Consider the following 115,343-nt stretch of genomic DNA (forward strand, 5'->3'; position numbering starts at 1 on the left):
GGCCACTCTCTGGGCGATTGCAAAGTATTCATCGGGCGTGACAACGCGTTCGCAAGCGGCAGAAAACAGCAGACTTAAAAATAGCGTGCAGGCGAAGATGACTTTCAAAACCCGTCTTCCTTTACAAGTGGGGACCTAGAGTTTTCGGCGGCCAAACGCCGATCTTGAACACCACACAAAACAAATAATGAAATGGCTACCCCCGCCGCCCCCTGTGATCGCCCACTAAGCTTTCACAGGGGGCCTATCGGAGACCGTTGCCATGAACAAAGTAGCTATTGCCGCCATCGACCTGGGAAAACACTCCTTTCACCTGCATGCTCAAGATGATCGTGGTCATGAACTCCAGCGCAAAAAGTTTACTCGAGTGGCGCTGATCCAACACCTGGCGAACCTCGATCCCTGCACCGTCGTGATGGAAGCCTGTGGCGGCGCCCACTTCATGGCGCAGGAGGTCGCAAAGCTGGGACATACGCCCAAGCTCATTGCGCCTCATCTCGTGCGTCCTTATGTGAAAAGCAACAAGAACGACTTCGCTGACGCCGAGGCGATCTGCGAGGCAGCGACCCGCCCAACGATGCGTTTTGTGCCCCCCAAAACCCAGGCTCAGCAGGCGCTGGCCATGCTCAATTCGACACGCGATGCGTTCATCAAAGACCGCACCGCGACCGTCAATCGGATTCACGCAGCCCTTCTTGAAGTTGGCGTCAGCTTGGCCCCAGGCTTCAAATCCATCAAAGATCTTCCGGCACTGCTTGAGGCGAGTTCAGTGCCTGAGCCCTTCAAAAAAATTCTGATGATGCTGCATGAGCACTTCAACTACCTGGACGGTCAAGTCAAAAAACGGGACAAGGACGTGGAATGCCAGGCCGCTGGAGATGATCTGGCGGCTCGCTTGATGACCATGCCGTGTGTCGGCCCGATCACCTCCAGCGTCCTGGCTGCCGAGTTGGGCGATGGCAAACAGTTCAAATGCGGTCGAGGCTATTCGGCCTCGATCGGGCTGGTGCCCAAACAGCATTCCACGGGCGGCAAGACCGTGCTGTTGGGCATCAGCAAGCGCGGTGATCGAAACCAGAGGCGCCTGCTCATCCAGTGCGCCCGTGTTTACTTGATGCAGCTGGAGCGCCAGAAAGGCTGGCTGGCGGACTGGGTCCGTCAGCTATTGGCCCACCATCACTCCAACCATGTGGTCTGCGCGCTGGCCAACAAACTGGCGAGGATCGCCTGGGCAATTGCAGCACACCACACTGAATTCGATGCAGGGCCAACCGCGATGAACGCCTGACCCTGCTGTCACCCGAGCACCACCCACCTGGTTTTGCGATGCTGGATAACAGATGACGTGAACGGCCAACCGGCCTGACGACAACCCTGAGCTCCCACACGGCTGAAAGGCCGTTCAAATAATTAGGATCGTCGGGCATCGATTCTCATCGAGGCGCGGGGGCCACAACCCCACTCAGACGCCGGATAGATGAAAGCAAGCCAAACACGCATCAAAAACAGTATTGCAGAAAAGGGGGTAACCATAGATGTGGGAGCGAGCCTGCTCGCGAAGGCGTCGTCACATTCAACATTATCGTTGACTGTCAGACCGCTTTCGCGAGCAGGCTCGCTCCCACATGGGGTGTTGCGTAAGGCTTAAGACTGTTTTTCGAACTTCAGATCCCACACGCCATGCCCAAGTCGTTCGCCGCGGCGTTCGAACTTGGTGATCGGGCGCTCGGCCGGGCGCGGGACGCACTTGCCGTCTTCGGCCAGGTTGCGGTAACCCGGCGCAACGTTCATCACTTCCAGCATGTACTCGGCGTACGGTTCCCAGTCGGTGGCCATGTGCAGCACACCGCCGACCTTTAACTTGCTGCGTACCAGTTCAGCGAACGACGCCTGAACGATACGGCGCTTGTGGTGACGGCTCTTGTGCCATGGGTCCGGAAAAAACAGCATCAGGCGATCAAGGCTGTTGTCGGCCACGCAGCGGTTGAGTACTTCGATCGCATCGCAATCGTAGACCCGCAGGTTGGTCAGGCCTTGAGTGAGCACGCCATTGAGCAGCGCACCAACACCCGGACGGTGCACTTCCACGCCGATAAAATCCTGTTCCGGCGAGGCCGCGGCCATTTCCAGAAGCGAATGACCCATGCCGAAGCCGATTTCCAGGGAGCGCGGCGCCGAACGGCCGAACACCTGGTCGAAGTCTACCGGCGCATCGGCCAATGGCAGGGCGAACAGCGGCGTGCCCTGCTCCAAACCTTTTTGCTGGCCTTCGGTCATGCGCCCGGCGCGCATCACGAAACTCTTGATGCGGCGGTGTTGGCGCTCTTCGCCTTCTTCCGTCTGGATTGGCGTGTCGTTTGATTCAGTCATCAATGGCTCTTACTTGATCAGACCATCCAGCGGCGAGGAGGCGCTGGCATAAAGTTTTTTCGGCATGCGGCCGGCGAGGTAGGCCAGGCGGCCCGCGACGATGGCGTGTTTCATGGCTTCAGCCATCATGATCGGCTGCTGGGCATGGGCGATGGCCGAGTTCATTAGCACCGCTTCGCAACCCAGTTCCATGGCGATGGTGGCGTCGGAAGCGGTACCGACACCGGCATCCACCAGCACCGGAATCTTGGCTTCTTCGAGGATGATCTGCAGGTTGTACGGGTTGCAGATCCCAAGGCCTGTACCGATCAGACCGGCCAGCGGCATCACCGCGATGCAGCCGATTTCCGCCAGTTGACGGGCGATGATCGGGTCATCGCTGGTGTAAACCATCACGTCGAAACCTTCCTTGACCAGCACTTCGGCGGCCTTGAGGGTTTCGATCACGTTGGGGAACAGGGTTTTCTGGTCCGCCAGCACTTCCAGCTTCACCAGGTTGTGGCCGCCGAGTAGCTCACGGGCCAAGCGACAGGTGCGCACAGCCTCGGCAGCGTCGAAGCAACCGGCGGTGTTAGGCAAGAAGGTGTAGCGATCCGGCGACAGGACTTCGAGCAGGTTCGGTTCGCCCGGGTTCTGGCCGAGGTTGGTGCGGCGCACGGCGAATGTGACGATCTCGGCACCCGAGGCTTCGATGGCCAGGCGGGTTTCTTCCATGTCGCGGTACTTGCCGGTACCTACCAGCAAACGCGACTGGTAAGTACGACCGGCCAGGACGAAGGGCTTGTCGCTACGAACGATGCTCATGGGAAATCCTCTGTAGGGGTGAGGTTCTTGCAGAATTCTGTGCCCTTGCGGGCCGGGCGACTAGCCGCCGCCGATGGCGTGTACCACTTCGACATTGTCGCCGTCGTTCAGCGTGGTGTCGGCATGCTGGCTGCGCGGGACGATATCCAGATTGAGTTCGACCGCCACCCGGCGTCCGGTCAGATCCAGACGGGTCAGCAGGGCCGCAACGGTTTCGCCGTCGGGCAGTTCAAGGGATTCGCCGTTCAACTGAATGCGCATACCGAATGCCGCCATCATTTTTAGGGGCTGGCATTCTAGCCCGATCAGTCTAGGTGACCCAAGCCATTCGTCTTGAAACTAGATTCAGTAGGAGCGAGGCTTGCCCGCGAAGGCGTCGTGTCAGGCGATGTCTATGCTCAATGAACCGACGCCTTCGCGGGCAAGCCTCGCTCCTACAAGGTCAGCTCAACCGCCAGGCGGCAAGCCCCAGGCAGAACCAGCCCACCAGAAATGCCAGCCCGCCGAAGGGGGTGATGATCCCTAACTTGCTGACGCCGGTCATGGTCAACAGGTACAGACTGCCGGAGAACAGCAGAATGCCGATGACAAACGATGCACCCGCCCACGTGATCAGACGACCGGGAATCTGCGTGGCCAGCAATGCCACGCCCAGCAAGGCCAGGGTGTGCACCAATTGGTAGGTCACGCCGGTGTGGAAGATCGCCAGGTATTCGGGCGTCAGACGGTTTTTCAGGCCGTGGGCGGCGAACGCGCCAAGGGCAACGCCGGTGAAGCCGAAAAAAGCGGCCAGCATCAGAAAGCCACGCAGCATGAGAACTCCAGTCAGACTCGATCAACAGGGTCTGTATAATGGCCCGCTCAACGGGTTCGGCCAAGCCATCTCTATGCTGCGTTTATTTTTGCGACGATTCACGAAGGCCCTGCTCTGGTTCGCGGGTGGCAGCGTATTGCTGGTTCTGATTTTTCGCGTGGTACCACCACCTGGAACGGCCTTGATGGTCGAGCGCAAGGTCGAATCCTGGTTCGACGGCGAACCCATCGACCTGCAACGCACCTGGAAACCCTGGGATGAAATCTCCGACGACCTGAAAGTCGCGGTAATTGCCGGCGAGGATCAGAAATTCCCGGAGCATTGGGGTTTTGACTTTGGCGCGATCCAGGCCGCTCTGGCGCACAACGAGCTCGGTGGATCGATTCGCGGCGCCAGCACCCTGAGTCAGCAGGTCTCGAAGAATCTGTTTCTGTGGTCGGGCCGCAGCTGGTTACGCAAAGGCCTGGAAGCCTGGTTTACCGGGCTGATCGAAGTGCTCTGGCCCAAGCAGAGAATTCTCGAGGTGTACCTCAACAGCGTTGAATGGGATGACGGTGTGTTTGGCGCCGAAGCAGCGGCCAGGCATCACTTTGGCGTCGGCGCTCGCTCGCTGTCCCGGCAGCAGGCCAGTTCGCTGGCTGCGGTGCTGCCTAACCCGCGCGTTTGGAGTGCCGGTCATCCAACCAACTATGTCGCACGGCGAGCGGGATGGATTCGGCGGCAGATGAGTCAGCTCGGTGGTGACAGCTACCTTGCTGGGCTTAATGAATCGCGCCGCGCACCTTGGGCACAGTGACTTTTTGATGCACAAACAACAACGCCCCGATCAATGATCGGGGCGTTTTTTGTTGCCGGGCGCGCAGGTTAAGCGGCGATCGACACCTTGAGCTTGTTCATCGCGCTCTTCTCGAGCTGACGAATACGCTCGGCCGACACGTTGTACTTCTGCGCCAGGTCGTGCAGCGTAGCTTTTTCTTCTGCCAGCCAGCGCTGGTAGAGGATGTCACGGCTGCGGTCGTCCAGCACTTCAAGCGCTTCGTGCAGGTTGTGGTTCGAGTTGTCGCTCCAGTCAGCCTCTTCCAGTTGACGGGCCGGGTCGTACCGGTGGTCTTCCAGATAGTTGGCCGGCGATTGGAAAGCGCTGTCATCGTCCGCTTCCGCGGCCGGGTCGAAGGCCATGTCATGACCGGTCAGGCGACTTTCCATCTCGCGCACTTCCCGAGGCTCTACACCGAGGCTTTCCGCCACACGGTGGACTTCCTCGTTGTTCAGCCACGCCAGACGCTTCTTCTGGCTGCGCAGGTTGAAAAACAGCTTGCGTTGAGCCTTGGTGGTCGCGACTTTCACAATGCGCCAGTTGCGCAGAATGAACTCGTGGATTTCCGCCTTGATCCAGTGCACGGCAAAGGACACCAGGCGTACACCCATTTCCGGGTTGAAGCGCTTCACTGCCTTCATCAGGCCGACGTTGCCTTCCTGAATCAGGTCGGCCTGAGCCAGACCGTAGCCGGAATAGCTACGGGCGATATGTACAACAAAACGCAGGTGGGCGAGCACCATCTGCCGAGCCGCCCCCAAATCCTGCTCATAATAGAGACTCTCGGCCAGTTCACGCTCCTGCTCCGGCGTCAGCAACGGAATGCTGTTCACCGTGTGCACATAGGCCTCCAGGTTCGCACCCGGGACCAGAGCATATGCAGGTTGCAAAGAATTGGTCATACGAAAAAACCTCCGACTTACATAACTCGTGCAGTTCAGCACTGCGAAAATTGACCGGAAACCGAAAGACAAGTTCCCATAAACGCTGAAAGGTCAATACGAGCAAAATGATACTACTTAGGCGCAAGCTCCCTCAGGTGGCGTGCGACTGCAATCCATGCACCGATATACCCCAACAGCACCGCGCCAAGCAAGAGCGACAGACCATCTGCAACTGGCACTCCGGCCAGCGCGAAATCACTGCCGTACAAGCCGGCCAGCCCCACCACCGCATCGTTCAGCCAATCAAGGCCAAACGCCAATACGCCCCAGGAAAGAATCCCAGCACCGAAGCCATATAGCGCACCCATATACAGAAAGGGCCTGCGCACATAGCTGTCAGTGCCGCCGACGAGTTTAATCACTTCTATCTCTGTGCGGCGGTTTTCAATATGAAGACGAATGGTATTGCCTATCACCAAAAGTAATGCAGAAACCAAAAGCACGGTCAGACCGAAGACAAAACGGTCGCCCAGCTTGAGGATCGCTGCCAGACGCTCGACCCAGACTAGATCAAGTTGCGCCTGTTGTACCTTCGGCAACTCAGAAAGTTTTTGTCTTAATGCTTCAAGCGCGGGCTTGTCGACTTCATTCGGCGTCACCAGAACCACGCCTGGCAGCGGGTTCTCCGGCAGCTCCTTGAGCGCCTCGCCCAGACCGGACTGCTGCTGAAACTCTTCCAGCGCTTGATCGCGGCCGACATATTCAGCATCGGCGACGCCGGGCATCCCCTTGATCTGCTCGCGCAGCGACTCACCCTCAGCGGGGCTGGCCTCGATTTGCAGGTACAGGGAAATCTGCGCCGCACGTTGCCAGGAACCGCCGAGGCGTTCGACGTTACTTAGCAAAAGTGACAGGCCCATGGGCAAACTCAGAGCCACCGCCATCACCATGCAGGTAAAGAAGCTACCGATTGGCTGCTTGCCCAAACGACGCAAGCTATCGAGCAGACTGGCCCGATGACTCTCGACCCAGGCGCGGAACAACGTGGCGAAGTCCGGACCGTCGTCATCGTCGCGTTTTTTCTTCTGCGGCTGCGGATCGGCGGCCTTGGGGGCCACGCGCTCGGAAACCTTGGGGCTGCGTGTCGCACTCATACGCCAGCCTCCCCGTCGCCGATCAATCGGCCGCGCTGCAGCGTCAGCATGCGGTGACGCATACGGGCGATCAGCGCCAGGTCGTGACTGGCAATCAGCACGCTGGTGCCCAGACGGTTGATGTCTTCGAACACGCCCATGATTTCTGCCGCCAGACGCGGATCGAGGTTACCGGTCGGCTCATCTGCCAGCAGCAAGGCCGGACGGTGAACAATGGCGCGGGCGATGCCGACGCGCTGTTGCTGACCGGTGGACAAGTCGCCGGGGTACAAATCGGTCTTGTCCGAGAGCGCTACGCGCTCCAGGGCCGAATCCACGCGCTTGGCGATCTCGGCCTTGGACAGCCCAAGGATCTGCAAGGGCAGCGCGATATTGTTGAACACCGTGCGATCGAACAGCAACTGATGGTTCTGGAACACCACGCCGATCTGCCGGCGCAAGTACGGGATCTGCGCATTGCTGATGGTGCTCAGGTCTTGCCCGGCCAGCAGCAATTTGCCGGTGGTCGGACGCTCCATCGCCAGCAGCAGGCGCAATAAGGTGCTTTTACCGGCGCCAGAGTGGCCGGTCACAAACAAAAACTCGCCCCGTCGGACTCGAAAGCTCAGCTCATGCAAGCCGACGTGTCCGTTCGGGTAGCGCTTACCGACCTGCTCGAAACGAATCATGAACGCTCCCGCTCGGCAAACAGTGCCTGGACAAAGGGTTCTGCTTCAAAAGTGCGCAAATCATCGATGCCTTCACCGACGCCGATGTAGCGAATGGGCAAGCCAAACTGCTTGGCGAGGGCGAAAATCACCCCACCTTTGGCGGTGCCGTCGAGCTTGGTCAGCGCCAGGCCAGTCAGTTCGACGGTCTGGTTGAATTGCTTGGTCTGACTGATCGCGTTCTGCCCCGTACCGGCATCGAGCACCAACAGCACCTCGTGAGGCGCGTCGGCGTCGAGTTTGCTGATCACCCGGCGAACCTTCTTCAGCTCTTCCATCAAATTGTCTTTGGTGTGCAGACGACCGGCGGTGTCGGCGATCAGCACGTCGATGCCACGGGCCTTGGCTGCTTGCACGGCATCGAAGATAACCGAAGCCGAGTCAGCGCCGGTGTGCTGGGCGATGACCGGGATCTTGTTGCGTTCGCCCCAGACCTGCAATTGCTCGACGGCGGCGGCGCGGAAGGTATCGCCGGCCGCGAGCATGACTTTCTTGCCTTCAAGTTGCAGCTTTTTCGCCAGTTTGCCGATGGTGGTGGTCTTGCCGGCGCCGTTGACGCCGACGACCAGAATCACGAACGGCTTGCTCTGCGAAGTGATTTTCAGCGGTTGCTCGACGGGCTTGAGCATCGCCGCCAGTTCCGCTTGCAGGGATTTGTACAGCGCATCGGCATCGGCCAGTTCTTTACGGGCAACTTTCTGGGTCAGATGCTGAATGATCACCGACGTCGCCTCGACGCCAACGTCGGCGGTCAGCAAGCGGGTTTCGATGTCTTCAAGCAGCTCGTCATCGATGATCTTCCTGCCCAGGAACAGGCTGGCCATGCCTTCGCCGATGCTGGCGCTGGTCTTGGACAAGCCTTGTTTCAGGCGGGCGAAGAAACCGGCTTTGGTTTCTTCGGTACGCGCAGGCTCGGCAGGCGCTTCGACGGGAGCGACAGGTGCGGCGGCAACGGGAGCGACAACCGGTGCGGGTGCTGGAGCAACCGGAGCAACAAATGCAGGAACGACAGGCTCCGGGACCACGAACGCAGGCTCGGCCATGACAACTGGCGCGACAACCGGCTCAACCACTGGCGCCTGAACGGGCTCCGGAGCAAATGCGCTCGGCGCTGGAATCGGCGGCGCAACGTGCGGCGCCAGCTCATCTTCGACCAATGCCACCGGCTCTTCCGCCACAGGCAAGGTCAGCCACGGCTCTGCGGTTGGCGCCAGCGGCAGCTCAACCACCAGTTCAGTTTCAGGCTCAACCTCAACTATCGGTTGCAGCACCGGCTCAGCGATCGGCAAGACAACCGGCGCGGGCTCTTCTTCTATGACCGGCGCAGGCGTTGGCTCAGGAAGTGGCTGTGGCTGTTCGACGACGGGTTCCTGCGGCTTTTTGCGCAGCCATCCGAACAGGCTTTTCTTCTCACCAGCCTCAGCTGGGGCTTTCTTGTCGTCGTTGGAACCAAACATGGAGGACGGCTATCTCACGGTAGCGACGCGCCAAAGGGCGCCCCGGCAAATAAATATTCGATGCAGAACAGACTGCGATTGACCCAGCTTGTTCACGCGCAACATTTTGTCGAGGTGCAAACAGCACCTCAAAGGTTGACTAATACGAAGGACTGGAACGGCATCGTCGGCGAAAACGCAGATTTTAGCTGACAAAATCAAAGCTTCCGCAGGTAACCCATGCAACCTTCCGGCCGATCAAAGGCCTGATAGGCGTGGCCGCCAGTAAAACGGACCAGTATCCTAGGGCGTGTCATCAATCATTACCAGTACCGCGTGGCCGCCTGAAAACGGGCCAGGCAAGGCGCAGGCCGCAGGGAATGTGCTTTCCTTCCCAAGGACTGCAACGCAGCATGGCCCGTTTTCAGGCGCCACCCGGAGGGCCGGGCCTGATAGTGTGCAGGGCTGCGTTGCTCGGAGTTTATTTGGAATGACCAAACTACACTCCTCGCGCCTTGCCCTGCGCACTATCAGGCTCCGGCGCGGTACTGGTAATGATTGATGACACGCCCTACCTCTCGCCCGCCGACGCTAAGACCAAGCGGGCAGCTCAACAGGTTTAAAAACGAATGAATGCTTTAGCCCGCCGCGCTGCAGGCCTGCTGCTCAGCACAGTTTGTCTGCCCCTCTCGGCCCTGGCTGCCGATCCACAACCCACTCACGAATTCACCCTCGATAACGGCCTGAAGGTCGTCGTGCGCGAAGACCACCGTGCACCGGTGGTGGTTTCCCAAGTCTGGTACAAGGTCGGCTCGAGCTACGAGACCCCGGGTCAGACCGGTTTGTCCCACGCCCTGGAACACATGATGTTCAAGGGCAGCGAAAAAGTCGGCCCCGGCGAAGCTTCGCTGATCCTGCGCGACCTCGGCGCTGAAGAGAACGCGTTCACCAGCGACGATTTCACCGCTTATTACCAGGTGCTGGCCCGTGACCGTCTGGGCGTGGCTTTCGAGCTGGAAGCCGACCGCATGGCCAGCCTGCGTCTGCCGGCCGACGAGTTCGCCCGCGAGATCGAAGTCATTAAAGAAGAACGTCGCCTGCGCACCGACGACAAACCAATGTCCAAGGCCTACGAACGCTTCAAGGCCATGGCCTACCCGGCCAGCGGTTACCACACGCCGACCATCGGCTGGATGGCTGACCTCGATCGCATGAAAGTCGAGGAGCTGCGCCACTGGTACCAATCCTGGTACGTGCCGAACAACGCCACACTGGTCGTGGTCGGCGACGTGACCCCGGATGAGGTCAAAACCCTGGCCCAGCGCTACTTCGGCCCGATCGCCAAACGTGATGTGCCACCGGCGAAAATCCCGCTGGAACTGGCCGAACCTGGCGAGCGGCAGATCACCCTGCACGTGCAGACCCAACTGCCAAGCCTGATGCTGGGTTTCAACGTGCCAAGCATCGCCACCGCCGAAGACAAACGTTCGGTGAATGCCTTGCGCCTGATCTCGGCCCTGCTCGACGGCGGCTACAGCGGACGCATCCCGACACAACTGGAGCGCGGCGAAGAGCTGGTGTCCGGCGGTTCGTCGAGCTACGACGCCTATACCCGTGGCGACAGCCTGTTCACCTTGTCGGCAACACCCAATACCCAGAAAAAGAAAACCATGGCCCAGGTCGAAGCCGGTTTGTGGAAGCTGCTTGAACAGCTGAAAACCACCGCGCCGTCCGCTGAAGAGCTGGAACGCGTCCGCGCACAGGTCATCGCAGGCCTGGTCTACGAACGTGACTCGATCACCAGCCAGGCCACCGCCATTGGCCAACTGGAAACTGTTGGCCTGTCGTGGAAGCTGATGGACACCGAACTCGCCGACCTGGAAAGCGTGACCCCGCAAGACATCCAGAAAGCCGCCAAGCTGTATTTCACCCGCGAACGTCTCAGCGTCGCCCATGTATTGCCAGAGGAGACGACTCATGAGTGAGCGTAAAAAACCGCGCTTGTCCCTGATTGGCCTGATCGCTGTCGCATTGATCGGGTCTGCAGCTTTTTACTTCTCAAAAACCGACGAATCCAAAGCCAGCGAAGCCCTCGACAAGGCCAAGGCCAGCCAGAAGCTGCAATCGCTGGCAGAACTCGACGGCAAGGCGCCAAGCCACCGCACCCTGGACGTGCAGACCTGGAAAACCGCCGAAGGCGCCAAGGTCCTGTTTGTCGAAGCCCGGGAGCTGCCGATGTTCGACATGCGCCTGATCTTCGCTGCCGGCAGCAGCCAGGACGGCGACGCACCTGGTCTCTCCGTGCTGACCAACGCCATGCTCAACGAAGGTGTGGCCGACAAAGACGTTGGCGCCATCGCTCAGGGCTTCGAAGGCCTGGGCGCAGACTTTGGCAACGGCGCGTTTAAAGACATGGCGCTGGCCTCCCTGCGCAGCCTCAGCGCCGCGGACAAACGCGAACCGGCCCTGAAATTGTTCTCTGAAGTCGTCGGCAAACCGACCTTCCCTGCCGATTCCTTTGCGCGCATCAAGAACCAGATGCTCGCCGGTTTCGAATACCAGAAGCAGAACCCGGGCAAACTGGCGAGCCTGGAGCTGATGAACCGTCTGTACGGCGATCACCCATACGCGCATTCCAGCGACGGCACGGCGAAAACCGTTCCGGCGATTACCGTGGCGCAACTGCGCGCATTCCATGAGAAGGCCTATGCGGCTGGCAACGTGGTGATCGCGCTGGTGGGCGACCTGTCTCGTGCCGAGGCGGAGGCGATTGCTTCGCAAGTTTCCAGCACGCTGCCAAAAGGTCCTGAGCTGGCGAAAATCGCGCAACCGGAGGAACCGAAAGCCAGCATCGGCCACATCGAGTTCCCGTCCAAGCAGACCAACCTGATGCTCGCGCAACTGGGTATCGATCGTGACGATCCGGACTACGCAGCACTGTCCATGGGCAACCAGATACTCGGCGGCGGTGGCTTTGGCACCCGGCTGATGAGCGAAGTGCGCGAGAAGCGTGGCCTGGCTTACGGCGTGTATTCAGGTTTCAGCCCGATGCAGGCGCGGGGCCCGTTCATGATCAACCTGCAAACCCGCGCCGAGATGAGCGAAGGCACGCTGAAACTGGTGCAAGACGTGCTCGCCGACTACCTTAAAACCGGCCCGACCGAGAAAGAACTCGATGACGCCAAGCGTGAATTGGCCGGCAGCTTCCCGCTGTCCACTGCCAGCAACGCCCATATTGTCGGCCAACTCGGCGCCATGGGTTTCTACAACCTGCCGCTGAATTATCTGGATGACTTTATGCGTGAGTCCCAGCGCCTGACGGTCGAACAGGTCAAAACCGCACTGAACAAACACTTGAGCACGGACAAAATGGTCATCGTCAGCGCTGGCCCGACCGTGCCGCAAAAGCCGTTACCGGCCCCTACTGATAAACCTGCCGAGCAACCGCTTGGGGTCCCGGAGCATTAATGGCCACTCGTCCTAAAAAACCTGTTCACAACGTGCACAACGGTGTGAACCAACTGCGCATCATCGGCGGTGAATGGGGCAGCCGAAAGCTGAGCTTCCCTGATGCACCGGGCCTGCGTCCGACCCCGGACCGGGTGCGTGAAACCCTGTTCAACTGGCTCGCACCGTACGTTGCCGGGGCCAAAGTGTTTGATCCGTTCGCCGGCAGCGGCGCGTTGTTCCTCGAGGCGTTGTCCCGTGGCGCGGCCATGGGTCAGGCGCTGGACGCGAGCAACATCGCGGTCGCCAGCATCAAGGAGCATCTGGGCACGCTGCGCTGCACCACCGGCCAGATTCAGACCGCCGATGCCTTGCGCTACCTGGAAACCCAGACAGCAACTGCGTACGACGTGGTGTTCCTCGATCCGCCGTTCAACCAGAACCTGTTGCCGACCGTCTGCACGCTGCTTGAAGAGCGTCAATGGCTGGCCAACGAGGCCTGGATCTACACTGAAAGCGAAAACGCGCCATCGATACTCGGTCTGCCAGGCAACTGGCGCCTGCACCGGGAGCAGAAATCCGGGCGGGTTTACTACGCGTTGTGGCAACGTATGGCAGAGATCGCCGGTTAATCGACCGGCCTGAAAAAGGTGCGCGCCTCAAGCGAGGCTCGCACCGCTGCATCGAGAAATAAACGTGTCCTATCTGCCAGAACGCTTCACCCCGGCCTTCGGCCTCGGCAATCCGCACTTGCAAACCTTGTGGGGACCGCTGTGGCGCAAAACCACGCACATCGAACGCCAACGCGAACGCTTGTGGCTTGAGGACGGTGACTTTCTCGATCTCGACTGGCACGGCCCGCACAGCGCCGATGCGCCACTGGTGCTGGTGTTGCACGGCCTGACCGGCTCTTCAAATTCGCCTTACGTGGCCGGGGTGCAGAAAGCACTGGGCGCGCAAGGCTGGGCCAGCGTCGCGCTGAACTGGCGCGGCTGCTCAGGCGAGCCGAATCTGTTGCCGCGCAGCTACCACTCCGGTGCCAGCGAAGACCTGGCCGAAACCATCAAGCACCTGCGGGCCAAACGCCCTCTGGCGCCACTGTATGCGATCGGCTATTCCCTGGGCGGCAATGTCTTGCTCAAGCACTTGGGCGAATCCGGCAGTGACAGCGGCGTGGTCGGTGCGGTGGCGGTGTCGGTGCCGTTTCGTCTCGATCAATGCGCCGACCGTATCGGCCAGGGTTTCTCCAAGGTCTATCAGGCGCATTTCATGCGCGAGATGGTGGCCTACATCAAGAACAAGCAGCGACAGTTCCAGCATGACGGGCGCGAGGATGGACTGGCGGCATTGGCTGCGCTGGGCTCACTGGAGAACATGCGCACGTTCTGGGATTTCGATGGCCGGGTCACGGCGCCGCTGAATGGTTTTGCCGATGCCAAGGATTACTATCGTCAAGCCTCGAGTCGCTATTTCCTAGGCGAGATTCGTACGCCAACCCTGATCATTCAAGCGGCCGATGACCCGTTTGTCTTTCCTCATAGCCTGCCGCAAGCCGAGGAATTGTCCGCCTGCACTCAATTCGAACTACAGCCCAAGGGTGGGCATGTCGGCTTCGTCGATGGCTCGTTCAGGCAACCGGGTTATTACCTGGAACGCCGCATCCCGCAGTGGCTGACCGCAGGTCGCGAGTAATGGGTTGCGAGCAAGCCCGCTTCCACATTTAGATGGGGGATTACTCGCCGATGGCGATGCCATGCGCAGGATCGTTGATCCACTCGCTCCATGAACCGGCATACAACGATCCCAACGGATACCCGGCTAGACACAGTGCAAACAGGTTGTGACACGCCGTCACGCCAGAACCGCAGTACGCCACCAGATCGGTCGGCGAACGATTACCAAGTTTGTCGGCAAAACGCTGCTTGAGCTGATCCGCCGGCAGAAAACGCCCGTCGCTGCCCAGGTTGTCAGTGAACGCCGCACATTGTGCGCCGGGGATGTGCCCGGCAATCGGGTCGATCGGCTCGACTTCGCCCTTGAAGCGCGGCAAGCCGCGGGCATCGAGCAAGGTCAGCGCGGGCTGGCCAAGACGTTGCTGGAGCTGTTCGGCGCTCAAGATCAGCGCGTTGTCCGGTGCCCCCGTGAAGGTGCCACGTTCAATCTCCGGCGCATCAAGACTCAGGGGTAAACCGGCCGCGTGCCAGGCCTTGAGCCCGCCATCGAGGATGAACACGCCGTCACGTTTACCCAGCCAGGCCAGCAACCACCAGGCCCGCGCCGCGTAGGCACCCGGACCGTCGTCGTACAAAACCACATCGCTGTCGGCGTTGGTGCCCCAGGATTGCAGACGTTCGATCAAGTCTTCAGGTTCAGGCAACGGATGGCGCCCGGTCACACCCTTGACCACAGTCCCGCTCAAATCACGCTCAAGATCGGCAAAGCTCGACCCGGCGATATGCCCTTCGGCATAACTGCGCTGACCGTAATCCGGGTCTTCGAGGGCAAAACGACAATCCAGAATCACCAACCCCGGCTGATCCTTTTTCAAGTCCAACGCTTGTGGGCTGATCAGCTGCGCAATGGGCATAACGGACTCCTGTGATTAGGCTGTGCTTGATCCTACTGCACTTTCTATCCCACTTCTTCCAGCGCTTGGGCCAGTGGTACGTAAAATTCCTCAAACAGCGCATTCACCGCGGCGCGAGACTGATCCGTGACAAAACCGGCCTCAAGCACCAGCACCTGATACACGCCGCGTTTAATGGCCTGCTCGCTCAGGTGATTGGAGTTATCACGCGTGGTGCATAGAAAACGCACCCAGGACGTCAGGATGATCCAGGCATTAAGCGTCAAGGATTCAATCTGAACCTTGTCCATTTGCAGGATGCCGGCCTCGACGAAGCCCGCGTAGATGTGCGTGCCATGGATCAGACAGCGTTGGGAAAAACGCCGATAACGGGCGGCCAGCTCTGGATCGCTGTCGAGCAGATGCTCCAGATCGCGGTGCAAAAACCGGTAGCGCCACATGGCGGCCAGCAACTCCTGGAGGTAGACGCGCTTGTCGTCAACCGTGGCGGCGCGGCCCTGGGGTGGGCGCAGGAAGCTGTCCACCAGGCTTTCGTACTCACTGAACAGCACGGCGATGATCGCCTGCTTGTTGGGGAAGTGGTAGTACAGGTTGCCCGGTGAAATTTCCATGTGGGCAGCAATGTGGTTGGTGCTGATGCTGCGCTCACCCTGCTGATTGAACAGCTCCAGGCTGTTCTGCACGATGCGCTCGCTGGTTTTGATCCGAGGGGCCATGGCTTGGGCTTTAATTCAGAGTGCGTTGACGGGCATCTTACGACCTAACGGGGAGTGGATAAAACAACGCTGCACCAGGATGTCATTTGACTTTCTAGAGCACGGACTCTAAAAAGTCCCTTATTACACTAAAACCGGAGCCGACCATGACTGCTGACATCGCCTACCTGCAGAACCTCCAGCAGCCTCTGGATGAGCTCCAGACCCTGTTCGACGCCCAACGCACGGCGTATGCAGCCAACCCGATGCCGCCCGCTGCCCAGCGCCAGCAGTGGCTAAAAGCCCTGCGAGATCTGTTGAGCAATGAGCGGCAGGCTCTGATCGATGCCATCAGCCAGGATTTCAGTCATCGCAGCGCCGATGAAACCCTGCTCGCCGAACTGATGCCCAGCCTGCATGGCATTCACTACGCCAATCAGCACCTCAAAGGCTGGATGAAGGCGTCGAAGCGCAAGGTCGGGATTGCCTTTCAACCCGCGGCAGCCAAAGTCGTTTATCAACCTTTGGGTGTGGTCGGGGTGATCGTGCCGTGGAACTATCCACTGTATCTGGCCATCGGGCCATTGGTAGGCGCGTTGTCGGCAGGCAATCGGGTGATGCTCAAACTCAGTGAGTCGACCCCGGTCTTCGGTGTGTTGCTCAAGGAACTGCTGGGCCGAATCTTCCCGCAAGACCTGGTCTGCGTGGTGCTGGGCGAAGCCGATATCGGTGTAGCGTTCTCAAAGCTGCGCTTCGATCACCTGCTGTTCACCGGCGCCACCAGCGTTGGCAAACACGTGATGCGTGCGGCGGCCGAGAACCTGACCCCGGTGACCCTCGAACTCGGCGGCAAATCCCCGGCCATCGTGTCTCGCGACGTGCCGCTCAAGGACGCTGCCGAACGCATCGCCTTCGGCAAGACGCTCAACGCCGGGCAGACCTGCGTGGCCCCGGACTATGTCCTGGTGCCGGAAGATCGCGTCGGTGCGTTTATCGAGGCCTATCGTCAGGCGGTTCGCGGGTTTTATCCGACCCTGACCGACAACCCGGACTACACCGCGATCATCAATGACCGACAACTGGCGCGCCTCAACGGCTACATCAGCGATGCCACCAGCAAGGGGGCGCTGCTGATTCCGTTGTTCGACCAGGGCCAGGGGCGCCGCATGAGCCACAGCCTGCTGCTCAATGTCAGCAACGACATGATGGTGATGCAGGACGAAATCTTCGGCCCGCTGTTGCCGATCGTTCCGTACAAGGATCTGGATCAAGCCTTTGCCTACATCAACCAACGACCACGTCCGCTGGCCCTGTATTACTTCGGCTACGACAAGCGTGAGCAAAATCGCGTGCTTCACGAAACCCATTCCGGCGGTGTGTGCCTGAACGACACCCTGCTGCACGTCGCTCAGGACGACATGCCATTCGGCGGTATCGGCGCCTCGGGCATGGGTCATTACCACGGCCACGAAGGTTTCCTGACCTTCAGCAAAGCCAAAGGTGTGCTGATCAAACAGCGGTTCAATGCGGCGAAATTGATCTACCCGCCGTACGGAAAATCCATTCAGAAGCTGATTCAGAAGCTGTTTATCCGCTAACGATCATCACCACCGGGTAATAACAATAATGAGCCCAAGTCTGTCCGATACACCTGCGCTGTCACGGCGCGGCTTGCTTAAATTCAGCCTGGGTGCCAGCGCCTTTCTCGCCACCGCGGGTTTGGGAGCGAGCCTCAGCGGCTGCTCGTCGAGCATTGCAGCCAGTGGTTTCGCGATTCTGCGCAGCGGTGACTTGCTGTTTCTGCGGGCACTGATTCCGGTGATGCTCGACGGCGCCGTGGCCGTCGAGAAAATGCCGACGGCCGTCGATGGCACCCTGAACTGCCTGGATAACAGCTTGAATCACCTGTCGCCGGAAATGCTCAAGCTGACCCAGCAGTTATTCGATGTGCTGGGAATGGCCGTGACTCGCGGCCCCCTGACCGGGATCTGGGGCAGTTGGGAAAACGCCAGCAGCGACGAGATCCGGCACTTCCTGGATCGCTGGGAAAACAGCTCGTTAAATCTGCTGCGCATGGGCCACAGCTCGCTGCAGCAACTGGTGATGATGGCGTGGTACAGCCGGGCGGAGTCATGGGCGCATTGCGGGTATCCCGGACCGCCGACGGTTTGAAACCGAGTCGACCCATTCGCGGGCAAGCCTCGCTCCCACAGGGTTTGAGTCGTTCATAAAAGGGTGGTCCACCTCAAATCCTGTGGGAGCGAGGCTTGCCCGCGAAGACGTCAGCCGCTTCACCACCGAACTCAAAATAAGAAGAGAACCTGAACATGCCCGTACCCGATCCGTTCCGCGAAGGCCTGGCCCGTGGCTGGAAAACCTATAACGGTTCGCAACTGTCCCAGGACCTGACCCTCGAAGCGGACGTGGCGATTATCGGCAGCGGCGCTGGCGGCGGGACCACCGCCGAAATCCTTAGCGCCGCGGGCTACAAGGTGTTGCTGATCGAGGAAGGTCCACTCAAGACCAGCAGCGACTTCAAGCTGCTCGAAGACCAGGCCTACACCAGCCTCTACCAGGAAGGCATCGGTCGCATGAGCAAGGACGGCGCGATCACCATCCTTCAGGGCCGGGCGGTGGGCGGTACCACGCTGATCAACTGGACCTCAAGCTTTCGCACGCCGGACCCGACCCTCGACCACTGGGCCAAAGAACACGATGTCAAAGGCCACACGCCGGCGGAGATGGCGCCGTGGTTCGAGAAAATGGAACAACGCCTGGGTGTCGCCCCCTGGATGATCCCCCCCAACGCCAACAACGACGTGATCCGCAAAGGCTGCGAAAAACTCGGCTACACCTGGCATGTGATCCCACGCAACGTGCGTGGCTGCTGGAACCTCGGGTACTGCGGCATGGGTTGCCCGACCAACGCCAAGCAATCGATGCTGGTCACGACCATTCCGGCGACCCTGGAAAAAGGCGGTGAGCTGCTTTATCTGGCTCGCGCCGAAAAGCTCTTGATCAGCGGCGACAAGGTCACAGGATTGCAATGCGTAGCGATGGACGACCGCTGCGTCGCTCCCATGGGCAAGACAATCACGGTCCAAGCCCGGCATTACGTGCTGGCTGGCGGCGGGATCAATAGCCCGGCGCTACTCATGCGCTCCGAGGCGCCCGATCCTCACAAGCGGCTGGGTAAAAGGACGTTTCTACACCTGGTGAACATGTCGGCCGGGTTGTTCGACGAAGTGATCAACCCGTTCTATGGCGCGCCACAGTCGATCTATTCCGACCATTTCCAATGGCAGGACGGCACCACCGGGAAAATGTCTTACAAACTTGAAGTGCCGCCACTGCACCCGGCGCTGGCGACCACGCTGCTCGGTGGCTTCGGCAAGGAAAACGCCCGGCACATGGAAAACCTGCCCCATACCCACGCTATGTTGGCGTTGCTGCGAGACGGTTTCCACCCGGACAGCCCGGGCGGTAGCGTCGAGTTGCGCGGTGACGGCACGCCGGTGCTCGACTATCAGGTTTCTCCCTATGCCTGGGACGGGTTGCGCCGGGCGTTTCACAGCATGGCCGAGATCCAGTTCGCTGGCGGTGCCAATGCAGTGATGCCCATGCACGCCGACGCTCGCTACGTAAAAACCCTCGCTGAAGCGCGCACACTGATCGACAGCCTGAGCCTTAAGCTGTATCGCACACGCCTTGGCAGTGCCCATGTGATGGGCGGTTGTGCCATGGGTGAAGACCCGAAAAATGCCGTGACCGACAGCCTCGGCCGGCATCATCAGCTAGGCAACCTGTCGATTCATGACGGCTCGCTGTTCCCCACCAGCATTGGCGCAAACCCGCAATTGTCGGTCTACGGGCTGACGGCGCAGCTGGCAACTTCTTTGGCCGAACGTTTGAAAAACCCATGAAAATGGAGAGTATTCCAATCGTCTATAGTGCTTTCTTACCCAAAAGGCGACTTGGCCGACCGGGAAGGCTGCGATACCATCCGACTCCCCAACGGACTCCCGCCAGGACGACGCGATGAACCGAGTGTTGTACCCAGGTACCTTCGACCCTATTACCAAGGGCCATGGCGATCTGGTCGAACGCGCCGCGCGCCTGTTCGATCATGTGATCATCGCCGTCGCCGCCAGCCCGAAGAAAAACCCGTTGTTTCCCCTGGAACAGCGTGTAGCGCTGGCCCGCGAGGTCACTAAACATCTGCCCAACGTTGAAGTCGTCGGCTTCTCGACGTTGCTGGCGCACTTCGCCAAAGAGAAGAACGCCAACGTGTTCCTGCGTGGTTTGCGTGCGGTGTCGGACTTCGAATACGAATTCCAGTTGGCCAACATGAACCGTCAGCTGGCGCCGGATGTGGAAAGTCTGTTTCTTACCCCGTCCGAGCGTTATTCGTACATTTCCTCGACGCTGGTTCGTGAAATCGCAGCCTTGGGCGGCGATATCACCAAGTTCGTCCACCCTGCGGTGGCGGATGCCCTGAACGAGCGCTTCAAGAAGTAACAACCGCTCAAGCGGCGCCCGCGTGCACTGCGGGCGCCAATGCGGCACAATTGTGCGCATTGGTTTATTGCGCCCGGGCCTTCCGCCCTGGCTGGAGTTAGCATGTCCCTGATCATCACCGACGATTGCATCAACTGCGACGTCTGCGAACCCGAGTGCCCGAACGCCGCCATTTCTCAAGGCGAAGAGATCTACGTGATCGACCCGAACCTGTGCACACAGTGTGTGGGCCACTACGACGAACCTCAGTGCCAACAGGTTTGCCCGGTGGATTGCATCCCGCTGGACGAGGCGCATCCAGAGACTGAAGAGCAGTTGATGGCGAAGTATCGGGTGATTACCGGTAAGGCTTGATTCATTTGGTGTCTGTGAGGACGCCTTCGCGGGCAAGCCTCGCTCCTACAGGTTTGGGCCGTTCGCTGTTGTCCGCTACGACTCTGGACCTGTAGGAGCGAGGCTTGCCCGCGAAGCTTTTAGGCTTCACTCCCGCTGCTCAAACCCTTCCCCGATACACCCCAGACACCGCACGAACGCCGCTTTCGCCGGGTCGACCACCAACGCCTGCCCCGCATCGCCAACGCCGCCACCCAGCGCGGTAAACGGCAATGACACCACAAACGCCCCCGCACCAATCACCGTCGCCACGACCAGCAAGGGTCGGGCAATCAGCAAATCGCCGAGCATGGCGTACGCCGGGGGATTCTGGATGGTGTAACGCGGGTCGCCGCTGCCGGTGTTTGCCGCCAGCACTGGCGCGCCGATACTCAGCAGCAACGCGACGACAAGGGTTCGAAACAGGCTCATGACACGGTCCTTCGGCTAGGCAGTGAGCACTGACTATAGACCGCGTGAGGTATCAGCTCTGACAGCGCGGGCAAAAGACGCTGGCGCGCTGCCCGAGTTTCACGTCCCGCAGCTCCGTCCCGCAGACCTTGCACGGCTCACCGCCGCGGCCATACACGAACAGTTCCTGCTGGAAATAACCCGGCTGACCATCACCGCCGATAAAGTCGCGCAACGTGGTGCCGCCGCGTTCGATAGCGGCAGTCAGGATGCGTTTGATCTCGATCGCCAATTTCAGATAACGCGCCCGAGAGATGCTCTTGGCCTCACGACGCGGGTCGATACCTGCCGCGAACAACGCTTCGGTTGCGTAGATGTTACCCACGCCGACCACCACCGCGTTGTCCATGATGAACGGTTTGACCGCCATGGATCGACCGCGGGACTGCTGGAACAAGCGCTCACCGTCGAACAGGTCAGTCAACGGCTCCGGCCCCAGGCGAATCAGCAACTCGTGGTTGAGCGGGTCGAGGCTCCAGAGCATCGCACCAAACCGTCGCGGGTCGGTGTAACGCAAGGCCAGGCCGGATTCCAGCTCGATGTCCACATGCTCATGCTTGGCCACCGGCGTGCCGACTGCCACCAGACGCAGATTTCCCGACATGCCTAGATGGCTGATCAGCGTGCCGACTTCGGCATTGATCAGCAGGTACTTCGCGCGTCTTTCCACCAGCACGATGCGCTGACCCGACAGCCGCACATCCAGGTCTTCGGGAATCGGCCAGCGCAAGCGGCGGTCACGCACGATCACCCGGCTGACGCGCTGGCCTTCCAGGTGCGGCGCAATTCCGCGGCGAGTGGTTTCGACTTCAGGCAGTTCCGGCATGGTGCTCTCGAATCAGGCTGTGCACGCTCAGCGGTGAGTGCCAAGGTCGCGAATCGTTTGTTTGAGGGTCTCGAAGTCGTAGTCCGAGAGGCCGACATAATCGAGAACCAAAGGCCCGATGCTGTTCCACTCATGATCCTCGGTCTGATTGCCCAGTACTCGATAGGACCCACAAATGTGCTCGGCCATCTTCAGGATCGCCAGCAGATTTTTCAGCTGGCTGTTGCGCAACGACTCATCGCTGAAGATCGCCAACGCATTGTGGTGATTGGCGATGGCGGCGGTTACAGGCTCCGGCAGGCGCCAGGATTTGGCGGTGTAATAACCCACCACCGCGTGGTTGGTATTGAACACCCGATTCTCCGTGTCCACCACCCGGCATTCAGCGCTGGCGCTGGCATAGGCCTCTTCCAGAACGGTCATGTAGTTGGGAAAACGCTGGAGCATCAGTGGCACCCCGCAGTCATGGAACAGACCCAGGGCGTATGCTTCATCGCCGGCCTGGGCACCGATGCGCTTGGCCAGGGTCAGGCAGGTCATCGCCACGTCCTGAGCGGTGTCCCAGAAACGATTCAAGGTGACGATGGTGTCGTCGTTCATCTCGCCCTTGATCGACTGCGCGTTGATCAGGTTGATGATCGAGCGGCTGCCCAGCAGATTCACCGCACGCTGAATCGAGGCAATCTTGTTGCTCAAGCCGTAATACGGCGAGTTGACGATTTTCAACAAGGCGCCAGAGAGGCCCGGGTCCTGGGAGATCAGCTTCGCGATCACCTCCAGATCCGGATCGGGCATGTACTGCTCCATCTGCAAATCCACCATGATCTGCGGCTGGGCCGGCACGCTGATGCCTTGCAGGGACTGTTGAATCTGTTCGGAAGTCAGCTCTTGGGCCATAAGTACACACTCTGGGACAGGCGGCGATTCTAACCCTTCTAAAGTTAGATCCGACACCTTGGCCGGTACATCGTCTGAAGTTTCATCAAAGCCCGGGCGTTCCTCACCGCATGTCCATCCGCCAAACCGTGGCCTTGCGCAACACGCTATACTCCCGCTCTTTTTTCCGGAGCGACGTCATGTCCCTGCCTAGCCTGCGCCTCAAAGCCAACGCCGACCGTCGCCTGCGAAATGGCCATTTGTGGGTCTATAGCAACGAAATCGATGTAGCCGCTACTCCTTTGCACGGTTTCAAGGCCGGCGACCAGGCGATCCTCGAAGCTGCCGGCGGCAAACCGCTGGGCATCGTTGCCATGAGCCCGAACAACCTGATCTGCGCCCGTCTGCTGTCGCGCGACATCAAGTTGCCGCTGGACAAGTCGCTGCTGGTGCATCGCCTGAACGTTGCCCTGTCCCTGCGCGATCGTCTGTTTGACAAGCCGTTCTATCGCCTGGTCTACGGCGACTCCGACCTGCTGCCAGGCCTGGTGGTTGACCGTTTCGGCGACATTCTGGTGGTACAGATCGCCTCGGCAACCATGGAAGCTCATAAAGAAGACGTGATCGCGGCCCTGACCCAAGTGCTCAAGCCTAGCGGCATTCTGTTCAAGAACGACTCCGCTGCCCGTGATGCCGAAGGCCTCAACCGCTACGTCGAAACCGTGTTCGGCCTGGTGCCGGAGTGGGTTGCCCTGGAAGAAAACGGCGTGAAATTCGAAGCGCCCGTCATCCAGGGACAGAAAACCGGCTGGTTCTACGACCACCGCATGAACCGCGCGCGTCTGGCACCTTATGCCAAAGGCAAACGCGTGCTGGACCTGTACAGCTACATCGGTGGCTGGGGCGTGCAAGCGGCTGCGTTCGGCGCCAGTGAAGTGTTCTGCGTCGACGCTTCGGCCTTCGCCCTCGACGGCGTCGAGCGCAACGCCGCGCTGAACGGTTTTGCCGACAAAATGACCTGCATCGAAGGCGATGTGTTCGAAGCCCTGAAAGAGCTGAAAGCCAGCGAAGAACGCTTCGACGTGATCGTTGCCGACCCGCCGGCATTCATCAAACGCAAGAAAGACATGAAGAACGGTGAAGGCGCCTACCGTCGCCTGAACGAGCAAGCCATGCGCCTGCTCAGCAAGGACGGCATCCTGGTCAGCGCTTCGTGCTCGATGCACCTGCCCGAAGACGATCTGCAAAACATCCTGCTGACCAGCGCCCGTCACTTGGACCGCAACATCCAGATCCTGGAGCGCGGCGGTCAGGGCCCGGATCACCCGGTTCACCCAGCCATCGCCGAAACCCGCTACATCAAGAGCATCACCTGCCGTCTGCTGCCAAACAGCTGATTACGCCGGTTTGACGGGGGGCCAACCGGCTCCCCGTTCTATTTCCGTTATTGAATTTTCCAACTTCCTACTCCCGCCGTCTTACTGACTTGCAGGACGTTTCGCGCTGTCTTTTATTTTAGCGGACAAGACTTACAAGATTCATCCAGCCCCACGATTGATCCGACAAAATTACTGGAACATTCCTACCCAATATCCCCTTGATAAGAACTCATTACAAACTATGATTAAGGTGTCACAAAGGAGTGACACTCACTATCAATTACAAGGAGTTCAAAACATGAAAGCAATTACTCTGGAAGCAAACAAAATCGCCAACCTGTCTTTTCTGGTTGCTCCAAAAGCCCGCTAAGTAAATGAGACGCTGGGGAGTGCCGGCTACCCAGCGTTTTCTAGAGTACGGACCAGAGTGAGTTGCAAAATATGCAGATTAACCCTTATATATTCATACTGCCTCGTTCGCCCGGCCAAATAGTCTGGGATTACAAGAATCACAAACAGTTCGAATTGAACCTGGAATATTCAACCCGCCTCGCACACCTTATCGACAAGCCTGAAAAGTTTGACAATAACAATACAATAGACAATCAATTTGTAAGCGCAGGAATACTAACACCCTTAATGCATGAGCCTATTGAATGGGGCTGGGATGAACTGTCGAAAATATTTCATATCGGCACCAAGAACATCCCGTGTGAATATGTTCCCCAAGATATTAATGAATGGTCAAGACACTATATGGACCATTGCGCCGAAGTACTGGCCACCCCTACTCCAGAGAGCAGCCTCACGGAGCGCCCGACAAGCGCGCGGATTACCCTGCCCCAACCTTCCTGCTTCCCGGTAAACGCTCTTGTAAAGACGTTGATCGAGCGAAAGACCTGTCGCACCTTCACGGGCGAAAGGGTTTCCCTCGATGATTTGAGCACTCTCCTGTATTTGTCCCTTGGCTATCTGCGTGAGCGCGAAAACGATATCGACGAAACCATCGCAGAAGGTCATGGCGCCCGGCGTAGCAGTCCATCCGGTGGCGGGCTGAATGCCTGCGAAGGTTTTCTTCATGTTCAGAACGTCAGCGGCCTGAATCCCGGGCTCTACGCCTACCACCCCACCGAACACGCATTGAGCTTCGTCAATCCGCTGCCTGACTCGCCTTTGGGGCAGTTGTTGTGTGGGCAGCATTTCATCAACAATCTGCCAGTCGGCCTGTTCATCACCGCTCGCTTCGACAAACTGTGGTGGAAATATGAACACTCGCGGGCGTACCGAATGGCCTACGTGGAAGCCGGTCATATTTCCCAGACCTTTCAACTGGTGGCCACCGCACTTGGGTTGAACACCTGGCTGACCGGTGCGTTGGCAGACGATCAGGTCGAAACGTTGCTGGGGATCGAGGACAGCGCCGAACAGCCGTTGTTTTTTGTTGCCTGCGGCCAGAGTGACGGACAAGCAATGTGCAAAGAATTGAAAGCGCTGCTGAACAACCGAGGCTCACACCAATGAGCGAGCCCCGCACAGACGACCTTTCCCTTCCCGACGCCTGGGCCCAGCGCTTCACCCTCGGCGAGTGGAACACTCGAGCCTCGGTACGAACCAGCCAGCACTGCTATCAATTGCCATCAGACCTGGAACGGCAACTGGAAACACGACACTGGTTCCCGCCGGCCTTCCTGCCCTACCTGAGCCACCCGGCAATCGAAGCAGCAGGCAGCGCGATCGTCCATCGATTATCGGCCAATCATCTGGTGTATTTCCTCGACTACACCACCCGACTCGAACATCGGATCGTCAACCGCTCCGTGGAAACCATCGTCCACGATGAGCTCGGTGCGTCCATCCCCCGACGAATGAAAACGGCCGCCCTCCAGCTCTATACCGATGAGGGTTATCACGCCCTGTTTTCCAATAGCCTCGCCGAGCAGATAGCCGACCTCTACGGCATGACCCAACGCCCAGCGATGCCGCACCGCATTACCCGATTGAACGCCCTCATCGACCACACCCCCGACAGGCATAAGGCGCTGGCCTGGTTTCTCGTCGGCTTCGTGTCCGAGACAATCATCGCCAGTGAACTGCTCGAGGTTTGCCGCAACGGGCTGGTGTCCAGCGTCCAGGAAATGCTCAGGGACCACCTCACCGACGAGGCCCGACACAGTCGCTACTTTTCCGAAGTGTTTCATTATCTGTGGCTGACACTGAACAGCAGCCAACGCACCTTCGCCGCAAAGTTGCTGGTAGACGTCATCCCGATGTTCTTTGGGGTCGATGAGCGATGGCTGAAGGAAAGCCTGAACAGTGTGGGACTCGGCGAGAATTGTGTCGCAGAAATCCTCAATGCCCTGACAGGCCCGCAAGCCTGCCTTCAGCGCTCCCGATCGGGCGCAGGCGCGACGTTTCAGGCAATGGAAAAGGCAGGTTTTTTCGACCTGCCTTCCAACCAGCAGCTCTTCGTAAAGGCAGGACTTGTCGATGGATGAAGGAAAATCCGCAGTCAGTTTCAAAAACCGTCGAGCCACGGTCATTCTGTTGATGACCATGACACTGCTCGGTGTCTTCCCCCTCGATGTGGTGCTCCCGTCCTTTCCCGTTCTTTCTGACTACTTTCAGACTTCACCGTCCGAGATTGCCCTGTCCGTCAGCGTGTTCGCCATGGGTCTGGCGTTGTCCGTGGTGCTGGTCGGACCGTTGTCAGATTTGTGGGGGCGCAAGAAGCTGCTGCTGGCAGGTATCGCAATCGCGGTGGTCGGTGCGACGGGTTGCCTGGCTTCCAGCGAGTACAACTGGTTTCTGTTCTTTCGCGTGATCCAGGCGGTTGGTTGCGGATCGTTCGTGCTGTCACAGGCACTGGTTCAGGATTTGTTCGTCGGCAAGGAACAGGAGCGAATCAGAATCTGGATGGTGACGGGCGGCGGGGTGTTCATATCGATTTCGCCCCTGCTGGGGGCCTGGTTGCAATCGCAGCTAGGCTGGCAGGGCAGCTTTTATGTGTTTATCACGCTGGCCGTCATTGTCTGGCTCAAAGCCTGCTTTCTGTTCAAGGAAAACCCGCACCGTCATACGGCGTCGCACGGACGATTTTTCAGTGCCTATTGGCGGGTGTGCTCGGATCTACGCTTCATGGGTTACTGGCTAATTTCAGCGTTGGCCTTTGCCTGCCATTTTTCGTTCATCGTCATTTCACCGATCATTTTCATGGAAAGTCTGGCGTTTTCGTCATACGAATTTGCCTGGGCGTTATTGCTGTATGGCGTGGCCTATGTGTTCGGCGGGATTGTCGCCAGCGCCCTGCATCGGCACCTGCAAGCCAACACGCAGATAGCTACCGGTCTGGGTCTGATCGCGTTGTCAGGGTTGATCATGCTGTGGTTGGCGGATCAGTTCGGCCTCTCTGCTGCCGCGATACTGATACCCATGCTGATTTGTACAGCAGGCACCACCATCGCCAGACCTATCGCCAATTCCAAAGCCATGAGTCTCTACCCACAGAACGCCGGAACGTCTACCTCGGTCGGCGGCGTGCTGATTTTCATGTTCGGTGGCGTGATCAGCGTGGTGATCAATCTTGCGTACGACGACCTGACCACGGCGCTTGCCTTGTGTTTCCTGACCTTGAGTGCCGCGGGTCTTGGCTTGAATGTACTGATCACACGGCGGCATCTGGCGCTGAAGGTGGGCTGACACCTGCCGATCGTCATTCCGTACGTTGTGTCAGTACTGGATCAACACTTCCCGGCATTCCCTCCTGACGCCAGCCGTGTAGAATCGCGACATTCATCGCCAGTCATCCCCCGGCGGGTTTATGAGCTCAAGCTGAAGCGCGCGGCGATCCCGCAAAGTTATCGGCAACTTCCGGACACACGGCCATTTCTGAGTGTTCCAGACGTCAATAGAAGCTCACTTCCCTTTTGATACCTGATTAGCCGCCCGGAGTGCTTCATGCCTGATTACCGCTCGAAAACATCCACCCATGGCCGCAACATGGCCGGCGCCCGCGCACTGTGGCGTGCCACGGGGATGAAGGATGACGACTTCAAAAAGCCGATCATCGCCATTGCCAACTCCTTCACCCAGTTCGTACCGGGCCACGTCCACCTCAAGGACCTGGGCCAACTGGTCGCCCGCGAGATCGAACGCGCCGGCGGTGTAGCGAAAGAATTCAACACCATTGCCGTGGATGACGGCATCGCCATGGGTCACGACGGCATGCTCTATTCGCTGCCGAGCCGCGAGATCATCGCCGACTCCGTCGAATACATGGTTAACGCCCACTGCGCCGACGCGATCGTCTGCATCTCCAACTGCGACAAGATCACCCCTGGCATGTTGATGGCGTCCCTGCGCCTGAACATCCCGGTGATCTTCGTTTCCGGTGGCCCGATGGAAGCCGGCAAGACCAAGCTGGCCAGCCACGGCCTCGACCTCGTCGACGCCATGGTGATCGCCGCCGACTCCAGCGCTTCTGACGAGAAAGTCGCTGACTACGAGCGCAACGCCTGCCCGACCTGCGGTTCGTGCTCCGGCATGTTCACCGCCAACTCGATGAATTGCCTGGTCGAAGCCCTCGGCCTGGCATTGCCGGGCAACGGTTCGACCCTGGCCACCCACAGCGACCGCGAACAACTGTTCCTGCAGGCCGGCCGCACCATCGTCGAGCTGTGCAAGCGTTACTACGGCGAGAACGACGAGTCGGTGTTGCCGCGCAACATCGCCAACTTCAAGGCGTTCGAAAACGCTATGACCCTGGACATCGCCATGGGCGGTTCCACTAACACCATCCTGCACTTGCTGGCCGCGGCCCAGGAAGCCGAGATCGAGTTCGACCTGCGCGACATCGACCGTCTCTCCCGTCTCGTGCCGCAACTGTGCAAAGTTGCGCCGAACATCCAGAAGTACCACATGGAAGACGTGCACCGTGCCGGCGGGATCTTCAGCATCCTCGGCTCGCTGGCCCGTGGCGGCCTGCTGCACACTGACCTGCCGACCGTGCACAGCAAAACCCTGGCCGAAGGCATCGCCAAGTGGGACATCACCCAGACCAGCGACGAAGCGGTGCATCACTTCTTCAAGGCCGGCCCTGGGGGCATCCCGACGCAAACCGCGTTCAGCCAGTCGACCCGATGGGAGACCCTGGACGACGACCGTGAAAACGGCTGCATCCGCAGTGTCGAACACGCCTACTCGAAAGAAGGCGGCTTGGCCGTTCTCTACGGCAACATCGCGCTGGACGGCTGCGTGGTGAAAACCGCCGGCGTCGACGAGTCGATCCACGTCTTCGAAGGCAACGCAAAGATCTTCGAAAGCCAGGACAGCGCCGTACGCGGCATCCTCGCTGACGAAGTGAAGGCCGGCGACATCGTGATCATCCGTTACGAAGGCCCGAAAGGCGGCCCGGGCATGCAGGAAATGCTGTACCCGACGTCGTACCTGAAATCCAAAGGCCTGGGCAAAGATTGCGCCCTGCTCACCGACGGCCGTTTCTCCGGCGGCACTTCGGGCCTGTCCATCGGCCACGCTTCGCCAGAAGCGGCGGCGGGCGGCGCGATCGGTCTGGTGCAGGATGGCGACAAAGTGTTGATCGACATTCCGAACCGCTCGATCAACCTGTTGATCAGCGACGAAGAAATGGCTGGGCGCCGTGCCGAGCAAGATCAGAAAGGCTGGAAACCGGTGGAAAAACGTCCACGTAAAGTGACCACTGCACTGAAAGCCTACGCCCTGCTGGCGACCAGCGCCGACAAGGGTGCTGTGCGTAACAAGGCAATGCTCGACGGGCTGTAAGCGTCAGTCGCAGTAACAAAAATGCCCCGCCAAGTGCGGGGCTGATCGTTCCCACGCTCCTGCGTGGGAATGCCTCAAGGGACGCGGAGCGTCACGGGCTGCATTCCCACGCAGAGCGTGGGAGCGATCATCGAAGGGGTTACTGAATCTCTTCAGGCTTGACGATCACCCAGTTCTTGTCCGCCGTCACCGGCAACCCTTCCTTGGCCTGGGCCGCAGCGTGCTTGGCCATCATGCCGTTAATCTGGGTCATGTATTTGTCTTTGCGGTTGACCCACAAGTGGATGCCACCCTTGGCCACGTCTACGCTGTGGAACAGCATGAAACCATCGCTGGTCGGTGTATCGCCGCCGACCAGAACCGGTTTTTTCCACTCATCGATGTAGGTCAGAATCGCCGCGTGTTTGCCGGCCATCCAGGTCGCCGGAGTCCACAGGTACGGAGTCAGTTCGAGGCCGAGGTTAGCCTTCTCGTCATACTTGCCCGCGGTGATCTGTTTGCGCGCCGTGGTCAGCTCGCCGGTCTGGCGGTCCTTGAGTAGCATGGTCACGCCGATCACGTTCTGCGGTTTCACGTTGTAGCCGTACTTCGGATCGGCGGCGACCATCCGCACCAGTTCTTCGGAAGCGGCGGTCATCACGTAGACCTCGATGCCGTTCTCCATCAGCTTGTTGTAGAGCTCTTTCTGGCCGGTGAAGATTTTCGGCGGGTTGACGTCGAGGTTCTTGACCACGTCGCCTTCGTAGTAAGTCGCCGGCACCGGTTTACCGGACGCCATCAACTCATCGACGTAGCCTTTGAGTTCCTGGAGGGTGAAGCCGGAAAACACTTGGGCGACCCATGGGTAGCAAACCATGTCGTCGAGTTCGCAGAGGCGATAGTAGTAGCTGAACAGGCTTTCCTTGTGGTCGGCGGTGTCTTTGAAAGGCATCAGTTTCAGGGAAGGGTCGAGTTTCTCGCGGGTGATCAGGCCTTTGTTTTCCATGTACGGCAGCAACGACTCTTCGAGATCGTAGCGGTAACTGGTGTTGTCCATGTCGAACACCGCGTAGTTACCCTTGTTGGCGTTGGCGGCGATCATCGCGTCCAGCGCCTTGGCCTGATCGGCTGGCCAATGCTTCAAGTCCGTGGCGAATACCTGGCCGGCGAGGCTCAGGCCCAAACTCAATCCCAGTGCAGCAACCAGAAATTTCGGTGCGAGCTTCATCGGCATGCTTTCCTTATTAAAAGACCCTGATTCAAAGAGATCGACGCTAACAAATTAATGTGACAGTGCTCGCCTGCCCGCGACCGCTTGCGTCCCTATTGCGCCAGCTGCATCCCTGACAGCGACAGCTGCTTATTCCAAAAACGACAGTAATCAGATGTTTTGGATATTAATTCATTAGATATCAGCCTGTTACGCTCGCCGGTTCGCGGCTGCCCCGATCGTGATCCCGCTGGTGTTTTCCTCGATCCTCAGCGCCGTGGCCCACCGCACGCCGGTACTGACATTTGCCTTCACCAGCCGCTCCAGCGCCGCGACGATTCCGCTGAGCATCGAAGCGCAGACCAGCCGTTTGGGTATTCCACAGTCCATCGCCAGTTTCGCCGCGTCGTTCGGCGCGACCATTGGCCAGAATGGCTGTGCCGGTCTGTACCCGGCGATGCTGGCGGTGATGGTCGCGCCGACCGTGGGCATCAATCCGCTAGACCCGTTGTGGATTGCGACGTTGGTGGCGATTGTGACGCTGAGTTCGGCTGGTGTGGCCGGCGTCGGTGGTGGCGCGACGTTTGCCGCGTTGATCGTGCTGCCGGCAATGGGGTTGCCGGTGTCACTGGTGGCGTTGCTGATTTCGGTTGAGCCGCTGATCGACATGGGCCGTACGGCGCTGAACGTGAGTGGTTCGATTACGGCAGGGGCGATTACCAGCCAGATGATGCAGCAGACGGATAAAGAACTGCTGGATGCGGATGAGCATGCGCAGTTGGCTCACGCTTAAGTCTTTCAGCGACTGAGCGGGCCTCTTCGCGGGCAAGCCTCGCTCCTACGGGATTACTGTCGAGCGCAATTTTCGCAATCGACCCAATTCCTGTAGGAGCAAGGCTTGCCCGCGAAGCTTTTCAGGCCTTCTCCCAAACCTCGAAGTTGTACGCCGGCTTGTCATCCACAGCCGGATTCTCGGTGTTCGACACCAGTTTCCACGCCTTCAAATCAAACTCCGGAAACCACGCATCCCCGTCCGGGCTCAACGCCACGCGCGTCAAATACAACCGATCAGCTTGAGCCAACCCTTGGGCATACAACTGCGCCCCGCCAATCAGCATCAGCTCATCGACGCCCTGCTCGCTCGCCCATTCCTGCGCCCGAACCACCGCCGCTTCAAGCGACGGATAAACCTCCGCGCCTTCCAGTTGCAGATCCGCCTGACGGCTGACCACGATGTTCAACCGGCCCGGCAACGGGCGACCGAGGGAATCCCAGGTCTTGCGACCCATGATGATCGGCTTGCCGAGGGTGGTGGCCTTGAAGTATTTGAAGTCCCCCGGCAGGTGCCAGGGCATGCTGTTGTCGACGCCGATTACACGGTTTTCACCGAGGGCTGCAATCAGGCTGAGGGGGAGTGATTTAGTCATGCCGGCGAGGATACCAGAGCCTCCCGTACCCCGATAAGCGCCACAGCGGTTATGCTCACCGTTCAATTGAGCGACGGGATGGCGCGTGACTGAACTGACTACACTGCAAAACCTCTGGCTGACCGAGACGGTGCGCCTGCGTGAAGAACACGCCGGGCCCCTGGATGATCTGGAAGCCAACCGACTGGCCCGCAGCGCGGGCGGCGATCTGCCGACACGTATTGCGCGCCGCGCCCTGTGGCTGGCCGAACGCGATGGGCTGACCAGCGCCCTCAAACATTGGCTACAAGGTGCGCGGCTGGCACTGTTGGTGCTGGCTGTTCTCGCCGTCGCCAGCGGCGCCGGCCTGGCGTTTGCCGCGCTGGGCGACGGACAAACCCCGGTCAATGTGTTCTGGGCCTTGGGCAGTTTGCTCGGACTGAACCTGATTCTATTGCTGAGCTGGGCATTGGGCCTGGTCTTCGCCGGCGAACACGGCGCCACCCTCGGCCGCTTATGGTTATGGCTCAGCGAAAAGCTCGCTCGCGATGCCAAAGCCGCGCAACTGGCCCCGGCCCTACTGCTATTGCTGCAACGACAGAAACTCAATCGCTGGGCGGTCGGTGTGCTGGTCAACGGTTTGTGGTTGCTGGCGATGCTCAGCGCCCTGGTGATCCTGTTGATGCTGATGGCGACCCGGCGTTATGGCTTCGTCTGGGAAACCACCCTCCTCAGCGGCGACACCTTCGTCGTCATGACTCAAGCCCTTGGCGCCCTGCCGGCCGTGCTGGGTTTCAACGTACCGACCGTGGAAATGATCCGCGCCAGCGGCGACGCTGCATTGAACATTGAAAGCGCCCGGCAAGCCTGGGCCACGTGGCTGGTCGGCGTGTTGGTGGTCTACGGTGTTTTGCCACGGCTGTTGCTGGCGCTGTTTTGCCTGTGGCGCTGGAAAACCGGCCAGGCGGCATTGCACCTGGATTTGAACCTGCCCGGTTACACCCAGCTGCGCGAACGGCTGATGCCCACCAGCGAACGCCTGGGCATCAGCGACGCTGCGCCAGAGCAACTGCATCGTATTGAAAAGGGTGTCAGCGACCTGCCAAGCGATGGCGCGCTACTGGTGGCCATCGAGCTGGACGATCAACGCCCGTGGCCGCCGCCACTGCCGAAAACCGTGAGCAACGCCGGCATTCTCGACAGTCGCGAATCACGGCACAAACTCCTCGAACAGCTGAGCCGCTTCCCTCCTGCTCGTCTGGCCATCGCCTGCGATCCGCGACGCTCGCCGGACCGCGGCAGTCTGGCACTGATCGCCGAACTGGCGCGCAGCGCCAGCGCCACCCGCGTCTGGCTGCTGCAAGCACCGCCGGGCGAAGCGCTGGATGCCCAAAGGCTGGGTGACTGGCACGTGGCGCTGCAGCAGCTGGACTTGCCGTTTGCCGATTGCGCGCCGTTGAACTGGCTGGAGACCGGTCATGACTAATCCCTGGAAACCGCCCTTGAAGCTTGCGGTGGTCGGCCACACCAACGTCGGCAAAACCTCGTTGCTGCGCACCCTGACCCGCGATGTCGGTTTCGGGGAGGTGTCTCATCGCCCCAGCACCACACGACACGTCGAAGGCGCGCGATTGTCGGTGGACGGTGAGCCGTTGCTCGATCTCTACGACACCCCCGGTCTGGAAGACGCCATCGCTTTGCTCGACTACCTCGAGCGTCTGGAACGACCGGGTGAACGCCTCGACGGCCCGGCGCGTCTGGCGCGATTTCTTGAGGGCAGCGAAGCCCGGCAACGTTTCGAACAGGAAGCCAAGGTGCTGCGGCAACTGCTGACCTGCGACGCCGGTCTCTACGTGATCGACGCCCGGGAACCGGTGCTGGCCAAGTACCGCGACGAACTGGAAGTGTTGGCCAGCTGCGGCAAACCGCTGCTGCCGGTACTGAATTTCGTCAGCAGCGCCAACCACCGCGAACCGGATTGGCGTGAAGCGTTGGCACGCCTCGGTTTGCATGCGCTGGTGCGTTTCGACAGCGTCGCACCGCCGGAGGACGGCGAACGTCGGCTCTATGAAAGCCTCGCGCTGCTGCTGGCAAACGCCCGCCCACAACTGGAACGCCTGATCGCCGATCAGCAAGCCCAACGCCAGGCCCGGCAACAGAGTGCGGCGCGGCTGATTGCCGAATTATTGATCGATTGCGCCGCCTGCCGGCGCAGCGTGGTCAGTGAAGCCGAGCAAGAACAGCAGGCCATCAACGAACTGCGCAAAGCCGTTCGACAACGGGAACAACGCTGCGTCGAAGCGCTGCTCAAGCTCTACGCCTTCCGTCCACAGGATGCGGCGGCCAGTGATCTGCCGCTGCTTGATGGCCGCTGGGGTGACGACCTGTTCAACCCCGAAACCCTGAAACAGCTGGGCGTGCGAGTCGGTGGCGGTATCGCTGCCGGTGCGGCAGCCGGGGCCGGCGTCGACCTGTTGGTGGGCGGGCTGACCCTTGGCGTAGCAGCATTGGCCGGGGCCATTGCTGGCGGAGCTCTGCAAACCGCCCGCAGTTATGGCGGCCGGTTGCTGGGCAAGATCAAAGGCCAGCGGGAGCTGACCGTCGATGACAGCGTGCTGCGGCTATTGGCATTGCGTCAGCGGCAACTGCTGCAAGCGCTCAATGCGCGTGGGCATGCGGCGATGGACAGCATTCAGGTGGCCACGCCCCATGACAAAACCTGGCGCGAAGGCAAACTGCCCGAGCCACTGAACAAGGCGCGGGCGCATCCGCCGTGGTCATCGCTTAATCCTCATCCGAAGCTGAGCCAGGCAGAACGGCAGGAGCAGGTTGAGGCGTTGGCTGAGAAAGTGATTGAGTCTTAGCCCCCCTGTAGCAGCTGCCGAGCCTGCGAGGCTGCGTTCGGCGGCGGAGCCGTCGTAAAACCAGACAACGCAGTCTTTCAGGCAAACCGTGTACACAGGATTTGCGAGGACTTCGGTCGAGCGCGACCCCGGCTCGAACGCAGCCTCGCAGGCTCGGCAGCTGCTACAGGACCGCTACCTGCCGAGCTTCAAAAACTCCCGCGCCATCGAGGCGACTCGTCGCCGATCCGTGCGATCCGCCCGCCCGTCATTGTCCACATCCGAGCTCAATATCACTTCCAGTCCGCCATCATTATCAAGATCGTGAGCTGCTGCTTTGTAGTTAATCGTCGGCCCTTCATGAAAATGCAGGCGTACGGTTTCTGGCGTGCCGTCAGCGGATGGATTCTGCGAGAAGATTCGCAAGTGACGGTCCTCACCCTCCCCCCTGTTGTACCAGGCGCATTTCAAATACGTTTTGCTGAAAGACTTGAGCCGCTGTCGATCCGCCTCCGTCGCCTTGCGCTGCAACTGGTCATCTTCATAGAACTCAAAATAAACGGTATCCGCCGCCCCCTGACCGCTTCGATCCTGTGCAATCACTTTCAAATAACGCATCCGTGCGCTTCCTTGGGAAAAGCCCAGACTGGCCCAATACTGCAAGGCAATCCATCCACCGTTTCCCTATTGCCTGTGAGACAACTCAACGCGCCTCGCCGGACAAGACAATCGCGGCCTTGCGCTTCAACACCTCAAGATCCATCACCGGCACCCCCATCTCCTTCGCCAACTCATCCCACTGCCTCATCCGCAAACTGACCGCACACAACGGATCTTGCTCGAAGGCTTCAGCCTCGGATTCGGTCATCTCCCCACCCTGATATTCCAGGGTCCGGCGACTGGCTTCGCTCAATCTCTCGTAATACCCAGGCTCTTTGAGCGTCAGGTAACGCTTGGCCTGAACGTGGTATTCCACAAGCCGCGCCATGCGCTCGCTGAAACCGGCGCGGCGCAAATAGTCCGCGCCCAACCGCTCGTGACTGACCACGCCGAAGCCGCCCATGTTCTCGGCACTCTCGGCGCAGATATGTCCGATGTCGTGGAAGAACGCCGCCAGCACCACTTCATCATCGAAACCCTCGGCCATCGCCCGTTCGGCCGCCTGTGACATGTGCTCGATCTGCGACACCGGCTCGCCGATGTAATCGCTCTCGCCAAAGCGCTCGTACAGCGCGAACACCTCGGCGACCACTTGCTCATTGCGGTCCATCAACGCTCTCCCAACACCGTCGCGACGTTACGTTCAGCCATCGCCGGCCCGACGCTCATGCCGACACCCGTGTGCATCAGTGCCACGCTCACACCCGGCATCGGACGCAGGAACGAGAACGGCCCCGGTCCCCGAGAACCATAGACACCCTGCCAGCGTTCCACCACTTGCACCTTGCAACCCAGGGTGTGTTCCGCGAGCTCAATCATCCAATGGTCCACCTGCTCGGCATTGAACGGCGACGGATCGCGGCCGTAATGGTGGGAGTCGCCGATGATCAATTCACCGTGGGGCGTCGGGCTGATCAGCAGGTGAATGCCGTTTTCATGCAGATGCGGTTCCTCTCGCAGGATTTGCGCGTGCACCGCCGCCGCTTCCGGCAGATCGGCGAAGGCGCCGTAGTGCACGCAGCTCAAACCGGTGAGCAAAGCGTGTTGCAGGTTCAGGTTGATTTGCGGTCGGGCGCGAAGCATTTGCAGGCGACAGATTTGCGGATTGAGTTCGGCGATCGGCTCGGCCAGCAGTGTCTGATAATCGTGACCGGAACAGACGATGATCTGTTCGGCGCTGAAGGATCCGGCGGTGCTGTGCAGGCGACCCGGCTCGACGTCACGCACCAGGGTGGAGAAGTGAAACGCGACGCCAAGCTCGCGGCGCAGGTAGTCGATCAGCGCCGGAATCACTTCGCGCGAATACAACTGCTGATCGTCCATCCCGTGCAACGCCGCGCGATGATGGCTGAACTGACCGCCGTAGACATCGCGTAACGCCGCACCGCGCAGCAGGTCGACGCGGTAACCGTGTTCCACGGCGCGACCGGCGCAGAAGGCTTCCAGCAGGTGTTCTTCCGCTTCGGTGCGGGCAAACAGGTATGAGCCGTTGCGCTTGAGTTGCAGACCGGCGAGCTGCGCCCATTGGCCCCAGATCTCGCGGCTGGCCTTGGCCAGTTCGAGCATCGGGCCCGGTGGCTGGCCGGTGACCAGTGCCTGACCGAAGTTGCGTACCGAGGCGCCCAAAGGCGTTTCGCTGCGCTCGAAAACGGTGACCTTGAGACCGCGTTTGGCGGCGGCGTAGGCGTGGGACAGGCCTAAAATGCCAGCGCCGACGATCAGCATGTCGTTGTGTTGTGTCATGGAGTTTTGTCCTGAATTCGAAGCCGCCTTCGCGGGCAAGCCTCGCTCCTACAGGGGAACGCGTATCCCTGTAGATACTCTGTTCACGGTCAAGCTTTCGCGAGATGTTTTTCGCTAAAAAGCTTGGCCGTATCAAATTCTTCGCCGGAGCGCATGCAAGCCCATAAACCCGTCAGGTACTTGCGCATCACTGCTCCGATGGCTTGCATTTTCTTCTTGCCCCGGGCCACCAGAGCTTCGTAGAAGGCTTTCACGTTCTCATCGCAACGGATTGCCGTCATTGCCGGCATGAACATCGCTGCGCGTAAGTAGGCGTTGCCACATTTCGACATTCGGCCAGGGCGGTTCACACTTGTTCCTGACTGGGTCAATCTCACGTCCAGCCCCGCATAACGGCTCACCTGTGCCGATTTGAGCGTTACAGGTAGCGTCGTCAACTCAGCCAGTGCAGCAATCGCTGAAGCCTCTCCCACGCCGGGTGCCGCCATCATGCAGCGAAACTGCAAGGTCAGGTTCGGGCACTTGGCGATGGCATCAAGTGCGGCTTTCTTCAAACGATCAATCGGTGTGTCCAGCGCTGCAATCGCGTCTTTCTCATCTGCGATTAGCAACTCAATACTCGTATCTGTCGCTTGTAGCGCATGCAATTCGTTCTTGGCTCTGGTCCGATGGCCAATCAGTCGATTGATATGACGGCCAATCGCACGCAGCATCATTTGATCCGCCGTAGGCGGGACCCAAAGCCTGGGTGCCATGCGCTCGCCATATTCAGCCAGCAACTGCGCATCGATCTGGTCAGTCTTGCTGTTTTGCAACATCAACTTGGCAAAGTTGTGGAAGCTTTTTGGGTTGATCACCGAGACCGGTAAGCCCGCGGCATGCAACTCCAACGCAAGATCCAGGTAGTAAATACCGGTGGCCTCCATGACCACGCTCAGCGGTTTGAGGCCCATCATCTTATTCACCGCGGCCTTACGACCCTTGGGCGTGTGCTGAATGTCCCACTGGCCGACTGTTTTGCCGTTCTGCCGCCATCCCATGGCAGACGTTTTGGCACCAATGTCTATGCCGACATGAGTATTCATGCTTTTCACTTCCCTGACTTTAGGTAAGATTGCTTCCGGTTCCCCCGACCTCGAACTTCATGCCACTGCAACCTTGTAATGCGAAGTCCGACTTGTCGGCTTCTCGATACTCTTCGTGGTGGGCAATGAGGCGGGGGGGCCTCTCTACAGACAAGGTCAGGAGCAAATCCTGCCTTCAGGAGCGATCGGCCTCCCCCAGAAACGCACTTGCTGTTGAATGAATCCTTGAGCGTAACCTCTCTCGCTGGAGTCAGGGTCAACATACAAGGAGCGAGGCTTGCCCGCGAAGGGGCCCTCACAGCCGATGAAGAGCTTACTTGGCAACCACTTTCTCGGACTTGCCGTCATAGCGCTTGCGCCATTCGGTGAGGATTTCATCGCGATTCTTCGACGCCCAGGCGAAGTCGTTCTTGATCAAACGTTGCTCATAATCCGCCGGCAATTCGGTCTGCGGCTTGGCAATACCCGGCTGAGCGAGCACGGCGAAGTTCTCTTTGTAAAGCTCCATCGCCGCCGGACTGGCGGAGAAGTCAGCCAGTTTCTTCGCAGCCTCTTCATGCGGTGTGCCCTTGATCACGGCGGTGGCTTCGATCTCCCAGCCCAAACCTTCTTTCGGCAGGATGATGTCCAGCGGCGCGCCTTGGCGTTTCAGCTGAACGGCGGGGTATTCGAAGGAAATACCGATCGGGAATTCACCGGCCGCCGCCAATTTGCACGGCTTGGAACCGGAGTGAACGTACTGGCCGATGTTCTGGTGCAGGTCGTCCATGTACTGCCAGCCCTGCTTCTCGCCGAAGGTTTGCAGCCAGGCGCTGACGTCGAGGAAACCGGTGCCGGACGAGGCCGGGTTCGGCATGACGATCTTGCCTTTGTACTCAGGCTTGGTCAGGTCCTGCCAGCTCACGGGTTTGCTCAAACCCTGCTTCTCGGCCTCAACCGTGTTGAAGCAAATGGTCGCGGCCCAGACGTCCATGCCGACCCAGGCTGGCGGGTTAGCAGCATCGCGGTAGTTGCCGCCGATCTTGCCCAGGTCCTTCGGCGCATAGCTTTGCAGCATGCCTTGCTGATCGAGGATCGCCAGGCTCGAGGCCGCCAGGCCCCAGACTGCGTCAGCCTGCGGACGGGCTTTTTCGGCCAGCAACTTAGCGGTGATGATGCCGGTGGAATCGCGCACCCACTTGATCTCGACGTCCGGGTTGGCCTTTTCGAAGGCTTCTTTGTAGGTCTTCAGTTGTTCGGCTTCGAGGGCGGTGTACACCGTCAACTCGGTTTTCGCAGCGTAAGCGTTCAGGCTGAAAGCGGTGAGAACAGCAGCGGCCAGGGCCAGGGGCTTGAACATGTCGTTTTACCTTTTGTTTACCGGACGTTGAGTTGAGGGTGTGAATCAGTGACCGGGCGCGGTCTGCCGCCAGGCCTGGGAGCGGCGCAGCAACCCGCGCGAAGCCCAGGCCAGCAGCAGGGACACGCCCGCCGAGGTGAACAGAATCAGGGTCGACATCGCCGCCGCGCCGCCGACATTGCCGGCGTCGTCCATGTTCAGCACCGCCACTGCCGCGAGGAGGGTGTCGGGGCTGTAGAGGAAGATCGCCGCCGAGACGGTGGTCATGGCCGAGACGAACAGGTAGCGCACGATGTCCAGCAGCGCCGGCAGGCAAATCGGCACGGTGACGCGAAGGTAATGCCGATACAGCGGCGCCTTGAGCGACAACGCGGCAGCTTCGAACTCAGCATCGAGCTGACGCAGCGCGGTGGTGGCGGTCATTTGCGCGGTGGTCAAATAGTGCGCAATGGTGCAAACCACCAGCAGAGTCATGGTTCCGTAGAGCACATGCAGCGGGTTGCCGGTAAGGTTGAAGAAGAAAACGTAACCCAAGCCCAGCACCAGACCCGGCACCGCCATCGGTATGAAACTGAGCATGCGCAGGATCAGATTCAGTCCGCGCTGGCCCTTGGTTTTTTCCATCAGGTACGCGCCGGTGAAGATCAGCACGCTGCCGATCAACGCCGTGCACAGGGCCATCTTCACGCTGTTGCCATAGGCCAGCCAGCCGCCACCCGCCGTGTCGTTGAACTGGTAATGGTTGAGTGACAGCGACAGGTTGTACGGCCAGAATTTCACCAGCGACGAGTACACCGCCATGCCGAACACCAGCAGCAACACCGCGCAGATCAGCAACACGATCGTCAGGTAGCAGCCGTCCCGCAGTTTCGACGGCACCGGTTGAAAGACCTGCGCCCTACCGCTCATGGAATCGCCGTGACGCCGACGCAACCAGGCATCGACACCGAAGCTGAACAGCGCCGGCAGCAGCAGGACCATGCCGATCAACGCGCCGCGACCGAATTGTTGTTGGCCGACCACGGCTTTGTAGGCTTCCAGCGCCAGCACCTGATAATCGCCACCGACCACCACGGGCACGCCGAAGTCGGTGATGGTCAGGGTGAACACCAGACAGAACGCCGCGAACACCGCCTGACGCGTCGCCGGCCAGGTGATGCTACGGAAAGCTTTCGCCGGACTGGCGCCCATGCTGGAGGCCGCATCGAAGAGCCGCGCATCCGCCAGGGAAAGCGCCGACAGCAAAATCATCAAAGCGTGTGGGAAGGTGTAGATGACCTCGCCCAGAACAATGCCCCAGAAGCCGTAGATATTGTCCGAGAGCAAACCGCGCAGCATGCCCTGGTTGCCGAACAGATAGACCAGCGCAATCCCCGGCAACATCGATGGCGCCATCAGCGGCAACAACGACATGCCGCGCCAGATAGCTTTGCCAGGAATCAACGTGCGTTGCAGCGCGTAGGCAAACAGGTAAGCCAGCGGAACGACAATGGCCGCAACGCTGAGGGAAACTTTCAGGCTATTGCCGAGCAACCAGTGGAAATTCGCGCTGGTCACCAATTCACGGGCGGCCACCAGACCGCCGCCCTGCCCGGCTTCCGAACTGAAACCGCGCCAGAAGATCGCCAGCAACGGCATCAACACCGCAACGCCGAGCAACACCAGCAACAGGACTTTGCCGCCGACCACGAACACCCGGTCGCCGATCTCGGCACGGGAGGTCTGCCGAACCTGCTTGTGCGGTATCGGCAGCGCGAGGTTCGCGCTCATCAGGCAAACACCTGCAAGCTGCGCGGAGGCAAGGCGACCATGATCTGCTGCGCGCCAAGGCGCGGCATGGCTTCTGGCGCCAGTTCCGCGAGTAATGCGTGGCCCGGCAGTTGATCGAGCTCGAAGCTCATGCGGCAACGGTTGCCGAGGAAGGTGATCTCGCGAACCTTGGCCGGAAACAGGTTTTCTTCATGCACCGGCGGGTTGACGTTGATCGCTTCCGGACGGCAGAACAGACGACCCGATGCGGCGTTGCCCGAATCGGCGGCCAGGCGCATGTTCATCCCGCCGACCTGAGCGTGGCTGTCGCTGCTGCGGCGGAACGGCAGCCAATTGCCCTGGCCGACGAACTCGGCCACAAACGGTGTTGCCGGACGGTCGTAGATTTCCTGCGGCGTGGCGTACTGCTCAACCTTGCCGTTATTCATCACGGCGATGCGGTCGGCCATCAGCATGGCTTCGTCCTGATTGTGGGTGACCATCAGGGTGGTAACGCCAAGGTTGCGCTGCAGTTGGCGCAGTTCGGTGCACAGATGCTCGCGGACCCGGGCGTCGAGGGCCGACATCGGTTCGTCGAGCAGCAGCAACGAAGGTGCCGGCGCCAATGCCCGAGCCAGCGCGACACGCTGCTGTTGGCCGCCAGACAATTGGCCGGGGTATTTTTTCTCACTGCCGATCAGGCCGACCAGTTCCAGCATCTGACCGACGCGCTGGCGCACTTCTTCGCGACCAGTGCCAGCGAGGCCGTAGGCGATGTTCGCTTCGACAGTGAGATTGGGGAACAGCGCGTAGGACTGAAACAGAATGCCGTAGTCCCGAGCCTGAGGTGCCAGGTGGGAAACGTCGCGATCACCGAGGTACAACTCGCCGCTGTCCTGCTTCTCAAGACCGGCGATGCAGCGCAATAAGGTGGTTTTGCCGCAGCCCGACGGACCGAGCAAACACACCAGTTCACCGGCCGCCACGTCGAGGGAAACGTTATCCAGCGCGGTGAACGCGCCGAAGCGTTTCTGCACGCCGCGCACTTTCATCGGGGCGCCGGGGTTGGTCAGGGCAGTTGCGATCGAGTGGTTCATGGACAGGCCTCATCAAGCAGATGAAGGCCATCCTAGATTTGTAATGCGTCCGTGATGTGGCAGTGAGGCAAAAACGGCTGATAGTGGTATTCAAGGATTTGGGTTCATGTTCAAGAGGTGCGCTGCCTGAGCTGGCGCCTTCGCGGGCAAGCCTCGCTCCTACAGTTTTATCGCATTCCCCCGTAGGAGCGAGGCTTGCCCGCGAAGAGGCCGGCACAGTCACCGCAGGACCTAAGCAGGGGCCATTTCCTGCGCCAACCCCAGAAACGCCGCCGGCAGCCGCGCGCCTTTTCGTTCCTTGAGGCAGTACAAATACTCCGGAATCTGCGGCGCATTCTCGATGGTCAGCACGCGCAATTGCGGATCATGCGGCACTTCCTGCCGGGCAATAATGCTGATACCGATGTTGCGCAGCACCGCCTCACGGATCGACTCACGGCTGCCAATCTCCAGCAACGGCCCGAAACTCACCCCGGCACTGGCCAACAATTCTTCCGTCAAACGCCGAGTGGTCGAGCCCGACTCACGCATCAGCAAGGTATGCCCGGCCAACGCACTGAGCGGCACAGGGTCGTGGACCGCCAGCGGATGATTGCGATGCACCGCCAGCACCAGCGGATCGCTGCCGAGTACGCGGCGGATCAGCCGCGCATCGTCGAGCAACTGCGACGACGCCGCGATGTCCACACGGTACTCCTCGAGCGCCTCCAGCACTTGCTGTGAGTTGCCGATTTCTACCGATACCTCTACGTGCGGCAAGCGCTCGCGAAAAGTCTTCACCAGATCGAGGATGTAATAAGGCGCCGTGGCCGCAATGCGCAACGTGCCCTGGACCTGACCGCTGTTACGCAGGAAAAACTCGATGTCGGCTTCCTGCTGCAACAGCGCCTTGACCATCGGCAGCAACCGCGCGCCGTCATCGCTGACGCTGAGGCGACGGCCGCCACGGTAGAACAACTCAACCGAGTACTGACTCTCCAGATGCCGAATCTGGGTCGTCACCGTGGGTTGGCTCAGGCCGAGTTTTTTCGCCGCCAGGGTAATGCTGCCCAAGCGGGCCACCATGTAAAACGCCTTCAGCTCGGCACTCAGCACACCCGTCCCTCATCGTCTATTTGCGCAACAGGCGCAAACCGTTAAACACCACCAACAGGCTCACGCCCATGTCGGCGAACACCGCCATCCACATAGTGGCGATCCCAGCGAAGGTTACTCCAAGAAAGATCGCTTTGATGACCAATGCCAGGGCAATGTTTTGTTTGAGGATGCGGGAAGTCTGCCGTGACAGCCGGATAAAGGTCGGGATCTTGCGCAGATCGTCGTCCATCAGGGCGACATCGGCCGTTTCGATCGCGGTATCCGTACCCGCCGCCGCCATGGCGAAACCAATCTCGGCCCGCGCCAGCGCCGGTGCGTCGTTGATGCCGTCGCCGACCATGCCGACGTGATGGCCCTGTGCATAAAGGTCTTCGATGGCTTGCAGCTTGTCGGTCGGCAACAGATCGCCCTTGGCCTCGTCGATGCCCACTTGCGCGGCAATCGCCTGAGCGGTGTGGACGTTGTCGCCGGTGAGCATCAGGGTTTTGATGCCCAGATCGTGCAGTTGCTGGATCGCCTCGCGGCTGGACTCTTTGACCGTATCGGCGACGGCGAACAGCGCCAGCGGGCCGGACTTGTCGAGCAACAGCACCACGGACTTGCCCTGTTTCTCCAGCGCGAACAGCTTTTCCTCCAGCGCTGGAGAGCACAGGCCCAGTTCTTCCACCAGGCGGTGGTTGCCCAAGTGATACGTCTGACCGTTGATTTCGCCACGTACGCCGCGGCCGGCCAGCGCCTCGAAGTTATCCACAACGAGCGGTGCGAGTTGTTTATCCACAGCCGCATTGGCGATGGCCAATGACACTGGGTGATCCGAGCGACCAGCCAACGCCGCCGCAATCGCCGGGGCTGATTCTTCGACGGTCGGATCGAGGGACAAGTAATCGGTCTGCACCGGTTTGCCGTGAGTGAGGGTGCCGGTCTTGTCCAACGCCAGATAATCGAGTTTGTGACCACCCTCCAGGTACACGCCGCCCTTGACCAGAATGCCTTTGCGCGCCGCTGCTGCCAGGCCGCTGACGATGGTTACTGGCGTAGAAATAACCAGTGCACAAGGGCAGGCGACCACCAGCAACACCAACGCCCGGTAGATCCAGTCGAACCATACAGCGCCCATGAACAGTGGCGGAATCACTGCAACGGCGAGGGCCAGGATGAACACCGCCGGCGTGTAGATTTTCGAGAAACTGTCGACGAAACGCTGGGTGGGTGCCCGCGCACCCTGAGCCTGTTCCACGGCGTGGATGATCCGCGCCAGGGTCGAATTATTGGCCGCCGCGGTCACGGCGTATTCCAGGGAGCCGGCCTGGTTGATGGTGCCGGCGAAGACTTTGTCTCCGACTGTTTTCTCAATCGGCAGGCTTTCACCGGTGATCGGTGCCTGATCGATGGTCGAACTGCCCGACACCACTTCACCGTCCAGACCAATCCGCTCACCGGGACGCACCCGCACTCTCGCGCCCAGCTCGATGGTTTTGACGTCCCGCTCGATCCAACTGCCGTCGGCTTGCTGCACCGTGGCCTGCTCCGGGGTCATCTGCATCAACCCGCCGATGGCGTTTCGCGCCCGATCCAGCGACTTGGCCTCTATCAACTCGGCCACGGTGAACAAGAACATCACCATCGCCGCTTCCGGCCACTGACCAATCAGGATCGCGCCGGTCACCGCGATGCTCATCAACGCGTTGATGTTCAGGTTGAGGTTCTTGAGCGCGATCCAGCCTTTCTTGTAGGTGGTCAGGCCACCGCTGAGGATCGAAATCAGCGCGATGATCGCCACCACCCAAGTCGGTGCGGCGTTAGTGAAGTGGATAACTTCGGCAGCCAGTGCGCCAACACCGGCCAGCGCCAAGGGCCACCAGTGCTTTTTCTCGGGGATTGGCGCGGGCGCTTCGGTGCCCTGCTCCATCGACTCGGCTTGCATGCCCAGGGATTTGATCGCGTCGATGATCGGCGCGGTGCTCGGCAGGTCATGGGTGACGCCCAATACGCGGTTGATCAGGTTGAATTCCAGTTGCTGCACGCCCACGAGTTTGCCGAGTTTGTTCTGGATCAGCGTTTGTTCGGTTGGGCAATCCATGGCGTCGATGCGGAAACTGCTCAGCCGCGTGCCGGCGGTCGGCTTGTCATTCAACTTGATCAGCGATGGCGCCACCACTTTGGAAGAACAGCAGGAATCACCATGTCCGCCATGCTCGTGGCTTGCATTGTCATGCTGGGGCACAGGCTGCAGTTTGTGGCTGTGATCGTGATCGTGATCGTGATCAGCCTCGGGTTTGTGCGTGTGAAGGGAATCGCTCATTGGGTCGCGTCCAGAAAGGTGCCTGTTGCCAAGTAAAGACCCTGTAGCCACTATAGGGTCAAGCACCCTTTTGGAGATTGCCGTCATGAAGATCGGAGAACTGGCCAAACTCACCGACTGCGCCGTGGAAACTATCCGCTACTACGAGCGCGAAAACCTGCTGCCGGAACCGGCCCGCAGCGACGGCAACTACCGCGTCTACACCCAGGCCCACGCCGAACGCCTGACCTTCATCCGCAACTGCCGCACCCTCGACATGACCCTGGAAGAAATCCGCAGCCTGCTGGCATTGCGCGACAGTCCGCAGGATCAGTGTGAAAGCGTGAATGCGTTGATCGACGAGCACATTTATCACGTGAAGGCGCGGATTGATGGGTTGCTGGCATTACAGGTACAACTGCTGGACCTGCGCCAACGCTGTGGCGAGGGGCCGGAAATTGATCAGTGCGGGATTTTGCAGCGGCTTGAGGTGAGCGGTGGGGTGGTGGCGACGGAGGTTGAGCATACTCATGTGGGCCGCAGTCACGGGCATTAAGGGCCTATGATCGTTCCCACGCTCTGCGTGGGAATGTATCCCGTGACGCTTTGCGTCACAGTGGACGCGGAGCGTCCATGGCGGCATTCCCACGCGGAGCGTGGGAACGATCAGATTGCGTTACGGCTTAAACCGCCATCGGCGCGGTCATTGGGGCGTGGTGCTCGTAGCCCTCAAGCGAGAAATCGCCCGGCTCGATCAACTCCAGCCACTCCGGCTGGTACACACCGGTCTTGGCAAACTCTGGCACACGATCACTAATCACCAGTTTCGGCATCGGGAACGGCTCGCGCTTGAGCTGTTCGTTGAGCATGTCCAGGTGGTTTTCGTAGACGTGGGCATCACCGATGAAATAGGTGAACCAGCGCGGCGTGTAACCAGTCAGGCGACCGATCAGGCTCAGCAGCGCGGCGCCTTCGGTGAGGTTGAACGGCGTGCCGAGGCCCAAATCATTGGAGCGGATGTAAAGGGTCAAAGAAATCTCTTTGGTCTCGACATTCGGGTGGAACTGATACAGCAAGTGGCACTTTTGTGGACATCCCACCTAGTATCAAATAACTATTTTCCTTGTAAAACAATGAACTATCGCTAACCGATGACGGGGAAATGACACCAGAATTTGACACCTACCCCACCAATGCCAAAAATACGAATTACACATCAATATATAGATATAACGCGCATTAATCATGACCTCCGCTGACGCCAATAAAGCCCAATATACTAGATACCCGATCGATTTAAATATATATTGATATTTTTTATATAAAATACTTATATTTCAACAACTTATGCAAACTAACAAAAAAATAAATTGAAAGGTATTGACCATCGCAAAAACGCAACTTACCATCCGCCAAAATTTACATTAAGCCTTTATCCATTATATGCACTACAGAATCCTCCATAACGCCAAGTCCATCGCATTCACAGTCGAAGAACAAAAAAACCGTAAAGGCCATACTTCGGTAATTTGCGAATACCCTGAGTGGTTGCCGGAAAGTACGGTTGAATCCTTATGCAGCTGTCTGGTAATAGCCGGTTCCGGGCTGGAGAAATCGATACTGTGGTCGACAGCATTTCTTAAGGCTCTATTTTTTTATTTAGCCAAAAGAAAATCCGACTTCCCAACCTCAGAAAAAGCGGAAGCATTCATACTTGATTTTTTTCATTTTTACCTATCAGACAAAAATCACAGTCAATCAGGAATTAGTACCCGCCAGCAAACCTGGAAGTTCGGAATCAAATATTTCAACTTGTTAAAGCATACTGGCTTGATACCTAGCAGTACCCCAATCCCATCTTCCCGTGTAAGAAAGCAAGCCGGAAATACGTCGAGCGAGATGGACACTCCAATGGGATATCACAGGCATAAAAATACAGACAAAGATGTGAGCGCAACCTATTTGGTTGATGTTTCGTATACCGAAGATAGTGATGCTTACCTGGATAATCTTGAGACGGAACTACGCAAAAGATCCGAAGCTGCACATTGCTGCTGCATGGACTATTGGGCTTCGGTTACCAGCATCCACGCTGAAGGATCTACTATACTTAATAGTGACCCCGCCATCAGAACTATAGAACTATTAAAGGAAGGCGTATTTCATGACGAGCATGAGATTCGCGGAATAAAACAGCTGACTCACAGATGTTCACCCACCAACCCTCACTACGTCACAAACTTTTTAGCCACAGTAAATTATTATCTTTTTACCAACCCTGCTCTTGATAGCATTGCCATCACAGCCATCAAAGGCCTCCCAACTTTTTCGGCACCACAATTCAACAATAAATACTATGAAAAACTTGCTATTGCATGTGAGAAAATTTTAGCTCCACATATTAATGTAAAACTTCCCCTATACGAGGTTATCGGGAAGCTCCTCGGTATTCTGACCGCGCGAGACTGCGCGGCAGCTGGGGCGATCATGATCTATGAGCACCCTCAGTTTTCGCCCGATTCAGTTGGTAACGCGAAGCTCTATGATGAAGCCGGAAAGAGTTATCTCATAGACAACCCAATCGGCGACAGTAAAACATTCAGCGTAGAGAAAAAACGGGCGAAATCACGGAAATACGCAAACCTGACCAATCTCTCCACTAGGGTGCTAGAACACGTTATAGAGAAAACCAATAAGATTCGAAATAGAGTTCCTGACCAGCAATCCCGCGCAGGGGTTAACTCATACCTATTCTTAACGATTTCCAATTATGGGATTGGCGTACCAAACAATATGCTGGCGGCGATGAACATTTCCGGAATCACCCTCTATGAAATATATATAGACCAGCTAACTTTGGCTGGACTCAATCGAGGCGATTTCTCCTACTCTAAAATCCGATCGACAAAGGGTATTCTTAAGTGGTTTGAAACGGGCTCGATTAAATCCATGGCGGATGAACTTGGAAATCAAGAAAAGGCCGTACTCCGTAACTATATTCCAAGATGGCTTTTGAAAAAGTGGAATGAAAGAGCGCAGCGAAGCTTTCAGCAACTTCTCATCATCCTATCTGCCTATGATGAACCTTGGCTTTTGGACGTAACAGACTTCACGACTAATGAAAAACTCCAAAAATTCATTCTCAGGGCGATAGAAAAAGCAACTCTAGGAGACGTGGTATCGAGTGCCATTAATGATCGATTCGGCACATTGATTACTCCATCAGAGCAAACGAATGCAGCCCTAAACAGCTTGGCTGTAAACCTCGGGGAGGAAGGCTTATCCGTACTTTACGGCTATTCGCGCTGGGCGAAATCTCAGACAAGCGATGAGTCTGTTAGCACCATGCTTGTTGGATTATCTGATTTATTCCAAAAGGTATCCGAGTCAGAACTATCCGGGAGCAACGAACATACCATTGCATCCATGATTCAGGGCGACTCGATGAGTCAGCTTAAAAGCGTTCATAAAAGAGCATTGGCTCAATCCTCCAATTTTGAGAAAAGGATCATCCAGAGCTTGATGACCACCGGTACCGGGCGATGAGCCGCAAATTGCGCATTCTCGCTGATGGGCCTGATAGGCCTGATAGGCTTTCAGAGTCCGATGAGGCAGCAGTCATCGCAAGCCTCATGGCGCAGGCTCAGATGGCCTCTGCACATGCTCAGCGGGCCTCAGCCCCCTATGCATTCGAAGCGACATGGCTTTTAGAAGGAACGCGCGGCTCGTTGATCTGGAAAACCGCGAATGGAGGAAAAGAAGAATACTTTGACGGAGGCTGGAGAAATACGATTGACGTCAACTTTTCGGCCCTTCTTTCCGATGGGACTGATTTGATCGACCAAGAGAACAGGGCACTGCTCTTGCTACTGCAAGACTGGGCCTTTAATTATCGTTCGGGACTGTTGAATCGTGCATGCAGTGGTTCTAGCTGGAAGCGAGCCGTTGCATGGTTCAAAACACTTATAAACTGGATGGTTTGCAATGAAAATTTGTACAAACCTCATAAGTCCGGATTGTCCCTCCTCGACGAGAACGGAATTTCAAATCTCCTTGGACAACTGAGTAAAGGTGGGTGGGCCGAAGCTCTCGACGTGAATAATAGAGTACTACGGCATATCGCAAGCAGCGTGGGTTATGTAGGAGATCTAAGCATAATCGATGCCGAAATCATTCTCCCCCAGGCCCTTATTAGTTCGGCCCAAAATTTTTATTACGGAATTAACAATTTCGCAGCCTTGACTCCTGACCGTAATGCGTTATCCAGATCCTATATAGCCAAAAAGTTAGGCATTAGCGTTCAACTTCTAAATTCTCCACCGACATCATTATTGCTGTCTAAATTTCATCGTGAACACCCATACCATTTGAAAACGGCTCACTCTGAATCCGGCACCCTCAATAACCACCAAATGGAATCTACCTCGACCCAGGCTGAACCAAGCCTAAAAGAAGGCGCTTATAAAAAGCATTTCTATTATCTGTCAGTGGTTTTGGCCGGATACCGCCAGCAACCATCTGCATTCCCCAACATTAATGACGGCAAACTTTCAGAGCTTTATTTTGAGCATCGCTGTAACACCTCTAGGTCGTTACATGTAAAAACTATACCCCTCCCGATAGGTCTGGCTACGCTTAGGTGCGCATTAAAATGGGTCAATCTCTATGGCGAAGAAATTGTAAAAGCAGCCCATAAATACATGGTATATAAGGTAGAGCGAGCACAGCAAAAATCTATGGCTGCCGGCCAACGCAAAAAGGATGATGTAGCTGCTCTGACCTCATTGCTTAAGTCATCCTACATACACTCACCCAGCACTGGAGAATGCCAGAGCCTTTATCAACTTTTTGATATTGACGTCGAGAATAATAAACTTCGTGGTCGAAAAAAGCATACAAGACCCACGTTTCTCGTTATTGTTCAGGCACTCATAGGCGCTTGCACCATGTGCATAGGATTCCTAAAACCTTCAAGAATCGACGAGCTTTCTGAACTTGAGCGAGACTGCGTTATTTTGAAAGGTTTTGCTCACAAAAACCACTGGCTCAAATTTTCTTTAGGCAAAAGCGGTGACAAAGGCATTAATAATACTGTAGAAAAGCCAATACCCTCGGTAACAGCAATGGCAATCTCATTATTACAAGACCTAGGCGACTGCATGGTCAACTTACATGGTGTAGTCGATAAAATATCCGCCAAGCTATTTTATCTACCGACAGGGCACAATCTGCTACCACCCCGGACATATGATTTCGAAGAAAAAATAAACAACTGCCTCGATGCATTCGTAGACCTATGCGACCTACCTGTAGATCAAAACGGCAAGAAAACTTATGTTCGCGTTCATGAGATGCGAAGATTCTTCATCATAATGATGTTTTATCACGGCAAATTTCAAGTACTAGATGCTGTTCGTGATATTGCAGGGCATACGGATGCATCACATACCTATGCCTACATAACGGAGAACTCTGACTATGATGAAATCATTAAAATTGAGCTCAGCCTCATAGACCAGAAACTCATAAATCATGAATTAAAGACAGCTACAACCGGAAGCAACAGCTTGATCGAGCTCCACTCAGACATCTGTAGTAAATTCAATGTTAGCAAGATCGAAAGCATCCCCAAAAATGAATACTTAGATTTCCTTGCCGATTTACGCTGTGCCGGAGCCCTCGAAGTAACTGTTTACTCCATAGAGGTAGAAACAGACGAAGGTCTGATAAAGGCCGTTGACGTAGCCGTGAAATATCGGGAGTAACGCATGAGAAAAAAAACTTCCGAAAATCTCAGTGCAAGAATGCGATGGCTGAGCTCCGTGATTTCGGGTCAAGTCAATGTCAGTCAAGACCAAAAACTCATGTTCCAAGACATGAGAGCTTTCTGCGCAGGTTCAGTACCTGGATGGTTTGACTCTATATCGTATAACACCCTGAAACAGAACGCGATAATCACCCCGATCCCACAAGGTTCTGACGCAGACGACGGATGGGACTACATCAAGCAGCTCAGAACCCTTGCCAACTCAAGCGTTACCCAACTCACTACCTGCTCTGAGATTGAAGACCATGTAGATTCGGAGTCTTTGGCAGAAGTGCGACAGAGGGAGTCGATGTTGCTCGTTAATTTAACGATGATGGCATACTTGGAACTAACCGAGCAGCTCACTGGCTTTATGCACACTCATCATGGAGAACTACCAGATCGCATCAAAATAATACTACAAAGAATAATTGAGACCAACGAAATAAAATTTAGAAGCGTTTCGGGGGCAACCACTACCCCACCTAAAAACGCTATCGCCCTCATATGGCCAAAACAACAATGAAAAAAAGACAGCTATTCCTGACCATCAAGGATGTTAGCGTACCATCGCGCATAATATTGGACAGGAATACTGGCGAACTCTACGTCAAAAACGAATCCTATCATAATCTCGTTATTACCTACTGGCCAAATGGCAGGCCATGCCTATTGATAAATCAGTGGCTATTGTCTCGCTCGCACACTTGGACTGGCAGTACTGCAGAAACGTATGCTTCACTAACAAGTCACTTGACAAATTATTGCTTTGACCAAAATCTACAATTTCACGAACTAAACGACCTAGAACTTCACCGCCTCAAGAAAGCGCTGATTGAAGAAAAAAACGGATTCAGGGGTAGGAAGCCAAGAAAAAACAATCAAGTGCGTAGAATTTTGAAAGCTTCAATAGCTTTTTTGGTCTGGTATCAGAAGACATTTTTATCTCGCAGCAGCACTGCACTAATAGGAACTAAAGATAAGTGCCCCCAAGTTATAATTGAATACAGAAAGAACCGCCATGATGGTCGAAGATACATCTTCCATCCGTCATACCCTCCCAAAGACTCAAAGGAGAAAACAAAAAAACCAATCCCTGACTACGCCGTATCAGCCGTCGAAACAACTATTTCCGCCAAAGCACTGGAGGCTGGCATTATCCTTGATGATCTGCCCTCACAAGTTACTGTGAGAAGCTCTATCGCGGGCTACATGTATCAACGACGGATGTTTATGGTATGGATATTCAAAAAAGCAGGACTTCGCCCCTCTGAACTGATTAATTATCCCTTAGAGAAGAATCAGGACTTCATGAAAACAAAAAAAATAATCCTCCCTACCAAGAAAACACGCCGCAAAGGTGATGACATAACTCGCGAATTCAAGCTCACAACTTCGGAATGCAGCCGCTTCAACCGATATTTGAGAGCACGAGATACCTTCATCACAATGTGCGAAATGCGCTTCAGTTCGTATATACAACCCAAGGCATTAATGCTTACAAGCACTGGAGCTCCGCTGATGCAAGGATCTATGGCAAAGGACTTCAAACGACTCGTTAACACGGCGGGGCTCGTTGATGTTCGTGGTTGTCTATCTACATTCCGCCACCGATTTATTACCCGTGAAGTTGTATCGTACCTTAACGAGATCTTGGCTGACGCCCCTAAAAGATCCCTGATAACCGACGCCGTGTTTCAAAGCATACTCAAAAGAGTCTCTATCAAGACCGGGCACATCAATGCGGACTCTCTCTGGGATTATATAGACCTCGCATGCGAGGAGATTGAGATGTTCTCAGCAGCAGAAGTCACAATCGCGAAATCGGCGGAGATGGATGAAATTCGAGAAGAGATGAACGAGTTGATTCACTTTACAAAACAGCTTGAATTGAAGCTTGCGCCGCCACTTAGGGAAAAGCTAATAGAACATACAGAAGCCCTAAGGCGCAGCAATTTTTGGAACCCGTCCAAGCGGATGAAGCGTTGATTAGTGGTCAGGAACTCTTACGCAAATCCGCCTTCCTGCCTGCTTGGGCCTTTTGACCGGCGCACGCGTAAGGCATTGGCCGCTAGGTGAGACGCTTACGATTAAATGAAGTCTTAATGATTCAGTATGGAGAGATCAGAGAGGCCAGATCATGAATTACGTCGAGCAGATTCAACTCCACGCTGAGCAGATCTTTGCCAGCAAAAGAAAGGCTGACACTTGGCTGAACAAACCACAATCCGTTTTTGACGGCAGTACACCGCTGGACTTCGTTTGCTGCGAGGCTGGGTATCTACGAGTCAAAGAAGCCCTTGATAGAATCAACCATGGTTACACCTTCTAACCACAAACGATCCATGCTCAGGGGCTCAATATGATTCTGTTTGATCTCAATCAAAACGACAGCGACGGCCTGCTCCGCACGTCGGAGAATTAAGGCCATGTCAGGCAACACTCGTGAAAACGCTCGATTGCGAAATGCGTTGTTTGAGTTACCCACCGCTTTTGTGTCACAACTTGAAGTCCCGGCGTGAACCATAACGGCAGATTTAGATGGGAACAGAAACCCAAGCACATGATTAATTGGAGTTTGTATGAGAATCACTACTCCCTTGGAGGGCCAGCTTTGGAAATTGGCCGTGGCTACACTGGGAGCGGTAAGTCTGGAGCACCTGGTAGCTAAACTCTTGAAGACCCATGTGAGGACTCGCGCGGTCAACATGTATGGATTTCTCCGCCTCGAATGGCTTGGCCTGGAAGCTCTTGAAGCGCTCCGTAACGGCCAACGCTTGGCTGGAGCGGAGTTAACGTATTTGAGGGGAGACCCAACGAAGGTCGCGATACTGCACTGCCATTCCGTTCATTTGTTGCGAGGCATCGTCCAAGCTCTGCCTCTGGAGGTGCTGCCTGAAGAGTTGCTTGAATGGCGCATACAACTTGATTTGGGGATGTGATTTCACGCCGTAGATCGCTGTGTCTCTTTACCTGGAGCAATGAAGAAAAAGGTCGCGATGACCACGCCCACCCTCGATACCGCGGAGCTGGGAGTTAAAAGCTTCGCGCACGCTGCACCTAAAGCGCATCCCGTTAAGTACGTAATGGATCACCAATCGGGCTCTGGCTCTGTACCCAAATGAATCGACATAACCAACGCACGTCGGTAATGCAAAGGGGTGGCGTTTAACTCTAAGGACAGAAGTCGGTCGGCTGCACCAACCAAGGCGTCAATCCGCTCACGGGGCACTGCTATATACGCAATCAACCGTGTCCCGTTTGCCGTCATAGACCCTATTCCTTTCGGGGGGTCTATGTCTTGCGTAAATCGAGGATCTGCGTAGAGCTGGCACTCGACCTCTGGGTATTTGAAACCCTCGGGGTAGACCACTTCGCCTTTCAGCGTCAGGATCATATGTTCATGATAATGACCTTCGTTAGCCCTCGAATTATTGGTCAGGGCTAGGCTGAGCGACCACGTAAAATCCCACCCGGACAGCTTGATTTGATAGAGGGCCCGCTGCGTTTCAAGCCGAGGCCTGCCTCGCCGTGCTTTAGATTTGTGCTGCGCTATACGCCTCATCGCGATCTCCACCGGGCCTTGTGGAAATGATTAGCTAACTACTCCCTGCTGACCTCCAAAGCAGAGTCGCATTGAACGCTGGACTGCGGCTCTCAACTCTTAAAGGCGTACATGTCTGGTGATTTTGATGAGCCGTAACCAGATCAGCGTGGCACCTTGGGAGCTGGCCGAAATCGCTCATCCTAGGCGCTTTTTGGAGCAAGCTTCAAAAACTCTGTAGGACGACGTTGCGCCGATAAAATCGGTGACGCAGCTAAGGAGACTTTGCGATCTAGATACCCCCCCATCACCTGGGGAGGCATCCGCACATGCAAACCTATCGAGTGGGAATAATATCCAATTGAGCTCATCACCGTGCACTGTCGTTGCAGCATAATGCGCCCCAATCAGATTTCATCACCCAGCTGCGCAATGGTTCAGCAGCTATCGAGCATTACAAGGATTGCAGAAATGTCGCAAGCTTCTAACAACCTGGCCGCTTTTATCTGGTCATTGGCCGATTTACTCCGTGGCGATTTTAAGCAAAGCCAGTATGGTCGGATCATTCTACCGTTCACCTTATTGCGTCGCTTGGAGTGCGTGCTGGAGTCAAGCAAAGCAGCGGTGCTGGCGGAGCATGCAAGAGTCCAGCAGCTCAACATCTCCGAAGAGGCGCAGGAAAAACTGCTCCTGCGCGCCAGCGGTGGACTGTCGTTCTTCAATACCTCAAAAATGGATCTGTCCAAGCTCGGTGAGGCTGGCATCAAAGCCAACTTGGAGTCCTATCTGCAAGGCTTCTCCAAGGATGCTCGGGAGATTTTTGAGCACTTCAAATTCACCGAGTTCCTCGGCCAACTCAACGACGCCAATCTGCTCTACAAAGTAGTGCAGCGGGTGCGGCAAACGGACTTAAGCCCCACAGCGGTTTCCAACCACGACATGGGCCTAGTGTTTGAAGAACTGATCCGCCGCTTTGCCGAAGGGTCGAATGAAACCGCCGGGGAGCACTTTACCCCCCGCGACATAGTGCGCCTTACCACCTCCCTGGTGTTTATGGAAGATGATGATGCGCTGACCAAGCCCGGCATCATCCGCACAATCTACGACCCTACGGCAGGTACGGGCGGCTTTCTTTCATCCGGCATGGAATACGTGCACGAGCTGAACCCTCAAGCTCTGATGCGAGCTTATGGTCAGGAGCTAAACCCCGAGAGTTACGCCATCTGCAAAGCTGACATGCTGATCAAAGGGCAGGACGTAAGCAACATCAAGCTCGGCAACACGCTGTCGAACGACCAGTTGTACGCCACTGAATTTGACTACATGCTCTCCAACCCGCCCTTTGGCGTAGATTGGAAAAAGATCGAACAGGAGATCAGTGAAGAGTACACGCAAAAAGGTTTCAGCGGCCGTTTTGGCGCAGGTTTGCCACGGGTCAGCGATGGCTCCTTGTTGTTCCTAATGCACCTGCTAAGCAAGCTACGGGACGGTTCTCAAGGCGGCGGGCGGATTGGCATCATCCTCAATGGCTCGCCGTTGTTTACTGGTGGCGCCGGCTCTGGTGAATCGGAAATCCGGCGCTACATTCTCGAAGCCGACTTGCTCGAAGCAATCGTCGCGCTGCCCACCGACATGTTCTACAACACCGGTATTTCTACCTATGTCTGGGTGCTGTCGAACAAAAAAGCCCAGGAACGTAAGGGCAAGGTACAGCTGATCAATGGCGTGAACCTTTGCGGAAAAATGCGCAAATCACTCGGTTCCAAGCGCAATGAAATGGACGAAAGCGATATCACCACGGTGATCCGCGCCTTCGGCAGCTTTGCCGCAGTCGATGCCTACGATCTGGACAAACAAGCCGCACAAAAAAGCAATCGTGGTCGCCAGGCAGCCAACCCAAAAGCCGAGGCGACCAAAACCTTTGCCAGCAAGATTTTCCATAGCCATGAGTTCGGTTATCGCCGCATTAGTATCGAACGCCCATTGCGGCTGTCCTATCAGTTCAGTGACGCACGCATAGCTCAATGTCGCTTTGCCCCTGGTGCCATCAACACTGCCATGCAATGGCTCTACCAAGAATACAGCGTGGTAGAGGGTGAGAGCTGGAACGACGGGGATACCTGTAAGCGTTACGGTGACCTAAGCGCACATAAAGACGCCATTCGTCGGTACTTCAAACTGCACTTCGCTGATTTAAAAGAGAAGCACATCAAGGATCTGCTCAACAGAACTACATGGCTGGATCAGAAGCGGCTTTTACACAAGGCGCAAAGCCTGCAGGCAATCATCGGAACTGCCCAACACGACGACATGAACACGTTTGACGACGCGATCAAGGCCGCCTGCAGGCAACAGGGTATTGCCCTAGATGCCAAAGAGAAAAAGCAGATTACCGACGCCGTGAGCTGGAAAAACCCAGAAGCTGCAAAGGTCATCAAGAAAACTCACAAAACCAAAGCCAATCCGCTCTACGGCTTGTTTGCCGTCAACGGCGAGGTGATCGAGTATCAAACCGATAGCGACTTGCGCGACAACGAAAACGTAGCGCTTGACCCTAGCCAAACCGTTAACGCCATTAATGAGGCCTACTTCCTCAAAGAAGTGCAGCCACACCTCCCTGATGCCTGGATGGATGCCAGCAAGAAAGACGCTAAGGATCAGCAAGTCGGCATCGTCGGTTATGAAATTCCCTTTAGCCGTTACTTTTATCAGTATCAACCACCGCGTAATTTGCTGGAGATTGATGCAGATTTGGATGCTGTATCAGCCGAAATCTTGAAATTGCTGCAAGAGGTGCATTCATAATGGCAGGGCGATATAAGACGTATCCTGAGTGTAAGGATTCTGGGGTCGAGTGGCTAGGACTAATTCCAACCACTTGGTCAGTAAAACCTTTAAAGGGCATTACCAATTTTATCAACGGAAATGCTTTTAAGCCATCTGAATGGAGTGAAGATGGAGTTCCAATTATAAGAATTGAGAACCTTAATGGCAGTCATGATTTCAACTGCTTTATTGGGAAAATTAATGACCGCTACAAAGTATCTGAAGGTGATCTTTTATTTGGATGGTCGGGAAATAGAGGAACCTCTTTCGGGCCTTTCTTGTGGTGGAGAAAGGGAGAGCACTACCTTAATCAGCATATTTTCAAATTAGACGGATTTTCTTGCAATAAACAGTGGTTATATTGGGTACTAAAAGCCGTAACATATTATGTGGAAGAGCAAGCCCATGGAATTATAGGCATGGTGCATGTCACAAAAGGAAAACTTGGCAGCATAAATATCCCTGATATTGATAGGGCGGAGCAAACAAAAATCGCCAACTTTCTTGAGCACGAAACCGCCAAGATCGACACTCTTATCGACAAACAAAAACAGTTCATCCTACTGCTAAATGAAAAGCGTCAGGCAGTGATTAGCCATGCCATCACTAAAGGATTCAACCCAAAAGCCGAAATACGAAACTCAGGTATTGAGTGGCTGGGTGAAATACCACATGACTGGAAAGTATCTAGACTCAAATATCATACAACGCGATTTGAACAAGGCTGGAGTCCACAGTGCGATTCGAGGCAAGCCGACGATAATGAATTTGGAGTATTGAAAGTTGGCTGCGTAAACTATGGGGTTTTTAAAAGTGATGAAAACAAAGCTCTTCCAAAAGAACTGACACCTCAATTGCAATACCTCATACAGCATGGTGACTTGTTGATTTCACGTGCCAACACCAAAGAGCTGGTTGGAAGCGCTGCTGTAGTCGATAGAGCTTACGAGAACATTATTCTTTGTGACAAGTTATACAGGCTAAGATTTGATGAGCTAATTGATCCTCAGTGGGTGGCGTACTACTTAGCTTTGCCTATTGTCAGGCAACAGATTCAGCTCGGGGCTTCTGGCGCTAGCCACTCGATGCAGAATATTGGGCAAGCGACAATAAAAGAACTACCTATAGTGATACCTCCACCAGAACAAGTTGCGATTATTCTTTCAGAGATAAAGAGCAAAATAAACACTTTTGAGTTAACCTTCAGTCGCGCTAACCATCAGATAGTGCTTCTTCAAGAGCGCCGCACTGCCTTGATCTCTGCTGCAGTTACTGGAAAAATCGATGTAAGAAACTGGGTCGCACCAGAGGAAACTCAAACCAACAAGGAAGTAGCCGCATGAGTGCACTGGGTGGCGGTAAGGCTAACGAGCTGATGTTTCAGAACAATATGCTCAAGCATCTGCTGGCCAACGGCTGGCTGCTAGGCAAGGCTGAACATTACAACCGTGAGTTGGCCTTGTACCCGGAAGACTTGCTGGGTTTTGTGCAAGACACCCAGCCTGAACAGTGGCAAAGGTTCTGCGCACTGTATCCAAGCCACCCCGAGCAGCACTTTTTTGAACGGGTTGCTAGCCAGCTGAATAAAACCGACCCCAATGCCGCCAGTAAGGACATGCGCACCTTCGGCACATTGGGTGTACTGCGTCATGAACTGCGTCACCGTGGCACCCGTTTCAGCCTTTGCCAGTTCAAGCCTGAACACGATCTAAATCCCGACACCTTAGCCCATTATGCCAAGAATCGCTGCCGTGTCGTCCCCGAGTTGATTTACTCACCTTGGGCTAACAAAGCTCACCTCGAACAAACCGGCAGCAAGGCTAAAGCCTGGCGAATTGACTTGGTGTTGTTTGTGAATGGCTTGCCGGTTGTGACGCTGGAGCTGAAATCCGAATTCAAACAGGCCGTGCACAGCGCCATTAAGCAATACAAAACCACACGCTTTGCGACAGATCCTGTCACCAAAAAGTCCGAGCCGTTGCTGACCTTCAAGCGTGGTGCACTGGTGCATTTTGCCGTGAGCCAGTACGAGGTTTATATGGCCACTCGGTTGGAAGGCGCGGAGACCTTCTTCCTACCATTCAACAAGGGCACAACTGTCGGCGGCGCCGGTAATGATGTGCCAGCAGACATTAACCAGTACGCCACCGATTATCTGTGGAACGAGGTCTTGCTCCCCAGCAATCTACTGTCGATTCTCGGGCGCTTTGTGCATCTGCAAATTGAAGAGAAAGAAGATTGGGAAGGCCGTAAATACAAGAAAGAAAGCCTGATTTTCCCACGTTATCACCAGTGGGATGTGGTCAATAAGCTAGTCACTGCGTCCCGTACCGAAGGCCCAGGCCATAAGTACCTGATCCAGCACAGCGCCGGTTCAGGGAAGTCCAACTCGATTGCCTGGATCGCGCATCAGCTGTCAGCTCTTTACGACACGCAGGGCTGCAAGCAATTCAACTCCGTGATTGTGGTGACGGATCGCACCGTGCTGGATGATCAGCTGCAAGACACCATCAACCAGTTTGAACACGTCGATGGCGCGGTTGGCCGTATCAATAATCAGGAAGGCGACGGCTCGAAATCAGAGAAGCTGGCAGCCGCGCTGGAAAACTCACAGCCGATTATTATTGTCACCATCCAGACCTTCCCCTACGTGCTGCGTGCCATCGAAAACAGCGTCAGCCTGAAAGAACGCAGCTACGCGATCATTGCCGACGAAGCCCACTCCTCACAAACCGGCTCTACAGCGCGACAGCTGAAAGAAGTGCTGATGATTGAGGCCAAGGCGGATGGTGAGGACGAACTCAACTCTGAGGACATTCTCGATGCCGCCGTGGCGTCGCGCCGGGCGTCAAAAAACCTGAGCTACTTTGCCTTCACCGCCACGCCAAAAACCAAGACGCTGGAGCTATTTGGCCGTTTGCCCAAGCCCGCTGAGCAACCCTCTAAAACCAATAAGCCCGAGGCCTACCATGTGTACAGCATGCGTCAGGCCATTGAAGAGGGTTTTATTCTGGATGTACTGAAGAATTACACCAACTACAAAGTGGCCTACAACCTAGCGCAAAAAATCGATAAGGCCGATCAGGAAGTTGAGAGCAAAAAAGCCAAGGTCAAGCTCAACCAGTGGGTGCGTCTGCACGAGTACAACATCGCACAAAAGGTGCAGGTGATCGTTGAGCACTTTCGCAGCAACGTCATGGGCCTGCTGGGAGGACAAGCCAAAGCCATGGTGGTCACCAGCTCGCGCAAAGAAGCCGTGCGCTACAAGCTGTGTTTTGACAAATACATAGTCGACAAGGGCTACCAAAAAATCCATGCCATGGTGGCGTTCTCGGGTGAGGTGGAATTTTCCGAGAAAGACCCGAATGCTGTCGCGCTACTCGGCACCAAATACACTGAAAGCAACATGAACCCCAACCTCAAAGGCCGCGACATGCGCAAAGCCTTTGATAGCGATGATTATCAGGTGATGATCGTAGCCAATAAATTTCAGACCGGCTTTGACCAGCCCAAGCTTTGCGCTATGTACGTGGACAAAAAGCTCGGTGGAGTGGAGTGCGTACAGACCCTGTCGCGCCTGAACCGGACTTACCCCGGTAAGGCGGAAGTGGGCACTTTTATCCTAGATTTCTTCAACGAGCCGCAGGAAATCCTCGACTCGTTCCAGCCGTATTTTCAGACGGCGGAGCTGGCGGATGTTTCAAACCCAGACTTGATCTTCGATCTGTTTGAAAAGCTAAACGCCGCTGGTATTTATAAATCGACTGAGGTTGAGCAATTCTGCGAGGCCTTCTTCGTCAAAAATAAAAGCAATGCGGCGATTGCCAATATTTGCAAGCCTGCGGTCGAGCGCTGGACAAAACGCTACAAGCAGGCGGTTGAGGCCTACGCGCACTCGAAAGAAATTTTTGAGCGGATTAAAAAGACCCAAGATGCGGTGTTGATTGCCAACGCGGAGAACGACCTGAAGGAATGCAAGCAAGCCAAGGACGCCCTCGACATCTTCAAAAAGGATCTGGGCACCTTCGTGCGCTTCTATGAGTTCATGTCGCAGATCGTCGATTACGATGACAAACAGCTGGAAAAGCTAAGTCTGTATGCGCGGAATCTCAGCCCAATGCTGCGCGAAACCGCTGTGGATGAGGATGATATTGACCTCAACAGTATCGTACTCAGCCATTACCGTGTATCGAAAATACGCCAGCAAGATCTGAAGCTAATAGAAGACTCGCCCGACTATAAACTGGTGCCAGGTGAGGGGCTTGGCTCAGCAACGGCAAAGGACATCAAGGAAGAGCTGCTTTCGCAGATTTTAGAACGGCTCAACGAGCTGTTTGTGACTGACCAGCTGACAGAGAAAGACATGGTGAATTACGCCTACACCATCCGTGACAAGGTCAGTGAAAATCAATTGGTCATGCAGCAACTGGCCAACAATACCGCTGAGCAAGCACTGCTGGGTAACTTTGGCAACGCGGTAGATGACGCAATTATGGACAGTGGCGATGCTCATCAGAACCAGATGATGCAATTGTTATCTGACCCGGCTAAAGCCAGTAAATTTGCAAAAGTGGTTTTCGATTTACTTCAACTAGCAAAGTATTGATCGATCGATTTCTGTGCGCTTACGACCCCGTTTGACCACACCACCAGATGGGGTCTACAGCCGCATAGTGCTTATCTGTCTGCCAACTGCCGCGCCAATCGGATGAAATAGGTGGTTCGCGACGGGGTGGGCATCTGGCTTCTGGCCCGCCGCTTGCGTCAAGGCAAGTTTTTCTGGCCGAGCTCTTGGCACGGCTGGCTCTCAGATGAAGTTGGTTGCCGAACAACTGCACTTCCCCCTACTGCTTTGCCTTGGCAACGAGCGGGGTAAGGCCGTGCCATTTTCACCATATAATACCTTCCATGACCAACTAGCCCGTGTTGTCCGATTAGCCTACCGTCGGTTTGGGCTTATTCTGGCAATCAACGGCGTGACTCCGCTGCCAAAACTTGACCAACTTTTCAAGGCTAGCGGTATTTATAATCTGATTGAATTCTATTTAAACACGAGCCGCCTCACCAGCTAAACTGGCCAGATAACCAAAAATGCTACCTGACGCAAAACATCAAACTAACTCGATGGCGCGTGACATTAGGGCCGCATCAAAGACTAACATACCAACTAACGCCAAGACCTGCACAGGGTGACGATCCATAGAACCGTGGAGAGTCCTTGCAAATATCAGGAGATACACGCCTATCAAAGCAATGACAACCATAGTCATTAAAAAAGAAACCAGCATAATTCCACCAACAGAAATTGTGCTTTTCAGCAACCAAAGCACAAATGTTAAAAGCGTACACGTCAGTGTTAGTGCGCCATAATGCTTTGATAGGAGCGAGAAGTATTTAACTCCTATCAGAGAACTCATATCCACTTGTGATTCTGCAATTGACCTTACATCAACGTCAAACTCTCTAACCACGTAGAAAAGCCCACCCGAAAAAAACAAAATACTGGAAATCATCACTATTAGTGCAGCGTCTTCCGGACGCCACAAATTCGCGTTAAATGTCCCATACCCCGAAGCCGGCCATAGATAAATTACAACTGCCAATATACACATCAAACAAAAAACCGAATAGCTCACTAACGGGTTTGCACGGACATTACGATTATTCATAGCTTTACTACCTCTGGAAAGGCACCATAAAATTCACTACTACGCCATCAACACTTCAATACTGGCATGGGTAGACTTGAATACCAATCATCTCAGTATAAAATCCACCACTCCTTAAGCGTTACGGCACGCACAGCTAGCCTCTGTCTTACTGGTAGCACAGGAGTCGCCCCCGGTTTAAGGGGGCTTGTCATCGAGACCACGGCAGCAGAGGCCAAGCTTAATGTGCATCATTTACATTTTTAAACAGGGATATGAAAGTGGCAAAACGTGAAAATCCGCTGAATCCACGTCAAATGGAAGACCTAAAAGAGGCCCTGTCTATCGCTGCGGATGCCACCTCAAGATTCTCCCTACCTATCTATAAGCTCACGGAGAGTGGACTCCCCGACCTCGTAGGTACGGGCTTCGTAATCGATTTTCATGGCAACTGCTATTTTGTTACTGCTGCCCATGTCATGGATCACCATGAGGTAGATCGCCCGCTCTTCTATTTCGTAAATAGTAAGCAACGGCAGTATATCGAAGGCCCTTACAGAACGTCCTCAACCAACGTGGCTGATAGAAAGAATGATCAGATCGATCTCACAGTAGTGAAACTGCCTGATGGGGAAGGCCGACCTTCTGAAGATATACAAAAATCAGTGATCTTCCCTGGCATGATCACCCAAGACACTTCAAAAATTGGAGATTGTCGTTTTATCGTGCCGGGGTACCCATTGACCAAGTATGACCCGGACAAAAAGCAAAAACTATTGAATCCTGCCTGCTTCACGTGGATGGGCAAGAGTATCCCTGATGAAACCTATAAAAGACTGAAGTTCAAAAAGCCACAAAATTTACTTATTCAATTTGGACGCAAACATGTAATGCGGACAGACGAAATTGTGGGATCAATGTTTCCTGAGCCACGAGGAGTCAGTGGGTCTCCAGTTTGGCATACTGTCGGTTATCGAAACGAAGAAAGAATCCTAGTTATTGAAAAAATCCTTCTCGCTGGCGTACTAATTGAGCATATCCCGGAAGGTAAATGCTTCCTGGCAACGAGTATCGATATTGTTATGAGTATGATAATCGACCTTGACGGAGCGTGAACAGTAAAATGGCCATAATGGGCGAATTCTATCGCCCTTCCCTCCTACGTTAGCGACAATTGAAGGCCGAGGACTAAAACCGTTAATCCAAATTTCGAAATCAGCGGTGCTAGCAAGCACCTAATCGGGTAGCAGGCACACAATCATCCTGCCAAACACTTCTCCGCTAGCGTCGCAGATCGCCAGTAGATTAAGAAACGCGGATTGTGTCTAACCCCCAGTAAAGCTGGGTTAAAGTCAGCACGGTTTTCATCGACCTTTAAGCTTAAGCATGGCCAGCGTTTCCAGTCGAATTACGACTTGCTCAACAATCGCATCATCGAAGTCTTCGCGGTTCGCTTCCTCATGTGTACCCTTATTCAAATACAACCACACGAGTGACTGCTCCGGTTGCCCCAATATGAATCCAAGCGCCTCCACAACCGCCGGCTTATCAATGTGAACAAAATTCGGTGATTTGTTGAGTTTGGATAACAACCCTTCACAAAGATTTCTCAACGCAGGCTCAGCTCCGGAACCCGCAAGCTTAAGTGTCAGCATTCCTTGCTCACACTTACCGAGCCACCGCCATATCTTGTCCGTGAGCATCTCCAGGGCTTGCCGTGATGCCCCCAATGCCGCCCGGCTATCACCTCTGTCGACCGCCGCTCGCGCATTTAAGAGATAGGTTTGAGGTGGTACGTTGCCGATCACTCTAGGATGGTAATTGCCACTGTGGTGACGGAAGGCGTAGGCCGTCCAGTGCTCTGGGCCAATGCGATTCTGAATGTCCTTGATGAACTCATTACTGTGACAGGTCACAACGATCTGAGTGTCCATGAACCGCTCACTTTCAAATATCGTCTCCCGTATACCCTGCCGGTGCTCGTGGTCAATTGCATTGATTGCGTCGTCAAAAACAATCACAGGAGCGCGGATGCTCAAAGCCTTGGCGAGCAAGATGGCAAGACCAAGGCAACGGACATGGCCTTCACTCAAAATCTGCAGCGCATCGACCCATTCATCGGGCTTACCGCGAAAGCTCAGTTCGATCCGACCATCACCCGTAACCGGGAGATACAACGATGCCAATTTGTCCTCGTCTGCGTCCCTCACGTTGAACTCGTTGTACAACTCAAGAGTAAGGGCGTTTAGACCCGCCATCAGTGTCCCTGGTAGCTCAGTTCGGTATTGGCGCAGCAAAGTCAAAAACTGGTTGTAACCCATGTTGATTCGGGTGTCCCGACTGATCTCCTGAACTTCTTTTTCAGCAGCGCGTATCAGAGGCTCGTTGGCTTGGTCGAAGGCATCGATACGCTGCTTGGCCGCAGAGGCAATTTGGATGACCTGCTGACGACTTGCAGCGTGTGTGGCCGCATCGATGCGTGCCTGATTCAACCGATCACGTTCTGCTATCAATCGCTCACGATCTGCGATGGCTGAACGTGCAGCCGCATCTTGTTGCTCCAAATTTTGGGCCCAATCCACAGCCTGCTGGGCGAATGATTTTGCGCCACCCTCGGCTTGATAGCCCGCCACCCACCAAGCACGATGCAGATCTACATTTGGGTCAGCCAGGTACCGCTGTACTGGGGTAGGACTCTCTAACGTTGCTCCGACTCGCTGAGCGAAGTTAGCCAAAAACACTCGGAGTGTCTCCGAGGCGAGACGCCGCTTTTCTAACGCTTGCGCGTGTCCGGCCTGGATAATGCTTAGTTCCTTCAAAGCAGCCAGACCTGCAGTCGCCTTCAAGTAAGGATCGTTGGTTACATGGTGCTCTCCAGTAAGCGGCGTATCACATGCTGGACAATGATCACCAGCGATGTGTTGGAGCCCTAGAACAGCGTTGTATAAATCCTGAAATGAAACATCACTGCTGCGATTGGCCAGCTCTTTTTCGCTAGCTTCGACTATGGCCTGAGCAGCATCGGCGGCTCTGTAAGCCTCCACAAGTCCATTGCTACTGATGCCATAAACAGAAGGTGGTGGCTGATTCAGCAGGGCCTCAAGCTCCTGTAATCGTCCAGGAATGCCGTGACTTCCGATAGAGCTCAGCAACATCGGGTAAGTCATTCCGGCTTGAAATCTATCAGCGTACGCGTTCTCGTTTTGGGCTAGCTGCAAGAGTGCAGCAGCCTCATTAGCCACTGCCAATAAATCTTGGGACAGTGCTCCCCGTTTGCCGATCAGTTCGGTCTGCTTGGCGGGCAGCAACGTAAGCTGCCCATCCATTGTCTCGTTGAAGTGCCCTACAAGCTCATTGAACTGATCCATCCCAAATAGGGCAGCTATCAGCTCTGTTTTTTCTCCGGCAGGTTTCGCCGCTATCCGGGAAAATGCATCGATTCTATTTTTTTCGACAAAGCAGAATTTGTAGGCATCCGGGTCTGCTACTACAGGTATAGATAAACCTTCGATGGTGGTTGCTGTGAGTATCGGGGGAACGTAACGACCTTCGTGAGAATTAGAGAGATAGCGGTTGATGGCAATTCTCTTTATGCCGCTCTCATCCACCGCACCCAGTAACGCGAACTCCAATGCTTCACAGAGACTGGTCTTGCCACTGCCGTTAGGCCCATAAAACATGGTGATCCGTTTTTGAACATCAAACGGTTCTGGATACCTGAACCCCCGAAATGGCCCCACAGTAAGATGTGAGAGCTTCTTCCATTGCCAGCCGGCGCCAGGTTGAAGTGGCTGAATCTGAGGCTCGGCAGGATTGATCGTAAGGAGTGATTTACGGGCCAAATCGGCAAGTAGAAATGAGCGTTGGCTACGGTGACGGGTCGTATCAGCAACGCTGACGAAGTTATCCAATACAACGTTTGCAAAGCGGCGGGCATCTTCTGATGCGCCTATGGCCGGATCGTGAATCCAGTGCACGAATTGCTGGAAGTCCTGTAGTGCCGACGTCATCCCTTTCTCCCGACGCTGCAAGCAAGTGATAGGGATCCACAATACATCGACAAAAGAAAGAAACATACAAAGGGCTGGTGTGCATTGGCATGCAGAAGACCATACATCCCGACGCCGGCCCTATGTTGTTTTTAAGGCTCCCCTCAACGACTCCACCGCCGGCCAGCTGGTATATTTTCGTGCCCCTCGTCCGGCCAAAATGTAGAGCTTGTCTTTGCTTTCAAAAAAACACCCGTGGAAATCACTTTGATAGCCTGTGATGAAGCCGTCTCCAGCTGAGACACGAGCTTCGCTATCAAATACAGCATGGTGAGCGTACAAGACTGTAGGTTGCAGCCCCTGTGTTTTTATTTCTTTCTCTTGGGCTTCGGGGAGCATGAGATCAAGGAGAAGCCAGTTCCGAACGATGCAAAAACACCTTCCCTCAAACTCTTCGCGTGCCAATTTGATCAGTTCGTCATCGTCGAGTCGGGAGCCGCCAAGCGTCCGCGCCTGCCCATAAAGCACGTCTACAACCAATTCGCTGTCCACACCACCTGCCTAAGTATTTTTCAACGTGCGCAAGGCCATTTCGAAAGCCTTTCAAACACTCGGTTTCTGCAAATTCTCCATACGTTCAGGTCGGGCAGTTTTACCTGTCGATCGACAATACCGCCCTACCGCTGGGAGAGCTCAGTGCACGATGCCGACAGCTTCATGAGCACCACTCTCGTATAGCCAGTGACAGACAACATAGCGGCTACCGCTGATCGTTTCGAACAACAGGTGGTCATGTACCTGGAGAACTTTCTGAACCCGAGACGTCCTGATCGTGCTGCCGTCTTCGAACCGTCGACGCCCATCTGAGAATACGATCCCCACCAAACACGGAGACTTAAATTCTGCACAGCAGAGGTACCCCACAATCGGCATACCAAAATCAATTTTCCGCGCTTTCAAAATGCTGCGGGGAATAGCCATTTTCTTTGTAGCCCTTAAGAAGAAAAGCTTCGATCGTCAGTGGACTCGGTCGCTTCTCTAGCATGCATATGAGAAATCCGACGACCTCATCATCAGGAATTGCCAGCTTCGCCTGCTGTATCACTCGTGGAAGCTGATAAAGCTGGCAGTCCGCGATGGCGGTCTAAATGTCTTGATCATGTACGTCGTGTAGCCAACACCATCCTTACGCCAAGGCTCGAAATCGCTCATCAGATCTCAACCTGAAAATTAGGCTGGAAGCCCGTTTGCTCTCGTGGGTAACCACGCGGATTCGAAATTACTCTGCAGCCAGCGAGCTCTACATCGACGGCGAAATGTGTATGCCCGAAAATCCACAGGTCAGCTTTTTCGATGAGCTCGGGCCAGCTATTCGAGTAAGCGGCGTTCAAGTGCCCGTCGTGCTTGTCACCCATAACGTGTGGTGTTGGCGAATGGTGCGTGACGACCACGGTTTTACCGTTGAAGGGTTTTGAGAGCTCATCGGAAAGCCACGAGCGTGCAATATGGTTTCGAACGATCAAGTCTGCGGGGCGCAGCCGACGAAAATTGGTGTCGACGCGAATCGCCCTGAAGTCATTCATCCAATCCCAGCAAATCCGGGTGGCGGCCACAACGTCCCCTGTTGAGCTGTAGTCAGTCCACGCCGTAGTGCAAAGAAAGCGGGTTTGTTGCCAAATCCAAGCTTGATTCTCCAGCACGTGGACATGTGGCGCGGCGGCATCGCGCATTTTTTTGAGCGTGTGATCGATGTGTCCACCATAAAATTCATGATTCCCGGCCACGTAAATCACGGGTCGGTTGAACGCCTCGTTAGCCCATTTCACACTGCGAGCCTTGGTGTCGATGTCACCAGCCAGGACAACAACGTCAGCGTCTGTTGGCGGCGGGTCGAATTGAGAAAACTCATTGTGCAGATCCGACAGGATGTGGAGTTTCATAGCCTCACTCGAACTCGAATTACACCTATATTGGGGGGGGGAGGCCTGAGACAGCTCACCAATTGACTACGTTGCGTGGCAGCCCCATCTGGCACTGCGGTGTCGGGCGCCGCAACAATAGACCGATAATACCATCAATCGATATTTATCGGAACACTCTCGATGTGGCCCCATCCTTCATTTTGGGGCAGACATGTCGCTCAAGAACGAGGTCGCAGCGGCGATCAGAGTCATCCGCCGTCAGCGAGAGATAGGTTATGGAGATCTGGCCGACGTCAGCGCTCAGGCCAATATCAGCTTGCTTGAGCAAGGGAAGACCAATATCACCTTGGACAAGCTGTCAAAACTGGCGGAAGCGCTCGATTTCGAACCGGTCGCGTTGTTTACGATCTGCATCGCTTTACAACGCGGCGATTCCCCTGACGAGGTGATATCAGGGGCCATGAGACAGATAGAGGAATTCAAAGCAGCAGGAGGAATGGAGGAACTTCGCGCCCAACTTGATGGGGGAACCTTATCAAAACGGCCCCGTGGGAAACCTACGAATACTGCGAATGCGGAAGCAGTGAAAAAACTAAAGGCTGAGGGACTAACCCAAGCTGAAGCAATGAGAGCGCTGGAACTGCCGAAGTCCACAGTTCAGCGCTACTGGCAGGAATGAAAGAGCGACCCTATGTATGCATCAGAGTCTGCGCTCGGATTCTGAAATTTGCTCACATAGATTTTTATGACCAAAATTCGGAGACTGGCCTATTCAGACCTCTTTTATTTAGGCGCCCTCTCCAAAAGCTGATCAACGGCAGAGTTAAGTTTCTTTGTAAATTGATCCACAGCTACTGAATCTAAAAACCGAGAAAAAAGCTCTATTTGACTTTCTCTTGATTTCCTATTACGAATTTTTATAGCTTTTTCAAACTCGTTATACCAGCGCGCAGTTCCCATATCGCCAAGTAGTGGCAGCCCTGGAAACATATCCCTCTCATTGTAAACTTGCTGAATATCTAGCAATGAATACAGGCTTGGCTGCATGTAGATAATCGGCAAATCTGACCCTACAACAGAACGCCCAACAAGATCTTCCTCTAGCACATATATTGCAAACTTATGAGACTTCGCCAACAGTTCCTGAAGCCGTTGAGAGTGATAGATTCCTCCTAACGCTACAGACGAAACACTTTTAACACCTAATGTTTCCGCCAGACCATTCATGGCAAGCGTGTCGATTAGCGCCTCATCATCTTTACCTTCTACGAAGATAGTAATTTCAGCATCAGAGCGCTCTATCTTCTTAGCCTGCTGCTCAGGCTGAGTATCCTTCTCGCGTTCCACCGCCGCGCTTTTGATAATTTTAGCACTGCCGGGGATCTTATCTGCCCTCGGAAACAGCGGCGTCCAGGCCATGCCCCTGCCCCAAACCACTGGAAGGGTTGTGTTCGGCGTATTGTGGTCGAAGACGAGAAAACCGCCAATTTCACCATACCCCAGCTCCCACTTTGAAACGAGGCGGCAGTATTTTTTCAGCCGTTCAAACAAAACCGAACGCTCAGCCATTGGAAGGCCTTGGTAGAAGCGGGAGTCGAGATTGGCAACTGTATCTTTATTGCTGTACTCCAACGCACAGACTACCGTTGCACCTGCCTGCTCGACTACATGCTTAATACCTTCTTCATAGCCAGCAACAGCCAATACAAAAATATTTCTTGGCCGAGATAAGCTGTGAATTTCTTCAGATAAAGCCGAAAGCTCTTTAGCGACGGTATGCCCTGTCCCTATAACATCATCAACCAAAACAATATTTTCAATTTTGCTAAGGTCCAAAATTTCCTCATCATCATCCAAAAAATCGTCGTCGGAAATTTCCGCCGCGATACGATAATGGTAAGAAATAAGCGAACCACTCTTTGATGAGCTACCAATACCTGCAAACAACGTATTGGACGAAGTCATCGGATGCCCTTTTTCAGAGACCCGCCGAACGAGCTTCGTATGGGCAATATTCAGAGCAGATCGAAGCTCGTTAGATCCCAACACATCCAAGTGCTCTAAGATCATAACCGCTAGCTGGTAGTCCTCAGGATCAAATTGCAAAACCCAATTCACACCCTGATCAAGGCTGACATGAATTGGCCAGCGAGATATGGCCCGCTCAATCCGCTCTACATACTCACGAAGCGAAGACGGTAAGGCACCGATCATAAAAATCCCTTTCAAAAAGTAGAAGCCAAATACAACTCAAACCAGGCTAGATCGCCACAGGAGCCTTGATGCCTGGGTAAGGCTCGTATCCCACCACCTCAAAGTCCTCGAATTTGTAGTCGTAAATAGACTCCGGACGTCGGCGGATCTTGAGATGCGGAAGCTTTTTCGGCGTCCTGCTCAGTTGCTCGTGGATCTGCTCCATATGGTTGGAGTAAGCATGAGTGTCACCGGTCGTCACAATAATCTCATGAGGGATCAAATCACACTGTTGGGCGAGCATGTGCGTCAGTAGTGCCAGCGCAGCCGTGTTGTAGGGCAAGCCCAGGAACACGTCAGAACTACGGATGTAGAGCTGCATAGAAAGGTGCCGCTCATGCACGAAGGCTTGGTAGAGGAGATGACAGGGCGGAAGCGCCTGTAGGCCATTGCGTGCGTTTTCCTGCGGGCTTTGGCGCTCATCAGGAAGATACTCGACATTCCAACCGTGGAAGAGGATTCGCCGGCTATTCGGATTCGTCTTGAGGGTCTCAACCATGTAGTCAATCTGGTTGATGGTACGACCATCCTTGGTTGGCCAAGCAGTCCACTGCTTGCCGTAAACCGGGCCCAGATCACCGTCCTCCGTCGCCCACTCATCCCAGATGCTGACGCCGTTTTCGTTGAGCCATTTCACATTGGTGCTACCACTGAGCATCCAAATCAACTCGTTGGCAATGCTCTTGAAATGGAGCTTTTTGGTCGTGAGCAACGGAAAGCCGTCGGCCAGATTGTGGCGAAACTGACGAGCGAACACCGCCCTGGTACCCGTACCGGTTCGGTCACCTTTGACCACCCCGTTGGTGATCACGTCGGTCAGGAGATCCAGATATGCTTTCATGATGGCCTCTGATCTGTCGCCTAGAAAAATGCGACTCTAAAAAAATAGGATGGTGCTGAAAATAAAAGCGGAGCTGTGTTGGTCAGGCGAGGAACGAAAATGACACCAGATTGGCGTTGTCCACAAAATGGCACGGCGGCAGGGCCATTTCATCGAGCTGGGCGACGTTCCAGCCGTGGAACAGGATGCGGCGGCTGCCCGGGTCTTTGATGATGGTGTCGACGCACTGGCGGATCTGGTCGATCGCCTTGTACAGCACCACGTAAGCCTGACCGTCCTCTTCGCCTTCAGCAATCTGGCGATACCCCTGGCTCAGGGTCTGCTCGATGGCGGCCTTGTTGCTGACCGGGATCTGCTTGTACGCCGGCCATTTGCGCCATTGCACGCCGTAGATCTCGCCGAGGTCGTCTTCGCCCTGACGGAACGGATTGGCCAGCCACTGGGCGTTTTCGTTAGCGTTCTGATCCCAGACCTTGCAGCCCAGCGCACGGAATTCGGCGGCGTTGTTCACCCCGCGCAGAAAACCACACATCTCGCCGATGGCCGATTTGAAGGCCATCTTGCGCGTGGTGATCGCCGGGAAACCTTCCTTCAGGTCATAACGCAGCATCGCGCCAGGGAAACTGATGGTGTTCACGCCGGTGCGGTTGGCCTGTTTGGTGCCGTTCTTGATGACGTGAGCGACCAGTTCGAGATATTGCTTCATGAATTACCTGTGTCCTTGAACCCGGGACCGTCGCCCCGGGGTTCGAATTTATACAGCCGCCGCTGGAGCCACCGGTGCACGGTGATACGCCAGCCAGATCAGGAACAGACCGCCGACGATCATCGGTACGCACAGTACTTGACCCATGGTCAGCCAGTTCCAGGCCAGATAGCCCAGTTGCGCGTCCGGCACCCGGACGAATTCAACGATGAAACGGAAGATGCCATAGAACAGCGCAAACATCCCGGACACCGCCATGGTCGGCCGCGGCTTGCGCGAGAACAACCAGAGAATGGCGAACAGTGCTAGGCCTTCGAGCGCGAACTGATACAGCTGCGACGGGTGGCGCGCCAGTTGCGCCGGATCGGTCGGGAAGATCATCGCCCACGGCACGTCGGTCGCCTTGCCCCACAACTCGGCGTTGATGAAGTTGCCGATGCGCCCGGCACCCAGGCCGATCGGCACCATCGGTGCGACGAAGTCCATCAGTTGGAAGAACGACTTACCGTTCTTTTTACCGAACCACATTGCTGCCAGCATCACGCCGATAAAGCCGCCGTGGAACGACATGCCGCCCTTCCAGACCTCGAAAATCAACGTCGGGTTGGCCAGATAAGCATTCAGATCGTAGAACAGCACGTAGCCCAGACGCCCGCCGACGATAACGCCCATCGACATCCAGAAGACCATGTCGGAGAGTTTCTCTTTGCTCCAGGTCGGGTCGAAACGGTTCAACCGGCGGGACGCCAGCAGCCAGGCGCCGCCGATGCCGATCAGGTACATCAAGCCGTACCAGTGGATTTTCAGCGGACCGATGGCCAATGCCACCGGGTCGATTTGCGGGTAAGGCAGCATTGCGACTCCTTGTTAGAGTTGAAACCAAAATTCCCGGGCGACGCTGCCACGCCAGGATTAAGCCAGGATTGCGGTACGCGTCAGAGCAAAAAGCTCAGGCCCACGCAGAACAGCAAAGCGGCAAACAGTCTTTTCAGCAACTTCGGCGACAGGCTGTGGGCCAGTCGCGCGCCGAGGCGGGCGAAGACCATGCTGGTCAGGGCGATCCCCAGCAGCGCCGGCAAATAAATAAAACCGAGACTATGGGCCGGCAGCAAAGGATCGTGCCAGCCCAGAATCATGAAAAATAATGCACTGGACAAGGCGATCGGCAGACCGCAGGCGGATGAAGTCGCCACCGCTTGCTGCATCGGCACGCTGCGCCAGGTCAGGAACGGCACCGTCAGCGAACCGCCGCCAATCCCGAAAATCGCCGAGGCCCAGCCAATCACACTGCCGGCCACGGTCAGACCGACTTTACCGGGCACCGTTCGGCTGGCCTTGGGCTTGAAGTCCAAGGCGAGCTGAACGGCGATGATCAGTGCAAATACGCCGATGATTTTCTGCAAGTTTGGCCCGGAGATCGCCTCCGCCGTCAACGCGCCGAAACCGGCACCGATGAGAATACCAAGGGTCATCCAGGCAAAAACCGGCCAACGCACGGCACCGCGACGGTGATGTTCGCGGATCGCATTGATCGAGGTAAATATGATTGTCGCCAGGGACGTGCCGACCGCCAGGTGCGTGAGGATCGACGCATCGAAACCCTGCAAGGTGAAACTGTATACCAGCACCGGAACGATAATGATCCCGCCGCCGACCCCGAACAGCCCGGCCAGCACACCTGCACAGGCGCCGAGCGCCAGATAGAGAAGAAATTCCATGCGCATCCCCAAATGAGAGCGGCATGGTAACGGATGCATGGCCTCAAGCTCCACTGGATGGTGATGGATACCCGCACGATGACTGAGTAGAGTGGGCAGAAAACACACAAGGACCACCTTATGTGCCTGATTGTTTTCGCTTGGCGACCGGGTCACGCCCAGCCGCTGATCGTGGCGGCCAACCGCGACGAGTTCTACGCCCGGCCCAGCCTGCCTCTGGCGCAATGGCCCGAAGCACCGCACGTTCATGCCGGTCGCGATCTGGAGGCTGGGGGCACCTGGCTCGGTGTTGGCGCCAATGGACGCTTCGCCGCGCTGACCAATATCCGCGATCCGCATCAGCCACCTGCGCGCACGTCACGAGGAGAGCTGGTGGCGCGGTTTCTTAGCGGGGGTATGCCGATAGATGACTACTTAAGCGACGTTGTCGCACGTTCGCTGGAATATGCCGGATTTAATCTGTTGATCGGCAATGCCAACGAACTGTGGCACTTCAATGCCCGGGAGACTGAGGCGGTGATGCTGCCACCGGGGGTTTATGGGTTGTCGAACGCGGGACTGGATACGCCGTGGCCGAAACTGCTCAAGGCACGGGCAGCGCTGGAGGAAGTGCTGGAAGATCCGCAGCCCCAGGCGCTACTGGCGTTGCTGAATGATCCGCAGACGGCGACGTTTGCCGAACTGCCGGATACCGGGGTCGGGTTGGCCACCGAGACGCTGTTGTCGAGTGTGTTTATTGCCAGCCCAACTTATGGGACCCGGGCGAGTACGGCGTTGATTGTTCAAGCGGATGGGACGCGGTGGATGGTTGAACGGAGTTTCGGGCCGTATGGGGGGCATTTGGGGGAAGTTGAGGTCAGGGTTTAGATTTGTGGCGTATTCGAGGACGCCTTCGCGGGCAAGCCTCGCTCCTACAAGGATCACCTAATCCCTGTAGGAGCGAGGCTTGCCCGCGAAGAGGCCAATGCAGGCTTAGAGAGTTTTAGCCGAAGCCGGATTGATCATCCGCGCCAACCCAAGGTTCTTCAGCGCCAACTGCAGCGAGCTGTGGATAACTTGCGGGTTGTCGATGGTCATCAGCTCGGCCAGTAATTCCGTGGCCATGCTCAGGTTGATCTGACGCAGCATCCACTTCACTTTCGGCAAGTTGGTGGCGTTCATCGACAGGCTGTCGAAGCCCATCGCCATCAACAGCACCGCCGCCGCCGGATCGCCGGCCATCTCACCGCAGATACTCACTGGCTTGCCTTCGGCATGAGCGTCACGCACCACGCTCTGAAGGGCTTGCAGCACCGCTGGGTGCAGGTAGTCGTAGAGGTCGGCTACACGCGGGTTGTTTCGGTCCACCGCCAACAGGTACTGGGTCAGGTCATTGGAGCCGACCGACAGGAAGTCCACTTGCCGCGCCAGTTCCTTGGTCTGATAAACCGCCGCCGGAATTTCGATCATCACGCCGATCGGCGGCATAGGCACGTCGCAGCCTTCGTCGCGGACTTCACCCCAGGCCCGGTGAATCAGGTGCAGGGCTTCTTCCAGTTCGTGGGTGCCGGAGATCATCGGGAGCAGAATCCGCAGGTTGTTCAAGCCCTCGCTGGCCTTGAGCATGGCGCGAGTCTGGACCAGGAAGATTTCCGGGTGGTCGAGCGTGACGCGAATACCGCGCCAGCCGAGGAACGGGTTGTCTTCCTTGATCGGGAAGTACGACAGCGACTTGTCACCGCCGATGTCCAGGCTGCGCATGGTCACGGGTTGCGGGTGGAACGCGGCGAGTTGCTCGCGATAGATCGCCAGTTGCTCTTTTTCGCTCGGGAAGCGCTGGTTGATCATGAACGGCACTTCGGTGCGGTACAGACCGACACCCTCAGCGCCACGCTTCTGCGCCCGCGCCACATCCGCCAGCAGGCCAGTGTTGACCCACAGCGGCATGCGGTGACCATCGAGGGTCACGCACGGCAAGTCCCGCAGTGCGTCCAGCCCGAGGGACAGTTGCTTCTCTTCCTCGACCACTTCGGCGAACTGCTTGCGCAGCACTTCGCTGGGGTTGGTGTAGACCTCGCCGTGGTAGCCGTCGACGATCATCTGGATGCCGTCGACTTTCGAATACGGCAGGTCGACCAGGCCCATCACCGTCGGAATGCCCATGGCGCGCGCAAGGATCGCCACGTGGGAGTTGCCGGAACCGAGTACCGAGACCAGACCGACCAGCTTGCCTTCCGGCACCTCGCCGAGCATCGCCGGCGTCAGTTCTTCGCTGATCAGAATGGTGTTGTCGGGGTAAACCAGGGTCTGTTGACGCTCTTCCTGCAAATAAGCCAACAAGCGGCGACCAAGGTCTTTGACGTCGGAGGCGCGCTCACGCAGGTAGGCGTCGTCCATCAATTCGAAACGGTTGACGTGTTCGGTGACCACTTGACGCAACGCGCCCTGGGCCCACTGACCGGTCTTGATCACCGTGGTGATTTCGCTGCCGAGCGAGGCATCGTCGAGCATCATCAGGTAGACATCGAACAGCGCGCGCTCTTCCGGGCGCAACTGGTTCGCCAACTTGGCGGACAAGGCGCGCATGTCGGCGCGCACGCCTTCGATAGCCGTCTTGAACAGACCGAGTTCCGCGGCAATGTCGGTGATGGTCTTGTCCGGCACCACATCCAGATCGGCCGGCGGCAGCATGACCACCGCAGTACCGACCGCCGCACCCGGCGAACCCGGTACGCCGACGAACTTTGCTTCCTGAATACCTTTGCCCTGACGGCCCAGGCCACGAATCGAACCGGTGGCCTCGGCGTGAGCGATAACGCCGGCGAGCTGTGCGCTCATGGTCACGAGGAAGGCTTCTTCGCCCTCATCGAACTGACGGCGTTCTTTTTGCTGGATGACCAACACGCCGACAACGCGGCGGTGGTGAATGATCGGTGCCCCGAGGAATGAGGCGTAGCGCTCTTCACCCGTTTCGGCGAAGTAACGGTAGCGCGGGTGATCCGCAGCGTTTTCGAGGTTTAGGGGTTCTTCACGCGTGCCGACCAGGCCGACCAGACCTTCGTTGGGCGCCATGCTGACTTTGCCGATCGAGCGCTTGTTCAAGCCCTCGGTGGCCATCAGCACGAAGCGGTTGGTCTCGGGGTCAAGCAGATAGACCGAGCAGACCTGGCTGCCCATGGCCTCTTTGACGCGCAATACAATAATGCCCAACGCCGCCTTGAGATCCTTGGCGGAGTTAACTTCCTGGACGATCTTGCGCAGCGTATTGAGCATGGCTCGGGGTCGAACTCCGTCGTCAGTCGCGCGTTAAAAGGCGCGGGGCAAGCTCTTTGAGAGCGCGTCGATACACCTCGCGCTTGAATGTCACCACCTGGCCCAACGGATACCAATAACTGACCCAGCGCCAGCCATCGAATTCCGGTTTACCGGTCAAATCCATCCGCACCCGCTGCTCGTTGGAGACCAGGCGCAGGAGAAACCATTTCTGTTTCTGGCCGATGCACAGCGGTTGGCTGTGTGTCCTGACCAGACGTTGCGGCAAACGATAGCGCAACCAGCCCCGGGTGCAGGCGAGAATTTCAACATCTTCGCGCTCAAGACCCACTTCTTCGTTCAACTCGCGGTACAAGGCGTCTTCCGGCGTCTCCTGGGGGTTGATCCCGCCCTGTGGAAACTGCCAGGCATCTTGATTGATACGGCGAGCCCATAGCACCTGTCCGGCATCATTCGTGAGAATGATCCCGACATTGGGGCGGAAACCATCGGGGTCGATCACGGCAACAACCTCGCAAACGCATGTCGCCGCATTGTTCCACAAAGGTTGTGATAGCAGCAACGAACCGGTCTACCTTATGTGCACTCTTGTGAAAAGTCCGTATTCTGGACGCCTTTCTACAGACTTTTCAGCGAGTAACTGCAATGCGGCTGGCTTTATTCGACTTGGACAACACGCTCTTGGGCGGTGACAGTGACCACGCCTGGGGCGATTACCTGTGCGAACGCGGCTTCCTCGACGCCGTCGCCTACAAGGCGCGCAACGACGAATTCTATCAGGATTACCTGGCCGGCAAGCTGGATAACGATGCCTACCTGAACTTCTGCCTGGAAGTCCTCGGCCGTACCGAAATGGCCACGCTGGATCAATGGCATCTTGATTACATGCGCGATTGCATTGAGCCGATTGTGTTGCCCAAGGCTATCGAACTGCTGGCCAAGCACCGTGAGGCCGGCGACAAACTGGTGATCATCACCGCCACGAACCGCTTCGTCACCGGACCGATTGCCGAGCGCTTGGCTGTCGAAACCCTGATCGCCACCGAATGTGAAATGGTTGATGGCCGCTACACCGGGCGCAGCACCGACGTGCCGTGCTTTCGTGAAGGCAAGGTGACGCGGTTGAATCGTTGGCTGGAAGAGACTGGGTATTCGCTGGAAGACAGCTATTTCTATAGCGACTCGATGAATGATTTGCCGCTTCTTGAGCAGGTTGCGAATCCGGTTGTGGTTGATCCTGATCCGAATTTGCGCGCCGAAGCCGAGAAGCGTGGCTGGCCGGTAATTACTCTGCGCGGCTGATACTGCCTGTAGCAGCTGCCGAGGTACGAGGCTGCGTTGCGGTCCGCAGGACCGCCCATGGGGCCGCTTCGCAGCCCATCGCAGCCTCGTGCCTCGGCAGCTGCTACCGATTCTGCGCTAAACCGGCTTCGCGCCCATCAACCCCGCAATCGCGATAAAACAGACGAAGCTGAACAGTGCGAGGGCAAAAGTGAATTTGCCGTTTCCACCAGGCGTCTTGCGCAGCTTGTTAAGCCGCACCAACAGCCAGAACCAGCCCAACGCCGCGACGGTGTAAAGCACACTGGACGCCAGCAACCAGGTCTGCCCCAGCGGCCAGCCCACCAGATGCACCATCCACCAGCCGGTAAACGGCATGCTCAGCAGCGCCAGCCCCATCACCAGCCAGATAAACACTCGCGGTCGCTGCAACGTGCGCGTGTGAGCCGTCGCATCACCGTTACGGCGCGTACGCCAGACCCAAATCGCCAGACCCAACGCGCTGATCAACAGCAGCACTGTTGCCACGATGTGAGCCACTTTCAGGGCGGTTAACGTTTCCATTGTTCGATTTCCTTATGGCTTGCCCATCAGCGTAGCCGCTCAGCCGAGAAACAACTGATAGGCCGGGTTGTCGCTTTCGTCCCAGTACGGGTAGCCGATTTCTTCCAGCGCCGCAGGCACCAGATGGCGTTCATCGTGAGGCACTTGCAGGCCCGCGACCACCCGGCCATCCGCCGCGCCATGGTTGCGGTAGTGGAACATCGAGATGTTCCAGCGCCCGCCGAGCTTGTTGAGGAAGTTGAACAGCGCGCCCGGACGCTCCGGGAACTCAAAGCGCAGCACCACTTCATCGACCACATGGGCGGCACGCCCGCCAACCATGTGGCGGATGTGCAACTTGGCCAATTCGTTGTCGGTGAGATCAAGCACCGGGAAACCCTGCTCGGTCAGGCTGGCAAGCAGCGCACTGCGCGGGTCGGTTTCCGGATGCGTCTGCACGCCCACAAAGATGTGCGCTTCGCTGCCGGTGTTGTAGCGGTAGTTGAATTCGGTGATCTGGCGCTTGCCGATGGCTTCGCAGAACGCCTTGAAGCTGCCCGGTTTCTCGGGGATGGTCACGGCGATGATGGCCTCGCGACCTTCGCCCAGCTCGGCACGCTCGGCGACGTGGCGCAGGCGGTCGAAGTTGACGTTGGCGCCCGAGTCGATGGCCACAAAGGTGTGACCGGTGACGCCGCGTTGCTCGACGTATTTCTTGATCCCGGCCACACCCAAGGCGCCAGCAGGTTCGGTGATCGAGCGGGTATCGTCGTAGATGTCCTTGATCGCCGCACAGATCTCATCAGTGCTGACGGTGATCACTTCATCAACATAGTCTTTGCAGATATCGAAGGTGTGCTGACCAATCTGCGCCACTGCGACGCCGTCGGCGAAGAGGCCTACGGTCGGCAAGATCACGCGCTCGCCAGCGGCCATGGCCGCTTGCAGGCAGTTGGAATCGTCCGGTTCGACACCGATGATTTTGATTTCAGGCCGCAAGTACTTCACGTACGCCGCGATCCCGGCAATCAGCCCGCCGCCGCCCACCGGGACGAAGATTGCATCCAGACGCCCAGGGTGCTGACGCAGAATCTCCATCGCCACCGTGCCCTGCCCGGCAATGGTGTGGGGATCGTCGTAAGGGTGGATGTAGACGTAGCCTTTTTCGTCGACCAGTTTCAGCGAGTAGGCCAGGGCTTCCGGGAACGAATCCCCGTGCAGCACCACTTTGCCGCCGCGCGAGCGCACGCCTTCGACTTTGATTTCCGGGGTGGTCTTGGGCATGACGATGGTCGCTTTCACGCCCAACACCTTTGCCGCCAGGGCCAGGCCTTGCGCATGGTTGCCCGCCGACGCGGTCACGACACCGCGAGCGCGCTCTTCATCGCTCAGCTGGGTCAGCTTGTTGTAGGCGCCGCGAATCTTGAACGAGAACACGGGCTGCAAGTCTTCGCGCTTGAGCCAAATATGATTGCCCAGCCGCTCGGAGAGCTGGCGGGCAGTCTGCAATGGGGTTTCTACGGCAACGTCATAAACGCGCGAGGTGAGGATCTTTTTGACGTACTGTTCGAGCATCGGAAAGCATCACTGAGCGGGTTGGGCAGGGCCAAGGAGTCTAACCCGGCTTTCGGGCGGGCGACCACACGAATCAAGAGGTTTTAGCCCGGCATGGGGCTATAATGCCGGCCTTTCCGTTCTCCCCTTGCCCGCTTCGGAGCCCGCATGACCCAGGATCAACTCAAACAGGCAGTGGCTCAGGCCGCCGTCGACTTCATCCTTCCGAAACTCGACGACAAGAGCATCGTCGGGGTCGGCACCGGCTCCACCGCCAACTGCTTCATCGATGCACTGGCCCAGCACAAAGGCGCGTTCGACGGCGCGGTCGCCAGTTCCGAAGCCACCGCTGCCCGCCTCAAGGGCCACGGCATTCCGGTGTATGAGCTGAACACCGTCAGCGACCTGGAGTTCTACGTCGACGGCGCCGATGAAAGCGACGAGCACCTGAACCTGATCAAGGGCGGCGGCGCAGCCCTGACCCGCGAGAAGATTGTGGCGGCCGTGGCCAAGACCTTCATCTGCATCGCCGACGCCAGCAAACTGGTGCCGGTGCTCGGTGCGTTCCCGCTGCCCGTGGAAGTGATCCCGATGGCCCGCAGCCACGTGGCCCGCGAGCTGGTGAAGCTCGGCGGCGACCCGGTCTACCGTGAAGGCGTGCTGACCGACAACGGCAACATCATCCTCGACGTTTTCAACATGCAGATCACCAACCCGGTGGAGCTGGAGACGCAGATCAACGCCATCGTCGGCGTGGTCACCAATGGTTTGTTTGCGGCGCGTCCGGCGGATCTGTTGCTGCTGGGCACCAGCGAAGGCGTGAAAACCCTCAAGGCCTGAACCCCTGCACTTCCGTAGGAGCAGAGCTTGCTCGCGAAGAGGCCGTAACAGTCGACAGAGATGTTGAATGTTACGGCCTCTTCGCGAGCAAGCTCTGCTCCTACAGGGATTTGGGGTGTTGGTTAGGGTTGTGCTGGTTTTTTGAAGGTGTAAAACAGGTTCGGCTCGCTCACCAGGTACATCGTACCGTCGTCATCCATGGCGATCCCTTCCGCTTGCGGCACCGTCTTCTGCAACCCCTGACGGCCCTTGCTCAGTGACAGGGTACTCAGCGGTCGCCCGTTCACATCCAGTTCCAGAATCAGTCGCGACTCATCCGACAACGCCAGCAGATGGCCGCTGCGCTCGTCGTATTGCAGGCTCGACAGGTCCGTCACGAACATCCCGGCATCGCGCTTGGGGTTGTTCACCACGTGCACCGCGTAGGATTTTTCCGGGTTGTAATGCGGAAAGCCCTGCACTTCATAGATCAGCATCGGGTCGCGTTCCTTGGCGACAAACAACCGCTTGCCCACCGAGTCGTACGCCAGACCTTCGAAGCCCTTATTGCTGCTCATGTGCACGCCAAGGGTCATCTGCTCGGCATCCGCTGCGTCGAGGAACGTTGTGTCCTTCTCCAGATGGATCTTGATCAGCCTCTGCTCGCGCTCGTCAGTGATCACGTACGTGTCGGCGCTGATGAATTCTACGGCTTCCGGATCGCCAAACCCGACCAGCGCAATGCGTCGAAGAATCTGGCCGTCCAGAGACAGCTCGATCAGCTCAGAGTTTTTGTTGGTGACGGTGAACAGGCTTTTGCGCACCGGATCGAAGGTCAACGCCGAAACATCGTCATCCAGCCCTTCAATGACTCGCGCCTCGACCGTCACCTGATAGTGATCCAGAGCGATGGACTGATCGTTCGTCGGCTGCCAGAGCGTGTGCAGATTGAACCAGCCGCGCTCGAACAGGCGCAGGTACTGGCCGACCGCAATCAGCGCGATCAGGGCAATCACCGACAGGATCAACATCAGGGGTTTGGGGCGGGCAAGTCGGCGCATTCAGGCAAGCTCGAGAACAGAACAGGCGGATGAAATACCACGCCAGCCTGAATTGAAGCTTAATGGCCAGTGGCCGCGGCCCCGCAGGTTTACCCCAACAAGCGACCGCGCGCCACCCTCACGACGGGCTTATTTCTGTTTTTCGAAACGGTAGAACAGGTTCGATTCGCTCACCATGTACAGCGTACCCGCATCGTCCATGGTCACGCCTTCGGCGCGAGGGATGGTTTTCTTCAGACCATTGAAGCCGCCCAGCAGGGTCATGAAGCTGACCTGCTCGCCCTTCTCGTCCAGCTCCAGCAGCAAGTGGGAGTCGGCGGACAACACCAGGGTGTGACCGGTGCGCGGGTCGATGGCCAGGGCCGAGAGGTTGCGGATGTCCAGTTCGTCATTGGCGAGTTTCTGCTTGTCGCCGGTGAGTGTCTGGCCATCGTTGCTTTTCCAGGTGAACAACGCCGGTGGACGCTCTTCACCCAGCAACATTTGCTGATTGCGCGAGTCCCAGACAATGGCTTCGAAGGCCTTGTTCTGGTCTTTCGAAGGGCCCAGGTCGTATTTCGGGAAGTTGGCGATATTCAGCTCGCGGGTGTCGGCGTCAACCTTGACGATGGAGAGCATGTGTTCGCGCTCATCGACGATGGCCAGCAGACCGTTACCCATCGCGGTCACCCCTTCCGGATTGCTCCAGCCCACCAGCGGCATCTTGCGCAGCACGTCACCCTGCAAAGTCAGTTCGACCAGGAACGGATTTTTGCCCATGACCGAAAACAGGGTTTTGGACTGCGGATCGTAGGCCAGGTCCGACGCTTCGTCCTTCTCCATGCCCGGCAGCACTTTGGCGTCGATCACGGCCCGGTAATCCGGCAGCCAGATGCTCTCCTGACGTTCGGTGGGGCTTTCGAAACGCTCCAGCACCCAGAGCACACCACGGTCATCCCAGTGCATCGCAAACGCGAGGCCATATGCGGCAGCGACCCCCAGCAAAAGCCAGGAATACCAACGCATGACAAAGCGCGAGCGGCGGGCAGTTTTAAGCGTGGGCAGCGGTTGGGTGACCATCGAGGGATGCGTTCCAGAAATTCAGGCTAAGGGTAATAGCATAATTGGGACCGGCTCAGACGCCGCAGGTCCCGGAATTATCCAGACGAGATGTGAAAAAAACGGGAAATGACGGGAAAGCCCTTTTACTGCCGATCACAAAAACCAATGTGGGAGCGAGCTTGCTCCCACAGGGTTTTGCGGTGTCTTGACTAGCGGACGCTGCTGGTGAAGCTGCTGGCGCCTGGCAATTCCAGCACCAGCTCATCACCGACATTCAGCGGACCGACGCCAACCGGCGTACCCGTCAGGATCACGTCACCGGCCTGCAGCGAGAAGCAGCCGGCCATGTGCTGGATCATCGGCACGATCGGGTTGAGCATCGCGCTGCTGTTGCCGTCCTGGCGGACTTCACCATTGATGGTCAGGCGGATGCCGATGTCGGCCAGGTCAGCGAACGTGCTGCCGGACACGAAGGGCGCAATCACCGCCGCACCGTCGAAGGACTTGGCGATTTCCCACGGCAGGCCCTTGGATTTCAGCTCGGCCTGCTTGTCGCGCAGCGTCAGGTCCAGAGCCGGAGCGAAGCCGGAGATAGCATCGAGTACTTCTTCACGGTTTGGCTTGGTCGACAATGGCTTGCCGATCAACACCGCGATTTCCGCTTCGTAATGCACCGAGCCCCGTTCGGCCGGAATGCTGAAACCGCCTTCCAGCGGCACGACGCAACTGCCCGGCTTAATGAACAGCAGCGGTTCTGTAGGCACCGGGTTGTCCAGCTCCTTGGCGTGTTCGGCGTAGTTGCGGCCGATGCACACCACCTTCCCGAGCGGAAAGTGAATACGCGTACCGTCGACATACTGGTGCTGATAGCTCATTACCGACTCCTGTTTCGTAGCTCTTAAATTCAAAAGTCAAACAGCGAAAATCTTGCCCGGGTTCATGATGCCGTTCGGGTCGAACACCGCTTTGACGGCTTTCATGTACTCGATCTCAACCGGTGAGCGGCTGTAGGTCAAGTAGTCACGCTTGGTCATGCCCACGCCATGTTCGGCGGAAATCGAGCCGTTGTACTTCTCGACGGTTTCGAACACCCACTTGTTGACGGTCGCGCACTTGGCAAAGAACTCGTCCTTGCTCAGGTTTTCCGGCTTGAGGATGTTCAAGTGCAGGTTGCCGTCGCCGATGTGGCCGAACCAGACGATTTCGAAATCCGGGTAGTGTTCGCCGACGATCGCGTCGATTTCCTTCAGGAACGCCGGGACTTTCGACACAGTGACCGAAATGTCGTTCTTGTACGGCGTCCAGTGCGAGAGGGTCTCGGAGATGTATTCGCGCAGCTTCCAGAGGTTCTGCAGCTGGGTTTCGCTCTGGCTCATCACGCCGTCCAGCACCCAGCCCTGCTCGACACAGTGCTCGAAGGTTTCCAGGGCATGGTTAGCGACTTCTTCGGTGGTCGCTTCGAATTCCAGCAGCGCGTAGAACGGGCAATCGGTTTCGAAAGGCGCCGGCACGTCGCCGCGAGCCATCACCTTGGCCAGGGCTTTGTCGGAGAAAAACTCGAAAGCAGTCAGGTCGAGTTTGCTCTGGAACGCGTGCAGCACCGGCATGATCGAGTCGAAATCGGCCGTGCCGAGGACCATGGCGGTGAGGTTTTTCGGCGCGCGGTCCAGACGCATGGTGGCTTCGACCACAAAACCGAGGGTACCTTCGGCGCCGATAAACAACTGACGCAAGTCGTAACCCGTGGCGTTCTTGATCAGGTCTTTGTTCAGCTCCAGCAGATCGCCTTTGCCGGTGACGACTTTCATGCCCGCGACCCAGTTGCGGGTCATGCCGTAGCGAATCACCTTGATCCCGCCGGCATTGGTGCCGATATTGCCGCCGATCTGGCTGGAACCTGCCGAAGCGAAGTCCACCGGGTAGTAAAGGCCTTTTTCTTCGGCGACGTTCTGCAGGTGTTCGGTGACCACGCCTGGCTGGCAGACCGCTGTGCGGTCGGTCAGGTTCACGTCGAGGATCTGGTTCATGTAGTCGAAGGACACGACGACTTCGCCATTGGCCGCCACGGCAGCGGCGGAAAGCCCGGTGCGACCGCCGGACGGCACCAGCGCAATTTTATGTTCATTGGCCCAACGGACAATGGCCTGAACCTGCTCGGCGGTCTTGGGGAACACGATGGCGGTTGGGGCCGGGGCGAAATGCTTGGTCCAATCCTTACCGTAAGCATTCAGGGAGTCGGCATCGGTCAGCACCTTGCCAGGCTCAACCAGGGTCTTCAGCTCTTCAATCAGGGCAGGATTGGTCATCGACAGAACTCTCGAACAATTCATGGTCATCCTGAGAACGCTTCACGTCGCAGGAATGAGTGTTTAGCGGGGTGCATATGCTAGCATACCGACCCCGCAGCATAGTGCCCAACGGCTGTTCTGCGGCGACGGCATTCTTGTCGTCCGGGTCAGCGTTCTGTGCCCTGTTTTATACGTACGTTCCTCTTTTGACGAGTGGCTGTTGCCGTCAAGCAAGGCGCCGCGACGAGTCATAGCTGGCTATGGCGAGGAGCGGCAACGCAGCATGACGACAACAGACGCCGTCAAAAAGGAACAGTACGTATAAGACAGGGCACCCTGACTATTTCCTGCCATTTTTCTCCGGGATACAGGTTTACGCAGATGAGCAAGACTTCTCTCGATAAGAGCAAGATCAAGTTCCTTCTTCTCGAAGGCGTCCACCAATCGGCTGTCGACGTCCTCAAGTCGGCGGGCTACACCAGCATCGAGTACCTCACTGGTTCTCTGCCGGAAGCCCAGCTGAAGGAAAAGATCGCTGATGCGCACTTCATCGGCATTCGCTCCCGCACTCAACTGACCGAAGAGATCTTCGATCAGGCGAAGAAACTGGTGGCTGTCGGCTGTTTCTGCATCGGCACCAACCAGGTCGACCTCAACGCGGCTCGCGAACGCGGCATCGCGGTGTTCAACGCACCGTACTCCAACACGCGTTCCGTAGCGGAGCTGGTGCTGGCAGAGGCGATCCTGTTGTTGCGCGGCATTCCTGAGAAGAACGCTTCCTGCCACCGTGGCGGCTGGATCAAGAGCGCAGCCAACTCCTTCGAAATCCGCGGCAAGAAGCTCGGCATCGTGGGTTACGGTTCGATTGGTACTCAATTGTCGGTCCTGGCTGAAGGCCTGGGCATGCAGGTGTACTTCTACGACACCGTGACCAAGCTGCCATTGGGCAACGCGACGCAAGTTGCCAGCCTGACCGAGCTGCTGGGCATGTCCGACATCGTCACCCTGCACGTTCCGGAAACCGCTGCGACCCAGTGGATGATCGGCGAAAAGGAAATCCGTGCGATCAAGAAGGGCGGTATCCTGATCAACGCTGCTCGCGGCACCGTGGTCGAGCTGGACGCCCTGGCGGACGCAATCAAGGACAAGCACCTGATCGGCGCGGCCATTGACGTATTCCCGGTGGAACCTCGCTCCAACGATGAAGAGTTCGCAAGCCCGCTGCGTGGCCTGGACAACGTGATCCTGACCCCGCACATCGGCGGTTCCACCGCTGAAGCGCAAGCCAACATCGGCCTGGAAGTGGCAGAGAAGCTGGTCAAGTACAGCGACAACGGTACGTCGGTTTCGTCGGTGAACTTCCCGGAAGTAGCGCTGCCGGCGCACCCTGGCAAGCACCGTCTGCTGCACATCCACGAGAACATTCCGGGTGTGATGAGCGAGATCAACAAGGTCTTCGCCGAAAACGGCATCAACATTTCCGGTCAGTTCCTGCAGACCAACGAGAAAGTCGGCTACGTCGTGATCGACGTCGACGCCGATTACTCGGAAATGGCGCAAGAGAAGCTGCAGCACATCAACGGCACCATTCGTTGCCGCGTGTTGTTCTGATAGCGACTTGAGCGACAAAAAAGGGAGACTTTCGAGTCTCCCTTTTTCATGCGCGCGACAACGTTACTTGACGTTGACGGTGATTTTTTTTGAAACGATTGGCGGATCGAACGGCAGGTGACCGCTGTCGCCCAACTCGAGCTGCAAGGTGTGCTTGCCCGGTGTCAATTTGACTTCAGCCTGGGTCTGCGCCTTGCCGAAGTGCATATGGTTGGCATCATTCGGAATCGGTGCGTCTTTGGCAGGCAGCTTGTCGACATCGATCAGCAAATGGTGATGGCCGGTGTTTTTGGTGACATCGCCCGCGGGCGCCAGCGCGACGTTCTCGACGGCGAACTTGACGATGAAGGTTTGCGGGACCGTGGCACCGTCCGCGGGAGAAACGATGGACACTTCTGCACCCTTGGGAGCCGGTGTGGCAGCCGTTGCCAGCATCGAAGCCCCCAGCAACAGGCCAGCCAATGCTGCTCGTGACATAAAGGTTTTCATTCTCTTCTCCAGTTTTTTCGTAAAATCCGCGTGACCATGACAACTTCACGGCCATTCGTTGTCGAAGGTATTCGACAACCATAGCAAAGCGAGCCTGAACCAGAGCATCGCGATAATGAATCCAAAGGAGTGACCATGCGTTTTTTGCCTGGCCTGATCTGCCTGCTACCTCTTTTGAGCCCTTTGGCTCATGCCGAACTGATTGACGATGTAAACGACCGTGGCGAATTGCGCATTGCTCTTGAGGCTAATACACCGCCGTTCAATTTCAAGGATGATGGCAAACTAACGGGCTTCGAAGTCGAATTGGGCCAACTGCTGGCCAACGAATTGGATGTACGGGCCGACTTCGTCATTACCGACTCCAGCGATCTGTTGCAAGGCGTTGAAACCGGCAAGTACGACGTCGCCATCAACCACATAGCAGTGACCCCGGACCTCAAGGATCGTTTCGACTTCAGCGAACCTTACAGCTACACCCATGCGCAATTGATCGCGCAGAAGGAAGAGCAACCGCGCTCGATGCTGCTGGTGCAAGCCTTGACCGAAGAGAAGCCGAAAGTCGGCCCGACCGTGAGCCTGGCGATTCCGTTTCAGAAGGGTAACCCGGCGTTTCATGCCAGCCTGGAAAACGCGCTGCAGCGGATCAAGGCGGATGGGCGACTGGAAGCGTTGTCGCAGAAGTGGTTGGGGGCGGATACGAGTGTGGCGCCCAAACCCTGATTTCAGGCTGGCTCCCACAGTGGTTTGTGCAGGTTGTTAGTTGAGTGTTGCCAGAGCCTGCGACGCTTCAGCCAACTCCAGCTCGCTGAAAACCTGGACACCGTGACGCTTGAGCAACGCCGCAGTAACACCTTCACCACTCACCTTCACACCACTAAACGTCCCGTCATAGGTCAACAAGTTCCCGCAAGACGGGCTGTTGGCTTTGAGCACGGCGATCCGGATGCCGTGCTTTTGCACCCGTTCCAACGCCTGATAAGCCCCCGAGAGAAACTCGGCGCTGACGTCCTCGCCCTCGGTGGTGATCACAAAGGCGTGGCCATCAAGCACTTCACCACCCTGCCCGCCCGGAATCTCCGCCGCCGCCCTTGGCGTCGGCAAGCCACCGGCCACCTCCGGACACAACGGCACCACCCGACCTTCATCAAGCCACTGCTGAAGTTGATCGAAAGGCCCGCTGGCGCCGCCGTCGTAACGTACGCGGTGGCCCAGCAGACAGCGGCTTACCAGAATTTTCTGCATGATCAGAACGGCTCGTTGCCACGACGCCGGAACCAACCGGTCAACGACAGGCGATCTCGGATCGCGGGCAGGACTTCGTGAGGCACCTCGCCCGACAGGAACACCACCAAGCATCCGCCGGTAGGGACTACATCGTATTCGACACCTTCATCAAGGTACAGGCGCAACTGGCCGCCGTGCTCGGGCAGCCAGGCGTCATTGAGGTAAACCACCGCCGACACCCTGCGCCGGTCATCGTCACGAAAACGGTCGACATGCTTGAGGTAGAAAGCGCCGGGCGGGTACAGGGCGAAATGGCTTTCGAAATCTTCCAGGCCCAAAAACAAACCGCGATTCATCGCCTCGCGCAGGCTGTCCATCAACTCAAGATAGCTGTCGCAAGCATCGGCCTGGCCGGGCTCGATCCACTGGATATGGTCACCGCGAATCCCCTCGCGAATTTCGGTTGTCGGCCCGCGCCCCACGGCGGCCGGGACCAATTCACCCTCGGCAGCACGTTTACGGCACTCAGCCGCCAATTCCAGGGTCAGAGCCTTGGGCAGGAAAATATTCTGCTGCGACCAGCCGTGTTCAGCCAGGTCGTCGACGATACGTAACAGCAGCGGGTGATCAGAGGGTATTGGCATGGCGCGCATAGTATTCCTGTGCCCGAAAATCCGACAGAGCCGCGCAGCGGCTTGATACGAATTCTCGACAAGTCCGTATGCCGCACGGAGAATAGTCGCCTGCTGACAGGAGTCCCTATGCGCCGTTTGCTTTTTTCAATGCTGATGTTCTGCGTTATGCCTGCTTGGGCAGACGGCCACGACCAGTTGTACAAGGTCGCCGGTTGGCCAGAACAACGCGCGCATTTCAACGACGCTCTCTCGGCCGCTCAGCAGCGGTATCAGAACAGCCTGCCACCGGCCGTTTTCCAGGCGTTGGTGAACAACAGTAATCAGCGCTTTGCCCCTCAGGCCGTGGACCAGCGCGCCGAGGCGCAATTGCGCAAGACCCTTGCCGATCCAAAACCCGCGCTGGCGTTCTTTCAGTCACCCCTGGGCAAGAAAATCGTTGCCGCCGAATTGCTCGCGACCCGTCGTGATCAGCTGGCAAAAAACGCCAAGGGTTTACCCAAGATCCAGGCCAGCGACAGCCGCCTGTTGATCATCGGCCATCTGGCACAGGCCCTGCCCGCTCGCGAGGCTGGCGCTGAAGTCAGCCTGGCGATTGCTGGTGTCGCGGCCGACAGCCTCAGTTCGATGATCCCCGGCCTGCTCGGCGGTGGTCAGGCTCAAGGCATGTTGAACGGCCAGCGCCAGCGCTTGATGGACCAGATTGGCAGCGACCTGAACAACACACTGTTGTATGTCTATCGCGACCTGTCGGATGAAGAACTGGAAGAGTTCGCCACGTTTGCCGAGTCTGACGAAGGCAAGGCTTACTATCAGGCAGCACTGGCAGCGATTCGGGCGGGCCTGGCGGTGGGGCAGAGTACGCCGAGCCTCACCCAGTAATCTGCAGCGCCTTTGAGATTGCTTTCGCGGGCAAGCCTCGCTCCTACAGGGAAATGCATTCCAATTGTAGGAGTGAGGCTTGCCCGCGAAGAGGCCATAACTGCCGCTAGAGATTCCGGCCTTTAATTCGTTTAGTCAAAAACCCGAAATACTCCCGCCGCAACGCCAGCGTCTCATTCGCCAAATGATGTCGAGCGTGCGGCAACATCAGCACCTGCGGCCGATCGAACTTGCCCCGCAACACCTCAAGGTTATGCCCCCAATCCACCGTCATGTCCGCCTGCCCCTGAACAATCAACGGTCTCCGCGGACTGTTCGGTGCAGCTTCGATGCGTTTGATCCACCGCGCCAAAGCACCGACCCAGGCAGTCGGCAGACGTAGCGGCTGCAATGGATCGGCTTGCAGGAAGGGCAAAAAATCCGGGTCGTTGGAGTTCTCGCTGAAGCGCCGGGCGATGGCTTTGACGAAGGGTTTGAGCAAGTAATAGCTGAGCTGCGACCAGCCCCAGGCCCGCGGCCTAACCAGCGGTGACAACAGGATTACCTGGCCCTGGGCAGGACTGCTCGCACCTTGATTAAGAACATGATCGATCACGATCGCGCCGCCGGTACTTTGCCCGCACAAGTGCCACGGCTGTGGCAAATCGAGGGCCACAGCCTCGGTAAACAACCCTTCCAGCGTGTCCTGATACTCGGCGAAATCCTTGATGCTGGCCCGTTCGCCACTGGACAGCCCGTGTCCCGGCAGGTCGCAGGCAATCACCGCAAAATTCTGATCCAGCGCCCACTCGATCACATGCCGGTAAAGTCCGGTGTGATCGTAAAAGCCGTGGAACAAAAACAGCGTCGCCTTCGCCCGCTCGGGCCACCAGACCTGGCTGACCACTTCATAACCATCGACCTCGAAACGCCCAAGGCCACTGCGCACGCTACGCCCGGCAAAATCCAGCCCGTAGAAGCGCTGGTAAGCCAGCGCTTCTACCGACAGCGGCTGCCTGTCGGACAGTGGCCGCAGGCTGGCACGCAGATGATCGGGGTCGAAAGTGGCAGACATGAGCAATTCCAGAACGTGAAACGGACTTTATGGGCCTGCGATATTCATCTGTCGCGGCAAGCATGGCAAGCTAGCGCACCTTCGAGGACCGAAATCCATGCGCTCGCCCTACCGCGCCACACTGCTTGCCAGCCTGCTCGCCCTCGTGTGTGCCGGCGTGCTGTGGGTTGCTTACGACTGGTTTCAGGGTCGCTACCTGCGGGCGTTTAGCGAGCACACTGCGGTGTTCTCCGGTGACCCGCTGCGCCTGCCCGACAACCTCGCCGGCCCCGGCGCCATCCGCCTCGTGCACTTCTGGGACCCGGCCTGCCCGTGCAATGTCGGTAACCAACAGCACCTGAGCGAACTGGTTGAGCACTATGTACCGCAGGGCGTGGAGTTTTATGCGGTACAAAAGCCTGGCAGCCACGGTCAGTTACCGAGCACTTTAAGCCGCCTGAAAAGCATCACCATCCTCCCAGGTTCCGAACAGATCCCCGCCAGCCCGGCCGTGGCGATTTGGGATCGCAGCGGCAAACTGGCGTATTTCGGCCCGTACAGCGAAGGCCTGACCTGCAATTCGAACAACAGCTTTATTGAACCGATCTTGCAAGCGTTGAACCAAGGCCGCGCGGTGGATGCCACGCATACATTGGCGGTGGGTTGTTACTGCCCGTGGCCCGTCGACACAACGAAGTAAGGCTGACTGGAGACGCGAATCCCTCCTAAGTGCGATGGCCATACCGGCAAGCCGTGTTAAACAGTGCAGCCAGGGAACTGCTGCCACTTATAACAACAAGGAATCACCATGAAACGTAGCCTGACTGTTCTGGCCCTGCTGATTGTCGCGCTCGCCGCAGGTGCAGGTTGGTACGTCTACAGCAAGCAACCGACACGCCAGGGCATGGTGGAGCTGCAACACCTGCAAGGTTCGGTCACCGTGCGCTACGACGGGCGCGGCATCCCGCACATCCGCGCGGAGAACGAAACCGACCTGTACCGCGCCCTCGGGTACGTGCACGCCCAGGACCGGCTATTTCAGATGGAAGTCCTGCGCCGCCTCGCCCGCGGAGAGCTGGCCGAGGTACTGGGCCGGAAACTGCTCGACACTGACAAGCTGATGCGCAGCCTGCGCATTCGTGAACGCGCCGACACCTACCTGGCGAATCTGGACAAACAATCGCCGGCCTTTATCGCCATGCAAGCCTATCTGGACGGCATCAACCAGTATCAGGACAGCCATCCAAAACCCGCAGAGTTTGATGTTCTGGGCATCCCCAAACGCCCATTCACGGCTCAGGACACCATCAGCATCGCCGGCTACATGGCCTACAGTTTTGCCGCGGCGTTTCGCACCGAACCGTTGCTGACCTACGTGCGCGATCAGCTGGGACCCAACTACCTGACTGTCTTCGATCTCGACTGGCAGCCCAAAGGTGTGCTCAACGGCAGCACGCTGCCCCTCGCCAGTACCGACTGGAAAGACCTCAACACCCTCGCCCGCCTTAGCGAACAGGCACTCGCCGACAACGGTTTGCCGCAGTTCGAGGGCAGCAACGCCTGGGTCGTCTCTGGAGGCCGAACCAAAAGCGGCAAACCGCTGTTGGCCGGCGACCCGCATATCCGCTTTTCCGCGCCGTCGGTGTGGTATGAAGCGCACCTATCGGCGCCCGGCTTTGAGCTCTACGGCCACTATCAGGCGTTGATGCCGTTCGCCTCCCTCGGGATGAACCGCGATTTCGGCTGGAGCATCACCATGTTCCAGAACGACGACCTCGATCTGATCGCCGAGAAGGTCAACCCGGACAACCCCAATCAGGTCTGGTATCGCGGCAAGTGGGTGGACATGGTGACCAGCGAACAGCAGATCGCGGTCAAGGGCCAGGCGCCGGTAACACTGGTGCTGCGCCAGTCGCCCCACGGTCCGATCGTCAACGATGCGCTCGGCAGCAGCGTCGGCAAAACACCGATCGCCATGTGGTGGGGTTTTCTCGAAAGCCAGAATCCGATCCTTGAAGGCTTCTACCAGCTCAACCGCGCCGACACCCTGGCCAAGGCGCGCAGTGCCGCGGCGAAGATTCAGACGCCGGGTCTGAACATCGTCTGGGCCAACGCCAAGGGCGACATCGGCTGGTGGGCAGCAGCGCAACTGCCAAAACGTCCGGCGGGTGTGCGTCCGGAGTTCATCCTCGACGGCAGCACCGCCGAAGCGGACAAGGAAGGTTTCTACCCGTTCAGCGCCAACCCACAGGAAGAGAACCCGGCACGCGGTTACATCGTTTCGGCCAACTTCCAACCGGTGTCGCCAACCGGCATGGAGGTTCCCGGTTATTACAACCTGGCCGATCGAGGTCAGCAGCTTAATCGCCAGCTCAGCGACAAAACCATCAAGTGGGATCTGGACGCCAGCCAGAAGCTGCAACTGGGTACCACCACCGCCTACGGCCCGCGCCTGCTGGCGCCACTGCTGCCGATATTGCGCGAAGTAGTGAGCGATCCCGCCGAGCTTAAACTGGTTGAGCAACTGGCCCAGTGGAAAGGCGACTACCCGCTCGATTCCACCAGCGCCACGCTGTTCAACCAGCTCCTGTTCAACCTGGCTGACGCGACGATGCACGATGAGCTGGGCAATGACTTCTTCGAAACATTGCTGTCGACCCGGGTGATTGATGCGGCATTACCGCGACTGGCCGCGACCCCCGATTCGCCGTGGTGGGACAACCGCAACACCCTCGGCAAGGAAACCCGCGCCGATACGGTCAAGGTTGCGTGGCAAGCGAGCATCGCTCACCTCAAGACCACCCTCGACGCCGATTTCGCGCAATGGCAGTGGGGCAAGGCGCACACGCTGACGCATGGCCATCCGCTGGGGCAGCAAAAGCCTCTGGATCGTCTCTTTAATGTCGGCCCGTTCGCGGCGCCAGGCACTCACGAAGTGCCGAACAACCTTTCGGCGAAAATCGGTCCGGCGCCGTGGCCGGTGACGTATGGTCCGTCGACCCGCCGCCTGATCGACTTCGCCGACCCGGCCCACAGCCTGACCATCAACCCGGTCGGCCAGAGCGGCGTGCCGTTCGACAGCCACTATGACGACCAGGCTGAGGCGTTTATCGAAGGGATCTACTACCAGGCGCATCTCAATGATGAAGAAGTCACGGCCAATACTCGCAGTACGTTGAAGCTGTTGCCGGCGCGGGCGGCACCCTAAAAATCAAACCATCGCCGCAAAGTTCAACCTGAACTGCTGCGGCGTCACCCCCAGCCTGCGGTTGAACACACTGCGCATGTGCTGGGCATCTCGAAACCCGCACTGATAGGCCACGGTTTTAAGCGGTGAATGTGTGCTTTCAAGCAGCACCCGCGCTGCATCCACCCTGGCCCGTTCGACGAATTCCGCCGGGGTGATTTTCGCCTCTTTGGTAAACACCCTGGAAAAGTTGCGGGCACTCATGTTGGCGGCGTTGGCCAGGTCGGCAATCGTCAGGTCGCCCGTCAGGTTGGCCAACACGTAGAGCTGCACCAGTGCCACGGCAGAAGTGGGTTCGGCGTGAGGCGTGAGGAATGGGCTGAACTGTGACTGCCCGCCGGAGCGCTGAGTGAACACCACCAATCGTTTTGCCACACTCAATGCGACTTCCGGCCCGTGATCCCTGGCCAGCAAGTACAGCGACAGATCAATCCCCGCCGTGACACCCGCCGAGGTGTAGAGCTCGCCGTCCTGCACGTAAAGGCGATCAGCATCGATCTGAGTCGACGGGCACAACTGCGCCAGCGCCGCGGCGTCGCCCCAGTGGGTGGTGACCGTTCGCCCTTCCAGCAACCCGGCCCGGGCAAGCATGAACGCGCCGTTGCAGATCGAGCCAAAACGCTGCGCCAGCGCGCAGGCATCGCGCAGCCAGGCATCGAATGCCGCACCGAAATCCATGAACGGCAACTGCGGCCCACCGGCCACCAACAGCAAGTCATACGCCGCCAGCGCTTCGCTGAAATGCCGATGGGCATTGAGTGTCAAACCGTTGGAACACGGCATCACCCCGCGCTCGACGCCGATCACCTCCAGTCGATAGTGATCGCGCGGTTCGAGGAAACGATTGGCTTCTGAAAACACATCCATGGGACCGGTGACGTCCAGGGACTGAACGCCTGCGAACACCACGATGGCAACGGTTTTACTCATGGCAAGATTCGCCTTCCAAGTATTGAAATGAAAGTCGGCCATCACACGATCTGTAGCAGCTGCCGAGCCCGCGAGGCAGCGTCCGGCTGCGAAGCAGTCGTGAAATCAGGCACTGCGGTCTTTCAGGTGAATCGCATGCGCAGGGTTTACGACTGCTCCGCAGCCGAACGCAGCCTCGCGGGCTCGGCAGCTGCTACAGGGCGTGCGTGCAACCCGGATTATCCGGTTTAACCCTAGCCAATCCTCGCGCAACAAGCGAGTTGGCGCGATGTGCCTGCTTATTGGCAGGGATTGCAGCCATGGATCGATTGTCCGGTTTCGGGTGAATGGCCGTGGGTTTCCTGAAGCACACATAAAAAAAACCTCACTGCCTTTCAGGGAGTGAGGTTTTTTGTACGACCGGTTTTAAGCCGCTTCCGGCGCCGGGGCGCGACGCACGTCCGGTTGTTTCCAGGAGTCGGCAGCACCTTCTTCGATCGCCTGCTGAATCGCACGTTTGCGACTTTCTTCAGCACGGCGGCTGAAGAACCAGACCAGGAACGTCATAAACGACACCGCCAGCAGAATCAGACTGGCCACGGCGTTGATCTCGGGTTTCACGCCCAGACGCACCGCCGAGAACACTTCCATTGGCAGAGTCGTCGACCCCGGACCGGACACGAAGCTCGCCAATACCAGGTCATCCAGCGACAGGGCAAATGACATCATGCCGCCGGCCCCCAACGATGGCGCGATCATCGGGATGGTGATCAGGAAGAACACCTTCCATGGCCGCGCACCGAGGTCCATGGCCGCTTCTTCGATGGACAGGTCCAGCTCACGCAAGCGCGCCGACACCACCACCGCCACATACGCCGCACAGAACGTGGTGTGGGCGATCCAGATGGTGATGATGCCCCGCTCCTGTGGCCAACCGATCATCTGCGCCATGGCCACGAACAGCAGCAACAGCGACAGACCGGTGATCACCTCGGGCATCACCAGCGGCGCGGTGACCAGGCCACCGAACAGCGTGCGTCCCTTGAAGTGGGTGATACGGGTCAGCACGAACGCCGCCAACGTACCCAGCGCCACCGCCGCCACCGCCGTGTAGCAGGCGATTTCCAGCGAGCGCACCACCGAGCCCATCAGTTGGGTGTTGTCCATCAAACCGACGTACCACTTGATCGACCAGCCACCCCAAACCGTCACCAGTTTGGAGGCGTTGAACGAGTAGATCACCAGGATCAGCATCGGCGCGTAGATGAACAGCAAACCCGCTACCAGCATGAAACTTGAGAAACGGAAGCGCTTCATTCCTTGCCCTCCATTTCTTTGGCCTGACTACGGTTGAACAGGATGATTGGCACAATCAGGATCAGCAACATAACCACTGCCAGGGCAGACGCCACCGGCCAGTCGCGGTTGTTGAAGAATTCTTGCCAGAGCACTTTACCGATCATCAGGGTTTCCGGACCGCCGAGCAGTTCCGGGATCACGAACTCACCCACCACCGGGATGAACACCAGCATGCAACCGGCAACAATGCCGTTCTTGGACAGCGGAATGGTGATCTTCCAGAAGCTGTTAAAAGTGCTCGAACCCAGGTCCGATGCGGCTTCCAACAGGCTGTTGTCGTGCTTCACCAGGTTGGCGTAGAGCGGCAGGATCATGAACGGCAGGTACGAATAAACCACGCCGATGTAAACAGCGAGGTTGGTGTTGAGGATCTGCAGCGGTTCGTCGATCCAGCCCATGGTCATCAAGAAACCGTTGAGCAGGCCGTTGTTGCTGAGGATGCCCATCCACGCGTAAACGCGGATCAGGATCGCGGTCCAGGTCGGCATCATGATCAGCAGCACCAGCACCGTTTGCATCTCTTTGCGGGCGCTGGCGATGGCATAGGCCATCGGGTAACCGATTGCGAGACAAAGGATGGTGCTGATCAGCGCCATCTTCAACGAGCCGAGGTAAGCGGCAATGTACAGTTCGTCGCCGGCCAGCATCGCGTAGTTGCCGAGGTTAAGCAGCAACTGTAGTTTCTGTTCGGCGAAGGTATAGATCTCGGTGTACGGCGGAATGGCCACGTCGGCTTCGGCGAAGCTGATCTTCAAGACGATGAAGAACGGCAACATGAAGAACAGGAACAGCCAGATGAACGGAACCCCGATGACCAGCTGACGGCCACCGGGAATTATTCGATTGAGGCGACGTTTGAATTTGCGCATGTTCATGAGCGAAGTACCACGCCGCTGTCGTCTTCCCAATACACGTAAACCTGATCACCCCAGGTAGGGCGCTGACCGCGGCGCTCGGCGTTGGCGACGAAAGACTGGACGATCTTGCCGCTCGGCAGTTCGACGTAGAACACCGAGTGCCCGCCGAGGTAGGCGATGTCGTGCACCTTGCCGCTGGACCAGTTGTATTCGCAGGTCGGCATGGTCGGCGTCACCAGCAGTTTTTCCGGACGGATCGCGTAAGTCACGGATTTGTCCTGCACCGACGTGCTGATACCGTGGCCCACGTAAATCTGGCGGTCCAGGTCCTTGCAGGTGATGGTCGCGTGGCCTTCGGCGTCGTCGATCACTTCACCGTCGAAGATGTTGACGTTGCCGATGAACTCGCAGACCAGGCGGCTGGTCGGGGTTTCGTAAATGTCGATCGGGCTGCCGATCTGGGCGATCCAGCCCAGGTGCATGATCGCGATGCGCTCGGCCATGGTCATGGCTTCTTCCTGGTCGTGGGTCACCATGACGCAGGTTACGCCGACCCGCTCGATGATCTCGACAAGCTCAAGCTGCATTTGCGAGCGCAGCTTCTTGTCCAGAGCACCCATCGGTTCGTCGAGCAGCAACAGCTTCGGTCGCTTGGCCAGCGAACGCGCCAGGGCCACACGCTGTCGCTGACCACCGGACAACTGATGCGGCTTGCGCTTGGCGTACTGGCTCATCTGCACCAGTTTGAGCATGTCGGCTACGCGAGCATCGATTTCCGCGCCGGAAAGCTTGTCCTGCTTGAGGCCGAAGGCGATGTTCTGCGCCACGGTCATGTGCGGGAACAAGGCGTAGGACTGGAACATCATGTTGATCGGCCGCTCGTACGGCGGCATGTCGGTGATGTCTACGCCATCGAGGAAAATGCGCCCCTCCGTGGGCCGTTCGAAGCCCGCGAGCATGCGCAGCAACGTGGATTTGCCCGATCCCGAACCGCCGAGCAGGGCGAAAATCTCACCTTTCTTGATTTCCAGGGACACATCGTCCACGGCAATCGTCTCGTCGAACTTCTTCGTGACCCGGTCGATTTTGACCAACACCTGCTTAGGTGACTGGTCGCCCTCGAGGGCTTTCTTATAGGCGCCGGAGGCAACTGCCATTTACGAAACTCCCAACAAAATTTGCAGTTCGCCCGAGGCGAGCGAACCTTGGATAGCTTGAGCCTTGCAGCTATTTACCCGACTTGACCTTGGTCCAGCTGCGGGTCATCAAACGCTGAATGTTTGGTGGTAACTCGATAGACACGTAAGTCTTGTCGAGGACTGCTTGCGGTGGATAAATTGATTCGTCGGTGCGAATGGACTGCTCCATCAATTTGTCCGACCCTGGGTTAGGGTTGGCGTAACCCACGTAATCACTGACCTGGGCGATCACCTCAGGTTTGAGCATATAGTTGATGAAGGCGTGGGCTTCCTTGACGTTGGCCGCATCCTTGGGGATCGCCAGCATGTCGAACCAGAGCGCGCCGCCCTCCTTCGGAATCGAGTAGGCGATGTTCATGCCTTTGCCGGCTTCAGCCGCGCGGGCCTTGGCCTGGAACATGTCGCCGGAAAAACCGATCGCCACGCAGATATCGCCGTTGGCCAAGTCCGCGATGTATTTGGAAGAGTGGAAGTAGGTCACGTAAGGCCGCACCGACAGCAACTTGGCTTCGGCCTTTTTGTAGTCTTCGGGGTTGGTGCTGTTGGCGTTCAGGCCCATGTAGTTGAGGACCGTGGGCATCATTTCATCGGCGGAGTCGAGGAACGCCACGCCACAGCTGTGCAGCTTCTTGATGTTCTTCGGCTCGAACACCACGTCCCAGGAATCGATCTTGTCCAGGCCAAGTACTGCCTTCACTTTGTCGACGTTGTAACCGATGCCGTTAGTGCCCCACAAATACGGCACGGCGTACTGGTTACCCGGATCGTTTTGCTCCAGGCGCTTGAGCAGCACCGGGTCGAGGTTGGAATAGTGGGTCAACTTGGACTTGTCGAGCTTCTGGAAAGCGCCCGCCTTGATCTGCTTGCCCAGGAAGTGGTTGGACGGCACGACCACGTCATAACCGGTACGCCCGGCCAGCAACTTGCCTTCCAGGGTTTCGTTGGAATCGAAGACGTCATACACCGGTTTGATGCCGGTCTCTTTCTGGAAGTCAGCCAGGGTGGTCGAACCGATGTAATCCGACCAGTTATAAATATGCACAGTGCCAGCTGCCTGGACACTAACGGCAAGCGTCAGTCCGGCGCCGACCAGCAGTGCATGGCGCAACAAAGAAAAAATAGGCACGTGGAGGTCCCCTAAAATGAGTTGGGCCCAGTTGCCCCGCGTTACATGACAGCCATGGCTGCCTGGCAACAAAACCGGCGCGCAACTTACCCTCGAAAAACCGTTCCAGCAAAACTTTTATGCAGAGCCCTGTAGCAGCTGCCGAAAGCTGCGTTCAACTGCGAAGCCGTTGTGCTGTCGAAAAGCGGAGGTCCTTCGGACCTCAACGCAGCCTTCGGCAGCTGCTACAGGGTTTTACTTATTTACCGGATTTGATCTTGGTCCAACTGCGAGTCATGATCCGCTGGGTCGCGGCCGGCAAGTCGGCAATCGCGTACAGCTTGGCCAGCACGTCCGCTGGCGGGTAGATGCCTGGGTCGGCGGTGATGTCTTTATCCACCAATGCGGTGGCGGCCGCGTTTCCGTTCGGGAAGCGTACGGCGTTGGTGATTTCAGCCATGATTTCCGGCTTCTGCAGGAAGGTCATGAACTTGTAGGCGCCTTCGACGTTTTCGGCATCTTTAGGGATAGCGACCATGTCGTAGAAACTGCCCGCCCCTTCTTTCGGAATGTTGTAGCTGACTTTCACCTTGTCACCAGCCTCAGCCGCGCGGGACTTGGCCTGGTAGATGTCACCCGAATAACCCACAGCGACACAGATGTTGCCGTTGGCCAGGTCAGAGATGTACTTGGACGAGTGGAAGTAGCCCACCGAAGGACGAATCTTCAGGAACAGTGCTTCGGCTTCGGCCAGTTGTTTTTTGTCCTGGCTGTCGGTTGGATAGCCCAGGTAGTGCAACGCCACCGGAATCATCTCGGTGGGCGAATCGAGGAAACTGATACCGCACGACTTCAACTTGGCGGCGTTTTCAGGTTTGAAGATCAGGTCCCAGGAATTGGTAGGCGCATCGGCACCCAGTGCAGCCTTGACCTTCTCGGCGTTGAAGCCAATACCGATCGAACCCCACATGTACGGGAACGCGTGTTCGTTGCCCGGGTCGCTCACGGAGACTGCTTTAAGCAGGTCAGTGTTCAGATTCTTCCAGTTAGGCAGCTTGGACTTGTCCAGCTTCTGGTAAACACCCGCCTTGATTTGCTTGGCCAGAAAGTTGTTCGACGGTACGACGATGTCGTAGCCGGACTTGCCTGCCAGCAACTTGGCTTCCAGGGTTTCGTTACTGTCGAATACGTCGTAAACAACCTTGATCCCCGACTCGGCTTCGAACTTCTTGACGGTATCCGGCGCAATGTAATCGGACCAGTTGTACACGTGAAGAACCTTATCGTCCGCCTGAACTGCGCCCGCCATCACGCCCATCAGGGACATGGCGAGGAGGGTCTTGCCAGCTATCTTCATACCTAATGCCTTCATGGGTAATGCTCCAATTTTTCTTATTAACCACGTTCTTGTTAACCAAGAGCCAGCGGCCTATTCCTGGGCAACTAAAACAACCGGTAGTCTGGCAAGATCCAAGGCAGGCTTTCAAGGAAAGACCCATCCTTTGTTTGCGCTGAGCGAAATGCAAACTTCACACCCCGCTCAGAGCCTAGCACTTAGCCCTGCAATGCACTCAGGGTCAGGTCCAGACACTTGCGTGCCTTGGTCACCAACTCATCGATTTCTGCCAGTGTAATCACCAGTGGCGGAGCGATGATCATGGTGTCGCCGACGGCGCGCATGATCAGGCCGTTTTCGAAGCAGAACGTGCGGCAAATCATGCCGACGCCCTTGCCTTCGTAACGCTTGCGAGTGGCCTTGTCCTGCACCAGTTCGATCGCCCCCAGCAGCCCCACCCCGCGGACTTCCCCCACCAACGGGTGATCGTTCAGTTCCCGTAGACGCTTTTGCAAATAGGGTGCCGTTTCTGCATGAACGCGCTCGATAATTTTTTCTTCGCGCAGGATGCGGATGTTTTCCAGTGCCACCGCAGCGGCGACAGGGTGCCCGGAATAGGTGAAACCGTGGTTGAAATCGCCCCCTTCGTTGAGCACCTCAACCACTTCATCACGCACGATCAGGCCACCCATAGGGATGTAGCCGGACGTCAGGCCTTTGGCGATGGTCATCATGTCGGGTTTGAGGTCGTAGAAGTCGGAACCGAACCACTCACCGGTACGGCCGAAACCACAGATCACTTCGTCCGCCACGAACAAGATGTCGTACTTGGCGAGGATTTCCTTGATGCGCGGCCAGTAGGTGTCTGGCGGAATGATCACGCCGCCGGCACCCTGGATTGGCTCGGCGATAAAGGCACCGACGTTGTCCACGCCGACTTCCAGAATCTTCTCTTCCAGCTGATTGGCCGCCCAGACACCGAATTCTTCCGGCGTCATGTCGCCGCCTTCAGCGAACCAGTACGGCTGGGCGATGTGGACGATGCCCGGAATCGGCAAATCGCCCTGCTCGTGCATGTACTTCATGCCACCCAGGCTCGCGCCGGCCACGGTGGAGCCGTGATAGCCGTTCTTGCGGCTGATAATGACTTTCTTTTTCGGTTGGCCCTTGATCGCCCAGTAGTGACGAACCATACGCAGCATGGTGTCGTTGCCTTCGGAACCGGAACCGGTGAAGAACACGTGGTTCATGCCTTGCGGCGCGATGTCGGCGATGGCCTTGGCCAATTCCAGCACTGGCGGGTGAGCCGTCTGGAAGAACAGATTGTAGTAAGGCAGTTCGCGCATTTGTTTGCTGGCGGCATCGGCCAGTTCATCGCGACCGTAGCCGATCGCCACGCACCACAGGCCGGCCATGCCGTCGAGGATCTTGTTGCCTTCGCTGTCCCAGAGGTATACACCCTTGGCGCTGGTGATGATCCGCGGGCCTTTCTCTTTCAGCTGTTTGAAGTCGCTGAACGGGGCCAAGTGGTGATCGTTGCTCAGGGTTTGCCATTCACGGGTTTGCGGGTTGTTGCTGGTCATGCGAATTCTCCTTGGAATCGGTTAAAGCGCCGCCAAAAGCAGCGGCGCCCGGCGCATCAGACGGCGAAAAGCAGGAATTCCCGCTCCCACGAACTGATCACGCGCTTGAAGTTTTCATGCTCGGCCCGCTTGACCGCGACGTAGCCAGTGATGAATTTCTTGCCCAGGTATTTCTCGATAGTCGCGCTGTGTTCCATGCGTTCCAGCGCGTCTTCGATGGTCAGCGGCAGGCGCAAGTTGCGGCGTTCATAGCCACGCCCCACCACCGGCGCACTCGGATTCAAGCCTTCGACCATGCCGATGTAACCGCAGAGCAGGCTCGCGGCAATCGCCAGGTACGGGTTGGCGTCGGCGCCCGGCAGGCGATTTTCCACCCGACGGTTTTGCGGCCCGGCATCCGGAACCCGCAGCCCCACGGTGCGGTTCTCCTCGCCCCACTCCACGTTCACCGGTGCCGAGGTGTCCGGCAGGAAGCGGCGGAACGAGTTGACGTTAGGCGCAAACAGCGGCAACAGCTCGGGGATCAGTTTCTGCAAACCACCGATGTGGTTCAGGAACAACTGACTCATGCTCCCGTCTTCATTGGAGAACACGTTCTTGCCGGTTTCGATGTCGATAATGCTCTGGTGCAAGTGCATCGCACTGCCCGGCTCGCCGGTCATGGGCTTGGCCATGAACGTCGCCGCCACGTTGTGCTTGAGCGCAGCTTCGCGCATGGTGCGTTTGAACACCAGGATCTGGTCGGCCAGGGACAGGGCATCACCGTGACGGAAGTTGATTTCCATCTGCGCCGTGCCGTCCTCGTGGATCAGCGTGTCGAGGTCCAGCTCCTGCAATTCGCACCAGTCGTAGACGTCTTCGAACAACGGATCGAATTCGTTCGCCGCTTCAATCGAGAAGGACTGGCGACCGGTTTCCGGGCGACCTGAGCGGCCAACCGGCGGTTGCAACGGGAAGTCCGGGTCCTCGCAGCGCTTGGTCAGGTAGAACTCCATTTCTGGCGCTACGATCGGCTGCCAGCCCCTGTCGGAATAGAGTTTCAGAACCTTTTTCAGCACGTTGCGCGGCGACAGCTCGATCGGGTTGCCTTGCTTATCGTAGGTGTCGTGAATCACCTGGGCAGTGGGCTCGATAGCCCAGGGCACCAGGAACACCGCGTTCTGGTCGGGACGGCAGATCATGTCGATGTCGGCCGGGTCGAGCAGTTCGTAATAGATGTCGTCTTCGACATAGTCGCCGGTCACGGTCTGCAACAGAACGCTCTCGGGCAGGCGCATGCCTTTTTCGGCAATGAACTTGTTGGTCGGCGAAATCTTGCCCCGGGTGATCCCGGTCAAGTCGGCGATCATGCATTCGACTTCTGTGATCTTGTGGTCTTTCAACCAATCGGTGAGCTGGTCGAGGTTGTTACTCATAAATGCCTCTTAGGCTTGGTTTCCTGACTCTTATAAGTCAGGCGTTGTTTGACGCATCGGCGTCGCGTGATACAGATTGCCACGGCAATTGCCGCGCACAAATACCCGCCAGGGCAGTGGCGCGGGTCAACGAGAGCATAGTGGTACGTGCAGAATCATGAGCAGGACCTGACGCATTGGCTGGGCCGCTACAGTGAAACGGTTCTATATTGGAAGGAGAGCGAGTAAAGAGAATGCAATCCAGGCCGTCCAGAATATCAGACGGGGCCAGCAGAACCGCCGGGGAAGGAAGAGTCAACGGCACGCCTTGGGAAATGAAGGCCCCAGCGTGAACGCAACGATCGCCACTGATGTGGTAAGCATGCAGACCGATCTGCTTAGAGCAGATGGTGACGCCGATTAACGGCAGGCGAGACATGAAGCACCCCGGTATTATTGGTGTTATGGGTTTGAATCGAGCTTAGCCTTGTTCATTTTTTTACACAACACCCCCGTAAAAAATACAACACGGCCCGATCAAACCTGCGGACGCTAAAGCGCTCTAAGGCATAAAAACGCCACAATGTGCCTCAAAAATGCCCAATGGGCGCTTTTTTAGGGCAAAAAAGGCCTCGCTTGACTTCGGCATGCCGTTCGGGTTGACTGAAACCCGAAGAGATCAATGATTGATATTTTTAACAACAAAGGTGTTGCATCATGTCGGTACCCCCGCGTGCCGTTCAGCTTAACGAAGCGAACGCGTTCCTTAAGGAACATCCTGAGGTTCTGTACGTTGACCTTCTGATTGCGGATATGAATGGTGTGGTGCGCGGCAAGCGCATTGAACGCACCAGTCTCCACAAGGTTTACGAGAAAGGCATCAACCTGCCGGCCTCTCTATTTGCTCTGGATATCAATGGCTCGACGGTCGAAAGCACCGGTCTGGGCCTGGACATCGGCGATGCTGACCGAATCTGCTATCCGATCCCTGACACCCTCTGCAATGAGCCTTGGCAGAAGCGCCCTACCGCGCAACTGTTGATGACCATGCACGAACTGGAAGGCCAGCCGTTCTTTGCCGACCCGCGAGAAGTGCTGGCCAATGTCGTGCGCAAGTTCGACGAGATGGGCCTGACCATTTGCGCCGCCTTCGAACTGGAGTTCTACCTGATCGACCAGGAGAACGTGAACGGTCGTCCGCAACCGCCACGCTCGCCAGTGTCCGGCAAACGCCCGCACTCGACACAGGTCTACCTGATCGACGACCTCGACGAATACGTCGACTGCCTCCAGGACATTCTGGAAGGGGCGAAAGAGCAAGGCATCCCTGCCGACGCGATCGTCAAGGAAAGTGCCCCGGCGCAGTTCGAAGTGAACCTGCACCACGTGGCCGACCCGATCAAGGCCTGCGACTACGCGGTTCTGCTCAAGCGTCTGATCAAAAACATCGCCTACGACCATGAGATGGATACCACCTTCATGGCCAAGCCTTACCCGGGCCAGGCGGGTAACGGTCTGCACGTCCACATCTCGATTCTTGATAAAGACGGCAAAAACATTTTTGCCAGTGAGGATCCCGAGCAGAACGCCGCACTGCGTCACGCGATCGGCGGTGTGCTCGAGACCCTACCGGCGCAGATGGCTTTCCTCTGCCCGAACGTCAACTCCTACCGTCGTTTCGGCGCACAGTTCTACGTGCCGAATGCACCGTGCTGGGGTCTGGACAACCGTACTGTTGCGGTGCGCGTGCCGACCGGTTCCGCCGACGCGGTCCGTCTGGAACACCGCGTTGCCGGTGCCGATGCCAACCCGTACCTGCTGATGGCTTCGGTCCTGGCAGGCGTGCACCACGGTCTGACCAACAAGATCGAGCCAGGCGCACCCGTGGAAGGCAACTCCTACGAGCAGAACGAGCAAAGCCTGCCGAACAACCTGCGCGATGCATTGCGCGAGCTGGACGACAGCGAAGTCATGGCCAAGTACATCGATCCGAAATACATCGATATCTTCGTCGCGTGTAAAGAGAGCGAGCTGGAGGAGTTCGAACACTCCATCTCCGACCTCGAGTACAACTGGTACCTGCATACCGTTTAAGCGATTGCAGTAAAAACAACGCCGCAGGCCTCACAGCTTGCGGCGTTTTTTTATGGTCAATCACCCAACCTTTATGGATCATCCCCAAGCTCTGCGTACAATGCCCGCTGCCCAGCAGGAGACTTCGATGACCCGACTCGCCACCCCACGCAAACCCCGCGCACGCAGCCAGGCCCGGATCGATTCGATACTCGACGCCGCCCGCACGCTGCTGGCTGCCGAGGGCGTGGCCAGCCTGTCGATCTACAGCGTCGCCGAACGCGCGGAGATCCCGCCCTCCTCCGTCTACCACTTCTTTGCCAGCGTCCCGGCGCTGCTCGAAGCCCTGACGGCTGACGTCCACGCGGCGTTCCGTGCCTGCCTGCAAGCGCCCATCGACCACGACGCCCTGAACGGCTGGCGCGATCTGTCGCGACTGGTGGAACAACGCATGCTCGACATCTACGACGAAGACGCCGCCGCCCGCCAACTGATCCTCGCGCAGCACGGACTGACCGAAGTCACCCAGGCCGACCGCCAGCACGACATCGAACTCGGTGACCTGATGCACAAGCTATTCGATCATCATTTCGAACTGCCGAAATTGCCGACCGACGTCGATGTGTTTGCCCTCGCCATGGAACTCGGCGACCGCGTCTATGCGCGCTCGGTGCAACAACACGGACAGATCACCCCGCGCATGGCCGAAGAAGGCATGCGGGTATTCGACGCCTATCTGGGCCTGTATTTGCCGCCCTACCTGCCGAAGCGCCCCGCGCTCTGATCGTTCCCACGCTTTGGTGGGAACAATCAGAGCTCGCACGCGCTTACAACTTGGCGATCGACACCTCGGTGGATTTCACAAACGCAATCACTTCGCTGCCGACCACCAGTTCCAGCTCTTTCACCGAGCGCGTGGTGATCACCGAGGTGACGATGCCGGAAGCGGTCTGTACATCGATTTCCGACAGCACGTCACCGAGTACGATTTCCTTGATGGCGCCTTTGAACTGGTTGCGAACGTTGATGGCTTTGATCGTCATGAGGTTGATTCCTGTCGTTGGATAAGGCTGGTTATTGAGCCCAACGCAATTGCGTGGGCAATGGTGAAACAGGTTCCGGCACCGGCGGTTCGCCGGGCAATGCCAGCACGCGATTGAGGACTTCGGTTTCCAGCGTCGCCAGCCGATGGGAGCCACGAACCCGAGGGCGCGGCAGTTCCACGTGCAGGTCGAGACCGACTTCACCCTCCTCGATCAGGATCACCCGATCGGCAATCGCCACCGCTTCACTGACGTCGTGGGTGACCAGCAACACGGTGAAACCGTGCTTCTGCCAGAGCCGCTCGATCAACTGCTGCATTTCAATTCGGGTCAGCGCATCCAGCGCGCCCAGCGGTTCGTCCAGCAACAGCAAACGCGGTTGATGGATCAGCGCGCGGGCCAGGGCCACACGTTGCTTTTGCCCGCCGGACAAGGCGGCCGGCCATTCATTGGCGCGGTCTGCGAGACCTACCGATTCCAAGGCTTCCAACGCTTGTGGCCACCAGTTGCCCTTGAGCCCGAGGCCGACGTTGTCGATGACCTTTTTCCATGGCAGCAAACGCGCTTCCTGGAACATCAGTCGGGTGTCTTCCCGCGCCTCACTCAGCGGCGCGGAACCGGCCAGCAATTCACCGCCCGTGGGTTTGTCGAGGCCGGCGAGCAAGCGCAGCAAGGTACTTTTGCCGCAACCGCTACGACCGACCACGGCGACAAACTGGCCCGCCGGGATGTGCAGATCGATCTCACGCAGCACCTGCCGCGAGCCGAAGGTTTTTTGCAGTTTGCGCACTACTAGCGGAATGCCGCGCAGCAGGCGTGGAGGTTGTTGAGCCGTCATGCCGCACCTCCCTTGGTCGCCTGATAGGCCGGGTGCCAGCGCAACCACACGCGTTCAAGTCCACGGGCCGCGAGGTCGGCGAGTTTGCCGAGCACGGCGTACAAGAGAATCGCCAGCACCACCACGTCGGTCTGCAAGAACTCCCGGGCATTCATCGCCAGGTAGCCAATGCCGGAGCTCGCAGAAATGGTTTCCGCCACGATCAGGGTCAACCACATGAAACCGAGGGCGAAGCGCACACCGACCAGAATCGAAGGCAGCGCGCCCGGCAGGATCACCTGACGGAACAGGCTGAAACCGGACAAGCCATAACTGCGAGACATTTCCACCAACGCCGGATCGACGTTGCGGATGCCGTGATAGGTGTTGAGATAGATCGGGAACAACGTGCCCAATGCCACCAGAAAAATCTTCGCCGACTCATCAATGCCGAACCACAGGATCACCAGCGGAATCAGCGCCAGGTGCGGCACGTTACGGATCATCTGCACCGAACTGTCGAGCAGCCGTTCGCCCCATTTCGACAGACCGGTGATGAAACCCAACGCCAGACCGATACCCCCGCCGATAGCGAAGCCCAACGCTGCGCGCCAGCCGCTGATCGCCAGGTGAGTCCAGATTTCACCGCTGCGCACCAGACTCACGCCGGCTTCGATGACCGCAATCGGCGCCGGCAGAATCCGTGTCGACAACCAGCCCGCCGACACCGACAACTGCCACACCGCCAGCAGCAAAACAGGTAACGCCCAGGGCGCAAGGCTGTAGATAAGTTTCTTCATGGCGCGCCTCAGCTCTGCGACGCGGCTTTGGGGAGGATGTCGTTGGCAACCATCTCACCAAACGGGCTGACGTAACCGGTGCTTTTCGGCAATTCCGGACGCTCGATGTCCAAGTGCGGGAACAGCAACTCGGCAACGCGGTAGGACTCTTCCAGGTGTGGATAACCGGAGAAGATGAACGTGTCGATGCCCAGGTCCGCGTATTCCTTCACGCGGGCGGCCACGGTTGGACCGTCGCCCACCAGCGCCGTGCCAGCACCGCCGCGCACCAGGCCGACACCGGCCCACAGGTTGGGGCTGACTTCCAGATTGTCGCGGCTGCCACCGTGTAATGCGGCCATGCGTTGCTGACCGACCGAGTCAAAGCGCGCCAGAGAGGCCTGGGCACGCGCGATGGTTTCGTCATCCAGATGAGAGATCAGCCGATCCGCCGCTTGCCAGGCTTCGGCATTGGTTTCACGAACGATCACATGCAGACGAATGCCGAAGCGCACGGTGCGCCCGAGCTTCGCGGCTTTAGCGCGTACTTGTTCGATCTTCTCGGCAACGGCTGCCGGAGGTTCGCCCCAGGTCAGGACCATCTCGACCTGCTCCGCCGCGAGGTCTTGCGCCGCTTCCGAAGATCCACCGAAGTACAGCGGTGGACGCGGTTGCTGGATCGGCGGATACAGCAACTTCGCCCCCTTCACGCTGATGTGCTGACCGTCGTAATCGACGGTTTCGCCTTCCAGCACGCGGCGCCAGATGCGGGTGAATTCCACCGAGGCTTGATAGCGTTCTTCGTGACTCAGGAACAATCCGTCGCCGGCCAATTCTTCTGGATCACCGCCGGTGACCAGGTTGAACAACGCACGACCGCCGGACAGGCGATCCAGCGTCGCGGCCTGACGCGCTGCCACCGTCGGGGAAATGATCCCGGGGCGCAGCGCGACGAGGAATTTCAAACGCTGGGTCACCGGGATCAGCGACGCCGCTACCAGCCACGAGTCTTCGCACGAGCGACCGGTAGGAATCAGCACCCCGCCGAAGCCCAGGCGATCCGCCGCTTGCGCAACTTGTTGCAGATAACCGTGGTCGACGGCGCGAGCGCCTTCGGAGGTGCCAAGGTAATGGCCGTCGCCGTGAGTAGGCAGGAACCAGAAGATATTGAGGCTCATGGAGTGGTCTCCTTAGGGAATCGAATTACTGAGCGTTGGCAACGGCCGCCGGTGGCGTCCAGATCACGTCTTTGATGCTCAGCGGCTTTGGAATCAGCTTGAGCTGGTAGAAGCTGTCGGCGATTTTCTGTTGCGCGGCGACCACTTCAGGCGTGAGGAACAGCGCGCCGTAGCCTTGGCGTTTCACCGAAGTCAGGGTGATGTCCGCTGGCAGGCCGAGCAGCGGTGAGACTTGTTTAGTCACCTCGATGGGATTGGCCCTGGACCATTCGCCGACCGCACGTACTTCTTCCACCAGGGTCTTGATCACCTCAGGATTTTTCTGCGCATAAGGCTTGGTCGCGAGGTAGAACTGATGGTTGTCGACGATGCCTTGGCCATCACGCAAGGTGCGTGCTTGCAGTTGCTGTTCGGCGGCAGCCTGGTACGGGTCCCAGATCACCCAGGCATCGACGCTGCCACGCTCGAACGCGGCGCGGGCATCGGCCGGCGGGAGGAATACGGTCTGGATGTCGGTGTATTTGAGGCCGGCGTCTTCCAGTGCGCGGACCAGCAAATAGTGAACGTTGGAACCTTTGTTCAGGACGACTTTCTTGCCCTTGAGGTCCTGCACCGATTTGATCGGCGAGTCCTTCGGCACCAGGATCGCTTCGCTGTGAGGAGCAGGCGGTTCGTAGGCGACGTAGAGCAGATCGGCGCCGGCGGCTTGAGCGAATACGGGTGGCGTTTCACCCGTAACGCCGAAGTCGATGGAGCCGACGTTCAGGCCTTCGAGCAGCTGCGGGCCGCCGGGGAATTCAGTCCATTGCACGTCCACGCCTTGGGTGGCGAGGCGTTTTTCCAAAGTGCCTTTGGCTTTGAGCAGCACCAAAGTGCCGTACTTTTGATAACCGATTCTTAGGGTCTCGGCTTGAGCTTGAGCTTGAGCTTGAGTAATAACGCCGAAGGACACAGCCGCAACAAACAGAGCGACCAGACCACGACGCAAAATGACAGTGCGCATAGCGCTCTCCTTTTTGCAGTTGGGTTTTGGCTGCACCTGCTTAACCGTTAGCGGCTGAGTAAGGTGAGTGGATCAAATTCAGGTGTGGCTTAAGTGCTGGCTTAAATGCTCCAGCGAGCACTCAACAAACGTTCATTCAACAGGTTCGGATCGATCGGCTTGGGCCGTCGGGCCATGGCGCTGAAAAACAGCTCCAGCGATTCATTCAGTCGTTGTTCCAGCTCGGGTACCAACTGCGCCTGGGCGCTGCCTTCGCCGTAAGCGATCTGGCTGTCCACGGCGAAAATCCCGTGGAGCATTTCCTGGGCTTTCAACGCCGACAGCACCGGCTTGAGCGCGTAATCCACCGCCAGCATGTGGGCGATGCTGCCACCGGTGGCCATTGGCAAAACCACCTTGTGGGCCAGGGCGCGCTCGGGCAGCAGGTCCAGCACGGTTTTCAATGCGCCGGAGAACGACGCCTTGTACACCGGTGTAGCGATCAGCAGGCCATCGGCGTTTTCAATCTGCTGCAGCAGGTCGATGACCTTCGGGCTGTCGAAGCGTGCATGCAGCAAGTCTTCGGCCGGGAAGTCCCGTACCTGGTAACTCACCACTTCCACACCTTGCGCTTGCAACCAACGTTGGGAGCGCTCCAGCAGCACCCCGGAACGGGAGCGTAGGCTGGGACTGCCACCGAGTGAGACGACCAGCATTCAGGCGATTCCTTGAACGGTGTTGGCGATTCGCGGCTTGCGATCTCGCTGTGATGGAGTGACCTTAACAGGTGATTGTTATATCCATAAATCATATTTATTCATTTGGTTATTCTTTACTGATCTATACGGAATATCTTTCCCAGGCAAAAAAATAGGCCGTAAAAACGGCCTGAAATCCCCTGCTTTGTGGTGATCGTTCCCACGTCGAGGCGTCGAACCGTCCGCGTGGTAATGCCTCAAGGGACGCTCCGCGTCCAGTGACGCGGAGCGTCACGGGCTGCATTCCCACGCAGAGCGTGGGAACGAGAGTTAGCTGAGTTACCTGTTCGGCTGTGGCGTCAGACGCAGGTACGGCTTCACCGCGCGATAGCCCTTGGGAAAACGTTTCTGGATTTCGTCTTCATCCTTGAGCGAAGGCACGATCACCACTTCATCACCGTCCTGCCAGTTGGCCGGCGTGGCCACCTTGTAGTTGTCGGTGAGTTGCAGCGAGTCGATCACCCGCAGAATTTCATGGAAGTTACGGCCGGTGCTCGCCGGGTAGGTGATGGTCAGCCGAACCTTTTTGTTCGGGTCGATCACGAACAGCGAGCGCACGGTCAGGGTGTCGTTGGCATTCGGATGGATCAGGTCGTAAAGGTCCGACACCTTGCGGTCGGCGTCGGCGAGGATCGGGAAATTGACGAGGGTGTTCTGGGTTTCGTTGATGTCCTCGATCCACTTGTGGTGCGAGTCCACCGGATCCACGGAAAGAGCAATGGCTTTCACACCGCGCTGGGCAAATTTGTCTTTTAGCTTGGCAGTGAAGCCCAACTCGGTGGTGCACACCGGGGTAAAGTCCGCCGGGTGGGAAAACAGCACGCCCCAGCTATCGCCCAGCCATTCGTGGAAACGGAGGGTACCGGCGCTGGAATCCTGTTCGAAGTCGGGGGCGATATCGCCCAGTCTGAGGCTCATGGTGCTGCTCCTGGTGAATGCTTGTTGAGCTCAACAGTGCCTGCATTTCTTATTCATTAAAAAGAATAAATATCGATTTGTTTAGATCGCAAATGAATATTAAAAATGTGTTCATTGGACCTTGCCGACGATCAGGACGACTATCGCCCACAAGGTTCGAGAAGGCCTTGAGTTGCTGCACAAAGAGGGAAATTTCGAGGAGGGTTTACGGGGGTGAGCCTGACTTGAAAACGCAAAAGCCCCGCCCGGCGTGATGCCGGGCGGGGCTTTTTTTACTTCAGTTACGCGAGTGCTATTACAACAGCGGGATCGAGTAGCTGACGATCAGACGGTTTTCGTCCTGGTCGCGCACGCCCACCATGTCGGTGCGCCACATAGCGTTTCTCCAAGCAATGCC

At 57.1% G+C, this 115,343-nt stretch carries 102 protein-coding genes and 4 pseudogenes (2 of these 106 running past the window's edge); 42 read left to right on the forward strand and 64 right to left on the reverse strand.

The window, feature by feature from the left end; translation table 11 throughout:
• A protein-coding gene (locus tag ACYZT3_RS27915) for a hypothetical protein (protein WP_282382278.1) crosses the window boundary here: on the reverse strand, positions 1-108 show its 5' portion. It extends 681 nt beyond the left edge of the window; only the first 108 of its 789 coding nucleotides appear in the window; its start codon is at positions 106-108; its stop codon lies beyond the left edge, outside the window.
• A gap of 154 nt (positions 109-262) precedes the next feature.
• Between ACYZT3_RS27915 and ACYZT3_RS27920 the strand changes: the two genes are divergently transcribed.
• On the forward strand, positions 263-1,288 hold the full coding sequence (locus tag ACYZT3_RS27920; protein ID WP_282383498.1) for an IS110 family RNA-guided transposase: 1,026 nt from the start codon (positions 263-265) through the stop codon (positions 1,286-1,288).
• A 356-nt stretch (positions 1,289-1,644) separates the two neighbouring features.
• Here the strand turns inward: ACYZT3_RS27920 and trmB are convergent, their stop codons facing one another.
• The 4 genes from trmB to ACYZT3_RS27940 form a co-directional block, all read right to left on the reverse strand.
• Positions 1,645-2,370, reverse strand: a complete 726-nt coding sequence (gene trmB / locus ACYZT3_RS27925; protein WP_462031176.1) for a tRNA (guanosine(46)-N7)-methyltransferase TrmB — start codon at positions 2,368-2,370, stop codon at positions 1,645-1,647.
• A 9-nt stretch (positions 2,371-2,379) separates the two neighbouring features.
• Entirely contained in the window at positions 2,380-3,174 is a 795-nt protein-coding gene (locus ACYZT3_RS27930; RefSeq protein ID WP_462031177.1) for a thiazole synthase, read from the reverse strand.
• A gap of 60 nt (positions 3,175-3,234) precedes the next feature.
• Complete coding sequence (thiS, locus tag ACYZT3_RS27935; RefSeq protein WP_167394879.1) at positions 3,235-3,435, reverse strand: sulfur carrier protein ThiS; 201 nt, start codon at positions 3,433-3,435, stop codon at positions 3,235-3,237.
• A gap of 181 nt (positions 3,436-3,616) precedes the next feature.
• Positions 3,617-3,988 carry a DUF423 domain-containing protein gene (locus ACYZT3_RS27940; protein WP_282383189.1) on the reverse strand — a complete coding sequence of 124 codons (372 nt, stop codon included), beginning with the start codon at positions 3,986-3,988 and terminating at the stop codon, positions 3,617-3,619.
• A gap of 73 nt (positions 3,989-4,061) precedes the next feature.
• On the opposite strand from ACYZT3_RS27940, the gene mtgA reads away from it, so the two are divergent.
• Entirely contained in the window at positions 4,062-4,784 is a 723-nt protein-coding gene (gene mtgA, locus ACYZT3_RS27945) for a monofunctional biosynthetic peptidoglycan transglycosylase (protein ID WP_282383187.1), read from the forward strand.
• 68 nt (positions 4,785-4,852) lie between these two features.
• On the opposite strand, the gene rpoH is transcribed toward mtgA, so the two are convergent.
• The 4 genes from rpoH to ftsY form a co-directional block, all read right to left on the reverse strand.
• Positions 4,853-5,707: an RNA polymerase sigma factor RpoH gene (gene rpoH, locus ACYZT3_RS27950; protein ID WP_282383185.1), complete on the reverse strand. Its 855-nt coding sequence runs from the start codon at positions 5,705-5,707 to the stop codon at positions 4,853-4,855.
• Positions 5,708-5,820: 113 nt separating this feature from the next.
• The gene (ftsX, locus tag ACYZT3_RS27955) at positions 5,821-6,843 is read right to left on the reverse strand and encodes a permease-like cell division protein FtsX (RefSeq protein ID WP_282383183.1); all 1,023 of its coding nucleotides are present in this window, start codon (positions 6,841-6,843) and stop codon (positions 5,821-5,823) included.
• Entirely contained in the window at positions 6,840-7,511 is a 672-nt protein-coding gene (gene ftsE / locus ACYZT3_RS27960) for a cell division ATP-binding protein FtsE (RefSeq protein WP_008152655.1), read from the reverse strand. Before ftsE ends, ftsX begins: the two co-directional genes overlap by 4 nt.
• The gene (gene ftsY / locus ACYZT3_RS27965) at positions 7,508-9,007 is read right to left on the reverse strand and encodes a signal recognition particle-docking protein FtsY (protein ID WP_462031178.1); all 1,500 of its coding nucleotides are present in this window, start codon (positions 9,005-9,007) and stop codon (positions 7,508-7,510) included. Before ftsY ends, ftsE begins: the two co-directional genes overlap by 4 nt.
• A gap of 608 nt (positions 9,008-9,615) precedes the next feature.
• Here ftsY and ACYZT3_RS27970 point away from each other — a divergent pair.
• The 4 genes from ACYZT3_RS27970 (at position 9,616) to ACYZT3_RS27985 (ending at position 14,125) form a co-directional block, all read left to right on the forward strand.
• A complete protein-coding gene (locus ACYZT3_RS27970) occupies positions 9,616-10,971 on the forward strand; it encodes a M16 family metallopeptidase (protein ID WP_462031179.1) in 1,356 nt (451 codons plus the stop codon).
• Entirely contained in the window at positions 10,964-12,454 is a 1,491-nt protein-coding gene (locus ACYZT3_RS27975) for a M16 family metallopeptidase (RefSeq protein WP_462031180.1), read from the forward strand. The genes ACYZT3_RS27970 and ACYZT3_RS27975 overlap by 8 nt, the downstream gene beginning before the upstream one ends.
• Positions 12,454-13,065: a 16S rRNA (guanine(966)-N(2))-methyltransferase RsmD gene (gene rsmD / locus ACYZT3_RS27980; RefSeq protein WP_282383173.1), complete on the forward strand. Its 612-nt coding sequence runs from the start codon at positions 12,454-12,456 to the stop codon at positions 13,063-13,065. The genes ACYZT3_RS27975 and rsmD overlap by 1 nt, the downstream gene beginning before the upstream one ends.
• A gap of 64 nt (positions 13,066-13,129) precedes the next feature.
• Complete coding sequence (locus ACYZT3_RS27985; RefSeq protein ID WP_462031181.1) at positions 13,130-14,125, forward strand: hydrolase; 996 nt, start codon at positions 13,130-13,132, stop codon at positions 14,123-14,125.
• A gap of 40 nt (positions 14,126-14,165) precedes the next feature.
• Here ACYZT3_RS27985 and ACYZT3_RS27990 read toward each other — a convergent pair whose 3' ends face one another.
• The gene (locus ACYZT3_RS27990) at positions 14,166-15,020 is read right to left on the reverse strand and encodes a sulfurtransferase (RefSeq protein WP_462031182.1); all 855 of its coding nucleotides are present in this window, start codon (positions 15,018-15,020) and stop codon (positions 14,166-14,168) included.
• A gap of 44 nt (positions 15,021-15,064) precedes the next feature.
• Positions 15,065-15,736, reverse strand: a complete 672-nt coding sequence (locus ACYZT3_RS27995) for a TetR/AcrR family transcriptional regulator (protein ID WP_282383164.1) — start codon at positions 15,734-15,736, stop codon at positions 15,065-15,067.
• Between the two features lie 146 nt (positions 15,737-15,882).
• Between ACYZT3_RS27995 and ACYZT3_RS28000 the strand changes: the two genes are divergently transcribed.
• From ACYZT3_RS28000 to ACYZT3_RS28020, 5 genes are all read left to right on the forward strand, one after another.
• Positions 15,883-17,313 (forward strand): coniferyl aldehyde dehydrogenase, encoded by a 1,431-nt coding sequence (locus ACYZT3_RS28000; RefSeq protein ID WP_282383161.1) that lies wholly within the window; start codon positions 15,883-15,885, stop codon positions 17,311-17,313.
• 28 nt (positions 17,314-17,341) lie between these two features.
• A complete protein-coding gene (locus tag ACYZT3_RS28005) occupies positions 17,342-17,887 on the forward strand; it encodes a twin-arginine translocation pathway signal protein (protein WP_462031183.1) in 546 nt (181 codons plus the stop codon).
• Positions 17,888-18,042: 155 nt separating this feature from the next.
• Positions 18,043-19,638 (forward strand): GMC family oxidoreductase, encoded by a 1,596-nt coding sequence (locus tag ACYZT3_RS28010; RefSeq protein ID WP_462031184.1) that lies wholly within the window; start codon positions 18,043-18,045, stop codon positions 19,636-19,638.
• A gap of 115 nt (positions 19,639-19,753) precedes the next feature.
• Positions 19,754-20,233, forward strand: coding sequence for a pantetheine-phosphate adenylyltransferase (gene coaD, locus ACYZT3_RS28015; protein WP_008150570.1), 480 nt, complete (start codon positions 19,754-19,756; stop codon positions 20,231-20,233).
• A gap of 102 nt (positions 20,234-20,335) precedes the next feature.
• On the forward strand, positions 20,336-20,587 hold the full coding sequence (locus tag ACYZT3_RS28020) for a YfhL family 4Fe-4S dicluster ferredoxin (RefSeq protein WP_048722619.1): 252 nt from the start codon (positions 20,336-20,338) through the stop codon (positions 20,585-20,587).
• Positions 20,588-20,713: 126 nt separating this feature from the next.
• Here the strand turns inward: ACYZT3_RS28020 and ACYZT3_RS28025 are convergent, their stop codons facing one another.
• The 3 genes from ACYZT3_RS28025 to ACYZT3_RS28035 are packed head-to-tail and all read right to left on the reverse strand — an operon-like array spanning position 20,714 to position 22,745.
• Positions 20,714-21,037, reverse strand: a complete 324-nt coding sequence (locus ACYZT3_RS28025) for a multidrug transporter (protein ID WP_282381571.1) — start codon at positions 21,035-21,037, stop codon at positions 20,714-20,716.
• Between the two features lie 52 nt (positions 21,038-21,089).
• Positions 21,090-21,902, reverse strand: a complete 813-nt coding sequence (gene mutM, locus ACYZT3_RS28030) for a bifunctional DNA-formamidopyrimidine glycosylase/DNA-(apurinic or apyrimidinic site) lyase (protein WP_282381573.1) — start codon at positions 21,900-21,902, stop codon at positions 21,090-21,092.
• Positions 21,903-21,929: 27 nt separating this feature from the next.
• A complete protein-coding gene (locus tag ACYZT3_RS28035) occupies positions 21,930-22,745 on the reverse strand; it encodes an HDOD domain-containing protein (protein ID WP_282381663.1) in 816 nt (271 codons plus the stop codon).
• A gap of 233 nt (positions 22,746-22,978) precedes the next feature.
• On the opposite strand from ACYZT3_RS28035, the gene ACYZT3_RS28040 reads away from it, so the two are divergent.
• From ACYZT3_RS28040 to ilvD, 5 genes are all read left to right on the forward strand, one after another.
• On the forward strand, positions 22,979-24,175 hold the full coding sequence (locus ACYZT3_RS28040; protein WP_282381575.1) for a class I SAM-dependent rRNA methyltransferase: 1,197 nt from the start codon (positions 22,979-22,981) through the stop codon (positions 24,173-24,175).
• A gap of 423 nt (positions 24,176-24,598) precedes the next feature.
• The gene (locus ACYZT3_RS28045) at positions 24,599-25,678 is read left to right on the forward strand and encodes a SagB family peptide dehydrogenase (protein WP_282381577.1); all 1,080 of its coding nucleotides are present in this window, start codon (positions 24,599-24,601) and stop codon (positions 25,676-25,678) included.
• Positions 25,675-26,652: a diiron oxygenase gene (locus ACYZT3_RS28050; protein WP_462031185.1), complete on the forward strand. Its 978-nt coding sequence runs from the start codon at positions 25,675-25,677 to the stop codon at positions 26,650-26,652. The genes ACYZT3_RS28045 and ACYZT3_RS28050 overlap by 4 nt, the downstream gene beginning before the upstream one ends.
• Entirely contained in the window at positions 26,645-27,853 is a 1,209-nt protein-coding gene (locus tag ACYZT3_RS28055; protein ID WP_462031186.1) for an MFS transporter, read from the forward strand. Before ACYZT3_RS28050 ends, ACYZT3_RS28055 begins: the two co-directional genes overlap by 8 nt.
• 258 nt (positions 27,854-28,111) lie before the next feature.
• Positions 28,112-29,953: a dihydroxy-acid dehydratase gene (gene ilvD, locus ACYZT3_RS28060; protein ID WP_282381584.1), complete on the forward strand. Its 1,842-nt coding sequence runs from the start codon at positions 28,112-28,114 to the stop codon at positions 29,951-29,953.
• A 139-nt stretch (positions 29,954-30,092) separates the two neighbouring features.
• Here the strand turns inward: ilvD and ACYZT3_RS28065 are convergent, their stop codons facing one another.
• The gene (locus ACYZT3_RS28065; RefSeq protein WP_282381665.1) at positions 30,093-31,160 is read right to left on the reverse strand and encodes an HAD family hydrolase; all 1,068 of its coding nucleotides are present in this window, start codon (positions 31,158-31,160) and stop codon (positions 30,093-30,095) included.
• Between the two features lie 274 nt (positions 31,161-31,434).
• Between ACYZT3_RS28065 and ACYZT3_RS28070 the strand changes: the two are divergent.
• Positions 31,435-31,935: pseudogene (locus ACYZT3_RS28070) on the forward strand (cation:dicarboxylate symporter family transporter); the annotation flags it as partial.
• Positions 31,936-32,056: 121 nt separating this feature from the next.
• On the opposite strand, the gene ACYZT3_RS28075 reads toward ACYZT3_RS28070, so the two are convergent.
• Positions 32,057-32,569: a dihydrofolate reductase gene (locus ACYZT3_RS28075; protein WP_282381586.1), complete on the reverse strand. Its 513-nt coding sequence runs from the start codon at positions 32,567-32,569 to the stop codon at positions 32,057-32,059.
• A gap of 85 nt (positions 32,570-32,654) precedes the next feature.
• Here ACYZT3_RS28075 and ACYZT3_RS28080 point away from each other — a divergent pair, with 85 nt between their 5' ends.
• Complete coding sequence (locus ACYZT3_RS28080) at positions 32,655-34,034, forward strand: DUF2868 domain-containing protein (protein WP_462031187.1); 1,380 nt, start codon at positions 32,655-32,657, stop codon at positions 34,032-34,034.
• Positions 34,027-35,412, forward strand: coding sequence for a GTPase/DUF3482 domain-containing protein (locus tag ACYZT3_RS28085; protein ID WP_282381590.1), 1,386 nt, complete (start codon positions 34,027-34,029; stop codon positions 35,410-35,412). Before ACYZT3_RS28080 ends, ACYZT3_RS28085 begins: the two co-directional genes overlap by 8 nt.
• A 174-nt stretch (positions 35,413-35,586) precedes the next feature.
• On the opposite strand, the gene ACYZT3_RS28090 is transcribed toward ACYZT3_RS28085, so the two are convergent.
• The 9 genes from ACYZT3_RS28090 to ACYZT3_RS28130 all read right to left on the reverse strand — a co-directional run bounded on the left by ACYZT3_RS28090 (position 35,587) and on the right by ACYZT3_RS28130 (position 46,464).
• Positions 35,587-36,009: a hypothetical protein gene (locus ACYZT3_RS28090; protein WP_449646096.1), complete on the reverse strand. Its 423-nt coding sequence runs from the start codon at positions 36,007-36,009 to the stop codon at positions 35,587-35,589.
• Positions 36,010-36,094: 85 nt separating this feature from the next.
• Positions 36,095-36,661, reverse strand: a complete 567-nt coding sequence (locus ACYZT3_RS28095) for a phosphonate degradation HD-domain oxygenase (RefSeq protein ID WP_282381593.1) — start codon at positions 36,659-36,661, stop codon at positions 36,095-36,097.
• The gene (locus ACYZT3_RS28100) at positions 36,661-37,794 is read right to left on the reverse strand and encodes a TIGR03364 family FAD-dependent oxidoreductase (RefSeq protein WP_462031188.1); all 1,134 of its coding nucleotides are present in this window, start codon (positions 37,792-37,794) and stop codon (positions 36,661-36,663) included. Before ACYZT3_RS28100 ends, ACYZT3_RS28095 begins: the two co-directional genes overlap by 1 nt.
• 89 nt (positions 37,795-37,883) lie before the next feature.
• Positions 37,884-38,879 carry an IS110 family RNA-guided transposase gene (locus ACYZT3_RS28105; RefSeq protein WP_462031189.1) on the reverse strand — a complete coding sequence of 332 codons (996 nt, stop codon included), beginning with the start codon at positions 38,877-38,879 and terminating at the stop codon, positions 37,884-37,886.
• A 313-nt stretch (positions 38,880-39,192) separates the two neighbouring features.
• Positions 39,193-40,218, reverse strand: a complete 1,026-nt coding sequence (locus ACYZT3_RS28110) for a putative 2-aminoethylphosphonate ABC transporter substrate-binding protein (protein WP_282381597.1) — start codon at positions 40,216-40,218, stop codon at positions 39,193-39,195.
• Between the two features lie 45 nt (positions 40,219-40,263).
• Complete coding sequence (locus ACYZT3_RS28115; RefSeq protein ID WP_282381599.1) at positions 40,264-41,988, reverse strand: putative 2-aminoethylphosphonate ABC transporter permease subunit; 1,725 nt, start codon at positions 41,986-41,988, stop codon at positions 40,264-40,266.
• A complete protein-coding gene (locus ACYZT3_RS28120) occupies positions 41,988-43,064 on the reverse strand; it encodes a putative 2-aminoethylphosphonate ABC transporter ATP-binding protein (RefSeq protein WP_282381601.1) in 1,077 nt (358 codons plus the stop codon). Before ACYZT3_RS28120 ends, ACYZT3_RS28115 begins: the two co-directional genes overlap by 1 nt.
• A 231-nt stretch (positions 43,065-43,295) precedes the next feature.
• Complete coding sequence (locus ACYZT3_RS28125; protein WP_282381604.1) at positions 43,296-44,159, reverse strand: LysR family transcriptional regulator; 864 nt, start codon at positions 44,157-44,159, stop codon at positions 43,296-43,298.
• A 16-nt stretch (positions 44,160-44,175) separates the two neighbouring features.
• Positions 44,176-46,464: a heavy metal translocating P-type ATPase gene (locus ACYZT3_RS28130; protein WP_462031190.1), complete on the reverse strand. Its 2,289-nt coding sequence runs from the start codon at positions 46,462-46,464 to the stop codon at positions 44,176-44,178.
• Positions 46,465-46,549: 85 nt separating this feature from the next.
• On the opposite strand from ACYZT3_RS28130, the gene cadR reads away from it, so the two are divergent.
• Positions 46,550-46,999 carry a Cd(II)/Pb(II)-responsive transcriptional regulator gene (gene cadR, locus ACYZT3_RS28135; RefSeq protein WP_282381608.1) on the forward strand — a complete coding sequence of 150 codons (450 nt, stop codon included), beginning with the start codon at positions 46,550-46,552 and terminating at the stop codon, positions 46,997-46,999.
• Positions 47,000-47,126: 127 nt separating this feature from the next.
• Here cadR and ACYZT3_RS28140 read toward each other — a convergent pair.
• A pseudogene (locus tag ACYZT3_RS28140) lies at positions 47,127-47,525 on the reverse strand (thymidylate synthase); the annotation flags it as partial.
• A 361-nt stretch (positions 47,526-47,886) separates the two neighbouring features.
• On the opposite strand from ACYZT3_RS28140, the gene ACYZT3_RS28145 reads away from it, so the two are divergent.
• The 10 genes from ACYZT3_RS28145 to ACYZT3_RS28190 all read left to right on the forward strand — a co-directional run bounded on the left by ACYZT3_RS28145 (position 47,887) and on the right by ACYZT3_RS28190 (position 63,691).
• Positions 47,887-49,989 carry a hypothetical protein gene (locus ACYZT3_RS28145; protein ID WP_462031191.1) on the forward strand — a complete coding sequence of 701 codons (2,103 nt, stop codon included), beginning with the start codon at positions 47,887-47,889 and terminating at the stop codon, positions 49,987-49,989.
• Positions 49,986-52,208, forward strand: a complete 2,223-nt coding sequence (locus tag ACYZT3_RS28150) for a hypothetical protein (protein ID WP_462031192.1) — start codon at positions 49,986-49,988, stop codon at positions 52,206-52,208. Before ACYZT3_RS28145 ends, ACYZT3_RS28150 begins: the two co-directional genes overlap by 4 nt.
• Before the next feature lie 3 nt (positions 52,209-52,211).
• Positions 52,212-52,775: a hypothetical protein gene (locus tag ACYZT3_RS28155; protein WP_462031193.1), complete on the forward strand. Its 564-nt coding sequence runs from the start codon at positions 52,212-52,214 to the stop codon at positions 52,773-52,775.
• Entirely contained in the window at positions 52,757-54,238 is a 1,482-nt protein-coding gene (locus ACYZT3_RS28160) for a hypothetical protein (RefSeq protein ID WP_462031194.1), read from the forward strand. Before ACYZT3_RS28155 ends, ACYZT3_RS28160 begins: the two co-directional genes overlap by 19 nt.
• A gap of 151 nt (positions 54,239-54,389) precedes the next feature.
• A complete protein-coding gene (locus ACYZT3_RS28165; RefSeq protein ID WP_462031195.1) occupies positions 54,390-54,581 on the forward strand; it encodes an antitoxin Xre/MbcA/ParS toxin-binding domain-containing protein in 192 nt (63 codons plus the stop codon).
• A 250-nt stretch (positions 54,582-54,831) separates the two neighbouring features.
• Positions 54,832-55,191, forward strand: a complete 360-nt coding sequence (locus tag ACYZT3_RS28170) for a hypothetical protein (RefSeq protein ID WP_462031196.1) — start codon at positions 54,832-54,834, stop codon at positions 55,189-55,191.
• Positions 55,192-56,264: 1,073 nt separating this feature from the next.
• The gene (locus ACYZT3_RS28175) at positions 56,265-58,598 is read left to right on the forward strand and encodes a type I restriction-modification system subunit M (protein WP_462031197.1); all 2,334 of its coding nucleotides are present in this window, start codon (positions 56,265-56,267) and stop codon (positions 58,596-58,598) included.
• A complete protein-coding gene (locus ACYZT3_RS28180; RefSeq protein WP_462031198.1) occupies positions 58,598-59,962 on the forward strand; it encodes a restriction endonuclease subunit S in 1,365 nt (454 codons plus the stop codon). Before ACYZT3_RS28175 ends, ACYZT3_RS28180 begins: the two co-directional genes overlap by 1 nt.
• Positions 59,959-63,225, forward strand: a complete 3,267-nt coding sequence (locus tag ACYZT3_RS28185) for a type I restriction endonuclease subunit R (protein ID WP_462031199.1) — start codon at positions 59,959-59,961, stop codon at positions 63,223-63,225. Before ACYZT3_RS28180 ends, ACYZT3_RS28185 begins: the two co-directional genes overlap by 4 nt.
• Before the next feature lie 205 nt (positions 63,226-63,430).
• Positions 63,431-63,691 (forward strand): hypothetical protein, encoded by a 261-nt coding sequence (locus ACYZT3_RS28190; protein ID WP_462031200.1) that lies wholly within the window; start codon positions 63,431-63,433, stop codon positions 63,689-63,691.
• A gap of 39 nt (positions 63,692-63,730) precedes the next feature.
• Here the strand turns inward: ACYZT3_RS28190 and ACYZT3_RS28195 are convergent, their stop codons facing one another.
• Complete coding sequence (locus ACYZT3_RS28195) at positions 63,731-64,288, reverse strand: hypothetical protein (RefSeq protein ID WP_462031201.1); 558 nt, start codon at positions 64,286-64,288, stop codon at positions 63,731-63,733.
• 260 nt (positions 64,289-64,548) lie between these two features.
• Between ACYZT3_RS28195 and ACYZT3_RS28200 the strand changes: the two genes are divergently transcribed.
• The gene (locus ACYZT3_RS28200) at positions 64,549-65,382 is read left to right on the forward strand and encodes a hypothetical protein (protein ID WP_462031202.1); all 834 of its coding nucleotides are present in this window, start codon (positions 64,549-64,551) and stop codon (positions 65,380-65,382) included.
• A gap of 249 nt (positions 65,383-65,631) precedes the next feature.
• Here the strand turns inward: ACYZT3_RS28200 and ACYZT3_RS28205 are convergent, their stop codons facing one another.
• The 3 genes from ACYZT3_RS28205 to ACYZT3_RS28215 form a co-directional block, all read right to left on the reverse strand.
• The gene (locus tag ACYZT3_RS28205) at positions 65,632-68,277 is read right to left on the reverse strand and encodes an AAA family ATPase (protein ID WP_462031203.1); all 2,646 of its coding nucleotides are present in this window, start codon (positions 68,275-68,277) and stop codon (positions 65,632-65,634) included.
• A 120-nt stretch (positions 68,278-68,397) separates the two neighbouring features.
• Positions 68,398-68,808, reverse strand: a complete 411-nt coding sequence (locus tag ACYZT3_RS28210; RefSeq protein ID WP_462031204.1) for a DUF6957 family protein — start codon at positions 68,806-68,808, stop codon at positions 68,398-68,400.
• A 659-nt stretch (positions 68,809-69,467) separates the two neighbouring features.
• Complete coding sequence (locus ACYZT3_RS28215; RefSeq protein ID WP_462031205.1) at positions 69,468-70,196, reverse strand: metallophosphoesterase; 729 nt, start codon at positions 70,194-70,196, stop codon at positions 69,468-69,470.
• A 193-nt stretch (positions 70,197-70,389) separates the two neighbouring features.
• Here ACYZT3_RS28215 and ACYZT3_RS28220 point away from each other — a divergent pair, with 193 nt between their 5' ends.
• Positions 70,390-70,857, forward strand: a complete 468-nt coding sequence (locus tag ACYZT3_RS28220; protein WP_462031206.1) for a helix-turn-helix domain-containing protein — start codon at positions 70,390-70,392, stop codon at positions 70,855-70,857.
• A 104-nt stretch (positions 70,858-70,961) separates the two neighbouring features.
• On the opposite strand, the gene ACYZT3_RS28225 is transcribed toward ACYZT3_RS28220, so the two are convergent.
• The 5 genes and pseudogenes from ACYZT3_RS28225 to ACYZT3_RS28245 all read right to left on the reverse strand — a co-directional run bounded on the left by ACYZT3_RS28225 (position 70,962) and on the right by ACYZT3_RS28245 (position 75,696).
• On the reverse strand, positions 70,962-72,392 hold the full coding sequence (locus ACYZT3_RS28225; protein WP_462031207.1) for a phosphoribosyltransferase: 1,431 nt from the start codon (positions 72,390-72,392) through the stop codon (positions 70,962-70,964).
• 46 nt (positions 72,393-72,438) lie between these two features.
• The gene (locus ACYZT3_RS28230) at positions 72,439-73,272 is read right to left on the reverse strand and encodes a thymidylate synthase (protein ID WP_462031208.1); all 834 of its coding nucleotides are present in this window, start codon (positions 73,270-73,272) and stop codon (positions 72,439-72,441) included.
• A 121-nt stretch (positions 73,273-73,393) separates the two neighbouring features.
• A pseudogene (gene thyA, locus ACYZT3_RS28235) lies at positions 73,394-73,978 on the reverse strand (thymidylate synthase); the annotation flags it as partial.
• 48 nt (positions 73,979-74,026) lie between these two features.
• Positions 74,027-74,833, reverse strand: coding sequence for a prolipoprotein diacylglyceryl transferase (gene lgt / locus ACYZT3_RS28240; RefSeq protein WP_462031209.1), 807 nt, complete (start codon positions 74,831-74,833; stop codon positions 74,027-74,029).
• Positions 74,834-74,913: 80 nt separating this feature from the next.
• A complete protein-coding gene (locus tag ACYZT3_RS28245) occupies positions 74,914-75,696 on the reverse strand; it encodes a sulfite exporter TauE/SafE family protein (RefSeq protein ID WP_449646088.1) in 783 nt (260 codons plus the stop codon).
• A 120-nt stretch (positions 75,697-75,816) separates the two neighbouring features.
• Here ACYZT3_RS28245 and ACYZT3_RS28250 point away from each other — a divergent pair, with 120 nt between their 5' ends.
• Entirely contained in the window at positions 75,817-76,563 is a 747-nt protein-coding gene (locus ACYZT3_RS28250) for an NRDE family protein (RefSeq protein WP_282381617.1), read from the forward strand.
• A gap of 105 nt (positions 76,564-76,668) precedes the next feature.
• On the opposite strand, the gene ptsP is transcribed toward ACYZT3_RS28250, so the two are convergent.
• Positions 76,669-78,948, reverse strand: coding sequence for a phosphoenolpyruvate--protein phosphotransferase (gene ptsP, locus ACYZT3_RS28255; protein ID WP_282381620.1), 2,280 nt, complete (start codon positions 78,946-78,948; stop codon positions 76,669-76,671).
• Between the two features lie 22 nt (positions 78,949-78,970).
• Positions 78,971-79,450 carry an RNA pyrophosphohydrolase gene (locus tag ACYZT3_RS28260; protein ID WP_095083604.1) on the reverse strand — a complete coding sequence of 160 codons (480 nt, stop codon included), beginning with the start codon at positions 79,448-79,450 and terminating at the stop codon, positions 78,971-78,973.
• Positions 79,451-79,593: 143 nt separating this feature from the next.
• On the opposite strand from ACYZT3_RS28260, the gene ACYZT3_RS28265 reads away from it, so the two are divergent.
• Positions 79,594-80,250: a histidinol-phosphatase gene (locus tag ACYZT3_RS28265; RefSeq protein WP_282381627.1), complete on the forward strand. Its 657-nt coding sequence runs from the start codon at positions 79,594-79,596 to the stop codon at positions 80,248-80,250.
• 117 nt (positions 80,251-80,367) lie between these two features.
• Here the strand turns inward: ACYZT3_RS28265 and ACYZT3_RS28270 are convergent, their stop codons facing one another.
• A complete protein-coding gene (locus ACYZT3_RS28270) occupies positions 80,368-80,793 on the reverse strand; it encodes a DUF2269 domain-containing protein (protein WP_282381629.1) in 426 nt (141 codons plus the stop codon).
• A 39-nt stretch (positions 80,794-80,832) separates the two neighbouring features.
• On the reverse strand, positions 80,833-82,347 hold the full coding sequence (ilvA, locus tag ACYZT3_RS28275; protein ID WP_282381631.1) for a threonine ammonia-lyase, biosynthetic: 1,515 nt from the start codon (positions 82,345-82,347) through the stop codon (positions 80,833-80,835).
• Positions 82,348-82,494: 147 nt separating this feature from the next.
• Here ilvA and rpiA point away from each other — a divergent pair, with 147 nt between their 5' ends.
• Positions 82,495-83,166 (forward strand): ribose-5-phosphate isomerase RpiA, encoded by a 672-nt coding sequence (gene rpiA, locus ACYZT3_RS28280; protein ID WP_282381633.1) that lies wholly within the window; start codon positions 82,495-82,497, stop codon positions 83,164-83,166.
• Positions 83,167-83,288: 122 nt separating this feature from the next.
• Here rpiA and ACYZT3_RS28285 read toward each other — a convergent pair whose 3' ends face one another.
• From ACYZT3_RS28285 to ACYZT3_RS28300, 4 genes are all read right to left on the reverse strand, one after another.
• Positions 83,289-84,206 (reverse strand): SdiA-regulated domain-containing protein, encoded by a 918-nt coding sequence (locus tag ACYZT3_RS28285; RefSeq protein WP_462031210.1) that lies wholly within the window; start codon positions 84,204-84,206, stop codon positions 83,289-83,291.
• Between the two features lie 129 nt (positions 84,207-84,335).
• Entirely contained in the window at positions 84,336-85,265 is a 930-nt protein-coding gene (locus tag ACYZT3_RS28290; protein ID WP_282381637.1) for an SdiA-regulated domain-containing protein, read from the reverse strand.
• 191 nt (positions 85,266-85,456) lie between these two features.
• Positions 85,457-86,122 carry a fumarylacetoacetate hydrolase family protein gene (locus ACYZT3_RS28295; protein WP_462031211.1) on the reverse strand — a complete coding sequence of 222 codons (666 nt, stop codon included), beginning with the start codon at positions 86,120-86,122 and terminating at the stop codon, positions 85,457-85,459.
• 36 nt (positions 86,123-86,158) lie between these two features.
• On the reverse strand, positions 86,159-87,553 hold the full coding sequence (locus ACYZT3_RS28300) for an FAD-binding oxidoreductase (protein WP_462031212.1): 1,395 nt from the start codon (positions 87,551-87,553) through the stop codon (positions 86,159-86,161).
• Between the two features lie 363 nt (positions 87,554-87,916).
• Between ACYZT3_RS28300 and serA the strand changes: the two genes are divergently transcribed.
• Positions 87,917-89,146 (forward strand): phosphoglycerate dehydrogenase, encoded by a 1,230-nt coding sequence (gene serA / locus ACYZT3_RS28305; RefSeq protein WP_282381643.1) that lies wholly within the window; start codon positions 87,917-87,919, stop codon positions 89,144-89,146.
• A gap of 63 nt (positions 89,147-89,209) precedes the next feature.
• Here serA and ACYZT3_RS28310 read toward each other — a convergent pair whose 3' ends face one another.
• Positions 89,210-89,635, reverse strand: a complete 426-nt coding sequence (locus ACYZT3_RS28310) for a DUF4399 domain-containing protein (RefSeq protein ID WP_282381645.1) — start codon at positions 89,633-89,635, stop codon at positions 89,210-89,212.
• A gap of 135 nt (positions 89,636-89,770) precedes the next feature.
• Between ACYZT3_RS28310 and ACYZT3_RS28315 the strand changes: the two genes are divergently transcribed.
• Complete coding sequence (locus tag ACYZT3_RS28315; RefSeq protein ID WP_282381647.1) at positions 89,771-90,358, forward strand: transporter substrate-binding domain-containing protein; 588 nt, start codon at positions 89,771-89,773, stop codon at positions 90,356-90,358.
• 36 nt (positions 90,359-90,394) lie between these two features.
• Here the strand turns inward: ACYZT3_RS28315 and ACYZT3_RS28320 are convergent, their stop codons facing one another.
• Both ACYZT3_RS28320 and ACYZT3_RS28325 read right to left on the reverse strand, forming a co-directional pair.
• Positions 90,395-90,880 (reverse strand): 2-thiouracil desulfurase family protein, encoded by a 486-nt coding sequence (locus ACYZT3_RS28320; RefSeq protein WP_462031213.1) that lies wholly within the window; start codon positions 90,878-90,880, stop codon positions 90,395-90,397.
• Between the two features lie 2 nt (positions 90,881-90,882).
• The gene (locus ACYZT3_RS28325; RefSeq protein WP_282381651.1) at positions 90,883-91,515 is read right to left on the reverse strand and encodes a 2OG-Fe(II) oxygenase; all 633 of its coding nucleotides are present in this window, start codon (positions 91,513-91,515) and stop codon (positions 90,883-90,885) included.
• A 108-nt stretch (positions 91,516-91,623) separates the two neighbouring features.
• On the opposite strand from ACYZT3_RS28325, the gene ACYZT3_RS28330 reads away from it, so the two are divergent.
• Positions 91,624-92,376, forward strand: a complete 753-nt coding sequence (locus ACYZT3_RS28330; RefSeq protein ID WP_462031214.1) for a DUF2059 domain-containing protein — start codon at positions 91,624-91,626, stop codon at positions 92,374-92,376.
• A 106-nt stretch (positions 92,377-92,482) separates the two neighbouring features.
• On the opposite strand, the gene bipL is transcribed toward ACYZT3_RS28330, so the two are convergent.
• Positions 92,483-93,430, reverse strand: a complete 948-nt coding sequence (bipL, locus tag ACYZT3_RS28335; protein ID WP_462031215.1) for a phospholipase BipL — start codon at positions 93,428-93,430, stop codon at positions 92,483-92,485.
• Between the two features lie 97 nt (positions 93,431-93,527).
• Here bipL and ACYZT3_RS28340 point away from each other — a divergent pair, with 97 nt between their 5' ends.
• Positions 93,528-94,109 (forward strand): DUF6436 domain-containing protein, encoded by a 582-nt coding sequence (locus ACYZT3_RS28340; RefSeq protein WP_282381657.1) that lies wholly within the window; start codon positions 93,528-93,530, stop codon positions 94,107-94,109.
• Positions 94,110-94,217: 108 nt separating this feature from the next.
• The gene (locus ACYZT3_RS28345) at positions 94,218-96,617 is read left to right on the forward strand and encodes a penicillin acylase family protein (RefSeq protein WP_462031216.1); all 2,400 of its coding nucleotides are present in this window, start codon (positions 94,218-94,220) and stop codon (positions 96,615-96,617) included.
• Between the two features lie 3 nt (positions 96,618-96,620).
• Here ACYZT3_RS28345 and ACYZT3_RS28350 read toward each other — a convergent pair whose 3' ends face one another.
• The 9 genes and pseudogenes from ACYZT3_RS28350 to ACYZT3_RS28390 all read right to left on the reverse strand — a co-directional run.
• On the reverse strand, positions 96,621-97,586 hold the full coding sequence (locus ACYZT3_RS28350; RefSeq protein ID WP_282381661.1) for a GlxA family transcriptional regulator: 966 nt from the start codon (positions 97,584-97,586) through the stop codon (positions 96,621-96,623).
• 405 nt (positions 97,587-97,991) lie between these two features.
• Positions 97,992-98,882, reverse strand: coding sequence for an ABC transporter permease subunit (locus ACYZT3_RS28355; RefSeq protein ID WP_282376093.1), 891 nt, complete (start codon positions 98,880-98,882; stop codon positions 97,992-97,994).
• The gene (locus tag ACYZT3_RS28360) at positions 98,879-99,760 is read right to left on the reverse strand and encodes an ABC transporter permease subunit (RefSeq protein ID WP_282376366.1); all 882 of its coding nucleotides are present in this window, start codon (positions 99,758-99,760) and stop codon (positions 98,879-98,881) included. The genes ACYZT3_RS28355 and ACYZT3_RS28360 overlap by 4 nt, the downstream gene beginning before the upstream one ends.
• A gap of 35 nt (positions 99,761-99,795) precedes the next feature.
• Positions 99,796-100,938 carry an ABC transporter ATP-binding protein gene (locus tag ACYZT3_RS28365; protein WP_282376095.1) on the reverse strand — a complete coding sequence of 381 codons (1,143 nt, stop codon included), beginning with the start codon at positions 100,936-100,938 and terminating at the stop codon, positions 99,796-99,798.
• Positions 100,939-101,008: 70 nt separating this feature from the next.
• On the reverse strand, positions 101,009-102,106 hold the full coding sequence (locus ACYZT3_RS28370) for a polyamine ABC transporter substrate-binding protein (protein WP_462031217.1): 1,098 nt from the start codon (positions 102,104-102,106) through the stop codon (positions 101,009-101,011).
• Positions 102,107-102,344: 238 nt separating this feature from the next.
• Complete coding sequence (locus tag ACYZT3_RS28375) at positions 102,345-103,442, reverse strand: polyamine ABC transporter substrate-binding protein (RefSeq protein ID WP_282376368.1); 1,098 nt, start codon at positions 103,440-103,442, stop codon at positions 102,345-102,347.
• A 197-nt stretch (positions 103,443-103,639) separates the two neighbouring features.
• Positions 103,640-105,004 (reverse strand): aspartate aminotransferase family protein, encoded by a 1,365-nt coding sequence (locus tag ACYZT3_RS28380; RefSeq protein WP_282376098.1) that lies wholly within the window; start codon positions 105,002-105,004, stop codon positions 103,640-103,642.
• Positions 105,005-105,060: 56 nt separating this feature from the next.
• Positions 105,061-106,419, reverse strand: coding sequence for a glutamine synthetase family protein (locus ACYZT3_RS28385; RefSeq protein WP_347802449.1), 1,359 nt, complete (start codon positions 106,417-106,419; stop codon positions 105,061-105,063).
• Positions 106,420-106,497: 78 nt separating this feature from the next.
• Positions 106,498-106,837 (reverse strand): annotated as a pseudogene (locus tag ACYZT3_RS28390) (gamma-glutamyl-gamma-aminobutyrate hydrolase family protein); the annotation flags it as partial.
• 278 nt (positions 106,838-107,115) lie between these two features.
• Here ACYZT3_RS28390 and ACYZT3_RS28395 point away from each other — a divergent pair.
• Together ACYZT3_RS28395 and ACYZT3_RS28400 are read left to right on the forward strand one after the other, a co-directional pair.
• Positions 107,116-108,492 carry a glutamine synthetase family protein gene (locus tag ACYZT3_RS28395; RefSeq protein ID WP_282376101.1) on the forward strand — a complete coding sequence of 459 codons (1,377 nt, stop codon included), beginning with the start codon at positions 107,116-107,118 and terminating at the stop codon, positions 108,490-108,492.
• Positions 108,493-108,619: 127 nt separating this feature from the next.
• Entirely contained in the window at positions 108,620-109,255 is a 636-nt protein-coding gene (locus ACYZT3_RS28400; RefSeq protein WP_282376102.1) for a TetR/AcrR family transcriptional regulator, read from the forward strand.
• A 43-nt stretch (positions 109,256-109,298) separates the two neighbouring features.
• Here ACYZT3_RS28400 and ACYZT3_RS28405 read toward each other — a convergent pair whose 3' ends face one another.
• The 8 genes from ACYZT3_RS28405 to ACYZT3_RS28440 form a co-directional block, all read right to left on the reverse strand.
• A complete protein-coding gene (locus tag ACYZT3_RS28405) occupies positions 109,299-109,514 on the reverse strand; it encodes a TOBE domain-containing protein (RefSeq protein ID WP_007942473.1) in 216 nt (71 codons plus the stop codon).
• 31 nt (positions 109,515-109,545) lie between these two features.
• Positions 109,546-110,352: an aliphatic sulfonates ABC transporter ATP-binding protein gene (gene ssuB / locus ACYZT3_RS28410; RefSeq protein ID WP_462031218.1), complete on the reverse strand. Its 807-nt coding sequence runs from the start codon at positions 110,350-110,352 to the stop codon at positions 109,546-109,548.
• Positions 110,349-111,131 carry an aliphatic sulfonate ABC transporter permease SsuC gene (gene ssuC / locus ACYZT3_RS28415; protein ID WP_462031219.1) on the reverse strand — a complete coding sequence of 261 codons (783 nt, stop codon included), beginning with the start codon at positions 111,129-111,131 and terminating at the stop codon, positions 110,349-110,351. Before ssuC ends, ssuB begins: the two co-directional genes overlap by 4 nt.
• A gap of 8 nt (positions 111,132-111,139) precedes the next feature.
• Positions 111,140-112,288 (reverse strand): FMNH2-dependent alkanesulfonate monooxygenase, encoded by a 1,149-nt coding sequence (ssuD, locus tag ACYZT3_RS28420; protein ID WP_462031220.1) that lies wholly within the window; start codon positions 112,286-112,288, stop codon positions 111,140-111,142.
• Positions 112,289-112,313: 25 nt separating this feature from the next.
• Positions 112,314-113,291, reverse strand: a complete 978-nt coding sequence (locus ACYZT3_RS28425; protein ID WP_462031221.1) for a sulfonate ABC transporter substrate-binding protein — start codon at positions 113,289-113,291, stop codon at positions 112,314-112,316.
• A gap of 101 nt (positions 113,292-113,392) precedes the next feature.
• A complete protein-coding gene (gene ssuE, locus ACYZT3_RS28430) occupies positions 113,393-113,986 on the reverse strand; it encodes an NADPH-dependent FMN reductase (protein ID WP_461967015.1) in 594 nt (197 codons plus the stop codon).
• Positions 113,987-114,307: 321 nt separating this feature from the next.
• Positions 114,308-114,946: a peroxiredoxin gene (locus ACYZT3_RS28435; protein WP_462031222.1), complete on the reverse strand. Its 639-nt coding sequence runs from the start codon at positions 114,944-114,946 to the stop codon at positions 114,308-114,310.
• A gap of 295 nt (positions 114,947-115,241) precedes the next feature.
• A protein-coding gene (locus ACYZT3_RS28440; RefSeq protein ID WP_462031223.1) for an OprD family porin crosses the window boundary here: on the reverse strand, positions 115,242-115,343 show its final stretch. 1,263 nt of this gene lie beyond the right edge of the window; only the last 102 of its 1,365 coding nucleotides appear in the window; its start codon lies beyond the right edge, outside the window; it ends in the stop codon at positions 115,242-115,244.

Source organism: Pseudomonas sp. MDT1-16 (assembly GCF_054898115.1).

Excerpts from the sequence above, each read along its gene's own strand:
- ACYZT3_RS27920 (WP_282383498.1), top strand. The coding sequence starts at position 263 with ATGAACAAAGTAGCTATTGCCGCCATCGACCTGGGAAAACACTCCTTT.
- trmB (WP_462031176.1), bottom strand. The coding sequence starts at position 2,370 with ATGACTGAATCAAACGACACGCCAATCCAGACGGAAGAAGGCGAAGAG.
- ACYZT3_RS27930 (WP_462031177.1), bottom strand. The coding sequence starts at position 3,174 with ATGAGCATCGTTCGTAGCGACAAGCCCTTCGTCCTGGCCGGTCGTACT.
- thiS (WP_167394879.1), bottom strand. The coding sequence starts at position 3,435 with ATGCGCATTCAGTTGAACGGCGAATCCCTTGAACTGCCCGACGGCGAA.
- ACYZT3_RS27940 (WP_282383189.1), bottom strand. The coding sequence starts at position 3,988 with ATGCTGCGTGGCTTTCTGATGCTGGCCGCTTTTTTCGGCTTCACCGGC.
- mtgA (WP_282383187.1), top strand. The coding sequence starts at position 4,062 with ATGCTGCGTTTATTTTTGCGACGATTCACGAAGGCCCTGCTCTGGTTC.
- rpoH (WP_282383185.1), bottom strand. The coding sequence starts at position 5,707 with ATGACCAATTCTTTGCAACCTGCATATGCTCTGGTCCCGGGTGCGAAC.
- ftsX (WP_282383183.1), bottom strand. The coding sequence starts at position 6,843 with ATGAGTGCGACACGCAGCCCCAAGGTTTCCGAGCGCGTGGCCCCCAAG.
- ftsE (WP_008152655.1), bottom strand. The coding sequence starts at position 7,511 with ATGATTCGTTTCGAGCAGGTCGGTAAGCGCTACCCGAACGGACACGTC.
- ftsY (WP_462031178.1), bottom strand. The coding sequence starts at position 9,007 with ATGTTTGGTTCCAACGACGACAAGAAAGCCCCAGCTGAGGCTGGTGAG.
- ACYZT3_RS27970 (WP_462031179.1), top strand. The coding sequence starts at position 9,616 with ATGAATGCTTTAGCCCGCCGCGCTGCAGGCCTGCTGCTCAGCACAGTT.
- ACYZT3_RS27975 (WP_462031180.1), top strand. The coding sequence starts at position 10,964 with ATGAGTGAGCGTAAAAAACCGCGCTTGTCCCTGATTGGCCTGATCGCT.
- rsmD (WP_282383173.1), top strand. The coding sequence starts at position 12,454 with ATGGCCACTCGTCCTAAAAAACCTGTTCACAACGTGCACAACGGTGTG.
- ACYZT3_RS27990 (WP_462031182.1), bottom strand. The coding sequence starts at position 15,020 with ATGCCCATTGCGCAGCTGATCAGCCCACAAGCGTTGGACTTGAAAAAG.
- ACYZT3_RS27995 (WP_282383164.1), bottom strand. The coding sequence starts at position 15,736 with ATGGCCCCTCGGATCAAAACCAGCGAGCGCATCGTGCAGAACAGCCTG.
- ACYZT3_RS28000 (WP_282383161.1), top strand. The coding sequence starts at position 15,883 with ATGACTGCTGACATCGCCTACCTGCAGAACCTCCAGCAGCCTCTGGAT.
- ACYZT3_RS28005 (WP_462031183.1), top strand. The coding sequence starts at position 17,342 with ATGAGCCCAAGTCTGTCCGATACACCTGCGCTGTCACGGCGCGGCTTG.
- ACYZT3_RS28010 (WP_462031184.1), top strand. The coding sequence starts at position 18,043 with ATGCCCGTACCCGATCCGTTCCGCGAAGGCCTGGCCCGTGGCTGGAAA.
- coaD (WP_008150570.1), top strand. The coding sequence starts at position 19,754 with ATGAACCGAGTGTTGTACCCAGGTACCTTCGACCCTATTACCAAGGGC.
- ACYZT3_RS28020 (WP_048722619.1), top strand. The coding sequence starts at position 20,336 with ATGTCCCTGATCATCACCGACGATTGCATCAACTGCGACGTCTGCGAA.
- ACYZT3_RS28025 (WP_282381571.1), bottom strand. The coding sequence starts at position 21,037 with ATGAGCCTGTTTCGAACCCTTGTCGTCGCGTTGCTGCTGAGTATCGGC.
- mutM (WP_282381573.1), bottom strand. The coding sequence starts at position 21,902 with ATGCCGGAACTGCCTGAAGTCGAAACCACTCGCCGCGGAATTGCGCCG.
- ACYZT3_RS28040 (WP_282381575.1), top strand. The coding sequence starts at position 22,979 with ATGTCCCTGCCTAGCCTGCGCCTCAAAGCCAACGCCGACCGTCGCCTG.
- ACYZT3_RS28045 (WP_282381577.1), top strand. The coding sequence starts at position 24,599 with ATGCAGATTAACCCTTATATATTCATACTGCCTCGTTCGCCCGGCCAA.
- ACYZT3_RS28050 (WP_462031185.1), top strand. The coding sequence starts at position 25,675 with ATGAGCGAGCCCCGCACAGACGACCTTTCCCTTCCCGACGCCTGGGCC.
- ACYZT3_RS28055 (WP_462031186.1), top strand. The coding sequence starts at position 26,645 with ATGGATGAAGGAAAATCCGCAGTCAGTTTCAAAAACCGTCGAGCCACG.
- ilvD (WP_282381584.1), top strand. The coding sequence starts at position 28,112 with ATGCCTGATTACCGCTCGAAAACATCCACCCATGGCCGCAACATGGCC.
- ACYZT3_RS28065 (WP_282381665.1), bottom strand. The coding sequence starts at position 31,160 with ATGAAGCTCGCACCGAAATTTCTGGTTGCTGCACTGGGATTGAGTTTG.
- ACYZT3_RS28075 (WP_282381586.1), bottom strand. The coding sequence starts at position 32,569 with ATGACTAAATCACTCCCCCTCAGCCTGATTGCAGCCCTCGGTGAAAAC.
- ACYZT3_RS28085 (WP_282381590.1), top strand. The coding sequence starts at position 34,027 with ATGACTAATCCCTGGAAACCGCCCTTGAAGCTTGCGGTGGTCGGCCAC.
- ACYZT3_RS28090 (WP_449646096.1), bottom strand. The coding sequence starts at position 36,009 with ATGCGTTATTTGAAAGTGATTGCACAGGATCGAAGCGGTCAGGGGGCG.
- ACYZT3_RS28095 (WP_282381593.1), bottom strand. The coding sequence starts at position 36,661 with ATGGACCGCAATGAGCAAGTGGTCGCCGAGGTGTTCGCGCTGTACGAG.
- ACYZT3_RS28100 (WP_462031188.1), bottom strand. The coding sequence starts at position 37,794 with ATGACACAACACAACGACATGCTGATCGTCGGCGCTGGCATTTTAGGC.
- ACYZT3_RS28105 (WP_462031189.1), bottom strand. The coding sequence starts at position 38,879 with ATGAATACTCATGTCGGCATAGACATTGGTGCCAAAACGTCTGCCATG.
- ACYZT3_RS28110 (WP_282381597.1), bottom strand. The coding sequence starts at position 40,218 with ATGTTCAAGCCCCTGGCCCTGGCCGCTGCTGTTCTCACCGCTTTCAGC.
- ACYZT3_RS28115 (WP_282381599.1), bottom strand. The coding sequence starts at position 41,988 with ATGAGCGCGAACCTCGCGCTGCCGATACCGCACAAGCAGGTTCGGCAG.
- ACYZT3_RS28120 (WP_282381601.1), bottom strand. The coding sequence starts at position 43,064 with ATGAACCACTCGATCGCAACTGCCCTGACCAACCCCGGCGCCCCGATG.
- ACYZT3_RS28130 (WP_462031190.1), bottom strand. The coding sequence starts at position 46,464 with ATGAGCGATTCCCTTCACACGCACAAACCCGAGGCTGATCACGATCAC.
- cadR (WP_282381608.1), top strand. The coding sequence starts at position 46,550 with ATGAAGATCGGAGAACTGGCCAAACTCACCGACTGCGCCGTGGAAACT.
- ACYZT3_RS28145 (WP_462031191.1), top strand. The coding sequence starts at position 47,887 with ATGCACTACAGAATCCTCCATAACGCCAAGTCCATCGCATTCACAGTC.
- ACYZT3_RS28150 (WP_462031192.1), top strand. The coding sequence starts at position 49,986 with ATGAGCCGCAAATTGCGCATTCTCGCTGATGGGCCTGATAGGCCTGAT.
- ACYZT3_RS28155 (WP_462031193.1), top strand. The coding sequence starts at position 52,212 with ATGAGAAAAAAAACTTCCGAAAATCTCAGTGCAAGAATGCGATGGCTG.
- ACYZT3_RS28160 (WP_462031194.1), top strand. The coding sequence starts at position 52,757 with ATGGCCAAAACAACAATGAAAAAAAGACAGCTATTCCTGACCATCAAG.
- ACYZT3_RS28165 (WP_462031195.1), top strand. The coding sequence starts at position 54,390 with ATGAATTACGTCGAGCAGATTCAACTCCACGCTGAGCAGATCTTTGCC.
- ACYZT3_RS28170 (WP_462031196.1), top strand. The coding sequence starts at position 54,832 with ATGAGAATCACTACTCCCTTGGAGGGCCAGCTTTGGAAATTGGCCGTG.
- ACYZT3_RS28175 (WP_462031197.1), top strand. The coding sequence starts at position 56,265 with ATGTCGCAAGCTTCTAACAACCTGGCCGCTTTTATCTGGTCATTGGCC.
- ACYZT3_RS28180 (WP_462031198.1), top strand. The coding sequence starts at position 58,598 with ATGGCAGGGCGATATAAGACGTATCCTGAGTGTAAGGATTCTGGGGTC.
- ACYZT3_RS28185 (WP_462031199.1), top strand. The coding sequence starts at position 59,959 with ATGAGTGCACTGGGTGGCGGTAAGGCTAACGAGCTGATGTTTCAGAAC.
- ACYZT3_RS28190 (WP_462031200.1), top strand. The coding sequence starts at position 63,431 with ATGAAGTTGGTTGCCGAACAACTGCACTTCCCCCTACTGCTTTGCCTT.
- ACYZT3_RS28195 (WP_462031201.1), bottom strand. The coding sequence starts at position 64,288 with ATGAATAATCGTAATGTCCGTGCAAACCCGTTAGTGAGCTATTCGGTT.
- ACYZT3_RS28205 (WP_462031203.1), bottom strand. The coding sequence starts at position 68,277 with ATGACGTCGGCACTACAGGACTTCCAGCAATTCGTGCACTGGATTCAC.
- ACYZT3_RS28215 (WP_462031205.1), bottom strand. The coding sequence starts at position 70,196 with ATGAAACTCCACATCCTGTCGGATCTGCACAATGAGTTTTCTCAATTC.
- ACYZT3_RS28220 (WP_462031206.1), top strand. The coding sequence starts at position 70,390 with ATGTCGCTCAAGAACGAGGTCGCAGCGGCGATCAGAGTCATCCGCCGT.
- ACYZT3_RS28225 (WP_462031207.1), bottom strand. The coding sequence starts at position 72,392 with ATGATCGGTGCCTTACCGTCTTCGCTTCGTGAGTATGTAGAGCGGATT.
- ACYZT3_RS28230 (WP_462031208.1), bottom strand. The coding sequence starts at position 73,272 with ATGAAAGCATATCTGGATCTCCTGACCGACGTGATCACCAACGGGGTG.
- lgt (WP_462031209.1), bottom strand. The coding sequence starts at position 74,833 with ATGCTGCCTTACCCGCAAATCGACCCGGTGGCATTGGCCATCGGTCCG.
- ACYZT3_RS28245 (WP_449646088.1), bottom strand. The coding sequence starts at position 75,696 with ATGGAATTTCTTCTCTATCTGGCGCTCGGCGCCTGTGCAGGTGTGCTG.
- ACYZT3_RS28250 (WP_282381617.1), top strand. The coding sequence starts at position 75,817 with ATGTGCCTGATTGTTTTCGCTTGGCGACCGGGTCACGCCCAGCCGCTG.
- ptsP (WP_282381620.1), bottom strand. The coding sequence starts at position 78,948 with ATGCTCAATACGCTGCGCAAGATCGTCCAGGAAGTTAACTCCGCCAAG.
- ACYZT3_RS28265 (WP_282381627.1), top strand. The coding sequence starts at position 79,594 with ATGCGGCTGGCTTTATTCGACTTGGACAACACGCTCTTGGGCGGTGAC.
- ACYZT3_RS28270 (WP_282381629.1), bottom strand. The coding sequence starts at position 80,793 with ATGGAAACGTTAACCGCCCTGAAAGTGGCTCACATCGTGGCAACAGTG.
- ilvA (WP_282381631.1), bottom strand. The coding sequence starts at position 82,347 with ATGCTCGAACAGTACGTCAAAAAGATCCTCACCTCGCGCGTTTATGAC.
- rpiA (WP_282381633.1), top strand. The coding sequence starts at position 82,495 with ATGACCCAGGATCAACTCAAACAGGCAGTGGCTCAGGCCGCCGTCGAC.
- ACYZT3_RS28285 (WP_462031210.1), bottom strand. The coding sequence starts at position 84,206 with ATGCGCCGACTTGCCCGCCCCAAACCCCTGATGTTGATCCTGTCGGTG.
- ACYZT3_RS28290 (WP_282381637.1), bottom strand. The coding sequence starts at position 85,265 with ATGGTCACCCAACCGCTGCCCACGCTTAAAACTGCCCGCCGCTCGCGC.
- ACYZT3_RS28295 (WP_462031211.1), bottom strand. The coding sequence starts at position 86,122 with ATGAGCTATCAGCACCAGTATGTCGACGGTACGCGTATTCACTTTCCG.
- ACYZT3_RS28300 (WP_462031212.1), bottom strand. The coding sequence starts at position 87,553 with ATGACCAATCCTGCCCTGATTGAAGAGCTGAAGACCCTGGTTGAGCCT.
- serA (WP_282381643.1), top strand. The coding sequence starts at position 87,917 with ATGAGCAAGACTTCTCTCGATAAGAGCAAGATCAAGTTCCTTCTTCTC.
- ACYZT3_RS28310 (WP_282381645.1), bottom strand. The coding sequence starts at position 89,635 with ATGAAAACCTTTATGTCACGAGCAGCATTGGCTGGCCTGTTGCTGGGG.
- ACYZT3_RS28315 (WP_282381647.1), top strand. The coding sequence starts at position 89,771 with ATGCGTTTTTTGCCTGGCCTGATCTGCCTGCTACCTCTTTTGAGCCCT.
- ACYZT3_RS28320 (WP_462031213.1), bottom strand. The coding sequence starts at position 90,880 with ATGCAGAAAATTCTGGTAAGCCGCTGTCTGCTGGGCCACCGCGTACGT.
- ACYZT3_RS28325 (WP_282381651.1), bottom strand. The coding sequence starts at position 91,515 with ATGCGCGCCATGCCAATACCCTCTGATCACCCGCTGCTGTTACGTATC.
- ACYZT3_RS28330 (WP_462031214.1), top strand. The coding sequence starts at position 91,624 with ATGCGCCGTTTGCTTTTTTCAATGCTGATGTTCTGCGTTATGCCTGCT.
- bipL (WP_462031215.1), bottom strand. The coding sequence starts at position 93,430 with ATGTCTGCCACTTTCGACCCCGATCATCTGCGTGCCAGCCTGCGGCCA.
- ACYZT3_RS28340 (WP_282381657.1), top strand. The coding sequence starts at position 93,528 with ATGCGCTCGCCCTACCGCGCCACACTGCTTGCCAGCCTGCTCGCCCTC.
- ACYZT3_RS28345 (WP_462031216.1), top strand. The coding sequence starts at position 94,218 with ATGAAACGTAGCCTGACTGTTCTGGCCCTGCTGATTGTCGCGCTCGCC.
- ACYZT3_RS28350 (WP_282381661.1), bottom strand. The coding sequence starts at position 97,586 with ATGAGTAAAACCGTTGCCATCGTGGTGTTCGCAGGCGTTCAGTCCCTG.
- ACYZT3_RS28355 (WP_282376093.1), bottom strand. The coding sequence starts at position 98,882 with ATGAAGCGCTTCCGTTTCTCAAGTTTCATGCTGGTAGCGGGTTTGCTG.
- ACYZT3_RS28365 (WP_282376095.1), bottom strand. The coding sequence starts at position 100,938 with ATGGCAGTTGCCTCCGGCGCCTATAAGAAAGCCCTCGAGGGCGACCAG.
- ACYZT3_RS28375 (WP_282376368.1), bottom strand. The coding sequence starts at position 103,442 with ATGAAGATAGCTGGCAAGACCCTCCTCGCCATGTCCCTGATGGGCGTG.
- ACYZT3_RS28380 (WP_282376098.1), bottom strand. The coding sequence starts at position 105,004 with ATGACCAGCAACAACCCGCAAACCCGTGAATGGCAAACCCTGAGCAAC.
- ACYZT3_RS28385 (WP_347802449.1), bottom strand. The coding sequence starts at position 106,419 with ATGAGTAACAACCTCGACCAGCTCACCGATTGGTTGAAAGACCACAAG.
- ACYZT3_RS28395 (WP_282376101.1), top strand. The coding sequence starts at position 107,116 with ATGTCGGTACCCCCGCGTGCCGTTCAGCTTAACGAAGCGAACGCGTTC.
- ACYZT3_RS28400 (WP_282376102.1), top strand. The coding sequence starts at position 108,620 with ATGACCCGACTCGCCACCCCACGCAAACCCCGCGCACGCAGCCAGGCC.
- ACYZT3_RS28405 (WP_007942473.1), bottom strand. The coding sequence starts at position 109,514 with ATGACGATCAAAGCCATCAACGTTCGCAACCAGTTCAAAGGCGCCATC.
- ssuB (WP_462031218.1), bottom strand. The coding sequence starts at position 110,352 with ATGACGGCTCAACAACCTCCACGCCTGCTGCGCGGCATTCCGCTAGTA.
- ssuC (WP_462031219.1), bottom strand. The coding sequence starts at position 111,131 with ATGAAGAAACTTATCTACAGCCTTGCGCCCTGGGCGTTACCTGTTTTG.
- ssuD (WP_462031220.1), bottom strand. The coding sequence starts at position 112,288 with ATGAGCCTCAATATCTTCTGGTTCCTGCCTACTCACGGCGACGGCCAT.
- ACYZT3_RS28425 (WP_462031221.1), bottom strand. The coding sequence starts at position 113,291 with ATGCGCACTGTCATTTTGCGTCGTGGTCTGGTCGCTCTGTTTGTTGCG.
- ssuE (WP_461967015.1), bottom strand. The coding sequence starts at position 113,986 with ATGCTGGTCGTCTCACTCGGTGGCAGTCCCAGCCTACGCTCCCGTTCC.
- ACYZT3_RS28435 (WP_462031222.1), bottom strand. The coding sequence starts at position 114,946 with ATGAGCCTCAGACTGGGCGATATCGCCCCCGACTTCGAACAGGATTCC.